Genomic DNA, 115,343 nt, shown 5'->3' with positions numbered 1-115,343 from the left:
GCACGAGGTCCTGCGAGAGACCGGCCACTGCTTCAGGCAACCCACCCACCGGTGTAACCAGCACCGGCGTCCCCGCCGAAAGCGACTCAACGGTAATGAGCCCAAAGCCCTCGAGCGCCACAGTAGGCACGACACTCAGCGTCGCAGCCCGATAAAGCGAAGGCAAATGCGCATCAGGCACGAACCCCAACAGCTTGACGTTATCAGTCAACCCAGCCGCATCGATACGCTGATTCAACTCGGCTTCGAGCCGCCCGCGCCCGGCAATCAACAGCAGCACGTCCGGGTGACGCTGCTTCACCACCTTCATCGCATCGATCAGGTCTTCGAGACCCATACGCCGCACAAGCCGCCGCACAGCCAACACAATCGGACGATTCTGCGGCAATTGCAGTCTCAGCCGCGCCTCAGCGCGCGTGCAAGCCGGATCGAAATGCGCGGTATCCACGCAACCCGGCACGATACGCACGCGCTCAGGCGAAATCGAATAACGCTTCGTAAGAATATCGCCGAAAGCCTTCGACAAAACGATGAGCCGCGACGATCGTTCGTACACCGACTGTTCAAGCGAATGCTTGATCCGCTGGCTCAACGTAGCCGCACCTTCGACAAAGCTCTCATCCGCCCAAGGCCCCTGAAAATGCGACACCTGCGGAATGCCTCGCGTGACATCGAGCCCGGGGAACGTATAGAGCGCAAAGTGCGAAGAAATCACATCAGGACGATGGCGCTGAATCTCGCGCCGCAGCGCACGGCGCGCATCCATGAGCCGAAACGGCAAGGCACGCGCCGCCGACCCGAAGCCCTGGATCGCACCGCCGCTGTCTTCGGCCACTTTGGGCGAGCCGGCCACCACGCCGCGCACGTGCACGCCCGCGCCGGGCAGCGCCCCCACGAGCGAGTAATACATGCGGTCAAGTCCGCCCGCACGCTCCGGAAACCAGTGCATGCCGATCTGTAGCGAATGGATGGAATGTTTTGTCATCTCTCGTATCCTTGTTATGCCCATGTGCCCGTCAATCGACGGCAAATTGCTGGCCGATATGAGTTTCAGGGAGTCTCTGCGCGCCGCAGCGTCTGAGCGCCTGGCAGCGGTTGCACCGTGAAGTTGTGTTCCGCTCCGCGCGGTTCGTCGCGCGGTTCGCTGCGCACGGTTGCGCCCGCGTCGCCAGCCAATTGGCGATACAGCGCGATATACTGCGCGGCCATGCGCGCCCAGCCGAATTCTCCGGCCAGTTGCGCGGCAGCCTCGCCCATCGCGAGGCGGCGCGGCGTATCGTCGGCGAGTTGCAGGATCGCTTTCGCGAGCGCAGGCACGTCGTCCGGGTCGTCCAGCACAATCCCGCATTCTGGCGTGATGACCTCCGCCCCGCCCGCCGTCTGCGCCGTCACCACGGGCAGGCCCGCAGCCAGCGCTTCCAGCAATGAGAGACTCATTGCTTCGTAGCGCGAAGGAAAAACGTAGGCATCCACGCTGCGCATCAGGATCGGCATCTCGCGCACGAGGCCGAGAAAGTGCACGCGCGAGGCGATGCCCAGCTCCCGCGCCATTTCCGGGTACGGGCTGCCGGGCAGATAGCCCGCCACCGCCAGATGCACACGCTCAGGCAGTTGCTTGAGCGCATGCAGGACCGTGCCCAGGTTCTTGCGTGGCGTGCGCAGATCGCCCACGAAAAACAGCAGGAATTTGTCGGCGGGCAGTTCGAACTTCGTGCGGTCGGCACTGGCCGAGGCGAAGGCGCGTGTATCCACGCCGTTGTAGATCACGTCGAGCCGCTCGACGGGGTTGCCGCCCGATGCGACGATCTCGTCGGCTACCTTGCGCGAGACGGCCGCGATCACGCGCGAGCGCCGGTAGGCCCAGCGCTCGAGCACCGCGTTCGCGCGCGTGTAAATGTACTGGTACGCCGACCATACGCCGCCCGTGAGCCCGAACGGGTAGTACTTGCTGCGCCCCCAGCCGCCGTGCACGAAGTGCGCGGTGTTGACGTCGGCATGAGCCCACGTAATGAAGCCGTTCACATGCAGCACGTCGTATTCTCGCTTATGGCGGCGCAGCCACAGCGCGCTCTTGAGCGCGAACACCTGCTGGCGCAGCAGGTTGGTCGGCCACGCGCGCGACGGCTGCACCGGCACCCACTTCACTTTCGGATGCGCAAGCAGCTCCGGCGCAACATGCGAGGCCACCAGCGTGACCTCGAATCCTTCTTCGAGCGCCGCGCGCGCGATTTCATGATTGACGCGCCCCTGGCCGTCGTTGTGGCGCACCACGTGCGTGACGATTGCGACTCTCAATCGAAAACCTCCCTGTTCCGGGTCTGGAGCCGAGTCAGCTTGCTCCAGTGCCCCGCGCTGAGAATGGAAAACACACTCGAAAACAGCAGCAGACCACCCGTGCCGACCAGCGAGTTGGTGAACACGAGCATCGCGAAGATCGACACCGTGAGGCTCAGGCACGCGCAGACGTAGCGGTCGTCGGGCATGCTCAACGAGATGCGCACCGCGCGCGCGATGAGCCACAGCACACCGGACATGTACAGCAGCGTTCCGGGCCAGCCGAGCACGAACGGAATGTTCATCACGCCGCTGTCGAAGCTGCCGTATTGGCCAAGCTGGCCGTTGTTGTTCGAAAGCTTCGTCGATGCGCCGGTGGCGCCCAGGCCCTCGCCCGTCACGTCGGTGAAGGCCTTCTTCGCGAAGTCGGCATAGAACTGGTTACGCGCCTCGTAGCTCTGGTCGTCTTTCAGGTTCACGAGCGTATTCAAACGCTGCTGCATGCGGTCGGCCACCGGGCCGAAGGTGAGCAGCGGCACGCACACGCCCGCGAGCACGAGCGCGCTCACGATGATGCGAATGCGCACCTTGTTGCTCGACTTCATCAGCTGGATCACCATGGCGATCGCCCAGCCGCCCCAGGTCGAGCGCACCAGCGAGAGTGCGAACGAGAAGAAGCCAAACGCGGCCGCGATCCAGCGCACGCGGTGCTTCGCGGCCATCACGAGCACCATCGCGCCCATCATCGCGAACGCGAACGGGCCCGAGGAGTTCATCGTGCTGAACACACGCACGCCGAGCGGCACCGGGTCGCCCTGCGAATTCATGTCGGAGCCGATCATCCACATGGCATCCCACGGCGGCATGATGAAGAACTGCACGAGACCGTAGGCGCCCATCACGAGCATGCCGTAGATGAAGGTGTTCACGATGGTGTCGCGGCACTCGGGATACTGACGCGTGAGCACCATGATGTGAAAGCCGATCAGGAACGGATAGATCCAGTTCGCCAGATCGTAGACGGCCGCGGCGGGACCGCTCGCCACCACGCCCACGACAAAGCCGTAACCGATGCCGAAGAGCGCGAGCAGGATCGGCAGCCCGCGCCGCTGCGCGAGCATCGGGTAGTAGCGCAGCAGTGACAGCCCGCTGATCATCGTGACCGCGAGCGGCGCAACCTGAATCAGACTCGTGGGCGTGAAGCCGCCCTTGCCGAAGTCGGCGAGACGGCGCACTTCGGGGCTCAGAAACCACAGCCACCACATGAAGCCGATATAGCGGACCGGATTCACGAAGTAGAGCCAAAAGCCCACGGCGATGGCGAGCACGGGAAACGCGAGCGTGAGCACCGTGCCCTGGTGCGCAATGATCAGCAGGGTCGTGAAGGTCCACAGCGCGATCACCGGCAGCGTATCGCGGCCGAGCGCGCTGCGCAGGCCCTTGCGCCTCGCCGCCGCCGGCGCGCTCGCGGGCACGGCGCGCACGTTGATGGGCCGCGAAGGCCGCGGCGGCGGCGGTGGCGAAGCCGGAATGGTGGATGGAATTCGCATGATCACATCCCGCCGGGCGCCTGGCTCGAAGTTTGGCTCGTATTTCGCCCCGAGGCCCGCACGCCTGCCGCCACGCCCGCACTTGCAGGCTGCGTCACGCGCGGATCGCGCTCGCGCATCATCTCGCGCGTGAGTTGCGCGTGCTGGTGCGCGAAGTTCTCGGTCGTGAGATCGCGCGTGGTCAGTTGCTCGCAGGCCTCGCGCGCCTGGGCGAGCGCACGCGCGGGATCGTCGACGAGCGCATTCACGGCGTCGCGCAACTGCTGCGTATTGAACGGCTCGACATAGTACGCGGCCTTTTCGTCGAAGTAGTCTTCTAGCGCGCCCACCTTCGTCACGATCATCGGCTTGCCGAGCGCCGCCGCCTCTAGCATCACGGTGATGCCGGACGCGTGCGTGTTGGGGCGCAGCGGCACGACGATGATATCGGCCCATTCATAAAGCGCATGCTGCTGCTGGATGCCGGACACGCGCACGATCTCCACGTTCGACGCGCGTGCCGATGCCGGCATGCGCCGGCGCGTGGCGATGCGCACCTGATAGCGCGCGTCGTTGCCGAGTGCGCCCACGAGCGTGGTCCAGTCGCGGTCGCGGTCGTTGCCGATGCCGGCCACGCGCACGGGCGTGTTCGGCTTCCAGTGCGACGGCGGGCGCAACGGGAAATCGTGGGTGTTCAGGCCGTAGAGCACGTGACGCGCATGGCGGCCGAAAAAGTCGCCGCATAGCGCCGCGTTCTCACTCGCGAGCGTGGTCAGCAGGTCGGCGCGCGCGAGCAAGCGGCGGTAGAACGCGCGGCGCAGCGCGCCGTAGCCGGGCCAACGGTCGAGCAGCCACACGCTTTGCGCGAGCAACAGCGGACGCGCGCCGCCCTTCTTCGCATTCATGAGCAGAACTAACGCCACGGCCAGATGCTCCTGCTCCGTGTGCGTCCAGATCACGTCCGAATCGAGAATCGCGCGGCGGTTGCGCCACGCGTGAATGAAATCGAAGCCGAGCGCGGCCTTCAGCGCGCGGCGCGCGAAGCGCACCGGCGTGCTTTCGCTCGCGTCCTGCGCGTAATTGAGCGCGAACTCCGCCGACTCCGCGTGATGGTAGCCGTACAGGGAGCCGATGTTTTCACCCTTGCGGTAACGGCGCGGGTCGGCACCATAGAAGAGGTGGACGTGGACTTGCGTACTGCTCATTCAAGGTCCTCCGTTGAATCGATTGCAAAATGCGCGTGAAGCGTCGGCGCGAATTGGGCCGGCGGCCTGATCCGGCCGGAAGCGCCTCGCAACACGCGAGGCGCTTCCGGCTCAGGCGATTGCGCGGCGCGCCTCTCGCGCGCCGCCGCGCACTGCGCGCCAGCGCGCGAACGCGACGGAAGGCGAGCCCGCGCGCACTGCGCTCAGGCCCGTATGCAGCAGGCCCGGGTAGACGCGGGTGCCGATGAGTGCCCACCACCACCAGGCCATCTCGCGATGCAGCGGCGAAAGATGGCCGCGCAGGATCAGGTGGAAGTTGTAGGCGGCGTTGCGGATCGAGGCGAGCGTCTGCGCATTGCGCGGATCCTCGCCGGGACGCGCCGCGGGGAAATGGTCGACTGCCACGCGCGGGTCGTACACGAGCTTCCAGCCCGCATGCTTCACGCTCATGCTGAACGCCATGTCATTGTGCGTCTGAGCGCCCGTGCCGCGCAGGCGCCGGTCGAAGCGCAGCTCGCCGATCGCGGCGCGCCGGTAGCTCATGTTCGCCCCCTTGAGCAGATCGACCTCGCGCGCTTCGCCCACGCCCAGGTGGTGATTGCCGACGATGCGGCCCGAGCGCTGCACGCGCCCCACGAGCGTGCGCTCGCCGTCCAGCACGCGGCCTTCTTCGTGGACCCAGTCACGGCCGCCGAGCGCGCCAAGCTTCTCGTCGGACTCGAAGTGCGCGGCGATGCGCGCGACCCAGTCGGCATGCGGCGCCGCATCGTCGTCGGTGATGGCGACCACGTCGCCCGTCGCGGCCTCGAGGCCGCGGTTGAGCGCGGCCACCTGCCCCGGCTCTTCCACGGTCGCCACCTCCACGTTGAGCACGCGGGGCGTCACGTGCTCCGCGAGACAGGCATGGGTGGCTGCGTCGTCGGCGCGCGCCACCACCACGATCTGCTCCGGCGTGCGCTCCTGGCGCAGCAGCGCCGAGAGACAGCGCGCCAGATCGTCAGGACGCCGATACGTCGGCACGAGCACGGTCACTTTCATCGCGCTTTTCTCCGGTGTTTCGACTGGGCTGGACATAGTGCGGTCGCGCTGCGCATCAGGCGCTCAGGTATTCCTGCACGGCGGTATAGCCGTACGCGTACTTGCCGTGCGCGCGCGCCGGCACGCCATTGAAGATCCCGCCGGTCACGTGCACGCCCGCGGTGCGCAGACGCTTGAGCGTATCGGCGATTTCGGCATCCGTATGGATTCCCGAGCGCAGCACGAGGAAGGTCGATCCCGCATGGCCGCTCAGGATGGCGGCGTCGGTCACGGCGAGCACCGGCGGCGTGTCCACGAGCAGGATGTCGTAGCGCTTCGAAAGCCCTTCCAGGTACTGGTTCAGGCGCGGCGACATCAGGAGCTCGGACGGATTCGGCGGACGGCGGCCGCACGAGATGAAGTGCAGATTATCCACTTCGGTCGCACGAATCGCCTCGTCCAGCGCGATCTGGCCGGAGAGCAGCTCGGAGAAGCCGTTGGCCTGCGGACCGCCCAGGTAGCGCTCGAGCGCACCGCGGCGCATATCGCCGTCGATCATCAGCACGCGCTTGCCCGAGTGGGCGAGCAGCACGGCCAGGTTCGCCGTGAGGAAGCTCTTGCCCACGCCCGGCACCGAGCCGGTCAGGACGACTACGTGATTGCGCGCATCCATGATGCTGAACTGCAGCGAGGTACGCAGCGAGCGCAGGCTCTCGATCGTGAGGTCCTTGGGCGCCGCGTTCGCGAGCACTTCGCGCAGGCGGTTGCCGCCGCGCACCGGCGCGCGCTTTTCGAGCACGCTCTGCTCCGCCGAAAGCGGCACGAGACCGTAGACGGGCAGATCGAAGGTGCGCTCGATCTGGTCCGGATCGACGATGCCCTTGAACATGTTCCGGCGCATCAGCACGAAGCCGGTGCCGAGAATCAGGCCGAGCATCGCGGCCGCCGAGATGATGAGCAGCTTCTTCGGCTTCGAAGGCGCGCCCGGGCGCATCGCCGGGTCGACGATATGGACGTTGCCGCCCGTGCCCACGCGCTGCACCGAAAGCTCCTGGATACGGTTGAGCAGCAGCACGTAGATGTCTTCCGCCACCTTCGCGTCACGCTGCAGCTGCACGGCCTTCACTTCGGTGGCCGGCAGGTCGCGGAACTTCGTGTCGTACTTCGCGCGCTCGCCTTGCAGTTGCGCGAGCTGCTGGCGTGCCGCGATCAGCACCGGGTGCTGGTCGCCGAAGCGTTGCTGCAGCGAGGCGATCTGCAGTTGCAGCGCCGAGATCTGCTGCTCGTACTGGACGCTGCCGTCCAGATAGATCTTGGCTTCGTCGCTCGCGTTGATCGAGCCTGACTTGCTCTGATAGGCGGTGAGCGCTGCTTCGGCGTTCTCGAGGTCGGCCTTCAGGCGCGGCTGCTCGCTGCGCAGGAAGTCGAGCATCTTGCTCGCGTCGGCTTGCTTGGTTTCAACGTGCTCGCGCAGATACGACTGCGCAACGGCGTTGGCGATATCGGCCGCGGCTTGCGGGTCGGTGCCTTCGAGCGAGATGTCGATCACGCCCGTCTGCTTGCCCTGCTCCTGCACCTTGATAGCGCCCTGGAACGCCGAGACCGCATCGAGGTCGTTCATGCGCACGACCTTGAAACGCTCGCCCGGGCGCGCCTTGAGCTCCTTCACGAGCAGCGTGACGCCGCCGCCCTGCTCGGGCGTGCCCACCGTGCCTTCGAGCAGGCGGCCGCCGTCGGGTCCGGAAATCACGTAGCGGTTGTCGTCGAGCGCGGTGAGCGTGAGCTTCTGGCCTTCGAGCTCGGGCGCCACCTGGATCGAGTCGATGTTGAGGACTTCACCGCCCCACGCATAGTCCTTCAAGCCGAACCACGGATGCGCGGGCGTGCCCGGCGTCGCGAGACGCGCGGCGAGGCTGCCGATGATGGGCAGCGAGACCGGCGCGGCCGTGAAGTTCAGCTTGAACTGCTTGACGACCGGCTCGAGCACGCTGCGGCTCTGGATCATCTGGATTTCGGCGTCGGTCGGCAGGCTGCCCTGCTGGCCGCTCGCGACGTTCGCGCCGGACTGCGTCTGCGTGAGCGCCTGGGACGTGTAGTCCTGCTGCTCGACGCGGACCTGCGTGTCGGCCGTATAGACCGGCTTGGCCACGAAGCAATAGAACACCGCTGCGCCGACCACGACTGCCGCGATCGCGATGAGCCAGCCGATGTCGTCGAAGATGACACGCAGCAACTGGCCGAGGACGACGTCCTCTTCCTCTGTGCGGGCCGCCGGGGCCGGCTGACTGATGGCTTGTTGCATACTCACGATTCGATCCCGTTTTAATTCATGTTGCGAGAAGAGAATGCCCGCACGCTTTTAGCGCGTGAGCTGCTTCAGGTAGAAGGCTGTCTCGACCGAAGGCAAGATCTCTTGCAACATACGGTTGAAGGTGGCCGAAGCGGCAGTGCCAACGTACACAACATCCATCGGCTTCAACTGGAATTGCGACGACAGCATGATCGCGTCGGGCTTGGTCATATCGAGTCGGTAGATCTCCGGCTGGGTGGGGTTGTCCTTCATGCCGCGCATCACGAAAATCTGGCGCGGGTTCGCGTCGGTATCGAGAATGCCGCCGGCCGTGGTGAGCGCGTCGGCAATGGTGAGCTTGCCGCGAATCAGGTTGGTCTGGATCGGCGTCTTCACCTCGCCCATGATGAATACCCGGCTGTCCGAATGATCCGGCACGTTGATGATGTCGCCGTCCTGCAGGACCACGTTCTGGTTCTGGTCGTGGCCCTGGAGAATCGCGTTGGCGTCAATGATGTAGAGCTTGCCGTTGCGCGTGAGGTGCACGCGGTTGATGTCGGCGTTGTCGGTGTAGCCGCCCGAGCGCGTGATGGCGTCCACGACCGTCAGCGGCACATCGCTCATCGAGAGCGGCCCCGGCGTCTTCACGTCGCCGGTGACCTGGACCTTCTGGCTGCGGTAGGAGAGCACGCGCACGTCCACCTGCGGGTTCTTGATGTACGGCCCGAGACCGGAAGCCAGCTGGTCGCGCAACTGGCCAGGCGTCTTGCCCGCCGCCTGCACGCGGCCCACGAACGGGAAGTAGATCGTGCCGTTCTTGTCCACTGTCTGCCCGTACGGGTCGGCCTCGCCCGGCAACGCGTTGGTGTAGGGCTGCGTGAGCGCCTGCCCCACGGTCTGCGTGGTGTTGCCGCCCGACGAGAAGGTCGAGCCTTGCGGCGTCGAGAGCTCGGGGTGGTCGTACACGGTCACGCCCAGAATGTCCTGGGGCGCGATGTGGTACGTGTAATCCGAGGTATTCGCGTACTTGCCCGGCGGCACCTCGTTGTTCTGGGCGGCCGCGGCGGCCTGCGCCTGCTGCATGACGAGTTGCGGAGTGATCAGCTGCACGTCGTACTGCTTCTGCGGCTCGTTGCTCTTCTGCTCTTTGAGGCTCGACGTGTCGAGATAGTTGCCGGGCGCCGTGGAGCACGCGGCTACGAAGGCGCTCAACGCCAGCGCAGTCATCAGATTGAGTTTTCTCATTGGCATATTCGGCTCAGCCATCCCTTAACCAGTCGATCCATCAACTCCAGACTCTCGCGATACGCGGCCTCGTCAAGGCCATGCGGATCGGCGACATCCGAATTTTCCCAATTACCGAGCGCGTACACCTTGCCGTGCGCGGTCGGTTCGATACGCTCGACGGCGAGCACCTGGTGGCGCTCCGTCACGAGCACGAGGTCCGCTTTGCGCACGAGGCGGCGCGTGAGGCGGCGCGAGCGATGCTCGCCCACCTCCACGCCGCGCTCGGTGAGCAGGCGTTGCATCACCGGGTCCATGTCCTCGCCTTCCAGCGCGCGCAAACCCGCCGAGTGAAACGTGCCTGCACGTTCCCCCGCCTGCTCGCGAAAGCGCGTGCGAAAGAGCTGTTCCGCCGCGGGCGAGCGGCAGACATTTGCATGGCAGACGATCAATACGTCCTTGAACATGGCCCAGTGGCTCCTCAGGGTTCCTGATTCCCTGCGTAAAACGCAGGCGCTTGAAGGCTGCTACGCCGTGACGCGCGTCTGCGCGGCGGCTTCTGCACGCGTGCGGCCAGCCTGCGACGCGCTCGCGCGGCCCACCGCGTGATATTCGATGCCGAGCTCCTGCAGCGCGAGCGGATCGTAGAGATTGCGCCCGTCGAACACGATCGGCGTCTTCAACTGCTCCTTGAGCGTCTCGAAGTCCGGCGCCTTGAACACCTTCCACTCCGTGGCGACCAACAGTGCGTCCGCGCCGTTGGCGGCTTCCATGGCGTCCTGCACGTAGGCGAGGCGCTCGAGCTGCTCGGGCGTCTTTGCCAGATCGAGCGCGAGCACGCGCTGCGCTTCTTCCATGGCAACCGGGTCGTAGGCCACCACGCGCGCGCCGCGCGCGAGCAGCTCGGCGATCAGCGTGCGGCTCGGCGCTTCGCGCATGTCGTCGGTATTGGGCTTGAACGCGAGACCCCAGAGGCCGAAGGTGCGGCCCGTGAGGTCGGAGCCGAAGCGCGTGACGATCTTCTGCGCGAGCACCTGCTTCTGCGCGTCGTTGACCGCTTCCACCGCGCGCAGGATCTGCAGCGGCTCGCCGAAATCCTCAGCCGTGCGCATCAGTGCCTTGACGTCCTTCGGGAAGCACGAGCCGCCATAGCCGCAGCCCGCATAGAGAAAGTCGTAGCCGATGCGCGGGTCCGAGCCGATGCCGCGACGCACGGCCTCGATGTCGGCGCCCACGCGGTCAGCGAGATTCGCGAGCTCGTTCATGAACGAGATGCGCGTGGCGAGCATGGCGTTGGCCGCGTACTTCGTGAATTCGGCGGAATGCACGTCCATGTAGAGCGTGCGCTCGTGATTGCGGTTGAACGGCGCGTACAGGCGCTTGATCAGCTCGCGCGCACGCTCGCCTGGCACGTCGTCGTCGCAGCCCAGCACGATGCGGTCGGGGCGCGCGAAATCATCCACGGCGGCGCCCTCTTTCAGGAACTCGGGGTTCGAGACCACCGAGAACATGTGGCGCTCGCCGCGCTTGTGCAATTCGGAGGCGATCGCGTCGCGCACGAGCGCGGCGGTTCCCACCGGCACCGTCGACTTGTCGACGATCACCTTGAAGCCGCTCATGTGGCGGCCGATATTGCGCGCGGCCGCCAGCACGTATTGCAGATCGGCGGAGCCGTCTTCGTCGGGAGGCGTGCCCACCGCGATGAACTGCACGTCGCCATGCGCGACGGCCGCCTCGACGTCGGTCGAGAACGTGAGCCGGCGCGCGCGCCGGTTGCGCTCGATGATCTCGTGGAGGCCCGGCTCGTGAATCGGCACGACGCCTTGATTGAGCAGGTCGATTTTGCGCGGGTCGACGTCGAGACAGAACACGTCGTTGCCGATGTCGGCCAGACAGGCGCCCGTTACGAGACCCACATAACCGCTGCCAATGATCGTCAGATTCATGCCCACCTCAATTGTGATTGCCTGTTGGTGTCCGTCCGGGCCGCGCGGTCATGCGCAGCGCAATGCGTAGTGCATACGCACGCATATGCAAAGCGCGGACCCGGGTCGCTCAATATGCGTTCTGGCCTGCGAAGCCTTTCCACATGGTCATCGCCACGATCCGCAGATCGAGACCGAAGCTCCAGTGCTGCATGTAGTGCAGATCGAAACGCACACGGTCGCGCATTTTTTCCACGCGGTCGGTTTCGCCGCGGTAGCCGTTGACCTGCGCCCAGCCCGTAATGCCGGGCTTGATGCGATAGCGCGCCATGTAGCCGCGCACGAGGTCCTTGTAGATGTCGTCGTGCGCAAGCGCGTGCGGACGCGGCCCCACCACCGACATCTCGCCCTTGAGCACGTTGATGAATTGCGGCAGCTCGTCGAGGCTCGTGCGGCGCAGGAAGGCGCCCACGCGTGTGATGCGCGGGTCGTTGCGGCGCGCCTGCGTGACCTGGCCCGCCACTTCCGCGTGAACCTTCATCGAGCGGAACTTGTAGATCTCGAACTCGTTGCCGTCGAGCCCCTTGCGGCGCTGCTTGAAGAAGACCGGCCCATGCGAGGTCAGCTTCACGGCCAGCGAAATGACCGCCAGCAGCGGCGCGAGCGCCACCAGCACGGCGCCTGCAAAGGCGACGTCGAATACGCGCTTGGGCAGCACGCGCAGATCCGTGACCGGCGACGCCGCGAGATTGATGGCCGGCACGCCAAGCAGATCGACCACGGGCTGGCTGAAGAACGACAGGCTGCGCACGTCCGGAATGAAGCGGATGTTCACGAAGTCGTTGCGCAGCGCCATCACGATGCGATGGATCGTGCGCTCCTTCGTGATCGGCAGCGCGAGCCACATTTCGCGCACGTCGTGCTCGCGCACGTAGGCCAGCATGGCCTGCAGGTCGTGCTCGACGGGCACGCCATCGAGGCGCGCCTCGCCATCGGCGTCGCTGTTTTCGTCGAACACGAGCGCGGGATGAAAGCCCGCCTCGGGACGGCTCTTCATCTGCTCGATCAGGAAGCGCGAGCAGCGATGATCGCCCACCACGGCCACCGCCTTCTGGTTGTAGCCTTCGCGGCGCAGGCTGCGCAGCACCATGTGCACGAGTGTCTTCGAGACGATCAGCAACGCGACCGAAGCGACCACCCACCAGGCGAGCCACACGCGCGAAAGCGAATCGGCGCGGTGCACGCTGAACGACAGCAGAATGCCCGTGCACTCCACCGCGATCCACGCGGCGCACACGCGGGCCGCGAGCACGTAGAGCGACTTGCCGCGCCACGACTGGTAGATGCCGAAAGCCGGGAACATCCAGATCGCGAGCACGCAATTGAAGGCGAGCGCCACGCTCTCCATATCGGAGAGCGCCGCGAATTTACCGTGGTGCAGGGCGGCCGCGACCAGGGCGCCGGCGGCGATGGCGGCAAGATCGATGATTCTGGCTAGAACGCTCAGCATGTCCGGCACCTCGGGTTGGAAAAAAAGAATTGCAGCCACGCGCTACGCATCATGGCCGCCGCTTACAGGAATCAGGGAAAAGTGCACCGGGCTCGCCCGGCGCTGATGAATCGCATCCGAATAAACCCTAATAAAGCACGATAAAAATTGAATGCGCAACGCCAAAAAGTATCTCCAAATGTTTCGTTGCTAACGGTCTATTTTTTGTGTGATTTTTTCGGCAACGTTTTCCGGAAGTTGCGGCTGCAAGGGCTGCCGGTGCGCCACCAGAACGGCAAAATTTGCCGGACCGCGGGCGCCAGACCCCGATTAATTTTTGACCCGGCCGAAGCACTCCAGAAGCGGCACGCCATTTTTATTCGAATTTTTATTGGCGATGCATTGTGACGGATTCGTTATTTTTAATTTGATCTGAATATTTTCCGTTTTCTTCTTTACGAATCTATTTATATCGATTTTAAGCATGCTACAAATCGCAGAACCGAAACCCCTTTCAGGAGAGTGAGATGACGGATACGGGTTCCGCAACGACATCGGCACGCGTGGCCGATGCGCGCGCCGAATCGCGCAGCGCGCTGCAAGTCTGCCCTGTGGTGCTTGCAGGCGGCGCGGGCTCGCGGCTGTGGCCACTATCGCGCGAACAATACCCGAAGCAGATGATCAACCTCGTTGGCGAGCGTTCCTTGCTCGCGGATACGGCAGGCCGTCTCGACGCGCTCGCCGAACGCGTCACGCTCGCCGACAAGCTGATGATCGTCTGCAACGAGGAGCACCGCTTCACCACCGCCGACCAGGTTCGCGCGGCAGGCAAGGAAGCGCGCCTCATTCTCGAGCCGCTCGCGCGCGACACGGCGCCGGCGCTCACGATTGCCGCGCTGTCCGTAGTCGCCGAGCAGCAGGACGGCATTCTCGTGGTGATGCCCGCGGACCACGCGCTCGCGGACCTCGCGGCGTTCCACGCCGCCGTTGCCGATGGCGTGCGTCACGCGGCCAACGGCCAGATCGTGACGATGGGCATCGTGCCCACGCGCGCCGAGACGGGCTATGGCTACATCCACGTGGGCGAGCCGCTCGCGGCCGAAGACCAGGCCGGCGCACGGCGCTTGAACGGCTTCGTCGAGAAGCCCTACTTCGAGCTCGCGCAGCAATACGTCGCCTCGCAGCGCTACTGGTGGAACAGCGGCATCTTCATCATGCGCGCCAGCACGTGGCTCAAGGCCATTCGCCATTTCCAGCCCGCCATCTACGAGGCCTGCGCGGCCGCCGTGGAGCACGGCAAGGCCGACGGCGACTTCTTCCGTGTGGACAGCGAAGCATTTGCGCGCTCGCCGTCCAACTCGATCGACTATGCCGTGATGGAGCCGCTATCTGCCGACACCACCGTGGCCGGCGGCGTGGTCGTGCCGCTCGCCGCGGGCTGGACCGATCTCGGCTCGTGGGACACCGTCTGGCAAGTCGCCGCGAAGGACGATGCGGGCAACGTGGCCCAGGGCGAGGTGATGTTCGAAGGCGCAAGCGATACCTTCGCGCACTCGGACGGACGCCTGATCGCCTGCCTCGGCACCGAGAACCTGGTGGTGGTCGAAACCGCCGACGCCGTGCTCGTGGCCGACCGCTCGCGCGCCCAGGACGTGAAGAAGATCGTTCAGCGCCTGAAGTCGCAACGCCGCAGCGAAGCCGTCGCGCATCGTCTCGTGCATCGCCCGTGGGGCCACTACGACAGCGTCGACAGCGGCGAGCGCTTCCAGGTCAAGCGCATCGTGGTCGAACCTGGCGCGCGCCTGTCGCTGCAAATGCACCACCACCGCGCCGAGCACTGGGTCGTCGTGCGCGGCACGGCACTCGTCACGCGCGGCGACGAGCGCTTCATCGTTTCGGAAAACGAATCGGCCTACATTCCGCTGGGCGTGTCACACCGCCTCGAGAATCCGGGCAAGATGCCGCTCGAGATCATCGAGGTGCAGTCGGGCTCGTACCTCGGCGAAGACGACATCGTGCGTCTCGACGATCAGTACGGCCGGCAGTAACGTGGTGCAGTAAGGCGGTCAAAGGGGCGCCGTAGAGCGCCCCGCCGCCAACGCAGCAGACAGACAGTGGGAACACGGACGGAGACATCACTGGCGGCTGTAGCGGCGAACATTCGGGAGGTTCGAAGATTCAACCGCTACGGCCGCAAGTGCGAAGCCAGTGTGCAAGACAGCGATGAGTAACGTTCGCTCGACGGGCGATGCGACGACTACGACGGAAACGAAGCTGCGGAAGACGGGCGCAGGCGCCGGCGTGCGCCGGCTCTCAGCCCAGATGCGTTCTGAACCGCGAGATGTGGTGGCGGCGTTCGGCGCTGGCACTGCTTGCGGAGGAAGCATCGCGGACTTCGCCGCCACTGCGCCGCACGGTGCTCGAGGTATAGCGCTGCAACGGCGCGTTGTGCACGCTGCCGGCGGCATTCGTGGCAACGGCGGCGCTCACCGCAACAGCGGGCATGGCGCGCGTGACGACGGAACTCGGGGCATGCGGGAACGCCACGGACTGACCGTTAGCGGACGCGCTCACGCCGCCAGCAGAATCGCTGTCTGCGCCGCCAGGCATTTCACGCTCGATCCATTCACGCGCCCAGTCGAACGCGTAGTGCCGCGCCGCTTCGTCATCGCCGAACGGCGGCCCGATGAGGCCCGAGCGCTCCACGCGCTTGCCGTCCTTGAGGATTTCCACGGCCGCGCGATACATGTCGTTGCGCGCGGGCTCCACGCTCAACTGGATCTCATAGCCGCGCCAGTGCGCGATCTGCGCAGCTTGCGGCGTGGCGTTCGTCCACGGCGCATCGCCTTCGGCCTCGAGCGTCTCGTCGCTCACCACCGTGCGGCTGGCAACAGGCACGCTCGCGCTCGCGTCGGCAGGACGCGGCACGGCACCCGATCCGTGAGACGGTTGCGAGCGATGCGGCATGTGCTGCGCATGAGCCGGTCTGGCGGACTGCGTGAGGCCGTCGTCCAGACTCACGAGCTGACGCGTCATGCTCTCGATAGGGTTGGCGAGCGGCGCGTCGGCAACCGACGCGGGCGCCTGCCATGCCTCGGGGCTCTTCCAGTAGACCGCGGGCAGGCCATCGTCTTCGACGACTTCCTCGGCCACGGCAGCCACCGACTGGGCCGCCTGCGGGCTCTGCACGGCCACCTGAGGCTGCACGGGCTCGGGCACGTAGACGAAGCTGCGGCCACGCTGCACGAGCAGCTTGACGAGCTCGCCGAGCGTGCCGCTCACGTGCCATTCCTCGAAACGGCGACGGCAGGTCGGCCCGGAAGGATAGCGCGCGGGCAGACGCGACCAGGATTCACCGGTCGTCAAGATCCACAGCACAGCGTTCGCTACGACACGCGGCTCCGCGCGCGGGCGGCCGCGGCGGTTCAGCCGTATGGGAGGTTCATCGGATACGAGCGAGGACACCAGCATCCACTCGTCATCGCTCAGTTCTTCGAAATTCATGCTGTTCTCCACGCAGCCGGACCGGGGCTGCTGTGACGGAGCCTTCGCTCGCGGATCTTGCTGTCCGCGTTGGCGTGCTCGGTTGCACCATATGGTTATATGACATGTTCATTTGCTCCTCCGGCCGCACATTGGCAGTGCGTGTATTCACGGAAGTGACGCAAAGAACGTGGTCTCACTCGTGCAAGGGAGAATTTGTGCAGGAAGCATACCACCTGAGACCAGCCGATGAGGAGGGCGGTAATAAGTGTTACGGTTAGAAACAAAGTAACCCTTTGTGTGGCCCAGATTATGCGGGTTCGCACTTGCAAACTCGCTTGCGCTCCCCTCACGACTTCGAAAAGCCCTTGCGGCAAGGCCTTTTTCGCCCTTTCGCAAGTCCTTTGCTTTCCTTCCCCCAACAACTCGATGCGCCCTCGTGCATCCATCTCGTGCCAGACCCCGTCACGCTTCATGCAACTGGGCGCTTCGCCATGCATGCCGGCTATCCGGGCCGCCCTCTTCTCCGGCGACATCGTTGCCGCCCATCTTCCCCGTGGCTCTGTTGTGCCCGCAACAAGTGACACAGCGATGAAACACAGTCCTCCAGCGGGTTGCACCCGTCATTTCATGCCCCGCACATACGCGGCCACGCAGCAAAGGCCGCGCGGCGAATCCGTCTATAGTACGAGGGCCTCAGTGATCACACCGCTTGTTATCCAGGAGATTCGTGTATGCATACTTCAGCATTGCGCGGCGCCCGCGCCCTGATCGCCGCGACCGGTGTCGCCGCCGCTCTGCTTGCGCCGTGGAATGCGGCGCAAGCCCAGCTTGGCAACCTCCTCAACCAGGCAGGAGGCAGCGGCTCGACTTCGGGCGCGGGCGGCAGTCTGGGCAATCTCGGCGGCCTCGGCAGCACGCTTTCGGGCTCCTCGCTCACCTCGAGCAGCGTCGGCAACGTCACGGGCCTGCTTCAGTACTGCATCAAGAACAATTACCTCAATGCCGACTCTGCCAGCAGCGTGAAAGACTCGCTGCTCAGCAAGCTGCCCGGCGGCGCTGCCACCACGGACACCGGCTACGCGCAGGGCAGCAACGGCATCCTCACGGCCGGCAATGGCTCGCAACTCGACCTCTCCGGCAACGGCCTGAAAGAAGCGGCCACCAAACAGGTTTGCGACAAGATCCTGACCCAGGCGAAATCAATGCTTTAATAGAACGCGCGGGACCGCTACAAGCTCGGCCACGCCCGCGTGCACGCGCGAGGCGGCCGGCTTTTGCGGTCCAGAGATCTGTCCGACTGGGTCTGCCCGAAGGGGTCTGCCCGACCGGGTCTGCCCGACCGGGTCTGCCCGACCGGGTCTGACCCACTGGGTCACACTGAATGTGCGGTGCGGCGCAGAATTGCGCAATTTCCGTGCCGCGGCGCTTGAACACCAGCGGCGTTTGGGTGTCGAATGGGTTCACGCGGAATGCAAGTCACTGCCATGAACCAGCATCGAGTCTCCGTAGTGCCTTTCTTCGTCATGCTTTGCGCGCTTTGCGCGGGGCTTGCCGCCCTTCTCGTGCCGCACGTCGCGAAGGCGCAATCCCACGACGAACAGTTCGACTGCAAGTCGAACCCGCATGAATTCATTTCAACGCTGATTGCAGAAAAGTCCATCGACCCGACGCCGAGCCGGGTGGAAGCCAATTCGGTCAACGCATTCAGCCCCGTGCACGGCAGCCGGCTGAGCGCGTTCGGCTTTCCCATCTACGTCGTGCTCGGCTACGCGCACGACGACACGCTCTTCCATCGCGGCGCGGGCAAGGAGCTCGATGCGCCGCTCTATGGCGTCGTTGTCTCCGCCCCAGCGGAATCGGTCCGCACGCGTGTGCGCGAGGCCAATAGCGACGTCACCGTGCAATCGGTCGTGCCACTGCTGCTCACGGCCATCGTTTGCGGCGGCTGAGGCGTTCGCAAGAGCGGCCTGCACTCACGGTCCACGCGCGCGGTACACCGCTTCCCGGCCAGGTGAACAACGCCTGACGAGGATCGCTCAGGCGAAGAACGCCAATGCGCCCAGCACCACGCCCGCCGCGCCAACGCCCAGCGAAGTCCACAGCAGCCACTTGCTCCGCGTGAGCAGCGTAATTGCCGTGAGGGCGATCGAAATCTGAATCAGCGTGGTCGCCTGGGCCCAGCGATGGTGACCGTGCAGCAGGGCCTCGGCGCGCGCGTCGTCCTCGGCCACCTGCTTCTCGAGCGACTCCGCCTGCGCGCGAATGGGCTCCTTCTGCTTTCGATAGCGATCGACGTCGGCGGCAAAGCGGCGCTGCGCTTCGCTCGAGTTCGGCGTGAGCGCGGAAAGCGCAGCGCCCAATTCGGCGAGATTCTCCTTCTCGCCTTTCGCCTGGTAATACGCCCATTGATTCGCCGCTTCGGTCTTGCGAATCGCCGCTTCATTCTTATAGTAGAGCGCGAGATTTTCGCTGTTGCCGCTCTGGTAAGCGAGGATCGCGCCAATCGAAGCAAGTATCGCGGTCATCACCGCCATGCGGCCCGGAAACGGATCGCGCTCCCCATCGCCATGACCGCCGCGGCCGGCGGCCGCGTGCTCGACCGCGTGATCGTGCGGACCGTGCACTTCATAGTCTTCAGACATCCAACGACTCTCCGGTAACTCAGATACCTTCGCGCACGGTACATGCCTCACCGTGTTCTCGCGAAACGCTCAATTATCGTGAGCGCGGGCCGCTTGTCCAGTATCCGTTACGCATGTCACACAGAGAAAGGGAAACGTATTAATTGCCAATTTAATTGAAAGCTCATTGTTCGGCGAAAATGATCTTGCAAATATGAAAAAAGCCCATTCGGCTTTATTCTTGCCATCGTCCCTTTTTCATAGCTTCTTCCATCATTCCGAGCGTCAATGCGTGGCCGCCCAACATTTCGCGCGTCCGGGCACTAAACGGAGACTTCACCACTGCCGCCAGAAACGAGCCAATGCCAAGCTTCTCAGAGGGGTAGTAGTCGTGGAGATCGAAGCTGGTCATATCGATGTTGAACTGCTCAGCCCACTGTTTGAGCAATCGGTCGATGTGCGGCGGGTTCATGTCCAGATCGTGGTAAAGGTCCACGTCACGCGTGAGATCCAGCTTGCCGATCAGCGGCTCGCCGGCCTCCTTCCTGATGAACTCCTCAAGCTCAGTCCAGGCATCCACCATTACAGACGATCCTCAGGTTTTGCGAGCTGGTTATAGGCGACAACCGAACGGTAGAGAATGGTCGAAACATCGGTCGCCAAGATAACCCAGCCTACTCCAGGAATAGCGCGACCCACGAACGCGCCTAGACTCCGCGTGAACTTGATCCTCAGCAGGATGAGGCTCTTGAACGACGTCACCGTTGGTAAAACTCCTCGTTTGAATTCATAGGGCAGGAGACGGCGCGAAACGACTGAGGCTACCGAAGTCCCCTTGACCGCGCCCGCAAATTTGCTACGCGTTGGGATGTACCGCTGACCCAGTAGAACCATGCCGACGCCAACCACGTCATCGACGCCCAGTTGCTTGCAAGTCTCATCTACAACGACGAGAAAAACAATTCTGATGGCGTTAGCCCTTCGTGAATTCCGTATTGGTAAGTATTGCTCATATATGAAGATGCCGCCATTCAATGTGGATATATTTAGACGCGAAACTGATCGACAGCTTACACGCCCTCTACCACCATGCACACGTATCTACATCATGTATTCGAGAAGACTGTCACGTGCGATCAAGCCGATCCAACACCCCCTGGCCCACGGCTTGCCATCGCACGCAGCGACTGAATGAAAACGGCCCGCGCCATCCCCGCACGAAGAGCGGAAACGGCGCGGGCCGCAATGCGCACCACGCGCGAGCGTTCAACCACCCAGGTAGGCGCGCTTGATATTGTCGTTCGCGAGCAGATTCTCGGCGCTATCGGCGAGCACCACGCGCCCCGTTTCGAGCACGTAGCCGCGATCGGCCACATGAAGCGCCTTGTTCGCATTCTGCTCGACGAGGAACACCGTCACGCCCTCCTCGCGGATCGCGCGGATGATGTCGAAGATCTGCGCGATCACGAGCGGCGCGAGGCCGAGCGTGGGCTCGTCGAGCAGCAACAGGCGCGGCTTGCTCATCAGCGCGCGGCCGATCGCGAGCATCTGCTGCTCGCCGCCCGACATCGTGCCGGCGCGCTGCTTGGCGCGCTGGTTCAGACGCGGGAACAGCTTGAACACATGCTCGATGCCCGCGTCAATCTCGTGCTGCGAGGCGAAGAAGCCGCCCATCTGCAGATTCTCGAGCACCGTGAGGCTCGGAAACACGCGGCGGCCTTCCGGCGAGATCGCCATGCCCTTGCGCATGATCTCGTGCGTGGACTTGCGCGTGATGTCCTCGCCTTCGAACGTCACGCGCCCCGACGAGGCGCGCGGCGTGCCGCACACCGTCATCATGAGCGTGGTCTTGCCGGCGCCGTTGCTGCCGATCAGCGTGACGATCTCGCCCTTGTTCACTTCGATCGACACGCCCGCCAGCGCTTCGACCGCGCCATAGTGGGTATGGACCTTTTCCAGCTTCAGCATCAGTCCTCTCCGAGATAGGCCTTGATCACGCGCGCGTCGTTGCGCACTTCGTCGGGCAGGCCGATCATGATCGGCTTGCCGTGCTCCATCACGAGGATGCGGTCCGAGACACCCATCACGAGGCTCATGTCGTGCTCGATCAGGAGTACCGAGATTCCGAACTCGTTGCGCAGGCCGTCCACCATCTGCTGCAGCTCGATCTTCTCCTGCGGATTGAGGCCCGCCGCGGGTTCGTCGAGCATCAAGAGACGCGGATCGGTGATCATGCAGCGCGCGATTTCGAGGCGGCGCTGATGGCCGTACGAAAGCGTGCCCGCCTCGCGGTTGGCCACCGGCTTCAGGCCTACGCGCTCGAGCCAGTACGCGGCGCGCTCGAGCGCGGCGCGTTCGGCGCGGCGGTACGCGGGCGTCGCGAACAGGCCGCTCAGCATGTTGCGGTTCACCTTCAGGTGCTGCGCGACCATCAGGTTCTCCAGCACCGTGAGCTGCTTGAAGAGACGAATATTCTGGAACGTGCGCACGAGGCCGCGGCGCGCGACCTGATGGCTCGGCTGGCCAGTAATGGCGTGGCCGTCGAGCACGATGTCACCGGCGCTCGGCTTGTAGAAACCGCCTACGCAGTTGAACACCGTGGTCTTGCCCGCGCCGTTCGGGCCGATGATCGCGAACACCTCGTTCGGACGCACGTCGAAGTCGATGCCGTCCACGGCCAGCAGACCGCCGAAGCGCATCTGCAGGCCCGCTACTTTCAACAACGCTTGTGCGCTCATTGCGGCAACTCCACGTGCGGACGGCTTGCGGGCAAGAGGCCCTGCGGACGCCACATCATCATCAGCACCATCACCAGGCCGAAAATCAGCATGCGGTACTCGGCAAAGCCGCGCGCGACTTCGGGCAGCACCGTGAGCAGGATGGCCGCGAGCACCACGCCCAGTTGCGAGCCCATGCCGCCCAGCACCACCACGGCGAGAATCAGCGCCGACTCGATGAAGGTGAACGACTCGGGCGTGACGAGCCCCTGACGCGCCGCGAAGAACGCGCCCGCGAGACCCGCGAACGATGCGCCCAGCGTGAACGCCGAGAGCTTGATGCGCGTGGGATTCAAACCCAGCGAGCGGCACGCGATCTCGTCTTCGCGCAGCGCCTCCCAGGCGCGGCCCATCGGCATGCGCAGCAGACGGCTCGTGACGAACAGCGTGAACGCCACCAGCACCAGCGCGAGCAGGTACAGGAAGATCACCATGTGCTCGCCGCTGTATTCGATGCCGATCAGTTCGTTGAACGTCTTCGCGCCTTCCACGCTCGCGTGGCGGGCCATCTCGAAGCCGAACACGGTGGGCTTCGGAATGCTGGAGATGCCGTCCGGGCCGCCCGTGATGCTCGTGAGGTTATTGAGCAAGAGGCGGATGATCTCGCCGAAGCCGAGCGTCACGATGGCGAGATAGTCGCCGCGCAGGCGCAGCACCGGGAAGCCGAGCACGAAGCCGAAGGTGGCCGAGGCCAGCGCCGCGAGCGGCAGGCATTCCCAGAACGTGAAGCCGAAGTACTGGTTGAGCAGCGCATACGTGTAGCCGCCCACCGCGTAGAAGCCCACATAGCCCAAGTCGAGCAGGCCCGCGAAGCCCACCACGATATTGAGGCCCAGGCCGAGAATCACGTAGATGAGCGCGAGCGTGGCTACATCCACCGCGCCGCGCGAGCCCATGAACGGAAACACCGCACCAAACGCGAGCAGCACCCAGATGGCCGTGCGCTGCTGGCGCGCGCCGAGCGTGGGCGCTTTGGGCAAGCGCACCGTACTCGTTGCGCGTACCAGCATCGGCTTGATGAGCTGGAATACGAACACGAGCGCGGCGGCAATCCACACGGGACGCCAGTGCTGGTGCAGCACGACCTGATAGCCGTCGAGCGTGAGCTGCAGGCCGAGGATGGGTGCGGTGAGGATGATCGTCGCGACGGCCGCGGCGAGCGCGCCCTTCACGGTCTGCGACGACGACTGGCCTTCTGCGGCCATGCGAACCGAAACAGTCTGACTCATTTCGACCTCACACCTTTTCGACGTCCGGCTTGCCAAGCAGGCCGGTGGGACGGAACAAGAGCACGAGCACGAGCAGGCCGAAGGCCACGACGTCCTTGTACTCGGCCGGCATGTAGCCCGCTGCGAACGTTTCGGCGAGACCGAGCAGCACGCCGCCGAGCATCGCGCCCGGAATGCTGCCGATGCCGCCGAGCACCGCGGCGGTGAACGCCTTGATGCCCGCGATGAAGCCGATATACGGGTTGAGCTTGCCGATCGTGAGGCCGATCAGCACGCCGCCCACGGCCGCGAGCATCGCACCGAGCACGAACGTGAACGAGATCACGCGGTTCGTGTCGATGCCGAGCAGGTTGGCCATTTTCATGTCCTCGGCGCAGGCGCGGCAGGCGCGGCCCATGCGCGAGCGCGAGATGAACAGCGTGAGCGCGATCATCAGCACGAGCGTCACGCCGACGATCAGCATGCGCGCATACGGAATCGTCACTTCGAAGCTGCCGCCCATGTTGAAGTCGAGCGCGCCGGAGATGAGCTCCGGCACCGAGACGTCGCGCGCGCCTTGCCCGATCTGCACGTAGTTCTGCAAAAAGATGGACATGCCGATCGCGGAAATGAGCGGCACGAGGCGCGGCCCGCCGCGCAGCGGCCGATACGCGACGCGCTCGACCGCAAAACCGTAGAGCCCGGTCACCAGCACCGAGACGATGAGCGCCGCGCCCAGCACGAGCGGCAGCGGATAGCCCGCCGAGGTGCCGATTGCCGTGAGCGTGACGAGGCCCACATAGGCGCCGATCATGTAGATCTCGCCGTGAGCGAAGTTGATCATGCCGATGATGCCGTAGACCATCGTGTAGCCGATGGCGATCAGCGCATAGATCGCACCCAGCGTGAGCCCGTTGACGAGCTGCTGGGTGAACTGCGGAAGAAAATCATTCATGCCTTAAGCCCCGCGGCAGTGAAGCCGATGAGAGAGCCTTGAAACCGTGCCGATCTGGTTGATTTTGTTGCGCGCACAACTGATGCGAGACAGACTCCACGCCCCGCCATGGCGGCGGGGCGTGCGCAGCGTGCGGCGCCGGGATCAGTTCGCGGCAGTCTTGGTGGCGTCCTTGTGCCACGTGTAGACGACGAAGCGGAACGACTTCAGGTCGCCCTGAGCGTCGTACTCCACCTTGCCGATCGGCGTGTTGAAGGCGTTCTTGTGCAGGTAGGCGGCAACCTTGGTCGGGTCGGTGCTCTTCGCGCCCGCGATGCCGTCGGCGATCACTTCGACCGCAGCATAAGAAGGCATCTGGAACGGACCGTTCGGGTCGCGCTTGGCGTCGGCGAAGGCCTTCACGAGCTTTGCGTTGGCCGGGTCGGAAGCGAAGTCGGCGGGCAGCGTGACGAGCATGCCTTCCGAAGCCGGGCCGGCAATGGCGGTCACGTCCTTGTTGCCCACGCCTTCCGGTCCCATGAACGTGGCCTTCACGCCCTGTTCACGCGACTGGCGCATCAGGAGACCCATTTCCGGGTGATAGCCGCCGAAGTAGACGAAGTCCACGCCCTGCGACTTGAGCTTGGTGACGACTGCCGAGTAGTCCGAATCGCCTGCGTTGATGCCTTCGAATATGACAACGGGAATGTGCGCCTTGTCGAGCGCGGCCTTCACCGAGGTGGCGATGCCCTGGCCGTACGACTGCTTGTCGTGCAGGATCGCGACCTTCTTCGGCTTGACCTTGTTGATGATGTAGGCGGCGGCAGCCGGACCTTGCTGGTCGTCGCGGCCGATGGTGCGGAAGATGTACTGGCGCTTCTTGCCTTCGGTGAGCTGCGGCGCGGTTGCCGACGGCGTGATCATCACCACGCCTTCGTTCTCGTAGATGTCCGAAGCGGGAATCGTCGAGCCCGAGCAGACGTGGCCGACCACGTACTGGATGTGCTGCGAGACGATCTTGTTCGCGACCGCGACGGCCTGCTTCGGCTCGCACGAGTCGTCCATCAGGACCGCTTCGAGCTTGTTGCCGTTCACGCCGCCGGCGGCGTTGATCTGTTCGATTGCGGTCAGGGCGCCCGCCTTGACCATGTCGCCGTACTGGGCAACCGGGCCGCTGAACGGGCCGGCAATGGCGATCTTCACGGTGTCGGCGTTCGCAGCTGCGCCAAAGGCAAGCAGCGCGGCGGCCACGGAAAAGGAAGTCAGGCGGTTAAGGCGGGACAACGGCGTCATCAGGAGCTCCTCGATTGTTTTCGGGTCAACCGGGCAGACGGGTTGACCTGCGCAAACGAACACGAACAGCACCCCAAGGACTTCGACGGGGAGGACAACAAGGACGGGCCAAAAGACAAAAGACGCAACGGGGCCCGGCATGTATCGGCCGCCTGGTAGCGGCTTCAGTTCGGAGAGACTGTGGGTACAGCCTCTATTGCGCAAGCGATCCGCCTGCCCCGTTCACTGCATTTCAAACCGGAAAGGTGGTCCGGCCAAAATCAGCGACCCGCGGATGCTATCAATAAACCCGCCCTTTCCGCAACCGAGGGTTTTTTCGGATATCGATAGGTATATTGATCCCTGTCAATTGACGAAAACCACCCGGAAGCGGCCGAAAACCCTTGAAAAATCGGTGCGGAAAGGGGTTCGAAGTCGCGGCGCGGCGGCAGGAGGCCCGTCCGGCGGACGGTCTGGAAAATTCATTTCCAATGCGAAATTTGGATTATTAACCACCCTTTCCACGAAACCTCATGAGGGCCTCATCGAATATATTTATTCTGATGCCGCATCATTTTAACGATCCGCGAAATCTCTCCCGAAAGCGCATCTTCATGATAGTACTAACCCTAAATGCAAACTGCGCCAACCCATTGATTTTATTCGCAAAAATTACATTTTCATTTCAATCGGGCGCTGCAGAACCGCATAATCCGGCCATGATCTCGCCGCATGCGCGGCTTTCATTATTTCCAATCCGAAACCAGGAAAACTTCCAGCATTCCGCCGATTTTTCCCAAAAATCGCCGATACGATTTAACGCTCGCCGCCACGACACCGTCGCATCCATGCACCACTCGCGCCCGGCGCGTTCCGGACCCATGAAAGGCGATGGTATGCTCGCTGCCTTGCCGCCGGCCTGATGCGCACCATCGGCACCCAACGCGGCGCACGGCGTGCAGAGCAGCGCCGCGCGCGTCCGGTGGCGCTGCCGCGCCCCGCGGCCCACACCCGTCCAGAACCGAAAGAACCGACCATTCGGGGGAGATCAAAGAGAATGAAGAGCTTCACGCAAGCCGCCAAGGCCGCCACCCTTACCCTGATCGCCGGCGCCGCCGCGCTCACGTTCGCCACCGGCGCCGCACAAGCGGCCGAGACCGCGACCGTGGAAGTGCTGTCGATCGTCGAGCACCCCGCGCTGGACGCGATTCGCGACGGCGTGCGCGACGAGCTGAAGGCCGCCGGCTACGACGCCGGCAAGAACCTCAAGTGGGAATACCAGAGCGCGCAGGGCAACACCGGCACGGCCGCGCAGATCGCCCGCAAGTTCGTGGGCGACAACCCGAGCGCGATCGTCGCGATCGCCACGCCTTCGGCACAGGCCGTTGTGGCTGCAACGAAGACCGTGCCCGTGGTCTACTCGGGCGTGACTGACCCGGTCGCCGCACAGCTCGTGAAGACGTGGGCGCCGAGCGGCACGAACGTGACCGGCGTGTCCGACAAGCTCCCGCTCGACAAGCAAATCGCGCTGATCAAGCGCGTGGTGCCGAACGCGAAGAACGTGGGCATGGTCTACAACCCCGGCGAAGCGAACTCGGTCGTGGTCGTCAAGCAGCTCAAGACGCTGCTCGCACAGCAGGGCATGACGCTCAAGGAAGCGGCCGCGCCGCGCACCGTGGACATCGGCCCGGCGGCGAAGAGCCTGATCGGCAAGGTCGACGTGATCTACACGAACACCGACAACAACGTCGTCTCGGCCTACGAGGCGCTCGTGAAAGTGGCCGACGACGCGAAGATTCCGCTCGTCGCCGCCGATACGGACAGCGTGAAGCGCGGCGCGGTCGCGGCGCTCGGCATCGACTACAGCGACCTCGGCCATCAGACCGGCAAGGTGGTCGTGCGCATCCTGAAGGGCGAGAAGCCCGGCGCGATCGCATCGGAAACCAGCAACAAGCTGCAACTGTACGTGAACCCGGCCGCCGCGCAGAAGCAAGGCGTGAAGCTCTCCGACGACCTGCTCAAGGATGCCACGACGGTCGTGAAGTAAAGCGCAACGTTACCGCGTGACAGCGCGCGGGCCGTCGCGTCATGGCAATGCGCTCGCCCCGCGCGGCGCGTTGCCGATCGGAAACGGCGTGGCAATACCGCCGGGAAACCGCGGAAGCACGCCGCCGGAACGCGACACATAAGCGCGCCACACAAGCACGCCGCAACAGCACAACGCAAAAAAGACGCAACAACGCAGTCGAGCCGTAAAAAAAACGTACCGGCCCAGAACGGGCCCCGTGCCCGCAGGCACGCGCCGCCTCACCCAGGCTGCGCGTGCCTGCGGCGACCGATCCGGCGCAGCGACCACGACCCGCGCGCTGGAGACCGCAACAGGATTTCCCATGTCCCTCTACTCGCTACTGGGCGCGCTCGAGATCGGCCTGATCTTCAGCCTCGTCGCCCTCGGGGTGCTGATCTCGTTTCGCATCCTCAACTTCCCCGACCTCACCGTCGACGGCAGCTTCCCGCTGGGCGGCGCCGTTGCCGCCACGCTGATCGCCAATGGCCACGATCCCTTTCTCGCGACCTTCTGCGCGATGCTCGCGGGAGCGCTCGCGGGTTTCATCACCGGCTGGCTCAACGTGCGCCTGAAGATCATGGACCTGCTCGCCAGCATTCTCATGATGATCGCGCTCTACTCGATCAACCTGCGCGTGATGGGCGCGCCGAACGTGCCGCTCATCTCCGAGGCCACCGTCTTCACGATGATCCAGCCCGCGTGGCTGCCCGATTACGTGCTGCGCCCGCTCGCGCTACTCGTCGTGGTGCTCGCGGCCAAGTTCGGCGTGGACTGGTTCTTCTCCTCGCAATACGGCCTCGCGCTGCGCGCGACGGGGGCCAACCCGCGCATGGCGCGCGCCCAGGGCATCGCCACGGGCCGCGCGACGCTCGCCGGCATGGCGCTCTCCAATGCGCTCGTGGCGCTCGCCGGATCGCTCTTCGCGCAGACGCAAGGCGGCTCGGACATCTCGATGGGCATCGGCACCATCGTGATCGGGCTGGCCGCGGTCATCATCGGCGAAAGCATTCTGCCCGCACGCCGCCTCGTGCTCACGACGCTCGCAGCCGTGCTCGGCGCGATTCTCTACCGCTTCTTCATCGCGCTCGCGCTCAATAGCGACTTCATCGGCCTGAAGGCTCAGGACCTGAATCTGGTCACGGCCGTGCTCGTGACGATTGCGCTCGTGCTGCCCGCCACGCGCAAGAAACTCTTCGCCCGCAAGAACGGGAGGGCCTAAGCGATGCTCAGCGCACAAGACCTCAAACTGACTTTCAACCCCGGCACGCCGATCGAAACACGCGCGCTGCGCGGGCTCACGCTCGAGATTCCCACGGGCCAGTTCGTGGCCGTGATCGGCTCGAACGGTGCGGGCAAGTCCACCTTCCTGAACGCCATCAGCGGCGACCAGATGTTGGATAGCGGCAAGATCACCATCGACGGCAACGACGTCACGAAGAAGCAGGCATGGGACCGCGCACATCTCGTCGCGCGTGTGTTTCAGGACCCGATGGCGGGCACCTGCGAGGCGCTCACGATCGAGGAGAACATGGCGCTTGCGATGGCGCGCGGCAAGCGCCGCGGCTTCGGCCCGTCGCTCAAAAAGCAGGATCGCGAACTGTTCCGCGCCAAGCTGAGCCTGCTGAATCTCGGCCTGGAAAACCGCCTGACCGACCGCATCGGCCTGCTCTCGGGCGGCCAGCGCCAGGCCGTGAGCCTGCTGATGGCCTCGCTCCAGCCCTCGCGCATCCTGCTGCTCGACGAGCACACGGCGGCGCTCGATCCGAAGACGGCCGCCTTCGTGCTGGAGTTGACCGCACGCATCGTGGAGGAGGCGAAGCTCACCACCATGATGGTCACGCACAGCATGCGCCAGGCGCTGGACTACGGCCAGCGCACCGTGATGCTGCACCAGGGGCAGGTGGTGCTGGACGTGTCCGGCGATGCACGCCGGGGTCTCGATGTGCCTGACCTGCTGCGCATGTTCGAGCAGACGCGCCACGAGAAGCTCGACGACGACGCGCTGCTGCTGGGCTGAGCGCCGGCACGCGCCAAATGCAAAAACCCGCCCCCCCCGGTTGGCGGGTTACTCATTTCCAGGCAATTATTCTGGATCCCGAACAAAATTCCGGTAGGCCAGTGGGCCAGTGGGCCAGTGGGCCAGTGGGCCAGTGGGCCGGTGGGCCGGCGGGCCGGCGCGGCCAACTCGGGGCCGGTTTCAGGCGGACTTCGAATACTTGAAGGTACCCTGCGCGCTTGCGATCAACAAGCGGTCGTCCACCCAAGCCTCCGCGCGCGCGAAGAAAATCGACCGGCCGCCGCGCTCCAGAAAGCCCTTGGCGCGCACGAACTGCCCTAGCCCCTTGTCGAGATAGTTGGTGGTGAGCGAGAGCGTAAAGCCGTGGCGCTTGGGTGCGTCGGGCTCCGCGAACAGGCCCGCATAGCCCGCCGCCGCATCGAGCAGCGTGGCGATCGCGCCGCCTTGCAACACGCCCTGGCGGTTGAGCTTCGAGGCGTCGATCGGCATGAGCAGCTCCGCGTATCCCTCGCGCCACTGCGCAACGCTCACGCCGAGCGTTTCGAGGAACGGATTGTCGACGGCGAATTGCGGCATGCTGCGGTCTCCTTGATGATGTCGATGTACGGTGTCGATGTACGGTGTCGATGCGGCCCGGCGCCTTGCGCACGCCATTCGCGCGCGGGCCACGCCACGCCACGCCGCGCCGCGCCGCGCCAAGCCAAGCCGAGCCAAGCGAGGCCGGAACCGGAGCCGGAGCCGGAGCCGGAGCCGGAGCCGGAGCCGGAGCCGGAGCCGGAGCCGGAGCCGGAGCCGGAGCCGGAGCCGGCAGTCGATTATAGGACGCAGCCCCCGGCACCGCAGCGCCCCCTCACCCAACTGTGCACTGTTCAGAGAAAATCCGCGCAACTGTACATGGTTTTATATGCGGCCCGGAAGAACACTATACTTTTCCCCGCCGCCCACGTGCGCGCATTTCTCCCCAGCACCGCAAAGGAACCCATCATGACCGACAACACGCGCCCCACCGACTCCCTGACCCAGCAACGGGCGGCGGCGGCCGCCGCGGCGTTGCCGGTCTCCTGCCCGAGCGTGAATCCGCTCTCGAGCATCCTGCCCGAGGAGCCGCTGCTCATGATGGGCGCAGGCCCCGTGCCCATTCCGGACGCCGTCGCGAAGGCCAACTCGGTCGTCATCAATCACCTCGGCGACACCATGGCGCGCGTCATCGACCAGGTGAAGACCATGGCGCGCTACGTGTTCCAGACGCGCTCGAACTGGGTGCTCGGCGTGGCCGGCCCAGGCTCGGCGGCCATGGAAATGGCGGTCTCGAATCTCGCCTGGCCGGGCACGCGCGTGCTCTCCATCGTGAACGGCTTCTTCAGCGCGCGGATGGCGGAGATGGCGCGGCGCGTCGGCGCCGAGGTCGCCACGCTCGAGGTGGCCGACCGCGAGATCGTCTCGCTCGACGCGCTCGCGCGGGCCATCGAGCGCACGCGCCCCGAGATCGTCACCGTGGTGCACGGCGAGACGTCCAACACGGTCTGGAACCGCCAGTTGCAGGACATCGTGCGCGTCGCGAAGACCGTGGGCGCGCTCGTCGTCGTGGACGCGGTCTGCACGCTGAGCACGATGCCGCTCGACATGGACGCTTGGGGCATCGACGTGGTGATCACCGGCGGCCAGAAGGGGCTCTCGTCGATCCCCGGCGTCTCGCTGATCGCGTTTTCCGACGCCGCGTGGGAACGCGTGCGCGAGCGCACCGTGCCCAACACGCATTGGTGTCTCGACGCCATCCTCGCCGAGAACTTCTGGCACAACGCAGGCTATCACTACACCGCGCCCGTCTCGGGCGTGCTCGCACTGCACGAGGCGTTGCGGCTCGTCTGCACGGAGACGCTCGAAAAGCGCTTCGCGCGGCATCAGCGCTGCTCGCTCGCGCTGCAGAGCGGCGTAACGGCGCTCGGCCTCGAGCTCTATACGCCCGAAGCGTGCCGTCTGAACTCCGTGGTCGGCATCGCGTTGCCCGCGAGCGTCACGCCGCGCGACGTATGCAACCATATCTCGCGGCAGTATCAGGTGGAGATTGCCGGTTCGTTCGGACTCCCCATCGTGCGCATCGGGCAGATGGGCGAGCAATGCCGCGAGCACCATTTGTTTCGCACCGTGCACGCGCTCGGGCGCACGATGTGCGACCTGGGCGCAGACGTGGATCTGCCTGCCGGTGTGGCCGCGCTCGAAGAGTCGCTTTCGGCGGCCGGGCACCGCTGAACGAAGCCGCGCGCCCCGGGCGGGGCGCGACTGGCAATGCGTTTCTGACCGGGCACCCCGGGCGGAGCGCGACCGGCGGAGCGTTTCAGACCAGGCGGCCCGCCACCACCGGGCCGCGCCCTACGCGCGACGTGCCCGCACGCAGAGAAACGCGGGCGCCAGCGCAAGCTCCGCATGGAGCCTGGGCGCGACCGCCTTCATCTCCGGCTGCGGCAGCGGCTCGACCAGCTGCTCGATCGCCCAGCCGTTCGCGGTGAGCGCATTGACGATGTCGGCGAGCGGGCGGCGATATGCCTCCACGTAGGGCTTGGGCTCCCCGAAGCCGCCCCAGTGCAGCCCAAAGCGCGTGGTCTCGAAGTACGAGCGGCCGCCGCGCGTGCGGGTGTCGATCCAGTCGCGCATGGGATGCGCCATCGAAAACACCAGCAGCGCGCCGGGCCTAGCCACGCGCCGGAACTCGGCGAAGGTGGGCGCGAGGTGCTCCACATAGTCGAGCGCGAGCGAGCAGACGATGCGGTCGAACTGCGCGTCGGCGAGCCACGTGAGCGGCTGGCCCAGATCGCCTTGCGTCACCTCCACCGGCAGGCCCGCGCAACGCGACTTCGCCAGCTCGACCATCGCAGGCGTCACGTCGAATGCATGCACCTGCGCCCCCGCACGCGCCAGCTCGGTGCTGACGATGCCGGGCCCACAACCCGCATCGAGCACGCTGAGCCCCGCCACCTCACCGAGCAGCGCGGCAGTGGCTGGGCGTTCGTAGAGTGCGTTGTGCGGCTTTTCCGGCGCGATTTGCGCGTAACGCTGCGCGAACTGCGTGTAGTTCGCGCGGCCGGGCAGCTCGGGCGCGGCGCTCGCGCCGGACACCGGCTCGATGTGAGCGTCGGACGTGGAAGCAGCGCTATCGTGAGGGACTTTGTCGTTTGAGTCGTTCTGCATGCTGGCGTGACGGCGGTAAGCGAAAGCGCTATTGTCCCGCGTTTTTTCCAACATTGCGCACACTCAGTTCCAGCCCCCGCTTCACGCGCGCGATATCCACCCCGCCCGCGCCCGGCACATCGGCGAGCGGCATGAAGCGCGCGGGCGTGTGCAGCAGATAGGCCTGCAACTCGTCGATCACGATGCGGTCCGATGGGTCGTAGCCCATGCTCGTCAGCTCTTCGGTGAGCGCCTCGCGCTCCGTGTAGGTCAGTTGGTGCCACCAGAATGTGCGGCAGGCCTCGGCATAGGCCGGGTCGGAGAAGTAGCGCCAGTGCCCGAGCTCGTGGCTCAGGATTGCCGCGCGCACCTCGGTGTCGATCACCTCTCCCGCGGGCCCCGTTCCCGTGCCCGGAATCGTGACGAGGAAATCATGCGCCGACGCGGCCTGCCACGTCATCCCGCCCTCGCCCGTCTCCTGCCGAATGAGGCCCCATTGCGCGAGCAGCGTCTGCAACGCGCGCTCGCCTTCGGTCAGGCTCACGTGCTGCCGCTGCGCCACGTCGAAGAACTGCGCAATCCGCGCCGTGCTGAAATTGTTGCCCGCCGTGAGGCCCGCCGGATCTTCGCCGAAGCGGCGCGCACTCGCGACAATGGCGTTCATCGACACCACGCGATCGCGCGGCATGTCGCGCCGCTCCACCAGCGCCACAATACGCGAGAACATTGCGCCCTGCGCCGCGAGGCTCGGCGCGTGCAGCACGTACAGGCCGGGCTGGTCCGTGATGGCGTAAAGCCTCAGCGTCGGGCCCAGCGGCAATGCGCCGGCAAGCTGCGCGAGCGGCAAGTGCACGACCGCCGGATGGGGCGCGAACGCGTCGGCGAGCTGGGCGCTCAACGCGCCCGCGGACATCGGCGTGCCAGCCGCGATCCCATGGGACGTCACGAGACCGGCGCACAGGCACACCAACGTTGCGTGCGCAACGTTCGCGATACCCATGCGCGGGCGCGGCACGCCACCCGGCAATCCGCTGGACATGCGCAAGAGCGGCACGGAGTTCAGTCGGTGACGGTCACGATCGTCACGCGGCGATTTTCCGGCGCCGCCGGATTGCGCGTATTGAGCGGCTCGCTCGAGCCCTTGCCCACCGCACTCAAGCGCTCCGCCGCAATGCCGTCCTGCTGCGTGAGGTAGTCGACCACGGCCTGGGCACGTTGCTGCGAGAGCGTCATGTTCGCGTCGGCATTGCCGCGCGGGTCGGCATGGCCCTCCACGCGGAACCGGTAGGCGGAGAGCTTGTCGGATTGCAACGCACGCGCGACCTTGTCGAGCGCGCCACGCGCCGTGCTCGTGAGGTCCGTGGAATTCGTGGCGAAAGTAATCAGCATTTGCGCCGACGGGGCCTTTTCAGGCCGCTTGGCCTTTGCCGACATCGCGCCCGGCTGCTGATTCGACAGCACGAAGCCGCGCGTGAGCACGTCGCCGGTCGTCTCGTTCGGCGTGAGCGCATTGGTGATGGATTGCTCGGTGATGTCCTTCTCTTTCATCACCTGCGCCTGGGCATGAGCGGGGGTCTGCATCGCGCCCGCGATCGCGACGGCGCAGCAGGCGAGCGCGGCGGGCCACACACGCCGCAACCGCGCTTGCGAGACATTCTTCGTGAAAGCCAACATGTCATCTCTCCATTGAATCCAATCTTGCGCCATGGCGCGGCCTGGCAATTGCGCAGCCTGTTTGAGCCTCAACCGTGGCGCAGCGCAATCGCCGTTCGCCACGGCGCCTGCGCGACGTCGAGCAGGTCCGCGAAACGCGGCCCATCGAGCAGTCCCGCGCCTATGCGCAGCGTTGCCGGCACCACGTCCGATCCTTCGCTCCACCACATGCTCTCGCCCACCGCCGCGTGGGTGGCCAGGCACTCGCCCAGCCCGACGCCGGGTTCTTCGCCCTCAGGCAGACAAGCATAACGCCAGGGCGCGCCGTCGTCCTGCCCGAATCCATCGAGCGCCGCCACCTGCTCATCGAAGCGCTCGAGATCGAAAGACGGCGCCAGCGTCGAAAGCGCGAGCCCGGTCGCCGCATCGAACCACGCTTGCGCGCTGCGCAGCCAGCCCGCGAGCAGCGCCTGCGCCATCGGCCGCGCGAGCGTGAACGGAAAATACCTGCCCACGCGGTCCACGCCCGGCATCAGCACGCCCACCCAGGCCTCCTCGCCGCACAGTTCCGCGCCCAGCGCGAAACTCCACACCGGCGCGTTCAGGTAGAGCGGCAACCACTGCGCGCCATAGCGCGAGCGCGCTTCGAGCATGCCGGCCTGGATGCTGCGATCCCACGGCTCGATAAACGCCGCCGGCAGCCGCCGCGCCACAAAATCGCCGTGCGTGCGCACCTTGCCGAAGAACCCCGTCTCGCTCATAGATGATCGGGACAACGGAACTGATCGATCATGCCGCGCCGGAACGGGTTCGTCACACTGCTCGCGTCCAGCTCGAGCTGCGCGTGCCGGCCATCCGAGACGAAATCGATCTTGAACCGGTCGGGCTGGCCCATCTGCTGCAATTGCGCCTTGTCCATCAGATGCAGGAGCGCCCACGGGCCGTCGGCGCGCGGCGCGTCGCCGTTGCCGGGCGGCGCGAATTCCACGTGCGCCTGCCCCGTACCCTTGCCGCTCGGCCACTGGAAGCCCATGCCCTCGTTCGCGCCCGGCTTGGCGACCCATTGCTGGCCATCCACGTCGAGCGTGAATTGCGTGATCGACGGATCGATCGCGATCGGCTTGACCGTGAAGCGCACCGAGACGTCACGCCCGCCCGCGCGGAACAGCGCATCGCGAATCTGCGCGGCACGTTGAAATTGCACGAGCACATCGTCTGGAATGCCAAGCGATTCCGTGCCCGGCCGCCAGCGCCACACGGGCCCCGACATGTCGACGAAGTTCTGCAGATTCTTCTGGAAGAAGTCGTCGATCAGGCCGCCCGGCGCGAGCAGGCGGCCGAAGTCGTCGGGCGCGGCGTCGCGCGTGGAGCTGCGCACGAGCGGATAGCGCCCGTCGAGCGCCTGCTTGCACAATTGCCCGACGTTCGCGAGCCAGAGCGCATTCAGGCGGGCGCGCTCGCCGCCCGCCATCAGCGCCGTGGCGCCGGTCGCCACGTCGTTCGCGACCGCCGCCAGCGGCGCGGGCGCGCCCTGCGAGGCGAGCTTGAGCTTGCCGATGGCGTCGCCGGGCGGCGGCGCCAGGCCCTGGCGGCGCGCGGTATCGGCGGCCTGGAGGTAGGTGGCCGCGTCCTTGAGCGCCGCGAGCTGCGTGTCGAGCGGCGACGGTCCTTGCGCACCGGGCTTGCCCACGAGGTCGTGCAGCGCCTGAAAATGCGCATCGACGGGATTGACCTGTGCAGGTGCACCGTTGGCCGTGTCGTCGGGGGCGTTGCCGAGCGCGCTTTCCAGCTTCTTCTTCATCGCCTCGATCTTGCCGTTGATGAGCGCCCCCGCCTGCCCACCTATGGTGCCGCCTTCGTTGATGCTGCCGAGCGTGGTCTCCTGCGCCGCCGCCACCATGACCGCGCGCAGCGGCGAGTCGGCATTGCCGAGCGCGTAGGCCACGCGCGCGCCCTTGTCCACGCCGTCGAACGGCACCACGTCGATATCGCCGAGCAGCGCGTCCCACTGGCGGATGTATTCGTCGTAGTAAAGCTGCGTCATCGCCGTCTTGAGGTCGTTGGCGGCCGCAGGCGTGAGCACCTGCTCGTCGCGGCCGAGCACCCAGTTGTCGCGCGCCACGTCGAGCACCGCGGCGTCGCGCAGCGTGAGGAACTTGCGATAGCCGGCGAGCGTGAATGCGCCGGGCACGCCGCGCGTGAGCGGCGCGCCGCTCTTGCGCACCAGCACGAGCGCCGCGTTCTGGCCGCCCGCGCCCGCCACGCTGAAGTCGGGCAGATGCTGGGCGTCGAGATCGCGCCGCACGCTGTCGAACATGCGTTGCGCGAGCGGCATCTTCGCGAGGTTCGTGCGCGCCTGCTGGATCAGGGTCTTGTCGAGCGGCAGCGAGGGGTCGAAGAACGCGGGCTCGAACAGCGCCGCAAGATGGCCGTCGATATCGTTGCGCTGCGCATCGCTCGCATCGCGCAGCGGGCCGCGCTGCCAGTCGACGTCGGCCCACAGGCGCACCGCATCGGCGTCGTAGTGCGAGGGGTCGCCGAGCATCAGGTAGGCGCGCAGCACTTCGTACTGGAACTCGCCGTTGTTCGCGTCGCCGCGCCGCAACTCTTCTTCCATGCGCCGGACCACGAGCGGCAGCAGCGTTTGCCCCAGCAGCCGGCGGTAGCTCGCCTGCGCCTCGAGCCCGAGCTTGTCGCCCTGGTAGAGCCCGAGGCGCGAGAGCCACGGCACGCTCGCATTGCGCTGCGCGTAGCCGCCCGGCAAGTCGCGCGCGGCGTTCAGGAGCGGCAGCAGCGCGAGCGGGTTGTCGGTGGGCGGTGTGGCCTGCGCTAGCTGCTTGAGCGCGTCGGCCTGTTGCGCCGCGTGCGCCACGTAGGCCTCGTTGCGCTGATAGCTGATGAAGAACGCACCGAGCGCGAGCACCGTGAAGAGTGCGATCGCGCCGAGCGCAATGCGCTGCAGCCACGCGCGCCGCTGCTCGAGCCGGCGGTTGGTGCCCGCGACCCCGGACTCGTGAAAGATCACGTCGCGCAGGAGCCGCGTGATGAAGTACGCGCGCCCCGCCGAGGCATCGGGCAGCACGACCTGCTGCTGCAGGCCGAGCGCCGCGGCCACGGCGCTCATGACACGGTCGATCGGGCGCCCTTCCTGGGTGCCGCTCGTGAAATAGACGCCGCGCAGCAGCACCGGCTTTTCGTAGCGCGATGCGCTGAATGCGTCGTTCAGGAAGGCCTGCAAGACGCTTTCGAGCCCAGCGAACTGCTGCGGGAATCCATAGACGAGCGCGCGCCGCCGCGTGTCCGTCTCCTGCTGCATGCGATGCAGCACGCGCGCCTGCAAGCGCTTCTCCAGCGCGTCGAACTGCGCCGGAAACTGCGCGAGCGTGTCGTTCGGACTGCCTGGATTGCCTGGAGTGGCACCGCCGTCCTCGTCGAAGGCGAACGTCACGCCCCAGACCTGCTCGCGCTCGTCGCGGCCCAGGTCGTCGAAGAACTCGGCGAACCCGGCCAGCAAATCGCACTTCGTCACCAGCACATAGACCGGAAAGCGCGTGCCGAGGCGCTCATAGAGCTCCTTCAGGCGTTCATGCACGGCCGAGGCCTGCAACGCGCGCTGGGTGTCGGAAAGCTGCAGCAGATCCTGCGCCGAGACCGCCACGATCACGCCGTTGAGCGGGCGGCGCGGCCGGTACTTGCGCAGCAGTTGCAGGAAGCCGCCCCACGCGGCCTGATCGGCGGCCGCGAAGCTGTCCTGCGTGGTGAAGCGGCCCGCGGTGTCGAGCAGCACCGCGTCGTCGGTGAACCACCAGTCGCAGTTGCGCGTGCCGCCCACGCCGCCCACCGCCTGGTCGCCCAGTTGCGTCGAGAGCGGGAATTTCAGGCCCGAGTGCGTGAGCGCCGTGGTCTTGCCGGTGCCCGGCGCGCCCACGAACATGTACCACGGCAACTGGTACACGTACTGGCTCCCGAAGCGCCCCTTCACGCGCGACTTGCGCAGAATGGCCATGGCCTCTTCGAAGCGCTTGCGCAGCGCGGCCACGTCGGCGTCCGATTGCTCCTTGCCCGGTGCCGCCTGTTCCGCGCCCTCGGCCACCACGCGCGTGAACTTCACGTTGGCGAGGCGCACGCGCAGCCAGCGCACGAACCAGTAGAGCGCCCACAGCAAGAAGAGGATCGCGATCACGATCCAGCGGCTCGTGCCCGATTCGAGCGGCGCGCTGCCCGCCCATGCGAAGAGCGGTCCCTCGATCCAGACGATCAGCGCGAGTGCGAGCACGCCCAGAAACGACAGCACGATCGTGCGTCGCAGCCAGTCCACCAGCTTCTTGATCATGGCGTGGCTCCCGGTGCGAGCACGGCAATGTCCACGCGGCGGTTACGCGCGCGGTTGGCGGCGCTGTCGTTCGGCGCGATGGGCTCGGTGTCGCCGCGCCCCTCCGCGGTGAAGCGCGCGGGCGTGCCGGCGCGGGCGACCAGCAGGTCCTTCACGGTCTCCGCGCGCGCCTGCGAGAGATGCCAGTTCGACGGGAAGCGCGCGGAAATGAGCCGCTGATTGTCGGTGTGGCCCGTGACCACGACGTTGCCGCGCACGTCCTTCAAGGCGTCGCCGATGCGCTGGATGATCGGCAAATACGTGGGCGTGAGTTCCGCGCTGCCCGAGGCGAACAGGCCGTCGCCGTTCACCTCGACGATCGTGCGGTCGGGCTGGGTGGTCACGCGCACGAGGCCCTGCGCGATCTCGGGCGCGAGGAATTGCGCGAGCTTGGGCGCGGGCTTCGGTGCGGCCTCCATCTTCGCCACGAGCACCGGCGGCGGCGCGACGCGGATCGCGTGCAGCGCCTGGAACACGCTGTCCGATGCGTCGTTGAGCCGGAAGCTCAGCACCAGATGCGCGACCACCAGCACGACGCACGCCACGGCTGCCGCCACCCACAGCGGCACCAGTTGCAACAGCGGCTTGCGCTCCACACTCACAGGCTGCCATTGCGGCGAGAGCTCGCGTTCGACGGCGCCGCGCTGTGCGCGGATCATCTGTTCGAGCCGCTCGCGCACCGCGTCGAGCTGGGTGCGGCCGCCGTCGATGAGGCGGTAGCGCCCTTCGAAGCCGAGGCCGAGTATCACGTACATCAGTTCGAGCACGTCGACGTTCGCGCCGGGGTTCTGCGCGAGCCGCTGGAGAATCAGGAAGAAGCGCTCGCCGCCCGAGGCCTCGTTATGGAAGGTCACGAGCAGGCTGCGGCTCGCCCACGCCCCCGCGCCCCAGGGCGTGCTCGAAATCGCCTCGTCGAGGAAGGTGCACAGGCAATAGCGCGAGGCGCCGAGCTTTTCGTCGTCGTAGCCGCTTGCGCGCCCCTGCGTTTCGAAGGTCCGCACCATCTGAATCAGTTGCGTGCGCAACTGTTCGAGGTCGGGGTGCGTGGGTAGCTGACGCAGCGGCAAGGCCAGGTCGATGAGCGGATTGGCCGCGCGCAGCAGCGGATTCAGGCCGCCCGCGTCGGCGGGAATCGGCGCGACGGACGACGCCGCGGCCACGAACGGCGCACGCGCGCCGCCCGGCGTCGGGATCAGGATCGTGGCGCCGGGGTCGGCGCTCATGCGTGGGTCGTCGGGTGACACGGTGCACGTCCTCCTCAATCGATGGCGCCGCTGCGCCAGACGCAAGCGCCTATCGGCGGATCGCCCAGAATTCCATCGCGAGGCCGGGAAACTCACCCGCGACGTGCAACGCCATGCCCGCCGAAGCCGCGAACTGTTTCCACAGTTCGTTGCCCCGGTCGAGCTCGAAATACGTGAATCCCGCATGAAACGGCAACTGGCGCGGCGCCACGGGCAGCGCCCGCAAGCCGATGCCCGGCAGTTGCAGATTCACGAGGTCGCGGATGCGCTCGATCGGCCCGATCTTCACCTGCGGCGCGAAGCCGGTGAGGATGGCTTCGGCCGGCATCTGCGCGCGCACCGCCAGCACGAAGTTGGCCGAGGCGAACAGGTTCTTGTCGGGCACCAGCGCGACGCGCAGGCCGAACTTGCGCTCTTCGAGCGGAATGGGCACCGCGTGCGGGTCCATGACCATGCTGAGCGCCGCGCGCAAGTCGTCGATCACGGGCGCGAAGGTCTCGCGCAAGCGGTCGTGCCGATAGACGGGATACGCATTGGGGCGCTTGTTCTTCTGGCTGAAGGTGGCCAGCTCGCCCGCGAGCTGCACCACCATCCGATAGAGCGCCTCGGGATGCAGCCCCGTCATCGTGGCGAAATGCGCCGCGAGCGGTTCCGCGCGGTTGATCAGTTCGAGCAGCAGGAAGTCGGAGACTTCGGCCACGCCCGTCACGCCGGGCTGCACGAGCCGCGCGGCCAGCGCCTCGCCGCGCTGGTGCAGGAGGCCTACGAGGTCGTCGGTGAAGGCGCGCAAACGCGGCGCCACGCGATAGTCGAGACACGGCGGGCTGTAGTCGGCTTCGAGCACGACGCGGTTGTCGGGCTGCCGCTCGATCACGCGCGCCACGCCGAGCGTGGCGTAGGCGTTCGCCACATCGGGCTCCAGCGCGAGGCGCACGCGCAGCTTGCCGATTTCCACGAGGGCCGCGCTCGCGTTCGGGTCGTTGCTGTCGGGCACCTCGGCATCGGCGCGGCGATGGCGCGCGAAATTCTCTTCGCTCTCCTCATTGCCCGTTTCCGGCACGCCGGGGCGGCGCACCGGCAGCGCGAGCGTGACCAGCATGCTACGCGTGCCCTCGGGAATGTCGAGCGGCTCGGGCAGGTCGTCGTCGCCAGGCAGATTGAACGGCGTGCCGTCGGGAAAGACGCCCGCGCAGGAGAGCAGCGCGAGCTTGCCGAGCTTGAGCAATTGCTCGTCGATCTCGAGCGCGGCGAAGCCCCAGGCATAGGGGCGCAGGCCGCCCGCGCGCGTCTCGAGCTGCGCCTGCAGATAACGGTCATGCTGCTGCATATGATGCGGCTGCAGAAACATGCCTTCCGACCAGATGACTTTGCTGTTCCAGGACACGTTGTTCTCGTCGTCGTATGGTTGAGGAGGCGACCGCCAGCACTCAGGTCAGGCGGGCCCCGTTTTCGGTTTCGTCTGCGCATCCTCGCCCATCGTTCTGCTCGCTTCGCGCGCGCGTTGCATGGCGTCCACCTGCGCTTCGTAGGCCTCGTTGAAGGCCTTGCCGAAGAGCTTCTGGAAGTCGTCCTCGGCTTCGCGCGCGATGCCTGCGCGCAACTCGACAAAGCGGTCCCAGAGCTTCGCCTTGCGGTTCGAGAGCACGCGGTCGAGCACGCCCTGCTCGCTCAACTGCGCCTCGAGCGTGGCCGGGTCGAAACGCGCGAGCACGTGCGCGAGCGCCGCGCGCATCCCAACCAGCACGGCCAGTTCGTGCGATTCGATGTCGACGAACGCGCGTGCGACCGCCTCGGCGGGTGGCAGGTAGCCCTGCGCGCGGCCGGTGAGCATTTGCGCGAGCGCGCTGTCCACGTCGGGGAAGAACTTGAGCGGGTTGTTGTCGCGCTCGACGATGAGCGTGGTGTCGAGCCGCGCCTCGCGCTTGGTCATCGAGCGCGCGCGCAATACCGCCATGGTCCCGCGCAGCGAATCGCGCAGCATCGCGCCGACGAGCCGCGCGAGGTCCGCGGCCGGCAGGTTCGGCGCGCGCCCGGCGTCGAGTCCCAGGCCTTCGAGCAGCGCGGCGAGCATGGCCTGCTCGTCGGTTGAAGCGGGCGCGGCGGGCGCGGGCGTTGCCGCGCGTGCGGTGGGTTGCGGCGCGGGCGCGGCCGGTGTTAGCGCGGGTATTGGCGTGGGTCCTGGCGTGAGGGCCGGTGCAGCGTCAGGCGTGGGCGTGGCCTGTCGCGGTGGCGTCGGCGCCGCTTCGGCCTTCGCTTGCACGGGAGGCGGCGGCTCGGGCTGCGATGGCGCGGCGGGCGCAAAGATTTGCGTCACGGAAGGCAGCAACTCGCGCGGTGGCGCCTGGGGCGCAGCAGCGGGCTGCGCCGGCGGCGCGAAAGACCCTGCCGACGCTGGCGACGCCGGCCCGGCCGGCGCAAAGAGATCGTCGAACGGCGTCGCGCCATGCGGTGCCGCATCGCCCAACAAGCTCGCGGGCAAACCCGTCGGCCCGCCTGCGCCCAGGCCGAGCGGATCGGCCGCTCCAGGCATGGCGGCAAACGCTGGCAACGAAGCCGGCATCGGCGGCGGCACGAGCGGCGGCACCGGCGTCATGGCAGGCGCCACATGAGGAGAAAAGGCGCCGGGCGTCGCTACGCTGGGCGTCGCCACGCCGGTGGTCGGCACCGGCGCATGCGCCACGCTGCCGCCCGACTCCCACTGCGCCAGGGCGTCGGCCAACGGATCGTAGTCCGCTGGAATACCACCGGCTCCAGACATCGAAGCGGGAGACGCGGCAGGCGTGAGCGCAGGCGGCGTGAGCGCCTGCAGCTCGGGCGGGACGTGGTCGCTTTCCGATCCCGCATAGCCGGACCGAGCGACCACGCGCTCATCGGTGCCCAGGCACGCCGCGCCGAGCGCATCCAGCTGGCCGGCGCCTGCCACACCGGCGCCCGTGCCGCCCGCCTGGCCAAAGCCGCCCGGCGCAAACGGGTTGACCAGCGGATGCTCGGGCAGCGTCAGGTCTTCGGCCTCCGGCGCGCCTCGCAGCACCTGCACGCCCGCGAGCGGATCGTGCCCGAAGGGTCGCGCCTCGTCCTGCGCCGCGCCCTCGGCCAGCGCCACCTCCAGCAAATACGCACCTATCATTAACTGATCGCCATGCGCGAGCCGCGCCTCGCGCGTGCCGCCCAGCGCGCGCTGGTTCAGCACGCTCGGATTGGCGCCGAGGTCGCACAGCAGATACTCGCCGCCGCGGCACTCCACGCGCGCATGCACGCGCGAGATCGCGCGCTGCTGGTCGGGCAGCACGAGCGTGCAGGTCGTGGCGCGGCCGATCGTGCCGCCGTCCGGCCCGAAGCGCACGGCGATCGGTTCGGCGAGCGCCTCGTCGTTGTACTTCGCCACGCGCAGCGTGAGGATCGGATTGGTCAGTTGCATCGCGGTACCCAGGTCTCCCCCGTCATTTCATCAGGATTGCAAAGCGCCTCACGACTCCACCTTCTTCGTGCCATCGTCGGCGTCCTTGGGATCGGTGGGCGCCGTGGGCGAAGAGCCGGCTCCCGAGCCGGCCGAGCCCCCCGAATTGAGCTGGATCGGCATGCCCGAGACCGCGACCGAGCTCGGCCCGATCACCACGAACGCGCCGCCCGCCTTCAGGGTGATGCTCATGCCCGCCTCGATCACCACGTTCATGCCCGCCTTGATATGAATGTTCTGGCCCGCGTCGATGGCGTAGTCCATGCCCACCTTCTCCTGCAGCTTCTGCCCGACCGTGAGCGAGGCCGTGCCGTCGACCTTGGCGTTCTGCGCGCCGCTCACGTGGTCGTGCCGGTCGCCGCTCACCTGTACATACTCGTTGGCCGTGACCTTCAGGTGACGGTCGTTGCCGACGTTCATCAACGTGTCGTTGATCACCCAGGTTTCGTGGTCCTTTTGCGCATGAAAAAACAATTGCTCGCCGCCCGCCTTGTCGAGAAAGCGCACCTCGTTGTTGCCCGACGCATTGGGCGTGGAGTTGCTCTTGATCGTGGCGAAGGCCGAATTGGCCGGCAGCTTGTACGGCGGCATCAGGCTCGCGTTGTACACGCTGCCCGTGACGAGCGGATGGTCGGGGTCGCCTTCGATGAATTCGACGATCACCTCCTGCCCCACGCGCGGCAGGAAGAACATGCCCCAGGTCTTGCCCGCCCAGCCCTGCGAGACGCGTGCCCAGCAACGGTCCGTGACCTGGCTGTCGTCGTTCGCGTAAAGCTGTTCCCAGTGGAACTGGACCTTGATGCGGCCGTATTCGTCGGTGAAGATTTCCGAGCTGCCGTCGCCCACCACCACCGCCGTCTGCAAGCCGCCCACCACGGCGCGGGGCGTGAGCCGCGCGGCGCGGAACTGGTTGTCCTTGCGCAGCGCCGTGAATTCGCAGTCGAAGAACGGCAGCGCGCCCTGCGCCGACGCCGCCCGGCTCGACACATAGGCATCCGAATTGATCTCGTACGACGCACTCACCACCAGATAACCTGCATTCCAGTCGTCCACGGGATGCTCGCTCATCTGCAGCAAGCCGCCCGGCCAGATGCCGCGCATCGTGCTGCGGCCTTCGATGCTATCGTTGCGCGCCTGGCGAATCTCCACGCCCACGCGCGCGTAGCGGTCGCCGTCGGCGGGCGCGGTGTGCCCGGTGAGGTGCTCCTGCATCGTGTAGGTCGGCGCGTCGTACGTCTGCGTGCGCGTGGCGCGCGAACGCAGGCCGCCCTGCAGGCTCGACGAGGGCTTTTCGAAGTCGTAGTCGTTCGTCTCGTAGTGGCCGGTCTGCAGCTCGCCGCCCGCGAACCACTCATAGACGCATTCCATGCCCTCGCGCGCGGCCGCGTCGCGGTCGCGGTACGGCATGCTCTGGTAGCCCGGGATGGGGGCGTGCACGTCGCCGGCATCGGCCAGCACCAGGGTCTGGCGGCTCCGCGTGTGCTCGAAGTAATAGTAGATGCCCTCGTGTTCCATGAGCCGGCTCACGAAGTCGAAATCGGTCTCGCGGTACTGCGCGCAATGCTCGCGCTTCGGATACGTCGCGGTGCAGCGGTTCGTCACGTCGACGTTGTAGTCATTGAGCACGCTCATGACGATCTCGGGCACCGTCTTCTCGTAGTAGAAGCGGCAATGCGAGCCGCGCGTGAGCAGCCACAGGCTCGGCCGCACGATGGCCTGATAGCACGCCATGCTGCCGTACTGCTGGTTGCCCGGCGAGGTCATGCGAAACACCGTCACGATGCCATTGAACTGCCGCTCGCCGCCCGCGGGCAGCGAGACCGCGATCGACAGGTCCTGGCCGAGCACGTCCTTGGGCGTGACGCTGTTCTGCTCGCACAGCAGGTCCACGCGGTACTCGCTCAGGCGGCCCAGTTCGTCGCGGCCGGTCATGCGCAGGAACAGCAGGCTCGCCTGGGTTCCCTTGCAGCTGACCGTCACGTGGCGGTTCGTATCTTGCGAGGTCATGTCAGGGAATCATCGTGTTGACGGTGGCCGGGTTCACGATCGACACCACGCCGCCCCAGTTGCACATGCACTTCGAGACGTTGTCGAGCGAGGGCTGGTTGCCGAGCAGCACGGTCGGCGCGCCCGGTGTCCACGGGGTGAGGGTTGCGGGGATGCACGGCATGGGCGTGAGCACGCCCAGGGCCGCCGCCGTGGCCGCCGCCACCTGCGGATTGGCCAGCGACGAGCACACGCCGAACGGCATGATGTTGACCATGGGCACGTGGTCCATGATGTTGGCGGCGGGCGGCCCTTCTCCCATCACCAGATTGACGGGCAGCACCACGAGGCTCGACGGCGCGGCGCCGAACGAGCATTGCAGCGTGGCTCCCATGCTGACCTGTTGTGGCATGGTCTTTCTCCCCTGTTCTCTTTTGCGCTCTTGCGCGCGCCGGATCACGCTGGATCGCGCGCTGCCCACTCGAACGCTCAATCAAACGTATAGACGAACTCGCCGTCGCGCGCGCCCACCTGCACCTTCGTCACACTGCCGCCGTTCATCATGCGCGTGAGGAACTCCGTGGAGACGCGCGGCAGCAAGGTGTTGGTCAGAATCGCATCGATCATGCGCCCGCCGCTCTCCAGCTCCGTGCAGCGGCTCGCGATCAGCTTGACCACCTCGTCGTCGTAGAGGAACGGCACCTTGTGCGAGACGCGCAGCCGCTTCTCGATGCGCGAGAGCTGCAGTCGGATGATCGCGCCCAGCATTTCGTCGGAGAGCGGGTAGTACGGGATCGTCACCACGCGCCCGAGCAGCGCGGGCGGAAACACCTTGAGCAAGGGCTCGCGCAGCGCCTTCGCGATGCCCTCGGGATCGGGCATCAGTTCGGGATCCTTGCAAAGATTCGTGATGAGGTCGGTGCCAGCGTTGGTGGTGAGCAGGATCAGCGTGTTCTTGAAGTCGATCACGCGGCCCTCGCCGTCCTCCATCCAGCCCTTGTCGAACACCTGGAAGAAGATCTCATGCACGTCGGGGTGCGCCTTCTCCACCTCGTCGAGCAGCACCACGCTATAGGGGCGCCGCCGCACGGCCTCGGTGAGCACGCCGCCCTCGCCGTAGCCCACGTAGCCCGGGGGCGCACCCTTGAGCGAGGACACCGTGTGCGCCTCCTGGTACTCGCTCATGTTGATCGTGATGACGTTCTGCTCGCCGCCGTAAAGCACTTCGGCGAGCGCCAGCGCCGTCTCGGTCTTGCCCACGCCCGAGGTGCCCGCGAGCATGAACACGCCAATCGGCTTGTTCGGATTGTCGAGGCCCGCGCGCGAGGTCTGGATGCGCCGCGCGATCATCTCGGTGGCGTGGCCCTGGCCGATGATGCGCTTGTTCAGATTTTCGGCCAGCTTCAGGACGTTCTCGATCTCGTTGCGCACCATGCGGCCTACTGGAATGCCAGTCCAGTCCTGCACGACCGAAGCCACGGCCTGGCGGTCCACGGTGGGCAGGATCAGCGGCTCCTCGCCCTGATGGCTCGCGAGCTGCCCCTGCAATTCGCGCAGCTCGGCGCGCAGCGCTTCGGCATCGATCGGCGCCGTGTCGTTAGTGGCATTGACGGCTTGCGCCGCGCCCTCGCCCGATGTGCCCGATGTGCCTGTTCCGCCTTCCACCTTGCCCGTGCGCTCGCGCAGCTGGGCGCGCAACGCGAGAATGCGCTCGACCAGCCCCTTCTCGGTCTCCCAGCGCGCTTCGAGTTGCGCGAGCCGTTCGCGCTCCACCGCGAGCTTTTCGCTGGCCGACGTTTCACGCTCGCGCGTCTCGATGCCCACCGCCTTCTCGCGGCCGATGATCTCGAGCTCCGTTTCGAGCGCGGCGATGCGCTTGCGCGCGTCGTCCACCGAGGGCGGCGTGGCATGCTGGCTCACGGCCACGCGCGCGCACGCCGTATCGAGCAGACTCACCGACTTGTCGGGCAGTTGGCGCGCCGGTATATAGCGGTGTGAGAGCCGCACCGCCGCCTCGAGCGCCTCGTCGAGCACCTGCACCTTGTGGTGCTGCTCCATCGTCGAGGCCACGCCGCGCATCATGCGGATGGCCTTCTCTTCGTCCGGCTCGCCCACCTGCACGACCTGGAAGCGCCGCGTGAGCGCGGGGTCCTTCTCGATGTGCTTCTTGTACTCGGCCCAGGTCGTGGCCGCCACGGTGCGCAGCGTGCCGCGCGCGAGCGCGGGCTTGAGCAGGTTGGCGGCATCGCCGGTGCCCGCCGCGCCGCCCGCGCCCACCAGCGTATGGGCTTCGTCGATAAAGAGAATCACGGGCTTTTCGGAGGCCTGAACTTCTTCGATCACCTGGCGCAGCCGGTTCTCGAATTCGCCCTTCATGCTCGCGCCGGCCTGCAGGAGGCCCACGTCGAGTGTCCGCAGCTCGACGTCGCGCAGCGAGGGCGGCACGTCGCCCGCCACGATGCGCTGCGCGAAGCCCTCCACCACCGCGGTCTTGCCGACGCCGGCCTCACCCGTGAGGATCGGGTTGTTCTGGCGCCGCCGCATCAGAATGTCCACCACCTGGCGGATTTCCTCGTCGCGGCCCACGATGGGATCGAGCTTGCCGCTGCGCGCCTGCTCGGTGAGATCGGTGGTGAAGCGGCGCAGCGCCTCCTGCTTGCCCATCGCAGCGGGCGGCATGCCGGCGGCGTCGCCGTCTGCACCGGCGCCCGCGTTCGCCTGGAAGCCGTCGCTCGCGCCCATTGCCGCTTCGGGCGAATCGCGCAGCAGGCGGTCGAACTCTTCGCACAGCGCATCGAGCTTGATCTGCTCGAACTGTCGCGAGATGCCGTAGAGCGTATTGCGCAGCGAGGGGGTCTTCAGGAGTCCGACGATCAGATGGCCGGTGCGCACCTGCGACTCGCCGAACATCAGCGAGCCGAACACCCAGCCGCGCTCGACGGCCTCCTCCACCTGCGAGGAGATGTCCGTGACCGACGAAGCGCCGCGCGGCAGCCGGTCGAGCGCCGCGGTGAGATCGCCCGCGAGCCGCGCCGGGTCGATCCCGTAGTGGCGCACGAGCCGGTGCAGGTCCGAGTCCTGCAGCTGCAGGATCTGATGGAACCAGTGCACCAGTTCGATATAGGGGTTGCCGCGCAGACGGCAAAACATGTTCGCGCTTTCGAGCGCGCGAAAGCCTAGCTGGTTGAGCTTGCCAAAGAGCGCTGCACGCTTGATTTCGGCCATGTCTTCATTCTCCCGGGTGAATGTCGAGCGCTGCGTGTTCTACCGCGCCTTGCGCGTCGTCCTGTGGCGGCTCGCGCATCGGCTCCTGCGTTTGTGTCTGCATTTGTGCTTGCGTCCCTGCCGCGGTCCCTTCGTGCGCCGCACCGGTCCGCGTGCGCGCAGCGGTGCCGCTCGCGGGATTGAGCTTCAACTGCCGCTGGTCGCCTTGCGCCGCGCCGCTGAGCACCCAGCTCGTGAGCCCGAGCCGCGCATGCGCGCCGAGCTTCAGGCGCGGCACCTCGGCCTCGCGCAGTTGCAGGTTCACGTCCCAGTCGAGCCCGTCGCGCACGTAGTTGCGCACCCAGTCGACCAGCCGCTTGAGGCTCTCGCCGCCGGGCAGGAAGCGTTCGTAGTCGGCGAGCGACAGCGGCCCGATCACGACGCGGAACTTGTGCTGGCAATCCCATACGCGCGCGCCCAGCAGCGTGGAGACACCAAGCGCCGAAGAGCCGTCGCGCGCGCCCATGCGCGTGCGCGACTCGGCCGGCAGCGGCATCCAGTGGCCCACCCACTGCTCGATCGATACGGGCAGCCGGAAAAAGCGCGTGAGGATCAGCGCGAGCCCCGATGCCGAACGCGTGGGCGCACCCAGCAACCCCGCGAAATGCAGCTTCGCGAAATCGGGCACGGCATCGCGCTCGCGCAGCGCCGTTTCGCCCATGCCGAAGGTCGCGCCCACATACACCGCGAAACGGTCGCGCCCCGGCCGCTCGAGGCTCACTGCGGGCTGTGCATTGGCCCATGCCCGATAGAACAGGCTCACCATACGGTGCTGGAACAAGTCGAGAAAGCGCGCGAAGGTGGGGTCGTCGGCATTGCGCTCGCGGTCGCGGATATATTCGGTCAAATGCGTGGGCAGCGCGCCATGCGGCCCGAGCAGGCCAAAGAAGTTCACGGCGAGGCGCGGCGCCCTGCCCTCGCCATGCTGCGAAAAGGCAGCCAGTGTCGTGGGGTGGAACACGAGCTCGGGGCGTTGCGTGAAACGCACGGCGTCGTCGCGCGGGCGCAGCGACTCGCCCACGCGCGGCCGCTCGGGCCACGCGTTTTCGATCAGGCGCACCGCCTGGAAGAAGTCGAAGCGGTACGCCTCGTCTTCGAGCAGCCGCAGCACGGTCAGATGGTCCAGCATTGTCCCGCCCTCGCTGGCCAGCGCATGATATCGCCGCGCGCCGTCGTGCGCACCACGGTCTCGGTGAACGAATTCAACGAGACGTACAGTGAAAAATAGCGCGCCAGCACGGCGCCCAGCACGAACGCACCGGAGCCTTCGAAGGCCGTCTCGTCGAACGTCACGCTCACCTGCTGGCCGCGCCCGAACACGATCGGCCCCGGCACGGGCAGCCGCCGCGTGACGGGCTTGGCCTCGACCGAGCGCACGCCCTCGATCTGGCGCTGCGCCGCGGGATCGTCCACCGGGCAATAGAGGCTCAGCAAATCGCGCAACGCCCGCGCGCCCGTGGCTGCGTCCGAGTCGATCAGCGAACTGTAGTTCAACGAAAGATGGCTCAGGAGCCGCCATGCCACCGCGCCGTGCGCGAACGACGGCAAGGGCCGGCTCGGCCCGCTCACGCAGCGCACGCTCTCAACGGGCGCTTCCACGCCCAGCGTGAAATCCGACGCGCCGGTGCCCGTGGAAAGCGTGAGCGGCAAGTCGCGGTTGGTGCAGAGCACCTTGAGGCCGAGCTGCCGCAAGTCCGCGCGATACGGCGCGTTGGCCGCGTCCACGAGGGCAATGAAGGTTTCGCTGCCGAGGTAGCTCGTGCGCTGGCCGCGCTCGCGCGCGCGCGAGGACTGCAGCCGCCGCTCGCGGCGCACCTGGTAGTACGCGCTCGCCTGCTCGCCCGCGGAAAGATCGCGCGCGTGATAGAACGGCTCGAAGCGCTGCTCCTCGTTCGAGCCCGCGCCATAGCCCGTCACTTCCTCGATGCGGTAGATCTCGAAGTCGAGCGGCCGCGTGCGGTCCGCAATCACCTGATACTCGAATTGCGCGGGGTCGAAGGCGATGCGGTCGGCGCGGCGCGCGAACAGGTTGATCGCGGGCGTGCAATGGAGCGCGAAGTGGCTGGCGTCGAGCGTCTGCTCGAGCAGCGGGTCCGCGCGGTCGAGCAGCACGATCACTTCCACCTCGTTTTCGGCGCAGGCGCGCAGCGCGCCCTGCAAGCCGTCGATGGCGACGAAGAGAAAGCGCTGCGGGAACGCGAAATATTCCTGCAACAGGCGAAAGCCCTGAAACGACTGGCGGCTCACCGGCAGGAGCGCTTCGTCGTCGTCGAAGCCGACAGGCTTGACGGCGCTCTTCGGCAACAGCCGGTGCCACGGCGCGGGCCGCGCGACCGGCAGCACCGCCACGCCCACGCACGAGGCGAGCAGGCGTTCGTAAAGCCGCGCCGGCAGCGAGTCCGCGCCGCGCAAATAAAGCGTAAGCGTATCGAGCGCGAGCTGGCTGAACTTCACGCCGCCCGTCGTGCGCAGGCGCAGACGCACGCCGGCCTTCACCCCAGGCGGCAGCGCCATGTCCGCGCCGCCCAGCGCGCCGGTATGCGTGAAGAACCGGGCCTCCGCGATCTCCACGGGCCAGAGCGTGAGCGCATGCGCCGTGCGGTATTCGCAGCGCGTCGAGCCGTTCTTGTCGAGCACCGCGTGCAGCGCGCTGCCGCGCGGCACGCTCACGCCGGCCGCGAGCGCCGGATGCGCGAGATCGGGCTGCATGTGCACGACCGCCATCGAGGGCGTGGGCGCGAGGTAATGCGGATAGACGAGTTCCGCGAGATGCTGCGTGAAGCGCGGAAACTCGGCGTCGATCTTCAACTGCACGCGCGCCGCGAGAAAGCTGAAGCCTTCGAGCAGGCGCTCGACATAGGGGTCGGCGCAATCGAGCCCTTCGAGGCCAAGGCGCCCCGCCACCTTCGGAAACTCGCGCGCGAATTCGCTGCCCATCTCGCGCAGATGCGCGAGCTCCTGGTTGTAATAGCGGATCAGGTCGGGATTCATCGTCGCTTCTTTGTCTCTGGCTCGTCTTCAGCGCGCCGCGCCCTGGTCGATCACGCGCACTTCGCCGCCTTCGAGGTCGAGCTCGGTGCGAAAGTAGAGCCGCTCCGGATACGGCTGCGCCCACAAGTCCCCTTCGATCGCGAACACGACCGTGTTGTGATGGCCCGTCGTTTCCTCCTGCAACACCGCCGTCACCTTCACCGTATCGCGCAGGATGCGCGGCTCGAACGCCACGATCACGTCGCGTATCTGCCGCTCGAGGCGCGCGAGGTTCATGCTCGACGCGGTCTTGCCCGCAATGTCGGGGAAGCCGAAGTTGACCACCGAGCGCTCGACGAGCGGCCACGCGGACAGGTCCTGAACGGAGCCCAGCCCGCTGGCGTTGAGCAGCCACGCGAGATCGCGCTGCACGCCCTGGCGCAGCGCCCGCATCGAGAGCACGCGGCGCTCGCGGCTCTCGACCTTGGTGCCGGGCTCGAGATCGGTCAGCCGGTCGAGCAACGCGGGCTGCAGGCGGTCGCGGCCCGTCGGCTCAGCCATGGTCTTGCGCACCGCCGCCCGCGGGCGCCTCGGCATCGAGCACGAGCGTGCGCACGTCGAAGAGCGCGTAGTCGTTTTCGTCGGTCGTGAACATGCGCTGCCCGACCGGGTGCGCCTCGTCGAATTCGCCGCCGCCGGCCTCTTCCCACTCGGTCGCGCGCGCGAGCGCCAGCGCGTTGTCGGTCTGGCCGCTCGCCGCGTTGGCGGCCAGCGTGCCCGGATAGCGCACGGGAATGAGCCCCGCCGCCTGGCCCTCGTTGGCCCACGTAAAGACCGCCGGCATCCACACACGGTCGCGCAGGTCGTCCGGCGCCTCGAGCTCGATGCGGTGGATGCGCTCGAACGGCACCCAGTAATAGCGGCCGTTGAGGATCACTTCGAGCGTGGGACCGAGGCGCGAGTCGGTATCGGCGATCCACGCAAAGGGCTCGCCGTTGAGCGTGCCCGCCGTGGGCAGCGCGCTCTCCAGCGCATTGGCGCGGCATGCGGCCGCTGCCTTGAAGTCGCCCGCGCCGTCGAGGCGCAGCGCTTCGATCAGGAGTGCGAGCCAGGCAGTCGGCTCGCCGAAAATGAGCGGCGCGCGCCGCCCCGTGAAGACGTCTTCGCGCAGCGCCTCGCATTGGAGCGCGTCGCGATAGAGCTGCACCATCGGCAGCGCGGCGGCGTCGAGATCGCCCACCACGTTGAGCTGTGTGAGCGCGCGCTCCCACGCGCCCTGCACGGCAAGTAGCTGAAACAGGAACACGCGGTACGACGCGTTGGCCGGGTCTGCACGCACCTGGTTCTGCAATTGCTTCAGGCACGCGTCGAGGTCGCCGGCGCGCAAGCTCTCTTCTGCTGTCATTGTCGATTTGCTCCGTCAAGCCAGCAAGGACTACGGGCGTCGATCGGGCGTCGATCGGATCGGACATGCCCGGCGGCGGCGCGAATCCCCTTTCGCGCGCGCCGCCGTACTCGACTGCTTACTCCGCAACGTTCTTCGCAATGTCCCACTTGGTCTCGACCACGCCGCCTTCCTTCTCGCCCTTGGCGCTCTGCGGCTGGTATTCCACGTGGTACTTCTCGAAGTTGATCGTGATGTTCTCCGTGAAGCGATCCTCGCCGCCCGAGCCGCCTTCGCTGATCGACGAAATCAGCACGCCCGAGAACGTGATCTTGAAGTACTCGAGCGGATTGTCGCCGCCCGCCTTGCGCACCGTGAGTATCGCGGTGTCATAGTGGCTGCCCTTCGCGCACGCACCCATCAGCACCGGCGTGGATTTGTCGACATACTTGGTGAAGGACAGATCCTGCACGTTCACCTTGCCCGCGCCGCCGCCCGTGCCCATGTGCATCGTGCCGCTTTGCGACATGCCCCAGCTCCATGCCAGCACATCGATTTCTTCCTTGTGCGACTTGTCCTGCGACTCGCCCTTCACGTCGCCGATCTTGATGAAAATATCAACGGCCATGTCTGTTCTCCACTTTGAGGGTTCGCGTCAGTTCGCGTTGATTTGCGCCGGTACGCGCGGGTTTTGCATTCACTCAGGTTATGCCGCCTTGGCGGACGGCAACTTGGACACCAGCCGCAACGACACCGTAAGGCCCTCGAGCTGGTAATGCGGACGCAGGAAGAACTTGGACGTGTAATAGCCTGGATTGCCCTCGACTTCCTCGATCACGACTTCGGCTGCAGCAAGCGGGCGGCGCGACTTCGTTTCCTCGCTCGAATGCGCGGGGTCGCCGTCCACGTATTGCAGAATCCAGTTCTGCAGCCAGCGCTGCATGTCATCCTTTTCCTTGAAGCTGCCGATCTTGTCGCGCACGATGCACTTGAGGTAGTGCGCAAAGCGGCTGCACGCGAACAGATACGGCAGGCGCGCCGCGAGATTCGCGTTCGCGGTGGCGTCGGGATCTTCGTATTCGGCGGGCTTGTGCAGCGACTGCGCGCCGATGAACGCCGCGAAGTCGGAGTTCTTCTTGTGCACGAGCGGCATGAAGCCGTTCTTCGCCAGCTCCGCCTCGCGCCGGTCGCTGATGGCGATCTCGGTCGGGCACTTCATGTCCACGCCGCCGTCATCGGTGGGGAACGAATGCACCGGCAGGTTCTCGACCGCGCCGCCCGACTCGATGCCGCGAATGCGCGAGCACCAGCCGTATTGCTTGAACGAGCGGTTGATGTTGGTCGCCATGGCGTAGGCCGCGTTGGCCCATGCATATTTCTTGCTGTCCGCGCCCGCGGTGTCCTCCTCGAAGGCGAACTCGTCCACCGGGTTGGTCTTTGCGCCGTACGGCGCGCGCGCGAGGAAGCGCGGCATGGCCAGACCGATGTAGCGCGAGTCTTCCGATTCGCGCAGCGAGCGCCAGGCGGCATGTTCGGGCGTCTGGAAGATCTTCGTGAGATCGCGCGGATTGGCGAGCTCCTGCCACGAATCCATCAGCATGACCGACGGGTCCGCGCCCGCAATGAAGGGGGCGTGCGCGGCGGCTGCCACCTTGGCGATCTGCGTGAGCAGGTCCACGTCCGGGCCGCTGTTGTCGAAGTAATAGTCGGCCACCAGCGCACCATAGGGTTCGCCGCCGAACTGGCCGTACTCCTCTTCATAGAGCCGCTTGAAGATCGGGCTCTGATCCCACGCCGTGCCCTTGTATTTCTTGAGCGTTTTGTTCAGCTCGTTCTTCGAGATGTTCATCACGCGGATCTTGAGCGTCTCGTCGGTCTCGGTGTTGTTCACCAGATAGTGCAGCCCGCGCCACGCGCTCTCCACCTTCTGAAACGCCTCGGAATGGATGATCTGGTTCACCTGGTCGGTGAGCTTCTGGTCGATCTGCGCGATCAGCGACTCGATGGTCGCGAGCACGTCGCCCGACACCACAGTGGTGTCGCGCAAGGCCTGCTCGGCCAGCGTGCGCACAGCCGTCTCGACGGCCTCCTTCGCCTTGTCGCTGCGCGGCTTGAATTCCTTTTCCAGCAGGCTCGCGAACTCGCTTGCTTCCAGTGTCGCGCCGCCCTGCTGGGCTTCCTGCTGCTGACTGCTGGGTTCGGCCATGTCAGACTCCCCCTCGATAAACGATTAACGAATAGACGAACACAACGCTCATTCCTGTGGCTTTGGCGCGGAGGCCAGTGCCTGCAGCAGTGCCGGATCGCTCAAGAGCTTCTGGATCAGATCTTCGGCGCCCGTCTTGCCGTCCATATAGGTCAAGAGATTCTGCAGTTGACCGCGCGCCTCCAGCAGCTTCGCGAGCGAATCCACCTTGCGCGCGACGGCGGCCGGCGAAAAGTCGTCCATGCTCTCGAAGGTCATCTCCACCGCGAGATTGCCCTCGCCCGTGAGCACGTTGGGCACCTGCACGGCCACGCGCGGCTTCATCGACTTCAGGCGCTCGTCGAAGTTGTCGACGTCGATCTCGAGGAACTTGCGGTCGGCGACCGGCGCGAGCGGCTCGGCGGGCTGACCGGACAGATCGGCCATGACGCCCATCACGAACGGCAGGTTGATCTTCTTCTCCGAGCCGTACACCTCTACGTCATATTCGATCTGCACGCGCGGCGCCCGGTTGCGCGCGATGAACTTCTGGCTGCTCTCTTTAGCCACGGCCTTTCCCCTCGTCGATGCCGCGGCGGCGCGCACCTGGGCGCGACGTGTGGCGGCGTTGCTGAATCACTCCTCGTTCTGGACGCCGCCGATGTGGCGTGCCTGCGCAACCCCATCGGGGGCGAGATCCTCGAGGATCTCCATGAAGCTCTTGTCGACGAGCCGCCGTGCCCGCTTGAGCAGCATCGGCACCGGGCTCCCCGGCTCATACGTTTCGTAGTACTTGCAGATCCGGTCGATGGCGCGCTGCACGTCCTCGCGGGTCGTGATCTCGCCCGGCGGCCGGGCCGGCGCGGCGGCGCTTGCCACCGCGACTGCCTCTTGCGCGGCGCCTTCAACGTCTCCAGCGACTTCGGCCGCAGGCGCGGATTGCGCCGCCTCATCGGCCACGCGCTCGCCAAGGAATGCCGCCGCGTGACGCAAGAGCCGCGTGAGCGGATCGAGATCGATCGCACGCGAAGCGCCAACGTGGGTCATGAGCACCGTCTCGATGCGCATTGCGGCCTCGACGGCCCGCCGCAAGGCGTCGAGCGACTCGCGTGCGCTCTCGCCCGCGTCGCCCACCGCGAGGTCGATCGAGCTCAGCGAGGGCGCGCTCACGCCCGCGGGCACGGCAATCTCGCCGCTCGCGTATTCGACGTCGCGCAAGGTGACCTGGCCGTGAGCCCGCGAGATCGCGAGCGGCGCTTCGCGCACCTCGGCCAGGGTGGTGGCGGCATCAACGAGGCTCGCGAGCGCGTTCACGCGCGCGGTGGGATCGTTGTCGTCGTCGGGATCGAGCTGCGGATACAGATGCGCCCAGCGCTGTTCGAGCATGCAGGCGATCAGGTCGAGCCCCTCGGCAAAGCCGCCGAAGCCCGCCCGATTGAGCAGCGCACGCGAAAGATACGCTGTCACACGCAGATCGCGGCTCTTCTCCAATAGAGCAAGCGCGAGCGCCTGCGCCTCCTTCCAGTCGGGGGGCACCGCCTCCACCACGGTATTGCCGTACTGCACGTCGGGTTTGCCATGCACGACGCGCTCGAGCTCGAGAAACGCCGGGTCGTACTCGACATCTTCCCCGCAAGGCAGCGCCGACGACACTTCCGCGAGCAGCGCCCCGGCATCTAGCATGGCCATGGTCCAGTGGTCCGTGTGGAACGGGTTATGTTCTGGGTGTCGCCCAGGCAAGCGCATTAAGGCGGATAGCAGTTTTGTGGCGCCGAACTGAGCCTGTTTCTGATATTGCTTGATCCAACCGAGACAAATTCGTAAGCAAGGGCGGTCGTGCAGCTTAACGAGTCGCTATCAGAATAGCACGACAAGTACAAAAGAAAAGCGCACCTGCGGTGCAAGCACCGTACCCGAATTTCCGGAAATTCGCCACGCATTTAATTTACCGACGATTAAGTATTTGTTCCGTTATGCATGCAGGCGGCGCACCTGGCCGCTCAGCCTTGCTCCGCCTCGCTGAGCGCGCAATCCGCGTGCGCCGCCCCGCGATGGAATCGCTCCCACTCAAGCCGTTTAGCCCTTGTTTTCCAAGGGTTAACCATCATGCCGCATGGCTAGGAAAGTAAATCTTCAGACTTCTATGCGCGTGGCCATGGCGCCCAAAGTTCGCTAACCTTACCGACCGAACGATCGTTTATCCGTGCGCATCATGTTCGCTAACTCACATGCCTATTTACCACTTCGAGTCCGGTCTATCAATAAATGCCACGTAAACCCTGGAATGCGCCTTTACCATTTTTATTTGAACAAAGTAAGATGTTTTAAAACACATAATTGCCACATTTTTCAAGCTTGTCAGACGCACGACCACCTAATAGACTCGACGTCAAAGCCGTGCGGCCAATCACACGATTCATCCAGGACGCACGAGCGTCATGCGAAGCCAGCTCAAACGCGATGCGAGGGGAAAACGTGTCGAACATCGAAAGCGCAGCGCTCGTAGAAGGCCCGGAGAGTCCATGCACGCTGCCCGATCTCTGGCAGCGGCGCACGGCGCTGAACCGCGCCGAAATGGCTTCGCTCTATATCATCGTGCGGCGCGCGCTCACGGGCTATCACCCGTTCGAGCTGCAGGCGCTGGCCGAAGACAAGGAAGAACTCATCTCGCAGTTCCTCTTCTCCAAAGTCTTTCGCCTCGAAACACCGGCCGCCGAATTAATGAGTTTTCCCGCGCATAGCGCCCCTTCGAATAGCCACGCGGTGTGCAGCTATTTCCGCCGCTACCTGATCGACTGCCTGCGCAGCGCGAGCCATCGGCGCAACGTCTCGATCGACGAGGGTGATGTGCTCGCGGAGCTCGAAGAGCACAGCGCGACGCACCCCGATCCGGTGGGCGCCGCGCTGTTCCAGCATGGGCTCAACGAAGACAACGTGCGAGCGTCCGCGGTGCGCTTCATCGCCGGCCTCGACGAAGCCGCACGGCTGCTGCTCGCCGGCACGCTCGGCTGGCTTTCCGCCGAGAAAGGCGGGCTCGCGCAGATCGCCGCGCGCTATGGCATTGCCTCCTATCATCATCGCGCGCGCAAGCTGGGCGTCACGTTGCGCAAAGGCGCGATGCCCGCCGACTTCGCGCGCACCGGCATCGGCCACTGGATCGAAGAAACGCTCGGCATCGAAATCGCCGTGGAGAACCGCCTCGCGCTGCTTGCCGTGCTCGGCATCCTGGCCGAGCAATCGCAGCTGGCGCATGGGGCGGCTCGCGTGCCGCATGAGCGCCGCTCACGCGTCGCGAGCGCGCTGCCGTGCACGCACGACAGCGGACACGAGCTTCACGAGTGACCACAGGGAAGCCCGCAACAGGACAGGAGCGCGCGTGCAACTGGCCTTCGCAAGCCTGACCGATCAGGGCGGGCGGCAGCGCAACGAGGACTCGCTCGGCGACTGGTCGAGCGAGCGGCTCTTCTACTGCGTGATTGCCGACGGCGCGGGCGGCCACGGCGGCGGCGACACCGCCTCGGCCATCGTGGTCGACACCGTGCTCGCCGATCTGCGCTATCTCACGCTGGCCGAACTGCCGCCCACGGGCGAACGCCTCGCCAGCGCGCTCGCCCATGCGAACGACAACATCGTCGAGGAGCAGTCGCACGGCGGCCCCGCGCTGCGCGACATGCGCTCGACGGCGACGCTGCTGGCCATCGACCGCGAGCGGCGCACCGCCGCCTGGGCGCATTGCGGCGACACGCGGCTCTATTGCTTCCGTGCGGGCAAGATCGTTGCGCAAACGCGCGACCACAGCATGGTGCAGGACATGGTGGACGCGCGGCTCATCACGGCCGAAGCGGCGCGCCATCATCCGCGCCGCAACGTGCTGTTCTCGGCGCTCGGCACGCTCGAAGGGTTGAGCATCGCGGCGCAGCCCGGCACGTTCGGGCTATGCGGGCGCGATGCGTTCCTGATCTGCACCGATGGCTTCTGGGAATACGTCGAGGAAGCCACCATGCTCGCGGCGCTCGCGCAGGCGGCCAGTCCGCGCGCGTGGCTGGAGGCGCTGGCCGCGCATGTCCGCGCTCACGCGAAAGCCGGTAACGACAACTTCAGTGCGAGCGCGGTTTGGGTGGGCGACGATGAGGATGGCGAGGCGGCGCGGGACGTGCCGGCCGCACAGGCCTCCGATAGAAAGGAAATAAGGACTGCGGACGATGAAGCGACCGTCATGCGCCCCGTGAGGAGCGCCGATGGCGGGCGCGACGCCAGGCGAAGCCGTAGCAGTTGAGCCTGGCCAGTGCGCGCCCGATTCAGCGTCGATTCAATCCACACCAGCGCGCAATAAACCATGCGATCACTGTCGTGGCGTTGAGCATGTCGTCGATCGCGACATACTCGTCCACGCCGTGAATGTTCTCACCCGGTGGGCCGTAACAGACTGCGGGCGTCGCGCCGTAGAGATTGAAATACCTCGCGTCGGTCGTGCCGGTAAACGCGAACCGCTCGGGCGCCACGCCATGCACGTCGCGATGACACAGCGAGAGTGTCTCGATCAATGGAATGCCGGGATCGAGCACAAAGCCTTCCGCCCGGAACCCGCCCGCATTGTCGATGCTCCAGTTAAACAGTGCGCCGCCTGGACGCTGGCGATGCGCGTCGGCGAGCGTCGCGCGAATCTCGGCGAGCGCCTGCTCGGGTGTCGTACCCGGGTAGAAACTCACGCGGATGCGTGCTTCGCACTGCGTGGGCACCGAGGAGGGCCATTCGCCGCCGCGCAACTCGCCAAGATTGAAATTGATCGGATGCGCGTGGTCGGCGAAACGTGCATGCCGGCACGCACTGCCGTTCCATTGCTCGGCAAGCCCCTTCATCGCACCAACCAGATAACCCGCGAAGTCGATCGCGCTCGAACCGTCGGGCGCCACCGCCGCGTGCGCCGGCACCCCTTGCACGTGCAAGGTGAGCCACATCACGCCGAGTTGCGCGTCTCTGATGGTGTCGCTGGGCTCCGGGATAATCGCCGCCTCCGCGCGATAGCCGCGCATCAGGCAGCCGAGCGCGCCGTTGCCCGTGCACTCCTCCTCGATCACCGATTGCAGATACACCGGCGCGGCCGGCTCGAAGCCCAGCTCGAACAAAGTCCGCATGGCAAGCGTGTACGCGACAATGCCGGCCTTCATATCGGCCGCGCCGCGGCCATATAGCCGCCCATCGCGCACGACGGGCGAGAACGGCGGACTCGACCATAGCCGCTCATCGCCGACCGGCACCACGTCGATGTGGCCGTTGAGGATCAGCGAGCGCCCCGTCGTGCCGTTGCGCGGACGATGGATACCCACGACGTTCGGACGCCCCGCATAGGACGTCAATGACGGCGCATACGCGGGATGCTGGCGCAGCGCGTCGTCGTCGATCTCGAACTCGTCGAGTTCGAGACCCATACCGGTGAAGGTGCGCGCCATGTAGCGCTGCGCGTCGCTTTCCTGGCCGAGCAGTGACGGAAAAGCCACCAGCGCGGAGAGCATGCGCACGTGAGCGTCGCGCCGCGCGCGCACTGCGCTGGCCAGTTCATGTAATTCGAGGGTCATCACGCTACTCACATTCGTTTATGCAAAACCGGACTGCCGCGCAGCGGCATCGACGGCAGCCTTCGCCTTCGTGACGATCTCGTCGATCTCGCCATGCGAGACGATCAGCGGCGGCGACAATGTCATCCGGTCGCCGGTCGGGCGCATGATCAGATTGAGATCGTATGAGGCATCGCGGCAAGCGATGGCCGCCTCGTAGCCGTTATCGAGCGCCTTGCCGCGCGCGGCGTCGGCAATCTGAATACCCGCCACGAGCCCGACACCCGCAACCTCGCCAACGAGCGGGTGACCGGCGAGCGCCTCGCGCAGTTTGCGCTGAAAGTACGGTCCGGTATCGGCCTTCACTCGCTCGATGATCCGTTCGTCGCGCAACACGTGAAGGTTCGCAACCGCGACGGCCGCCGCAACCGGATGGCCCGAGTACGTGACACCATGCGTGAAGACGCCGCCCTTTGCGAGCTCCGTCGCAATGCGCGCGTGCACGCCAACCGCGCCCATCGGCACATAGCCGCTCGTCAGCCCTTTCGCCATCGTGATGAGATCCGGCTCGAAACCGAAATGCTGATGCGCGAACCATTCGCCGGTGCGGCCGAAGCCGCCGATCACTTCGTCGGCGACCAGCAGCACATCGTATTTGCGGCAGATCCGCTCGATCTCCGGCCAATACGTCGATGGCGGCACGATCACGCCGCCCGCGCCCTGGAACGGCTCGCCGATGAACGCGCCGACGTTTTCCGCACCGAGCTCGAGAATCTTCGCTTCGAGTTCCCGCGCGCGCAGGAGGCCGAATTCCTCCGGCGTCATGCCTGCCCCGGCTTCGCCGAAATAGCAGGGCTGGCCGATGTACTCGATGAATTCGACGCGCGAGAGCATCTGGTTGTGCATGCCCACCATGCCCCCCAGCGTCGCACCGGCGATCGTCGAGCCGTGGTAGGCATTCTCGCGCGAGATCACGTATTTCCGGCTCGGCTTGCCGCGCGCGATCCAGTATTGATGCACGATCCGCAGCACCGTATCGTTGCCCTCGGAGCCACTATTGCAATAGAAAAAATGGCTGAAATCGCCGGGCACCAGTTCCGCCAGCAAGGCCGACAATTCGATCACCGGCGGATGCGTGGACTGGAAAAACGTGTTGTAGAACGGCAGCGCATGCAACTGCCGGGTTGCGGCGTCGATCAGCTCCTTGCGCCCATAGCCGACATTCACGCACCATAGCCCCGCCATCCCGTCGATAATGCGGTTGCCGTCCGAGTCCTTCAGATAGACGCCTTGCGCTTCGGTAATCACGCGGCTGCCCTTGAAGTTCAGCGAGTCCATGTCCGTGAACGGATGGATGTGGTGCGCGGCGTCAAGCACGCGATATTCGGCGGTCGTGCGGGCAGCCGGTACGCGTGCCTTCTCCATGCCCGAGTTGAGTTGGGCAAAATCCGCAGTCATTCGATTCATAAAATTTCTCTCTTTCTCAAGTCCATTCTTACTACCTGAAAGTTCCGACTCCTGATCAGAATGTATGACTCATCCCGACCATGGCGCCGAACTGATTCGCGCCATCGAGTGGCGTGACTTCATATTCGTAGACCGTTTGTGAACTGTGGCTCGAATTCTTCGAATACCCGAGGTTCACGTACATGCTCGTCCGCTTCGACAGGCTATAGGTCATGCCCACCACGAATAGCGTCGGATTGCCGGTTGCCGGATCGTTGGACAGCGTCTGATAAACACCAAGTCCGAACGCTGCGGCCGATGACGCCTGGTAACGTCCGCCGCCCCAGACGACGGTTTTCGACGGAGCGAGATCGCCGGTCTGTCTCTCGACGCCCGCGAGGACGGTCGCCGATCCCATCACATAGGCCGCATCGAGCACACCGATGGTGCGCTTGAGCGCGGACGTGTCCACCGTGCCGCCCGTTGCGGAGCCGTTCGTCTCGCGCAGCACCGCGCTCGCGCTCAAAGCCGCCCCGCGATACAACGCACCGAGTTCGAGCACGCGGCCCGAGCGGAAATTGCCGGCCACGCCCTCGCTCGCAACCAGCGCCTTCATGCTCACACCTGAAAAAACCGGCGACTGGTACTTGATCGACGAACTCACGTAGTTGTCCGTGACGGGTATCAGCTCCGACTCGCCGCTATAGGCGGCGTAGTAAAACGGATCGAATTCCAGCGTGTCGTCAAACAGCACAGTCGATTGCCGCCCCATCGTGACCGTGCCCCACGGGCTGCTCAAACCCACATAAGCATTGCGGTAGAACTCGTAGCCCGGCACGAGGGGCGTTCCGTCGTTGATGTTGAAGGCCTGCTCCAGCTTGAAGATGGCAGCCAGCCCTCCTCCAAGGTCTTCCTTACCCGTCAATCCGAACATCGTCGGCAGATTGCCGTAGCTTTGGAGATTGACGGCCGAGTGCTTCCCGTCGGCATTCGTCAGGTACTGAATCCCGCCATCCAGCCAGCCATACAGCGTCACGCTGCTCTGCGCGTACGACGCACCCGAAGTCAGGAGCGCGCAAGCGCCTGCCAGCAGCCCTGCCTTTCGTTTAAGGAGAAACATCAACTTTTCCACGCTGGTTCCTTAAGGCGCCAAAATTCGCATCGGTTTCCTCTAGTAACCACGCAATCATCGGCATCGTTGTTAATGGTCATTTCGTCAAATTCGAATTCGTTGAATTCATGACTCTCAGAACCCCGATATAACTGGACGGCAATACAAGGCGATACACAGGACTTCACCAACCGGACGCGCTGCACCGCCAAGGTCCAGCGGTGACGAGCGCATCCATAAGGTTTACCCTTTTATTTATTCAGGAATACTATTTTTCAGTCAGGCTATCACTGCGATAAGATCCACCACCTCGGTACGAGCCCGCGCCTCAGGCAGTCAGCTCACCGTACTCGAGCGGTCGACGATCCCGAAACAATCCCCACGACGCCCGCTGCAAGCGCAACGCTTCCAGATCGAAGGCATGCACGACGAACGCTTCGCGATCGGCGCTCAATTCCTCGACGACTTCGCCACGCTGATTGGCGATGAACGATTGCCCGAAGAACTCGATGCGGCTGTCTCCCTGACGCTCGACGCCGACCCGGTTCGACGCCACCAGCGGCATCATGTTGGCCGCCGCGTGCCCGCACTGCACGTTGCGCCAATGACGATGGCGCAACTCGGTGTTCTGCAAGTCGCCAGGTGCATGACTGGGCTCGGCCGACTCCTCGAACGGGCTAGAACCGATTGCGGTCGGAAACAGCAGCATCTCCGCCCCTTGAACCGCCATCGAGCGCGCGGACTCCGCAAACCATTGGTCCCAGCAGATGCCCACGCCCAACGTGGCATAGCGGGTTTTCCAGACCTTGAAGCCGGTGTCGCCGGGGGTGAAGTAGTACTTCTCGTAATAGCCCGGCCCATCGGGAATATGCGTCTTCCGATACGTGCCGAGCACCTCGCCACCGGCGTCGACGATAGTGACGCTGTTGAAATACCTTTGATGGCTGCGTTCGAAGGTGCTGACCGGAATCACGACGTCGAGTTCCTTCGCCAGCCTGCGGCACAGCGCGATGGCCGGATTCTCCTCTATCGTCCTCGCAAGCGAAAAGTAGTCCTCACCAATGGTTTGACAAAAATACGGCGTTTCGAAGAGTTCCTGTAACACGATGATCTGCGCACCGGCCGCTGCAGCCGAACGCACGACACGTTCTGCCGCCTCCAGATTCTTTTCCAGGTCCCAGGCGCATGCGAACTGGGTGGCCGCGACCGAGACTACCCGCTGGCCGATGGAAAGGGGGCGGTTCATGAGTCGTTGTTCCATAAGTCCTTCCTTCTTGTTTCAGTTAAAAGCTACGGGGCGACGCTACTGCAACTTCGTTTCCGATACCGGCGACATCGCTTTCGACTTGTGAATGCTTCTGGCTGAACAGCCGCTCCACGCGTTGCCGCTCGGCAGCCTTCATCGGCATCGCCCAGGTCACGCCGACGTACACGGCGGTATTGATCAGCAACCCGATCACGCCCGATGTAGCTCCGTCCGCCCACGGAATCGATATCGGATAGAGCACCTGAAGCACCATGGCGCTCACTGCCCCGCTCACCATCCCGGCAATCGCCGCCGCCGCGGTGCCGCGTTTCCAGAAGATGCCGAGCAGCAAGGTGGGGGCGAGCTGGCAAATCGCTTGATACGACACGAAGGCGAAGATGATCAGGCCGGAAGTCATGTTGATCGTTGCGAACGCACCGATCGCCGCCAGCAGTGTCAACACCGCCACCGCGATACGTCCGATCCGCGCATTGGTGATCCGCACGTTCATCGCCGCGCCGACAATGTCGTTTGCGGCCTGTGTGCCGAGCGCCTGCAGGTTCGCGCCGATATTGCCCATGGTGGCCGCCACCACGCAGACCCCTGCGAGCGTCAAGAGCCCTGCGCCGCCAATGCCGGCAGTGATGAACCAGACGTTGTCCGGCGCCTTGTCGACGCCCGGCACCGAGGCCGCCACAATGGCCAGCAGCGTGAGCGCGGTATCGAAGATCAACATCAGCGGGGCCGCCATGACCGCCGCGCGCTTGATGGTGGCGCTGCTATTCGAGGTGAACAGACGCACGAAAATGTCTGGCCAGCACCACCCGCCCAACACCCCCGTCAAGATCAGCGAGGCGACATACAACGGGCCGACGGCGCTGCCGGGACCGGGCAACGAATAGTGGCTGGCCGGCAGCTTGTCGAAGCCGTGTCCGTTCGTGACGAGCCACGTGAGGAGCCCGAGCGCGATGATCGTGCCGATCACGTAGGCGACGATCCCTTGCACGAAGTCGCTGATGATCACGCCGCGCATGCCGAAACGCGCCGTCCAGATCTGGCGCAGGCCAATCACCGCAATGCCGATCAAGACCGCTACCGTCCCGCCAACCTTGCCGAACGACAGGTACTTGAAGACGAGCGCGAGCGACTGCATGCCCAGAATGGCCCACGGAAACGACGCGATGATGCCGATGATCGCCGCAACGATTCGAACGGCGCGCGAGCCATAGCGCAGCCCGAGCAGGTCGGCTTGCGTACGCAGATCGTGCCGCTTGCCCCACTCGAAGACCGGCCGGGCCAGGAAGAACATCAGCACGACGGCAAGCAGCGAATAGACCATCGAATAGAAGCTGATCACGCCGAACGCCGCCGCGAACCCGGCAAACGCGATAAATCCGGTCCCCGGCACCCAGGTATTCAAAAACGCCATCGCGCTGAACCACGACCCAAACGAGCGCCCCGCCGTCGCGTACTCGCTGAAGTTGGCGCTCTGCTTCTTCGTCAGTTCGAGGACGACGATCACCAGCAGGAAAAAGGCAGCAATGCCGCCATAACCGATGACGGCATTCATGGGTTGCCTCCTTTGTCCGGGTCGATCATGACCATCACGCCCAGGGTCAACGTGATGAAAACGCAGGTCCCGAGGAAGTAGCCGATCGAGACCAGCGGCGTGCCGTTGCCGGCCGCCCAATGCAGTTGCGGCGTCAAGCTCAGAACGAAGTCGATGCCGACAATGGCGGCTATGAGCGACCTCCGCCATTTCGCGGGCGCGCGCTGCGCCGATGGGTTCATGGTGTCTCCTGGGTCAATTCGATGTGTGCTTCGAGCAAATGCTCTGATTAATGCATGCCGGAACGTTCCGGCACGGTGAGAAGCATGCGGCCGCCGATATAGCATGTCAAGCTAGCGAACATCGTTTTCCGTCGAAATTCTGGATAGGGTTTTCCCCCATGGCAGCAGTCACCCTCGTCGATCTGGCACGCGCGCTCGGCTTGTCAAAAACCACCGTGTCGGATGCGCTGATCGGCTCCGGCCGGGTGTCGGAAGAAACACGCAAGCGCGTCGCGGACGCCGCTCAGGCGATGGGCTATGTGTCGAACAAGGCGGCCCGCTCGCTGCGCCGCCGCAACATGGGCGCATTGGGCCTGTACATCCCCCCGTATGCGCGCGCGCTGTCGTTCTATATGCATTTCGCGTTCGGGGCGGTCGCCGGCGCCTCCGCGGCCGGCAGCGATCTCACGCTGCACGCGAGCGAAGCGAGGCAATTTCACGTAGACGGCGCCGTGGTCATCGACGCGCTGGACGACGATCCCGTCGTCCAGCGCATGCTGGACGCCTCGCTGCCGATCGTCTTCGCGGAGCACAGCTTCCGCTCCTTGAGCCCCGACCAGCCGGTTGCGATCATCGAAATCGACCACCACGAAGTCGTCGATTTCGTGCTCGACAAACTTCGCGTTGGCGGCGCAAAGCGCCCGGGATACATTGGGTTAGACCTCGGCCACGCGCCGGGCTGGGCCATAGAAGCGCATCATGCGTTCGAGGCCGGCTGCGCGCGTCAGGGCATTGCGCCCCGCACCGCCACGCTGGCGACGGATCACGACGAGCGCGACCTGTTTCGGGCCATCGAGCATCTGGTCAAGGAAGACCGTATCGATGCGCTGGTCGTCGGCCTGCAAGGGGCTGCCGCCGTTGCGATACCGATGCTCCAGCAATTGGGGCAGCCGGTTGCGCAGCGGGACGAGCCGGGCTTTCATCTGGCCTCGCTGGCTGGAGACCCCGTCACCGAGCTGGGCAGCGCGCAAATCCTCGCCATGGACCTCGAGCCGAAGAAGTTCGGGCTCTCAGCGGTCGAGTTGCTCATTGAAATCATCGAGACGCCGCCGAAGGGCATCGTGCACCGGCGTCATCGCCCCAATGTGTTCCTTGGTTAACGAGTAACGAGCAACGTGCCGCGCCCGGCGCACGGCACGCTTGAAGATTGGCTAACGCTCAGAACGGCGCGCCGGGCAAGCCGGGATAGTACGCACCGGCGGTCATGCCGCCATCCACCGCGAGCTCCGCGCCATTGCAGTATGAGGCTTCGTCGCTGGCGAGAAAAAGCGTTGCGCGCGCAACCTCTTCCGGCAAGCCGACGCGTTGCAGCGGCACGTTCGCGTAATGCTTGTTGATCTCTTCGAGCGGTGCGCCCGTCGGATTCGACATGACCGTGTTCACGCCGCCCGGATGCACCGAATTGACGCGCACGCCCTGATGGCCGAGTTCGAGCGCCGCAACCTTGGTGAGTCCGCGCACGCCCCATTTGCTCGCCACATAAGGGGCGAGCGCGTTGACGCCGCGCAGCCCGTCCACCGACGAGATGTTCACGATCGAGCCGGAACCCTGCGCCTTCATCAGCGGCGCAATCGTGCGGATGCCCGTGAACGTGCCCACGAGGTTGATCGACAGGACGCGCTCGAAGTCCTGCTTCGTCAAATCCGTCACGCCGCCGAACATCAAGATGGCAGCGTTGTTCACCAGCACGTCGATCCGGCCGAACACCTCGGTCGTGAATGCCGCCACGTGCGCCCAGTCCGCTTCATCCGTCACGTCGAGGCGCACGAAGCGCGCGGCGTCGCCCAGTTCGCGGGCCAGCGCCTGGCCCTCGGCTTCGAGCACGTCGGCGATCACCACGCGCGCGCCCTCTTCAACGAACAAACGGCAGGTCGCCGCGCCCATGCCGCGTGCGCCCCCCGTTACGATTGCGGTTTTACCAGTCAGTCGAGCCATGTTTCGCTATCCTCTTCAATTGCATGGCGCGTCGCGCCACCTGTCGTTTGCCCAAGCGCGCCCGCAACGGGCGCACGCTTTCAACCCCAATAAGCCTGGCCGCCGTCCAGCGGCAGCGTCGCACCGGTCAGATAGCCCGCGTCCGTACTCGCCAGCCACACGATCGCGCGGCCGATGTCGCGCTCGCAATCGCCGACGCGTCCGAGCGGAATCGTCTTGAAGAATGCGGCGGCTTCCTGCGGATGCTCGTCCACCCAGCCCTTCAGGCCCGGCGACAAGGCATGCGGCGCCACCGCGTTCACGCGGATCCCGTCCGGGCCCCATTCGCACGCGGCCGCGCGCGTCAGTGACCGGATCGCCTCCTTGGTCGCCGCATAGGCGCCATAGCCCGAGGCGTCCCAGCGCACCGCCGCGGAGGACGCGAAATTCACGATCACGCCGTCGCCCTTCAAATACGGATGGCAGGCGCGCATCAAGCGCAAGGTCGCAAGCGGGCCCGAATCGAAGCCGGCCACGAAGGCTTCGTCGGTCACTTCCAGCAGGCGGCCGAGCGGCACGACCTGTGCGTTGTTGACGAGAATCTGCACGCCGCCGAAGCGCGCTACGACCGCCTCCACGCAGCGCGTGATCTGGGCGCCGTCCATCACGTCGCACAGGAACGGCTCGGCCACGCCGCCGCGCTGGCGTATCGTTTCGCAAGTGGCCAGCAACTTGTCCAGCGTGCGGCCGACCACGGCAACCGCCGCACCCTCGGCGGCGAGCGCCAATGCCACGCCTTGACCCACGCCCTGGCCCGCACCGGTGACCAGCGCGATTTTGTTGATTAGCAGTGCCATAGATAGTCTCTATTCGATGATGATCCGGTGAGGCGATACGCTGGCGCCACGCGGTTGGACGCACACCGCCCCGGATTGCTGACCACTACGGTACAGGCGCGCTCGCGCCGGTCCATCGTCCACTCGGACGATGCGGCGTTGCCGCGCTGCTGCGCGGGAACGCTTTCGATGTGGGTGTGGCGGGTGTGCCGTGCCGCTAATCTCGGCTCAGCCTCAGCTAATTCAGGAAAAGGCCCCCACCTGCGGCTGCTCGATTCGCTACTGCAATTTGCACATCATGCTGTATTGAGCCAGTGGCGTGTCATCCCAGTTGAACCGCTTGTTCAGGTCATCGATGGTGATTTCGATGTTCGGCCCCTTTGCAGGATCGTGGATGACAACGGCGTTCGCGCTCGGCCTGGAACCGATCAAGACAACGATATGGCCGCCGACATGGGCTCCTTTTGCATCGAATAGCTTGGTGCGGACATAGCAGGGGCCGCAATCACGCAGGATCTCCGCAAGCTTTTCACACGTCCATTTCTTGTCCGCGGGAAGCGGGACCATGCTCAGGCCTTCGTTCGTCACGAGCACCGGATAGTTGGCGCCCATACCGCGAGGCTGAATGTTCCCTTTGGCGTCGACCTCATGCGGCGTGCCGTCCGCCTTGACATATTGCGCAGGCACGCCAAGCCGCGGACCGATTTCGCGGTAGTAGCCGAGCATGGACACGGCGGCATACCAGCAGCCCATTCGCTCGGTTCGCCCAGCACCAGCGTGGATATGGCCACCGATATTGACCTGGCTGACATAGGGCACGCTGAGAAGAATGTCCGACATTGGCTGCTCCGCTTCGTTGACGCCCGGCGCAAAGCCGTGTGCCCCGAAAGAAAGGTCCTCAAAAATCTCCACACCCATGCTGCCCATTGAGCAACATGCAGCTGTTCAGATTGGGCTGCGAGCGCACGCGCTTCCACTCGACCGCGAGCAGGTCCTGGTTGTCGCCGGGCGGCGTGGTCGTGAACAGCGGCTGATTCGACCCGACGCAGATATTGGTGCCCTGCAGGTTGTTCTCGTACACGAAGGTCTTCTCGCTCATGCCGAAGAACGACTGCATCGCGCTCACGGCGAGCGGCAGGTCGGGGTCGTAGAGCGGCGCCTTCGGCGCCTGCGCGGCCGCAGCGGTCACGGTCAGCGTGCCCGGCACGTTCTGCACGATATAGCCCACGCTCGAGAGGAACGCCGGATCGATCGCGTATTGTCCCGGCGGCGAGCCGGTCGTCGCGCTGCTCGAAAGCGTGCCGCTCAAGGTGGAGCTGGGGTCGCCGTTGATGAGGCCGCTGATCGTATAGCCGAAGTTCGGGTTCGGTGCGCCTTCGATCTTGACCTCGCCGTCGGCCGTGACGATCACCGTGGGCCGCGCGACATAAACGAAGTGGTCGCCCGAAAGCGGCACCACGCCGCCCCAGCTGCATCCCGCGCCGTAGCTGCAGCCGTAGAAGTTCGGCTGCGCGGTGTTGGGCTGCACGTTGCCGCGCGTTTCGCCGTTCCATGTCGAGGCCCAGATGCGCCAGCCGTTCGTGGCGCTGATGTTGCCGGTGCCGTTATCGGTAAAGACGCCGTTCTCCATCACGAGATCGATCGTGCCGCCCGCGCTCAGGTTGGTGTTCTTGCCGCCCGTCGGGCCGCTCGGCGAGGCCGTGCCGCCGCCGAGGCCGATGCCGCCCGTCGCCGCCTGGGCCAGCAGGTTGCCGGTGAGCGTGGAGTTGGTCGCGTCGATGGTGGTGGCCGCATTCGAGGCCGCGTCGAACGAACGGCTCACGATCGGGCCGATCACGAAGCTCGTCGAATTCAGGAAGTTCACGTTGCCCGCGTTGAGCATCGCGAGCACGCCCACGTCGTTTTGCGGATCATTCAGCGTGAAGTTTCCTGGCCCCTCGAGCAGCAGCCCCGCCGCCTGAATGCCGCCCGGGTCGGTCACCGCGCCCGCCGAAGCGAGCGTGAGCGTATTGCTGCCGAGCGAGATGCCGTAGAGCAGTTGAATGCCCTGGCTGCCGCTGCCGGTGTTGATGAGCGTGAGGTTCTCGTTCGCGCTGGGTTTTTCGAGCGACGTGCAGGCGCCTTGCGACGGGCACACGCCGCTCACGGTGATGAGGCCCGTTTGCGTGCTCGAACCGAGCACCAGCGTCGAGAAGCCGGAGAACAGCGCGTAGGTGGCCGCGTCGATGCTCAGGCCCGCCGCGCCCGTGCCGAACAGCGTGATCGGCGTGCCGTCCCCGGCCATGAAGGCGAAGCTGGTCGGGTTGATGCTCGCGGGCATGAACGCGAGTGTGCCGCTGGTGGCGGAGACCGCCGCGCCCGCGTCGGCGAAGCTCGTCGCCGTGCCGTCGTTGGCGGCGCGCAGCGCGAGCGTGCCGTTCGTCCCCGCGTTGACCTGTACGGTGCCCGAGTTGTAATAGAAGTCGCTCGACACCGGCACGGCGCCGAACGCGAGGCCCGCATCGGAGGTATTGGTCGAACCCGCGATCGAAATGGTCGTGTTGGGTTGCGTGGCCGTGATCGTGCCGTTGTATATGAGCGTGCCGTAGTCATACTGAATATTGCCGCCGCTCGTGCTCGTGGTCGGGCTCGTGACCACGCCGCGAATATCGATGGCGCCGCCGTTGTTCGAGACGATCTGCGAGCCGTCGGCGACCAGCACGCCCTGGGCGTCGGAGCCCGAGCCGCTGCCGTAGATCGAGAGCGTGCCGCTGCCCGTCGTGACGGTGACGGGCGTGCTCAGGGTCACCGGTGCGTCGGAGCTGGAGTCGGCGGTCTGGCTGCCGAGCACGACGCCATTGGAGGAGACGCCGGTCGCAGGCGTGCCCGTGGTCAGGCCCGTGAGCGCGATCGTGCCGCTGGTCGAGGCGATGGCCGCGCTGGAGAGGTCGACGGCAATGCTGCCCGACGTCGTGGCAGGCACGCTGCCGTTGACCGATATCGAGCCGCTTGCCGTCTGGATCGCCGGCTGCGCGGCCGTGCCGCCGCTCGCGGTGTAGCCGCCTTCGATGGCCGTGCCATAGGCGTAGGCAGTCGCACCCGTTGTCGTGCCGCTCAACTGCACGTTGCCGCTGGTGGTCTGGATCGAGCTGCCGTAGATCGACACGCCGGTTCCGCCCGTGGCCGTCTGGCCCGCGGCAACGTTCGTGGTGCCCGCGATCTGCACGCTGCCGGCCCCGGTGCTGACCAGCATATCGCCCAGGCTGACGCCCACGCCGCTCGAAGCGACATTCGCCGTGCCCGTCAACGTGACGCCGCCGCCCGCGGTCGTGAGCGGCGTGCTGTCGAGAATCATGCCGTATCCATAGCTGCCCGTTGCCGTGCCCGTGATGGTGATCGCGCCAGCGCCGCCGGTCGTGAGCGCCGAGATTGCCGGACTCAAGGGGAAGATCTCCACGCCGTAAGCGAAAGTCGCGGAACTGCTGCCCGCGGTGCCGTTCAGCGCGATGCTGCCGCCCGTCGTGCTCACGGTGCCGCCCGACATGTAGACGCCGGTTCCCGAGCCCGTTGCCGTGCCGTTCACGGTGGCGTTGCCGCTGCTGGTGGCGATCGACGAGTCGCTCAGTGTGACGCCGTCCGCGCTGCCGATGCCGGTCAGCGTCACCGCGCCGCTGGTATTGCCGATCGTCGACGTGTTGACCTGCACGCCGGTCGTGGCCGTCGATCCCGACGCCGTGCTGTACAACCCGATCGCTCCGCCGTTCGCGGCAATCGACGTATTCGCGAGCAGGACGCCATAGCCCGGGCCGTCGAGCATCGTCCCGGTGAGCGTGACGGAACCGCTGCCCGTCACGTCGATGGCGGGCGCGTTGCCGGATCCCACGCCCGAGATCGAGATGCCGTTGTAAACCAGCTCGCCGCTGATGGCGGTCGCGTCGCCCGTGCCGGTCAATGCGACGGATCCATTCGTCGTCCCGATCGAACTCTGGTTGAACGTGATGCCATTGCCGTCGTAGAGCGACGTGCCCGAGATCGTCACGTTGCCGCCCGCCGAGCTGATGGCCGTGTAGCCGATGGCGACGCCATCGCCGAACGCGTTCGTCCCCGCGATGTTCACGGCGCCGCCCTGGGTGGCAATGGTCGAATTCTGGATGTTGACCGGGCTCGGGCCGGTGTCGCCGATCGTGAAGCTGCCGCCGTTGGTGTTCAGCGCGAACTGATTGAGCGTGACGCCGTAGCTGCCCGGATTCGCGCCGCCCACATTGGCGTCGAATACCACGTTGAGCGCGCCGCCGCCCTGCGCCACGCCTATGCTCGTGCCGTCGCTTTCGGGATTGGTCGAGATGCCGCCCGACGCCTGCAGCGAGAACGTCGTGTTGCTGCCCGACGCGAGCACCGGCGCATAGAGGTAGATGGAGCCATTGGCCGTCACGCCCAGATTCCCGCCCGGCGTGAGCGCGTCGCTGCCCACGCTGCCGACCGTACCGAACGTGCCCGTGCCCGCGTCGTAGGTTGGCGACGTGAACGCCTCCAGCGCGATGTCATCGGCATTCGTGAAGCTGACGTCGCCCGTGCCGTTCACGGAGAGAACGTTCACGCTGTTGTCCGCGTTGGTGAGCGTGAACGTGCCCGGCCCGGCGAGCACCAGCGTTTCGGCCTGGATCGCCCCCCCCTGCGTGACCGGCCCCGCCGACTCGAGCGTCAACGTATAGCCCACCGCCACGGCGCCGGAGGGGAGCGAAATCCCCTGGCTGCCCGAACCGTTCGCTTCGAGCGTCACGTTCGTCGCAAACGAGGTCTCCGGATCGACGGTGATGAGGCCCGTCTGCGTCGAACTGCCGATAATCACGGTCCCGAAGCCCGGGAACAGGGTCATTGCCGCGGCATTGATGCTGAAGCCCGGCGCGCTGCTGTTCACGTTGATGGGCGTCGTGTCCGCGCTGCCGAAGCTGAAGTCCGAGTTGACGACCCCGGGCAGCAGGACCAGCGTCGAGCCTCCCGTCGAGCTCTGTATCGTCCCGTAGACGGCGAAGCTGGTGGCGTCGCCATTGTTGGCCGCGCGCAGGATCAGCGTGCCCCCCGGGCCCGGCGAAAGGTCGGGATTGCCTGTCTGCTGACCATTCAGGATGCTCGAGAGCTCGATGCCGAGACTCGTCGAGTTGCTGGACCCCGCAATCGAGATCGTCCCGCCGTCCACGACCTTGAGCAGCACCGAATTGCCGATCTCCACGCCCTGATCGGACAGAAACCCGCTGTCCGTGCGCCCCCCCACGAGTTGTCCGCGAATATCGATGGTGCCGGTGTTGGTCTGGATAGTCGAGGCATCGTCAATCGCGACGCCCGAAACCTGGTAATCCTCATTACCCACCGGGTCCGAGCCGATGCCGTAGATACGGATCCCGCCACTGCCTGCGATGACCAAAGACTGGTTGGCCGCAGCAGTCTGCCCGCCCGGTTCGGGCTGCACCGCCGAGCTGATATAGACCCCGGAAACGGGGCTGTTGATGCCGCTGCCCTGATTCCCCTCGATATCGATATCGCCCGTCGAGGTCGCAATGGTCGAGCTGAAGATGCCGACCGCGTTGAGATTGTTCTGTCCACTGACCGCCGTCGCGCCGGGCGCCTGGCCGTATATCGTGATGGACCCGCTCGACTGCGACGCCGACTGGTTCACGCGGGCGTCGATATCGGCATACGAGAGCAGCACCGCCGCGCCGTCGAACGTTCCGGGCTGACCCGCCTTGACGCCGATCGTAATGTCGCCGCCGTTCGAGAACAGTTGAACCGGCGCCCCCGATTCGCCCTGCACCATGATGAGGTTGCCGCTCGCCGTGTTGCCCACGTTGGCGTCAAGCACGATCCCGAGCGGCCCGCCGGTCGAGAAGATGTTCTCGTAGACGTTGATCGAGCCCGAGGCGCTCAACGTGAGGGTCGCGGGCGCGGTCCCCGTCATCTGGATCGGCGCCTCGACGTTGATGTTGCCGAGGCCGTTCGCGGAAACCGGCGAATTGACCGTCGACACCGTCACCGAAGTGCCGCTGTTCAATTCGTTGTCGATCACGGTAAACAGCAACACCGACGAACTCGGGTCCGGTCCGAACATCACGCTCGACGAGCCCGTCGAGGTCGGTCCCGACGCTATCGTCCCCGTGGGCTGGGCCACGATATCGAGCTCGAACGGATCGAGCTCCCACGTCCCGCCCTTGCCCTTCGGCGCGAGCGCCTGCACCGTGGCGCCGCTCGTGTCGAGATAATGCCCCGAGGTCTCGATATAGCCGCCATTGCCGCCCTGCGGCCCGCCGTTCGCGGTGAGCGTCCCGTACAGGCGCGCCGCCGTCGTGCCATACGCCACGATATGCCCGCCGTTGCCGTTCGTGAGCGCATCGGCATGGATCTGCGCCGAGGGGTCCATCCAGATCGCATTCGCGTCGCGTATCGTCGGGTCCTGTCCCGCCGAGCCGCCGCCGAAGCGCACGCTTCCGCCGCCCGCCGCGCCGCTCGCATTGAGGTTCGCGCCCTGGAGCAGGCCCACGTCGTAGCCCGTCACGTCGATCTGCCCGCCCGTGAGCCCCGCGCCGCCCGAGGCGTCGAGCGTGCCCGACACATAGGTCTCGCCGCTCGTCCCGCCGTCGAGCACGATATGCCCGTCACGCTCGGCCAGACTCTGCGCGCGCACGATGCCCTGCTGGTTGATGACCGTGCCCGCCAGCGCGTCGGCGGTCTGCGCGCTCATCACCACGGTGCCGCCGTCGGCGGCGAGCGTGCCCGTGTTGCCGAGGTAGGCGTTGGCCGTCCCCGTGTTGATCTTCAGCGTCGTGAGCCCGTCGCCCGCGAAGTCGAGCGTGACGTCGCTGCCCGCGCCCACCGCCACGGTGCCGAGCTTCGCCGCCACCATGCCGCTGTTGGTGACCGAGCCGCCGAGCAGCGCAATGGTGCCGCCGTCGGCCGCCGTGATCGACCCCGCATTGACCACGGCACCCGGCGAACTGCCGACGAAATGGAAATTGCCCGCAAGGAAATCCGCATTCGAAATGCCGAGCGTGGACGCCACGAGCGAGCCCACGTTCACCGAAGACCCCGGCGCGAAGATCACGCCGGCCGGATTGACGAGAAACACGCGGCCGTTCGCGCTCAAGCGTCCGGCGATGCTGCTGGGATCGTTGCCCACCACGCGGTTGAGCAGCGCCGACGTGACCGAGGGCTGCGCGATGTTCACGGCCTCGCCCGCGCCGATCGAGAACGTGTTCCAGTTCACGATGGCGTTCGGCGTGCTCTGCGTGATGTTCATCTGCGTGGAGCTGGGCGAGCTCACCGTCACGCCGCCCGCCACCACCTGCGCGCCCGTGGGGTTGGCCAGCACCGACGAAGCCCAGATGGCCTCGAACAGCGCCGCCACGACGCTTGCGATCGCCTTCGCCTGGAGCGGGTGCGCGTGCTTTGCCGCCAGCCGCGCATGGGCGCGGCGCCGGGGCGCCGCCACACCCGAGTCTCCCTTGCGTTCCGTCTCACACGCGCGTCCAGTGGCCCCGCCAGGCCGATTGTCGCCACGTTCGTTCATCGCACACCTCGCGAACCGGGCCGCACCCGGCACTGTCCCTGTCTCGTCCCACCCCGGCATTGCGCGGCTCATCGGCCCAACCCGGCCGGCCGCGCGTTGCGGATACCTTCAAAACGTCTTGCTCAACTGCATGTAGAACGTCGGCAGCTTGTCGTTGCCGGTCGTGTCGGGCGAGGTCGTGCGCCACGCCACGGTGCCCTGCCACGAGAACCCATACGGCAGCGCGAGATAAGCGCCAATGCCCGCGCCGCTGCGCGTGATGTTGTTCGGCCCCTGGTTCGGGCGCGGGTTCGCGTTGTACCAGCCCGTGCCGAAGTCGAAGAACGTGAACGCGGTGATCTTCGAGTTCACCGCGTAACGCAATTCGGTGGTCGCCACGAAGCCTTCGTCGACGAGGCCTTCGGAGGGCGAATAGGCGCGCACCGCGTGCGGCCCGCCCAGCAGGAAGCGCGACGAGTTGTCGAGCGTGGTGCCCGCCCACTGCCCCGAGAAGCCGAAGAAGAGGCTCACTTTCTCGGTCACCGCGTTCAGCCGGTTGGCGAAGAAGGTCGCGCGCACTTCGTTGCCCGCGGTATTGCGCCCGAACGCCGACTGGTCGATCGCGTAATTCGCGGCGTCCTTGAAATGCAGGCTGCCGATCAGCAGCTCGACGTCGGCGCTGTTGAAGCCGCCGCCGAACAGCGCGTCGCGGCTTTCATAAGTGAGCCCCACGCTGCCTTCGACCATCGAGCGCCGGTTGTGATCGTCGACGATGCCGATGTTGTCCGAGAGATCGCGGTACTCGAAATTCGCGCGCGCGAGCAGGTTCTGGTTGCGCGTGCGCAGCAGCGGATGCGTGACCGTGAAGTCGACCACGGTGGCGTCGCCGGTGGCGTCGAGCGAGGAATACTCCTTGCCGAGCGTGTAGTTCAGGCGCGCCACTGCCACGCCCACGCGCGTGCCGTACGCATTCACGGGCGCCTCATAGCCCACGCGTCCATACGCGGTGTCGAGGCGCTCGGCGCCGAGGATGCGCAAGTCGAGGTTGTCGCCGATGCCGAATGGCGAGTTCAGCCGCGCAAGCGCGCCCAGGCGCCAGGTGCCGCTCGTGGCGGCGCCATAGTTGTCGAGGTCGACGGCGAAGGTCCAGCGCTTCGCGGGCGCGACGCTGATCGTGAGATCGACGGTGCCCGGCTCGCTGCCCGCCTCGATGGCCGAAGTCACGGTGATGCCCGGCAAGTCGGAGAGCAGCAGCATGGTGCGCTCGAGCGTCTGCTGCTGCAGCGGCGCGCCCACCGGAATCTGCTCGACGCGCTCGCGCAGCAGCGACTCCTTGATCGGCGTGCCCGCGGCCACGTTCAGGCGCACGTGCCCCACGCGCCCTTCGAGCACGCTCAGCGTCACGTAGCCCGAGGTCACGTCCTGCGGCGGGATCACGACCTGTGCGAGCACATAGCCGCGCGCGCGGTAGATCTGCGTGATCTGGGCGGCAATGGCCTGCAGGTCGGCGAAATTCACCTCGCTGCCGATCTTGCCCTGCACGGGTGCCAGCAGCTCGTCGCTCGGGATCGTGTCGTTGCCCTTGAGCGCGATGCCCTTGAGCACGAAGCTCGCCCCGCCCGGCTGCGCGCTCGGCGCGTTCTCCTGCGGCACCGCGGGCAGTGCGCCCGCGCCACCCGGCGGCGCCGGGCGTGTCTCGCGCGGCTGCGTCTGGTTCAGGATCGTGCCGCTGTTCGGCAACGTCTGTCCCCAGGCGATAGCGCTGCTCGAGCAAGCGAGTGCGGCAATCGTTCGGATTCCTTTTTTCATGTCATGATCCGCGCGCGATGGAAAGACGCCAGCCGCCCATCAGGTCGAACGGCGCCCAGAAGAACGGATGCGCGAAACGCGGCTCCTTCATGACGGCGAGCTGCGCGGCGCGCATGGCGTCGATCGCCTCCTTGCCCTGGGCAAGCTGCGAATAGAACGTGCGCATCGTGATTGCCGTGGATTCGTCGGCCACCGGCCACATCGAGACGATCAGGCTCGTCGCGCCCGCGTAGAAGAACGCGCGCGTGAAGCCGAGGATTTCGTCGCCGCGCGCGATGCGCCCGAGCCCGGTTTCGCAGGCCGAAAGCGTGACGAGCGCGACGTTGTTGAGCTTCAGGTTGTAGACGTCGAGCGCGAGCAGCGAGTCGGGGCCGTCGGCGGGTTGCGTGGCGGGCGCGAGCAGGATGCGCGAGTGCAGCGGGTCGATAGTGTCGGCCTGGGCGTGCGTGGCCACATGCAGCACGCGTCCGCCCGGCGCGCTCTCGCGGAACTGCGCGCGCGTGGCGGCGCTTTGCAGGAACAGCTCCTTGGTCGCGAAGAGCGGCGCGATGCCCTCCACCTCGGCCTGCGCGCCGGGCAGCGCATAGGCGGGCGCGATCTGCGGATTGCCGAACGCCACGAGGTTGCTCGCCACCTTCTGGCGGCGCGCCTCGAGCTGCATGGCGATGCTCGCCGAGGGCTCGAGCGCGATCGGGTGCTGCTCGATCAGGAAGCCGCCCGGGCCGTGCAGCGCCTGGAACGGCAGATAGTGCAGCGCGCCGTGCGGCACGATGATGAGACGCTCCTCGGGCTGCAGCGCGAGCGGCGCGATCAGCAGCGCGTAGAGCTTGTCGCCGTAGGTGATCGCGTTCTTGCTCCGGTGCACGATGGCGTTGCGCACGTCGGTCACGGCCGTGTCGATGTCGGCGCGCTTGAGCGGCAGCGTGTGGCCCGAGAGGCCGCTCTTGCGGATCACCCACACCACGAGCGTGTCCTTAAGACTGTGGTATTCGACGATGGCCTCGTCGGGCCGCAGCGCGTCGCGCACCGCCTGCAGCGTCGGCACCGTGCCGTTGAGCTGCTGGTCGTCCACGCCCGTGTCGACGCGGTTGCGCACCACGTCGAGCAGCGCGCGCGCCCGGCTGCGTTCGGAGAGATTCCAGGCGCCCTCGTAGTCGCCCGCATCGACGGTCAGCTTGATCGCCTCTTCGAAGACCGATTGCGTGTCGCCGAACAGGCCCGTCTTGAACTCGTCGCTGCGAAAGCGCGCACGGATCTTTTCGGAGTCGTCCACGGCCTGCAGGTAGGCTTCGCGCGCGTGGTCCTTGTCGCCGAGCGCGAGGTAGGCGCGGCCGATGCCTTCGTGCACCCAGAGATTGTCGTAGCTGGCCTCGCTCGTGCCCCCGCCGGTCCCGATCAACTGCGCCTGATAGACCTTGAGCGCCTCGGCGGGCTTGCCTTCGGCGAGCAGCAGCTTGCCCTCGATGCGGCCATAGGCGGGCGCGAGCTCGGCGCTCGGGGGCGGGCCCGCCTTGTCGAGCGTCTGGCGCGCAGCGGCGGTGTCGCCCACGGCGATCTGCGCGTTGACGATGGACATCTCCACGAGCGGCCTGAAGCGCGGCGAGGCCGTCAGCAACGCATCGTCATAGGCCGCGAGCGCCGCTTGTGCGTCGCCACGGCGCAAGGCCACGTCGCCCAGCACCTTGTTGGCCGGCGCGAACACCTGGTCGGGCTGCTTCGGATTCGAGGCGAGCGCCTCGTGCGCGTATTTGTCGGCATCGTCGAGGTCGCCCGCATAGCTGTAGGCGATCGCCAGATCGCGCTTGGAGAGCGCGACGAGGTCGGCATTGTCGGTGCGCTCGGCCACCACGAGCGCGCGCGCCGCCGCGTTGATGCTGTCGCGGAAGTCGCCCCGCTCCGCCGCCGCCACCGACATGCTGCAGTAGTCGTAGGCCGGCAACGCAACGTGGTCGCGCGAGAGCAGGAGGCGCCCTTCGTCGGTCAGCGTCTTGAGCGTTTCCGCGTCGCGCTCGCGCTCGGCTGCCTCGCGAAAGCCCTGGGACTCGGGCGCGAGGCCGGCGGCGGGTGCGTCCGCGCCGGGCTTGGTTGCGCTAGTTGTTGCGCCGGTAGTTGCGCCGTTTACGGTCTTTTTGGCGGCAGCAGGCGCGGCCGCGTTGGCCGCGCTGGCCGCGCTGGCGCCGCTGTCGGCCGCGCTGGCGCCGGGCGGCGCGGCAATGCCGAGCAGCAACGCGCACAGCGCCGCGGCCGTGACCTTTGCGAGCGGCGCGTGTGCCGTCCGCGCGCGCGATCTGCACCCCGCGGCAGCCTGCTCTGCGGCCAATAGATGTTCGAGTTCGTTCACTTCGCTTTCCTGCAGGAAAGAAACATCACGCGACCGGGCCCTGAGCGCGCAGCCGGAGCAGGTCCGGCGGGCCATTTCATATGTGTTAAACGAAAAGGCCCCAGGCTTTTTGAAAGCCCGCGGAGAATTTCGTGTGAGGTTTCGGACACCCGCAAGCGCCCCCGGGCCGCGCACGCAACCACTACACTTTCAAAAACGGCCACGCCGAATCGTCTAGAAGTTGGATGGGGGAGCGCCCAGCCCGCGCGGCCGCGCGGCCAATTCATGCGCACAGCCTCGCCTGCCACGGAGCTTTGCCAGATGAGCAGCAGCACCGACGACAAGACGGTCATCGTGTCCGCATCCGGCGGACCGGACGCGCCGCGCGTGGACGACGCAACGGCCGCAACGGTGATTCAGGACGCATCGCGGCACGCCCCGCCAGCCGATGAGGCGGCCGCGAAGGACAGCGGCGCGGACCCGGCGCGGTCGGCGGTGCAGACGCCGGTGCAATCGCAGACGCAATCCAGAACGCAACCTCAGACGCAAGCACCGGCCAGCGCGCAAACGCAGCCGGCCGAGGCGAGCTCGACGGGGTCGGCTGGATCGGCGGGGTCGGCAAGTTCGGCCGCCGCCACCACCGCGCCCGAAACGAGCCACCAGGCCCTGCCCTTCAACACGCGCATCGCCGAGTTCGAGATCGTCGGGCTGATCGGCGAAGGCGGCTTCGGCATCGTCTACCTCGCCTGGGACACGCTGCTGCGGCGCCACGTGGCGCTCAAGGAGTACATCCCGGCCGCGCTCGCCGCGCGCGTGGCGGGCAGCGCCGAGGTCACGGTGCGCTCGCAGCGCCACGAAGACACCTTCCGCGCGGGCCTGAAGAGCTTCATCAACGAGGCGCAGCTGCTCGCGCAGTTCGATCATCACTCGCTCGTCAAGGTCTACCGCTTCTGGGAGGCCAACGGCACCGCCTATATGGTGATGCCGTACTACGAAGGCGTGACGCTCAAGGAGACGCTGCGCCAGCTCGGCGCGCCGCCCACCGAAGCCTGGCTGCGCGCGCTGCTCGCGCCGCTCATCGACGCGCTCGCCGTTCTGCACGCCGCGCAGTGCTTCCATCGTGACATCGCGCCCGACAACATCATGCTGCTCAAGGGCAGCCAGCGGCCGCTGCTGCTCGACTTCGGCGCGGCGCGGCGCGTGATCGGCGACATGACCCAGGCGCTCACCGTGATCCTCAAGCCCGGCTATGCGCCCGTCGAGCAGTACGCCGAAGTGCCGTCGATGAAGCAAGGCCCGTGGACCGATATCTACGCGCTCGCCGCCGTGGTCTATTACGCGATCGAGGGCAAGACGCCGCCCGCCTCCGTGGGCCGGCTGATGGGCGATACCTACGCGCCGCTCGCGACGACGGCGGCGGGACGCTACAGCGACGCGTTCCTGCGCGCCATCGACCACGCGCTCGCGGTGCGGCCCGAGGACCGCCCGCAGGACGTGCGCGCGCTCGCGGCCGAGCTGGGCATCTCGGCCGGCGGCGATGTCGCGGCGGGGCATGCGGGCGCGGGGGTCGAATTCCTGCAGCCCTACACCCTGCGCGAGGGAGAGACGGCGCTGCCGCTGCCGGGGGCCGGCGCCGCGGCGGGTTTGGGGGCATCGGGGCAGGCTTCTGGAGCGCCCAGGCCGTCCGGGTCGTCTGCTTCGACCGCTTCGACCGCTTCGTCTGCTTCGTCTGCTTCGTCTGCTTCGTCTGCCGCGGCGGCGGGATCGGCGCCAGCGCGCCCTACTGCCGGAGCAATACCGCCAGCGCCCCACAAACGCCGCACGCCGCTTGCGGCTATTGGCGCAGGCGTGGCCATCGTCGCAGCCGTAGGCGCCTGGCTGGCGCTGCGGCCCACGGGCGCTCCGCCGCTCGTGGCCCGGCACGTCAACGCGCCGGCTGCCCCCGCCACGGCGCAAACCACCGCACCCGGCGCGACGACGCCCGCAAGCGCCGCAGCCGGCCTGCCGCCCGTGCCGCCGCCAGCCGCGACGGCCTCACCGGCTCCGGAGACGACCGCGTCGGCCAGCGCAGCCACGGCACCACCGAGCACTGCTCCCGCGAATGCCGCGCCGCAAGCCGCCACGCTGGCGCCCTATACGCCCGCCAGCGAGTTTGAGCGCATCGTGACGCTCGCCGACCCGTCCATCGATGTGCGCACGACGTTGCGCAGCACCACCGCGCGCATCAAGAAGGACTTCCTGCAGTTCAAGGTGACGAGCAGCCGTGCGGGCCGCGTCTACGTGTTCATGGTCGATCCACAGGGCAACTATTTGATGCTGCTGCCCAACGAACGCGACAAGGCCAACACGATCGCCGCCGGGCAGACGCTCACGCTGCCGCGTGCGAGCTGGCCGATGCTCGCCGACGCGCCCGCCGGGCCGATCCACTTCCTCGTGATCGTGTCGCCCGAGCAGCGCGACTTCTGGGACGCCGGACTGCACCCCGGCGACGTATTCGCCGATTTCCCCGGACACGCGCAACGCGCCGCCGCGGCGCTGCGCACGGCGGATTACTCGCCGTTCGCGGGCAAGGCACGCTGCGCGAAGCCGGCAGCGGGGCAGCCCGCGAGTTGCAATAACGCGTTCGGCGCGACGACGTTCGAAATCGACGTGGTCGGCGGCAGTGGCGGCCAGGCGGCGATTGGCATGGGATCGCGAAGCATGGGACCGGGGTAAGAGCCTTGCGCTAACTCTCGTCGACCGCGAAGCATGGGATCGCAGTAAGAGCTCTGCATGGGGCTGGAGTAAGTGCTGAAGCACTTACTCCAGCCGACAGCTAAAGCGCTAACTGCGATCGACCGCGAAGCATGGGACCAGAGTAAGAGCTCTGCATGGGGCTGGAGTAAGTGCTGAAGCACTAACTCCAGCCGACAGCTAAAGCGCTAACTCTGGTCGACCGCGAAGCATGGGATCGCAGTAAGCGCTAAAGCGCTAACTGCGATCGACACAGGAGGCCGTCATGGACCGTGCGCTCTTTCTGCTCGCGGCGGCAGCGACCGCGCTCGCCGGCTGCGCGAGCGACAATCCGGCCAGCTCAGTGGTGATCGGGCCGGCAACGCAAACGCAGGCAGCAAAGGCACAAGCAACCGCGCCAGCGCAACCGGCCGCCATGGCGCCGGCAGCGAACGCACCGCAAGCGCCATCAGCGCCAACCGCGGCCGCAAGTCCCGCAACGATGGCCGCACCGGCAACCCCGGCGACACCCTCGGCACCGACCCTTCCGCCCCCCACCGCGAGCGCCACGCCGAGCGCACCGGCCCCCACCGCCGAGGCAAGCCCGTCAGGCGCACTGTCTCCATCCGCCGCGCCCGCGGCCGCCTTCGCCACACGCCACGCGTGGTACCAGGCCGCGCGCTTCTCCGACCTGCCCGGCTGGAGCACCGACGACCTCGGCGGCTCGCTCGACGCCTTCAAGCGCAGTTGCGGCGTGCTCGGCGCGCGCAACGGCTGGGCCGCGCCCTGCGCCGCCGCGCGCAGCGTCGATGCCGCCAGCGCCGCCGCCATCCGCCGCTTCTTCGAGACGTACTTCGACGTCTACCAGATCCGCAACACCGACCGCAGCAGCGACGGCACCATGACCGGCTATTACGAGCCGCTCCTGAACGGCAGCCGCCAGCCCGGCGGCGCCTACGTCTACCCGGTCTACGGCGTCCCCGAGGACATGCTCTACCTCGACTCGCGCCGGCTAGCCGGCGCGGCGCACGGCAGCATCACGGCGGCGCGCGTCGAAGGGCGCACGGTGATCCCGCTGCCGGGCGCGGTGCCGGGAAGCGCGAAGGGCGTCTACGCGCTCGACCTGCGCGACAGCGTGCCCGACATCCGCGACAAGAAAATGCGCCTGCGTCTGGACGGCGATCGCATCGTGCCGTACTACACGCGCGCCGAGATCGAGCGCGGCGTCGCGCGCGCGCCGGTGCTCGCGTGGGTGGACGACCCCGTGCTGCTCTATTCGATGCAGATGCAGGGCTCGGGCAAGATCCGCATGCGCGACGGCACGATCCGCCGCGTGGCCTATGCCGAGCAGAACGGCCGGCCCTTCCTGCCGCCCGTCGCGCACGCGGGTGCGAGCGGACGCAAGCTCAAGGTGCGCGGCATCGAAATGGAGATCGACGTCGCCGACGACAGCAGCAGCAGCAGCAACGGCCCCGACCTCGTCGCCGATGCGAACGGCCCGCAGGGCGCAGCGGGCGCGTCGAACAGCGGAGAGTCGTCGACGGGCGCGAACAACGACGAGGACGACCAGCCCGTCTCGCCGCTGCTGCGCGGCTTCAAGCTCGCCAACGCCGGCCCGGCGACGAGCGGCACGGCGCAACCCGCCGTAGCGAACGCGCAGAGCACGAAGAGCGCGAGCGTGGGCGCGGGCATCGCCACGGCGCTCGGCGCGAACGCGCATCCGCAGCACGCCTTCGCGACCTCCGACCCGAGCTATGTCTTCTTCCGGCCCATCCCCGACTCGCCGAACGGGCCGATCGGCGCGCTCGGCGTGCCGCTTTCGGCGGGACGCTCGGTGGCCGTGGATCCGCGCACGACGCCGCTCGGGGCGCCCGTGTTCGTCGCCACGGGCGACGCCCCGCAAACACCGGGCGCCGTGAACCGGCTGATGATGGCGCAGGACTCGGGCGGCGCGATCCAGGGCGCGGTGCGCGCCGATTACTTCTACGGCTTCGGCCAGTTCGCGCAAGCCGAGGCCAGCCGCACGAAGGAGCGCCTGCGCATGTGGCTGCTGTTGCCCAAGGGCTTGCACGTGGCCGCGCAGGAGACGGCCACGAAGACGCGCGGGCTGTCGAACCAGTCGAACGCGGACTGCCTCGTGGCCGATCCGCAATTGTGCGTGGACGACGATACCGGCAACGGGCAGTGAGGGCTTGTCGAATCCGCGTCGGGCCCGTGTGAGCCGCGACGCGCAAAGCGCCCTGTGAGAGGGCCCATCGCGCGATCCGGCGCATTGCACGCCGGATCGTTGCATGACATCAGAACGCGTGACGCAGCCCCGCCGAAACGGCGACCTGATCCTGCGTGGACGACGCCGCACTCACGCCGTTCAGGTGCGCGCCGAAGCCATACGGATTGGCGCTCACGTGCTGCCAGTCGCCCTGCAGGTACACGCTGGTTCGCCTGGACATCGCGTACTGGGCCTGGAGGTTGACCTGGTTGTAATTGGGGTTCTCGCCCGCGCCGAAATTCGCGCGCGTGTAGGTATAGGACCCCGCCAGCGTGACCATGGGGGTCAGCGCATAGCGCACATTGCCCTCGATGTTTTGCAGATGGGCGCTGTTCGCCTGGAGACGGATGGGTGCCGCGGCACCGGCCTGCGCCGCCGAAATGATGCCGCCGTGCGCATTGCTCAGATTCGTCTGCGTATAGACGACGCCTGCCGTCATCGGGCCATACGTGTAGTTGAGGCCGCCGCCGGCCGTGCGTTGCGTGCCCGCAGCAAAGGTATCGGTGCCGGTGACCGCGCCTGGATTGCCGGCCGCGATCGCCAGATTGTTGATGTCGTTGTTCAATTGCAGATAGCCCACGGCAACGTTCAAACCGCCATAGCGATAGCTGCCACCAAAGCTGTATGCGCGGTTATTGGCAAACGCACCGGCCGTATTCGAGAAGCCGTACAGCGCGCCGAACTTCAAGCCGCCGTAATTCACACTCGTGTATTTGACCGAATTATTGATGCGGTCCGAGCTGTTGAGGTTGTCGTTATCGAAGGGGTGAGCGGCAATCGTGCCGCCATAGGGCGAAGCCGTGAGCGAGAGCGGCGCGACGAAGTCGATGACGCTGTCGTACTGGCGGCCGAGCGTGAGCGAACCGAACCAGTCGCTCGCCAGACCGACAAATGCCTGGCGGCCGAACAGGCGGTTGTTTTGCAGGGAATTACCGTTGCTGATGCTGAAGCCGCTTTCCAGCGTGAAGATGGCCTTGAGGCCGCCGCCGAGGTCCTCGCCGCCTCGCAGACCCCAGCGGCTGCCGTTGACCGTGCCGCTCGTCTGCCGCCAGTTGCTATGGCCGGCCTCATTGTTCGTGTAGGTGATGCCGGCGTCGATCAGCCCGTAAAGCGTGACGCTGCTTTGTGCGTGTGCAGCCGTCGCGAATACGCCGGTCAAAGCGACGGCGATCATGGTCTTTTTCATGTTTTAAACCCGTATTATTGCGATTATTATTGATTTATTTAAAATGATTCGAAATTCTAAATAAATGTCAATTCACGTTTTTACAAACGCTTTACAGCCGCAATAGAATGCGGTGCTCTCACGATCTCGAAAGGCAGTTGTTGCAGTGAAAAGACATGAAGCATTGGCGCGGGTCAAGAATGCCGCTGAGGGGGCGAGCGCTTGAGTGGGCGACGCGGATATGAGCGGCGGCGCATGGTGCGCCAGCCTCGCTACTGGAAACACAAGCCGCAGTTGACGGGTAACGAAAGGCGGTTCCCACCTGAATCTACGACGGACAGTTAGGTGCTGCGTTCACAGCGCAGCCCCAGCAAGCAAGGTCTATTCGCTTTGCTGAAGAACGTCGGGTACAGTGTCGAGCCAACCGTACATCCCTGAGAAAACGCGGGGATGGAATTTTTCGGCAGCCAGGCTAGCCCGAACAACGTGCGTCGAGACCAACTGGAACACGAAGAATTACACCACCGCCAACGTCAAGTGCCCGACGGGCTCGGCCGCGGGCTTAACCTTGATCTCGACGTCGTAGCCGAGCCGGTTCAGGCACTCCATCAGCTTCCGTTCGGACAGGTTGGAAAAGTCCCCCCGCAGCAGGCCCGATACCTTGGGCTGTGAGATACCCATGCGGCGGGCGGCTTCCTCCTGCGTCAACCCGAGTTTGCGCACGGCCTTCGTAATTTCGATCACCAGACCGGACTTGATCTTGAGCTTGTCCGCATCGGCAAAGCCCAGGTCGGCAAAGACGTTACCGGAACCTGTCTCGACTTCAATACCTTCAACGACTCGCTTTTTCATCTCGTAGCTCCTGCGCCAACGCTTGGGCAACCTTCAGCCTCGCGCGAATGATGTCCATCTCTGCCTTTGGGGTGGCGATTCCACTCTTGCTCTTCAACTTTGCGATGTCGACGCCCGTGCGCATTGCGTCCACGGAAATCAGGACGTTGGGTGATACAGGTCAGACGCAACCCCAAGCGGATTGCCGCTGCCGGCTCCCCAACCTTTGCCCGCCAACCCAACGCCCCCGCCACATCCCGGTTAAAATCGCGCGCTTGCGTCCACCGCGCGGACGCCCCCCTTCCGCAGCCAATCCCTCCCGCCATGCCCCACTCCCCCTTCGACGCCGTGCTCTTCGACTGCGACGGCGTACTGGTCGATTCAGAACGCATCACGCACATCGTGCTGGTCCAGATGCTGGACGCACTCGGCTGGACACTCTCCGTCGACGAGGCGATGGGCATTTTCGTCGGCAAGATGGTGAAGGACGAGGCCGCGCGCATCGAGCGGCACACCGGCTTTCGCGTCACGGAGGCCTGGCTCGAAGACTTTCGCGCGCGCCGCAACGCGGCGCTCGAGCGCGATCTCGTCGAGATTCCGGGCGCGCCGGTCGCCGTGCGTGCCGTGCACGCGGCGTTTGAGGGACGTATTGCCGTGGCCTCCGGCGCGGACCGCCGCAAGGTCGAGTTGCAACTGCGCAAGGTGGACCTGCTCGAGTGCTTCGAAGGGCGCATCTACAGCGGCCACGAAACGCCGCGCAGCAAGCCTCACCCCGACGTCTACCTCGCGGCCGCCGCGGGCCTGAACGCCGCGCCGCAGCGCTGCGCCGTGATCGAGGACACCGTGACGGGCGCGCGCGCCGGTCTCGCCGCGGGCGCCACCGTGTTCGGCTACAGCCCGGGGACGCCGGGCCACAGCAGCGCGCAGGCGCTGCGGGACGCGGGCGTCGCGCACGTGTTCACGGACATGGCGCAACTGCCCGCCCTGCTCGCGAGCTGGGGCGCGCACCCAGCCTGATCGCCGGAGCGGCGCCCGGCCGTGCCGTGAATCCCTCGTGAATGTCGCCCGCTTGCGTCGCATCCGCGTCACACGGGCAGCAAAAATGCAGCATCCAGAGCGCAAGCGCGCGGCCATTCCACTACCATCGCGAGTTAGCGTTGCAGGCTGGAAAATAGAAAAACGCCGCCAAGAAAGATAGTTTGCTACCGAATCGCTTTACGCTATCATCCCGCCGATGTCGAATCTTCATACCTTACGCCTTGCCGTCAGCAGCACGCTCGTCGTGGCGGCGCGCAAGTGGCGGCGCACGAGTCACGGCGCGCTGACCGCCTACAACGTCTCCGAAGCCTGTGCCGCGCCGCTGCTCACCGCCGGGCGTCTTGGCGAGGCCGTGCGCCAGGTGACGCTCGCCGAGCACGTGGGCATCGAAGGCCCGTCGCTCGTGCGCCTGCTCGACCAGCTCTGCGCCGCGGGCCTCGTGCGCCGCGACGAAGACCCGGACGACCGCCGCGCCAAAACGATCTCGCTCACCGACGAAGGCCGCGCCGTCACCGCGAAGATGGAGGAAGACCTGCGTGCGCTGCGCGCGCGCGTGCTCAAGGGCGTGAGCCGCGCCGAGCTCGAAACCACGCTGCGCGTGCTCAACGCCTTCAACACGCCGGACCCGGCCGACGCCACCCTTCATGACTGAAAGCTGAAAGCGGCCTCATGACTTACCCATCCCTCCGCGACTGGCTGTTCTCGGTCAAGACGTTTGCCGCGTCGATGCTCGCGCTCTATATCGCGCTGGTGTTCCAGCTGCCGCGCCCGTACTGGGCCATGGCGAGCGTCTATATCGTCTCGAATCCGTTCGTGGGCGCCACGCGCTCGAAGGCGCTCTACCGCGCGCTCGGCACCGCGCTCGGCGCGGCCGCCGCGATCGCGCTCGTGCCGCCGTTCGTCGAAACGCCGCTGCTGTTCAGCGTAATCGTGGCGCTGTGGACCGGCACGATGCTCTATCTCGCGATCTCGGACCGCACCGCGCGCAGCTACGTGTTCATGCTCGCGGGCTACACCATGCCGCTCATCGCGCTGCCCACCGTCACCGATCCCTCCACGATCTTCGACGTGGCCATCGCGCGCACCCAGGAGATCACGCTCGGCATCATCTGCGCGAGCGTGGTGGGCAGCGCCATCTTGCCGAGCCGGCTCGCGCCCACGCTCATCGAGCGCGCCGACGCGTGGTTTCGCGACGCCGCCTTCTATGGCCGCGAAACGCTCTCCGGCCAGATCGCGGGCAAGGCGCTTTCGGCCTGCCGCCAGCGGCTCGCCGCCACCGTGAACCAGCTCGAATTCCTGCTGAGCCAGTTGAGCTACGACCACGCGCACCCGGAAATCCTCGCACGCGCCCAGGACCTGCGCGGGCGCATGCAGCTCTTTCTGCCGATCATTTCCGCGCTCGCCGACCCGCTCATCGCCTTGCGGCGCGATCTGCACACGTGGCCCGCGGGCCTCGACGCATTGCTCACCGATGCGGCCAAATGGTTCGACGCCCCGCTGCCCACGCGCGCCGCCGATATCCACGACGACGCGGGCGACCCCGTTGCCGAGAGTCTGCGCGCGCGCGTGGCCGCGCTGCAGCCCCCGCACGATGCGCTCACGAGCTGGGAAGGCGCGCTGCTGTCGAACGCATTGTGGCGTCTGGGCCAGGTGATCGACGTCTGGCAGGACTGCCGCACGCTGCGTGCGCTAATCGCGCACGAAGCGGGCACGTGGCGGCCGCGCTACCGGCACTGGCGCCTGGGCGGCACCGAACGCTTCTATGACCGCGGCCTCATGCTGTTCTCGTGCCTCGTGCCGATGGGCGCGATTCTCGTGGCGTGCTGGCTGTGGGTCAGCTCCGGCTGGCACGACGGCGCGGGCGCGGTGACGCTCGCGGCCGTGGCCTGCTGCTTCTTCGCCGCGCTCGACGAGCCCGCGCCGATGGTGTTCCGCTTCTTCGTCGCGACTGCCGCGAGCGTGGTGTTCGCGGGCCTCTATCTGTTTGTGGTGCTGCCCAAGGTGCACGACTTCGCGATGCTCGTGCTGCTGTTCGCGGGGCCGTTCATCCTGATCGGCACCTTGATTCCGCGCCCCGCGTTCAACATGGTGACGATGCTCGTGGCCGTGAACACGGCCACCTTCATCAGCATCCAGAGTGCCTACGAGGCCGATTTCTTCGTATTCCTGAACAGTAATATCGCGGGCGTCGCGGGCCTGCTGTTCGCCTATGTCTGGACGCGCGTCACGCGCCCGTTCGGCGCCGAGTTCGCGGCCAGGCGCCTGCTGCGCTCGAGCTGGTCGGACGTGGCGCTCTCCGCGGGCGCCGAGCCGATCGACGACCAGCGCAATCTGGCCTCGCGCATGGTCGACCGCCTGATGCAGTTGATCCCGCGGCTCGCGGCGTCCGACGAGCACCGCCATCCTTCGATCGAAAGCTTCCGCGACCTGCGCATCGCGCTCAACGCGCTGGACCTGCGCCGCTCGCGCCGCAAGCTCGACGGCGATGTGCCCGCCGCCATCGACCGCGTGCTCGAGGGCGTGAGCGATCATTACGCGCGCTGCGCCCAGGCAAGCGAGCGCCAGAGCGCCCCGCCCGCGCTGCTCGCCACCATCGACGACGCGCTGCATCGAGTGGCCACGCGCGGCCTCGCTCAGGAAGCCGCCGATGCCGCCGATTCGGGCACTGCAGGTACCGCGGACGCAAGCGCGCAAACGCCGCCAGCGCGCTTCTCGCAGCGCTGGCTGCGCGACACGCTACACGCGCTCGTGGGCCTGCGCCTCTCGCTCTACCCCGCGCTGGTCGGACAGCGCCCGGGCGCCAATCCAACCGGAGCCAATGGATGAGCGCACAACTTTTTCATTTACTTTCGTTAACCGCACCATGATCGGCGAAATCGACATCTTCGGCGTGTTCGTGCCCGCCGTGCTCGTGCTGATGCTGATCGCGTACCTCATCAACGTCGTGATCGGCAAGGTGCTTACCCGCGTCGGCTTTTACCGGCTCGTGTGGCATCGCTCCATTTTCGATCTCGGCATTTATGTCTTCGTGCTGGCTGCCGTCATCATCCTGTCGCATCGCTTCGTGAACTAACGTGAACGTGAAAAAAACCTGGTTCTCCGCAGGACAGATCCTGCTGACGCTCATCGTCGTCGTCGTGGCCGCAGTCGTGCTGTGGCGCATCGTCAACTACTACATGTTCTCGCCGTGGACGCGCGACGGCCGCGTGCGCGCCGACGTGATCCAGGTCGCACCCGACGTGGGCGGCCTTATCACCGACGTCGAGGTGGTCGACAACCAGCCGGTCAAAAAAGGCCAGGTGCTGTTCGTGATCGACCAGGCGCGCTACTCGCTCGCACTGCGCCTCGCGCAGGCCGCGCTGGAAAATCGCCAGGCCGCGCTCGCGCAGGCCAGGCGCGAATACGCGCGCAACCTCACGCTCGGCAACCTCGTCGCCAGCGAAACGCTCGAGGAAAGCCGCACCAAGGTGGACCAGGGCGAGGCCGCCGTGGCCGACGCCGAGGTGCAGGTGGACACCGCCAAACTGAACCTCCAGCGCACGACCATCGTGAGCCCCGTGGACGGCTATCTGAACGACCGCGCGCCGCGCGTGGGCGAGTACGTCACCGCGGGCCGCGCCGAGCTCTCCGTGGTGGACATGCATTCGTTCCGCGTGGACGGCTACTTCGAGGAAACGCGCCTGCACGGCATCCATATCGGCCAGCCGGTGGAGATCACGGTGATGGGCGAGCCGAAGCCGCTGCGCGGCCATGTGCAGAGCATCGTCGCCGCCATCGAGGACCGCGACCGCCAGCAAAGCCCGAACCTGCTGCCGAACGTGAACCCCGCGTTCAGCTGGGTGCGCCTCGCGCAGCGCGTGCCGGTGCGCGTCGCGCTCGACGAGGTGCCCGACGACTTCCGCATGATCGCGGGCCGCACGGCCACCGTCGCGGTGCGCACCGAAGAGAACGACAAGCAGAAGCCCCAGGCCGGCGCGGCGGCGGGCGCCAGCAGCACAGGCAACTCAGTCAGCGCCAGCGGCGCGGTCGCCGCAACGAACGCCAGCGTCGCGCCCGTGATGGCGAGCGGAGCCTCGCAATGACGCGCCGCAGTCTCTGGCGCGCCTTCGCGCTCGCGCCGCTCGCGCTGGCGCTGGGCGCGTGCATGAACCTCGGCCCCAACTACACCGTGCCGAAGGACGCGCTCGTGAACGCCCCGCTCGCGCAAGGGCCGATCGCGGGCGCCGACCATGCGCCCGTTGCGCAGGGCGAAGTGCCCAACGACTGGTGGCGTCTCTACAACGACCCGACGCTCGATCAGCTCGTCCAGCAGGCGCTGCAGTCGAACACGAGCCTGCGCGTGGCCGCCGCGAATCTCGCGCGCTCGCGTGCCGCCGTGGAAGTCGCCAACCAGCAAGGCGGCTTCTCGGGGAACGCGAGCGCCGGGGTCCAGCGCGCCCAGGTATCGGCCGAGCAATATCTTCAGTTCAGCAAGGTGCCGGTGGGGAACCTCGGCGATCTCGGCGTCAACGTATCCTATGAATTCGACCTGTTCGGCAAGCTGCGCCGCGGTGTGGAGGCAGCACAAGCGGATGACGAAGCCGTGCTCGCCGCCGCCGATCTCGCGCGCATCACCGTGGTCGCCGGCGTCGTGCAGGCCTATGTCGAATCGTGCTCGGCCGGCGAGGAACTGGCCATCGCGCAGGAGTCGCTCAAGCTGCAGCAGGAGCGCGTGGCGCTCACGAAGCGTCTGCGCGACGCGGGCCGCGGCAACCAGCCCGACGTGACGCGCGGCCAGACCCAGGTCGAAACGCTTGCCGCCGACATTCCGCGCTTCGAGGGCCGCCGCCGCGTCGCGCAATACCAGCTCGCCATGCTGCTCGCGCGCGCGCCGTCCGACCTGCCGCCCGCCGTGCTCGCGTGCAACCGCCTGCCTAAGCTGACCCAACCGATCCCGGTTGGCGACGGCGCGGCGCTCTTGCGCCGCCGCCCCGATGTGCGCGAGGCCGAGCGCCAGCTCGCCTCGTCCACGGCACGCATTGGTGTCGCGATGGCGGAAATGTATCCATCGGTCAGCATCGGCGCGGGCGTGGGCTCGATCGGCCTCACCGAAGATCTGTTTTCGTCGAAGACCAACAGCTGGTCGTTCGGACCCCTGATCAGCTGGACCTTCCCCGTGAACGGCCAGCGCGCGCGCGTGCAAGGCGCACAAGCGGCCACGGCCGGCGCGCTCGCGCAGTTCGACGGCGTGGTGCTCAACGCGCTGCGCGAAACGCAGACGAGCCTCGCCACCTATGCCGCCGACGACCAGCGCGCCGACGCGCTGCGCACGGCCTATGCCTCGGCGCAGCAGTCCGCCGACGAAACGCACCACCTCTACGCGGCGGGCCGCGAGCCGTTCCTCTCCGACCTCGACGCCACGCGCACGCTCACGAGCGTGCATGCGCAGGTCGCGTCGGCCGAGGGCCAGGTAGCGCTCGATCAGGTGAAGCTGTTCCTCGCGCTCGGCGGCGGATGGCAGCCGGATCAGGAGAAGCCGGCGCCGGCCAAGCCGGGGCAGGCGGATCAGGCGAAACAGGTCAGCGAATAAGCCGGGTTCAGGTACGCGGCTGTGGCCCGAGCGGCATATTCAGCATCACACGCGTGCGCCCCGGCGCCGACTCGATACTGAACGCGGCGCCCAGGCGCGCCGCGCGCGCACGCATGCTGCGCATGCCCGCGCCGCCCGGCGCTGTTTCGTCCGCGTCGAACCCCACGCCATCGTCCTCAATCGCGAGACTGAGCGCGCCGCCTTCGCGGCGCAGCACCACTTGCGCGTGCGTGGCGCGGCTATGCCTGAGCACGTTGGTGAGCGCTTCCTGAACGATGCGCATGAGATCGAGCCCGTGCGCGCCGGAAACGCGGCAGGCGTCGAGGCCGTCGAGCGTCCAGCTGCACGCCATGCCCTGCTGCTCGAAGCGCCGCATGAGCCGGTGCCTCAGCGCGCCGATCTGCGCGATGAACGCGTCGTCGCCGAGCTCATGGCTCGACGCCGCATCGACGATGATGCGCAGGTCGTCGCGCAATTCCTTGAGTATCGAAAGCGAGCGCCCCGCCGGCAGCACGGGGTTCGCGTACTCGTGCTCCGCAATCGCGCTCACGAGCGTGCCGCCGAGCCCGTCGTGCAGATCGTGCGCGAGTTGTACGCGCTCGGCGAGGCGCGCATTCGCGATCTCCAGCTCGTGCTGGCGCGCGAGCGTCTGCGCGAGCTCGCCGCGCGCCTGCGCGATGCCCAGGCTCAGGTCGTCGTTGTAGCGCTCCACGCGGCGCAGCGCCGTCACGAAGCGCCACGCGAGCATGAGCGCCATCGAGATCATCTGCAATTGCGCGGTCAGCGCGCCGTAGTAGAAGTTGTCGTCGAGCACGCCGAGGAACGAGAGCAGATCGTGCGCGCCCGCCGCGAAGAAGACGGCCACGCTCGCCGCCACGATGCGTTGGTCCGCGCGCCCATGGCGCCACACGAACACGAGAAATCCGCCGCACGTCATGAAGAAAACGATGGCCTGCGCGATAGTGGCCAGATTGCGCGCGACGACGATGCCCGGTTCCGGCACGAACGCGAGCGTGAGCACGCCGAACGCGACGAGCGACCAGAGCACGCGCTCGGTGCGCGGCAAGCGCCGGTCGCTGTAGCGCACGATAAACATCGTGAACGACGCGGTGTAGACGAGCAGCGCCGCCGAATTCGCCCGCTCCCAACCGTGCGTGCTCGCGAACGGCCAGGGCGACGTGACCACCTGATTGAGCGCCTCCCACCACCACGCGAGTGACATCACGCTGAACCAGCCGTAGGCCGATTCGCCGGGGCGCATGAGCCATAGCGAAAGAAAGAAGCAGCCGAGCGTGGCCGTGACCGCGAGGCTCACGAGTTGCAGGTCGTAGCGCATCATGCGCGCGTGCGTCCAGGCAGCGGCCAGCACGGACGGATCGCCGATCGTGACAGCGCCCAGCCCCGGCTGGTACGCCGAAAGCCCCGAGACACGCACGAGCAGCACGTTCTCGCCCGCATGCAGAAGCGGCGCAGGCAGGCGCAGGTAGCGCGGCGTGTTCCATGTGCGGGTGAGCGGCTCGACAAGCGAGGCGTCGCGCTGCAGCAGCGTGCCGTTCAGATAGAGGGCGCCCGCCATGCTCAGATAGTCGACCAGCAAGGCGAGATCGCTCGCGTCGGCAGCTTCGGCACTGGCGGCGCGTTGTTGCCAGCTGAGCCGATACCACACCACGCCGTCGAACCGGGGCCAGCGCGTGGCCCAGACGTCGGGCAGCGTCACGCTCACCCAGCCCGTTGCGGGCGCGCTCGTGGCGTCCCAGCCCGAACGGGCCGCCTCGATACGCGTGAATGTGAGCGCCTGCGCCTGGCGATCGATGGAAGAAGCGGCACGCGCCGCGTGGGACATGCAGGCCGCGCAGACGAGGACACCCATGAGGGCCGCGCAGCCGGATCGGCGCATGCGTGCAGCGTTCGCAAACGTCTGGATGAAAGCGCCGAAGAGCACGGCGACGCACACGTTGAAACGCGGATCGAAGCGCACTGCGAAACGCGGTTCCACACGCGGCTCAAAGCACGCAGGCAGTCGGCGCGTCGGACGCGAGCGTCTCAGGGCAGCCAGCCGTTGGTGCGCGCCTCGTAGACGGCCTGGGTGCGCGAATTGACCGCCAGCTTCTTGTAGATGTTCTTGATGTGGCATTCGACCGTCAATCTCGACAAGGTCAGCACGTCCGAGATTTCGCGGTTGGTCAGGCCCTTGCCCACCAGCGCGAGAATCTCGATCTCGCGCGGACTCAGCGACGAAGACAACGGCGCGGGCGGCGCGACCCCACCCGAGCGGGTGGCCGGCCCCGCGCCGGCCATGTCGAGAATCCGCCGCGCGACGAAGGGATCGATCGGCGCCCCGCCGCGCAGCGCGCTGCGGATCGACAGGGCAATCTCGATGTCGTCGCGCTCCTTGAGCAGATACCCCGTCGCCCCGGCCTGCAGCGCCGTGACGATGATCTGCTCGGTGCTCCACGCCGAGATTACCAGAATCGGCAAGGCGGGATCGCGCCCATGCAGCGCGCGAATCAGGTCGATGCCGTTGCCGTCGGGCAGGCCCACGTCGGCGAGCACCATGGCGAAAGGCTGATCGGCGAGCAGCGCCTCGGCGGCGGCAATGCTGCCGGCAAACTGCAGCGCCTCCTCGTGATAGCCGAGCCCGGTGAGAATCGCGCACAGGCGGCGCTGCGTGAGGGCGTCGTCCTCGACGACGAGCAGCGGGCCGGGCAGCACCGGTTCGTGCAGTTCGGCCGGCGGCGGGCAGACAAGCGGATTCGCAACTGAATTCATGAGCGGGCAGGCGTTCTCGCGAGGCTGAGCGACTGAAGAGCGATGAATGACGTCGACTGTTTCGGGCGTCGATAGCCGGGCGAAGAAACACCGGGCCTGGATACGCCGTGCCATAGCTTCGCACACCTGGCCCTATGCGCGCACGCGGCTGGCCTACCTGATTCCAGGTATTGCCGCTGGGCGCGCTAGCGCTTCAAACGCGTATCGAATCTGTCAATGATCAGACAGAACGCGTCGCCCCAGCCCATGGCGCCGGGCGGGACGCCGCCCTCAAACGGACACCGGATTAGACCGGAGAGCGCGGGTGGTGGCGGCCAGCACGGCCGCCCGCGCAAGCCCAGTCGACGATGAGACCATGAACCACGCTAAAAGCAGCCGGCGCGCATCGAGCCCGGCCTGGTGCGAGGATCACTACGGGCTGCAGCTCGCGCGCGGCAGCTCGCACATCGCCAGCACGCTTACGCCGGCCACGCGCGCCGACGCCATTGCCGAGGTCATCGAGGAATTCGAAGCGCTGTTCGGCCTCGACGACCTGGCGGCCTTTCTCGAAGTGCTCGCGCAACGGCTCGAAAACCGCGGCGCACGCGAAGCGTCGGCCGACGTGGCCAATGTCATGCTGCGCGCTACGCGGCGGCGCTGACGCGCGCGTTCAGTCACCGCATCTGTGGTCGTCGTCGTTTCGACTCGGCGAGCTGCCGCGCAAGACTTTGACGATATTGAGGATTCCAATCCATTGCTCAGGTCACCGTTCATACGAAAACGCCGCACGAACGATTCCGTTCGCGCGGCGCAACGCGCTCGAGCGCGTCCTACCTGAGCGTCAAAGGGCTGCTGCGTTGCCCCATCGTGCAATGCAGCAGCGCTCACTCGATCTCAATGCACCATGCGCACCGGCGCCGAGTAGCTGCTGGCCTCGCCGCTTTGCGACGTGCCTTCCATCGAAGACCCATAGCCGCTGCTGTCACCGGCGTCCAGACGCGCCTTTGCAGCCTGGTAGTCCGACGGATAGAACGGCGAAGCCACGTTCGGCCGCCAGCCCACCGACTCCAGCGCCTTCAGTTCGTTGCGGACCTGTTCGCGCGTGACAGGGCCATTTTCGGGTTGCGACTGAGCGAAAGAGACGGCCGGCACCGCGAGCACGGCGGCAAGCGCAACAGCCTTGATAAGCGACTTCATGACAGTACCTCCGGTAACTTGATGTATCGGTCGGGCCCAAGCCGCAAACCGTTAGATACAGTGTAGAAACCCCGGAGCACGGAATAAATGGTGGCGCGGCGAATTCACTGTTTTCGCAGAACGTATAATCGCGCGCCTCATTACCCCGGCGCATAAGCTTCTTTGCGCCGGGAATAAGGCACCGCGTCGCGGCATCCGGCCTGCAAGCACGCGCGCACTAGTGCAAGATAGGCGCTTCGGCACCCCCGAAAAGGAGCTTGCGATGGCGACATGGAAGCCGGATCCCAGCTTTTACCCCTCCGCACGCCTGGCGGCGACGGCGACACCTGAAACGCTCGCGTGGGTCGCGAGCTTCGATCCCACCAGCCGCGTGCCCGACTCGCTCGACGTGGTCGACCTCGATCCTGGCTCGAGCGAGTACGGCCAGATCGTCCATCGCCTCGCGATGCCCAACACCGGCGACGAACTCCACCACTTTGGCTGGAACGCGTGCAGCTCGTGCCTGTGCCCCAACGCGCCGCATGCGCATACCGAGCGGCGCTACCTGATCGTGCCCGGAATACGCTCGTCGCGTATTCATGTCATCGACACGAAGCCCGACGCGCGCCGCCCGAAAATCGTGCGCGTACACGAGCCGGAGAGCGTCGCGCAGCGCGCCGGCTATACCCGCCCCCATACGGTGCATTGCGGGCCGGATGGCATTTATGTGACAGCGCTCGCCAACGCCGAGGGCGAAGCACCCGGCGGCATCTTCCTGATGGACCATGAGAGCTTCGATATCCTCGGCCAATGGGAAATCGAGCGCGGCCCGCAGCAGCTTGCCTACGATGGCTGGTGGCATCTCGGCTACGACACGCTCGTGACGAGCGAATGGGGGCTGCCCGCGACCTTCGAGAACGGGCTCGTGCCCGAAGTGCTGCTTGGGGGCCAGTACGGCCATCGGCTGCATTTCTGGGACCTGCATACGCGCCGGCATAAACAGGTGCTGGATTTCGGCGCCGAAAACCAGCTCGTGTTCGAATTGCGGCCCGCGCACGACCCCACCAAGCCCTACGGCTTCGTGAATTCCGTCATCAGCCTGAAAGATCTCTCGGCCTCGATCTGGCAGTGGTACCGCGACGGTGACCAATGGGCGGCGCGCAAGATCATCGAGATTCCCGCCGAGCCCGCCGACCCGGAGACGCTCCCGCCCCTGCTCAAGGGCTTCGCCGCGGTGCCGCCGCTCGTCACCGACATCGCGCTCTCGCTCGACGACCGCTTTCTCTATGCGGCCTGCTGGGGCACGGGTGAGCTGCGCCAGTACGATGTTTCGGATCCCGAACATCCAGCCTTGACGGGGAGCGTGCGTATCGGCGGAATCGTCTCGCGCGCCACGCACCCGCGCGCACAAGGCCGCGCGCTGAACGGCGGCCCGCAAATGGTGGAGGTGAGCCGCGACGGGCGACGCGTGTACTTCACGAATTCGCTGTACGGCGTGATCGACGGGCAGTTCTACCCCGATGGCATCGACGGCTGGATGGTGAAGCTCGACGCCGGCCCCAATGGCGGACTCGGTTTCGACGAACGCTTTTTCGTGGAGTGGCCCAAGACGCATCGCCCGCATCAGATCCGGCTGGAAGGCGGCGACTGTTCGTCCGATTCGTACTGCTATCCTTGAGTCGAATGCGCGCGCAACGCGGCAAGCAAGGCCAGGCACGAGGCGACGCGGCATGAGCGGCCTGTTTGAGACATTCGGCACATTCGGCGCGCACTGGGCCGCCTGGAGCGCCGTGATCGCCAGCGGCGTTTTTCACGGCGCGAATCCCGCGATGGGCTGGCTCTTCGCCACCGCGCTCGGGCTGCAGCGCCGCAGCCGCACGGCCCTGCTGCTGGCGCTGCCGCCCATCGCGCTCGGCCATGCCGCGTCGATTCTGCTGTTCACGGGCTCGGTTGCGATGCTGGGCGCGTGGATGCCTGTGCTGATGCACAGCGGCTTGCGCTGGGTGCTGGGCGCCCTGCTGATTGGCTGGGCGGCCTGGCAGCATGCCTGGGGGCACCGCCATCGCGTGCGCGTCGGAATGACGGCTGGCTTTCTCGGCCTCGCGGCATGGTCCGCGCTGATGGCCACGCTCCATGGCGCCGGACTCATGCTCATGCCCGCGTTGCTGCCGATGTGCGGCGGCGCGGCGGCGAGCGGCGGTGATGGTGTTGCCGGGCCGCTCGTGATGTCCGTGGCGGTGACTGTGGTGCATACGGTTGTCACGCTTGCCACTACCGCTTTCATTGCGTTCGTTGCCTATGAATATGTGGGACTGGGCGTGCTGCGGCGCGGCTGGATCAACTTCGACTGGCTCTGGCGTGGCGCGCTGGTGGCCACCGGGACGCTGATGATCGCGACGGCGTGAGTGGTGCGCGCTCCCTTCACCGCATCTTGTTCGCGCCGCCACCTCGCTTTCCTGTCGGAAGCGAATCGCATCGCAAGCCGATAAACATTTCTCGGCTATCGAATCCTCATAATGGGTGGATCCAGACATGGCTCCGCGAGCGCGGAGCCATGTCACTCTGGCACGCCAATTGACGGAGCAATTGATGATGACCACAACATGCGGCCCCTTTGATGCGGTGGACTATCTGGACTGTGAGGAAGCGATTACGGAATTTCTCACCGCTTCCGCAACGGATCCCAATCCTGACGTGCTGCTTGCAGCCATTGCGGCAGTTGCCCGCGCGCGAGATGACCCGCGCTTCCGTTCGTGTTTCCTGTACACCAACAGTGCCAAATTCGCCGTTGCACTCGCGCGAAGCGGGTATGCGACAGACCCTGCATATTCGGCCAGGCTCAATGCGATCATCCGCACGCACAAGCTCGAACAATACGATAACGGGCGGCCCAATTGACGATCTGCCGACCGATCGTGCGTCGTGTGATTGCCGCAGCAGCCCTGCTCGCAAGCGTTCACGCATGGGCAAACGGCTCGCCGGTTGCGAACGACAACGAAGCCGCCTCGCGGGCCGCTGACATCACACGTGACTATGCCCTCTCGAAAGACCGCACAGAGTGCCTGCTCTTCGATACGGCTGACAAGGGCAGCTACTTTCTGGTGCGCGTACGCGAGAATCATATTCAGGCATGCGGTGGAGAGCCGGGCGTTTCGCCTGTGTTGTTCTTCATGAAAATCCGCAAGCGGGACGGCCATACCGTTACAACGGCCTACGATGGCGAGCATTACCGCCCCCTCAAGCCACACCATCAAGACTGACACGTTCGGCCCCCGCAAGCACCGAGTCAGTCATTCACCTTCCCAGCGCGGATTGAAGCCCCCTACCCAGCGGCGAGACTCGCGGATCCCCCCTTTCGAACCGGACGACGGCGGCAAACGCCGCTTTTGGTGCCACCCCGCCGGCGTGCATGCAAGCGCCCGTTCGCGGCCACCGAACGCCACTCAGCGCGACACGCGCGAGCCATGTACCATACGGCGCTCGCGCTCGCGCGCAACGCATCGAACTGTAATCGCCGGAGAAGAACCAAATCATGTCCACCATCACCACGCCCGAAACGCCCGGCGCGGCGCCCCTCAGCACCGAAAATCCCGCAGCAACTCACACGGACCAAGCGAACCAGGCAACCGCCATGCACGCCCTCGAAGCCCGCTACGGCGCGTCCTGGCACGCGCCGCTGCCCGCCTGGAACGCGACGCTCGACTCGCTGCTCGCGCACCGCTCGGTGCGCAACTACACGAATCAGCCCCTGCCCGCCGGCACGCTCGAAACGCTGATCGCCGCCGCGCAATCGGCATCGACCTCCTCGAATCTGCAGACGTGGAGCGTGATCGCCATCGAGGACCCCGAGCGCAAGGCGCGGCTGTCGAAGCTCGCCGCCGACCAGTCGCAGATTCGCGAGGCGCCGCTCTTTCTCGTCTGGCTCGCCGACCTCAACCGGCTCGAAGCCGCCGCGCAGCGCACCGGCGCGAGCGCGGAGGGCCTTCACTATCTGGAGACGCTGTTCGTCGGCGTGATCGACGCGGCGCTGGCCGCGCAAAATGCCGTGGTGGCGCTCGAATCGCTCGGCATGAGCTCGGTCTATATCGGCGCGATTCGCAATCAGCCCGAACAGGTGGCCGCCGAACTGGGCCTGCCGCCGCGCGTGCTGCCCGTGTTCGGCCTGTGCGTGGGCTACGCCGACGAGTCGCGGCCCGCGCAGGTGAAGCCGCGCCTGCCGCAGCCCGTTGTCCTGCATCGCGAGCAGTACGACGCGCCTTCGCAACAAGATGGCATCGCGCAATACGACGACGTGATGGGCGCCTTCCAGAACGCACAGGGCCTGAGCGCGGCGGGCTGGACCTCGCGCTCGCTCGCGCGCTGGCGCAGCCGCGAATCGCTGCACGGCCGCGACCGTCTGCGCGATGCGCTCCAGGCGCTCGGCTTCGAGCTGCGCTGAGGCGTTTCGCACCAGTCGATACGATCCAGTTCGTTGAGCACACAACCAACTTGCCATTGAACAGGCAATCGAAGGAGCAACGCAGATGAAAATCGCCATCATGGGCGCGGGCGCGGTGGGCTGCTTTTACGGCGCCATGCTCGCGCGCGCGGGACACGACGTCGTCCTGATCGGCCGCGCGCAGCACGTCGAGGCCATCGAGCGCGAGGGCCTGCGCCTCGAAGCGCTGACTTTCGACGAGCGCATCGGCCGCCCGCATCTCACCGCCAACACCGAAGCAGCCGCCGTGGCCGGCGCCGATCTCGTGCTGTTCTGCGTGAAGTCGACCGACACGGAAAGCGCGGGCGCCGCGATCGCGCCCCACCTGCGCGCCGATACGCTCGTGCTCACGCTGCAAAACGGCGTGGATAACGCCGAGCGCCTGCGCACCGTGATCCCGCACGACGTGGCGGCCGCCGTCGTGTATGTGGCGACGGAAATGGCGGGCCCCGGCCACGTACGCCATCACGGGCGCGGCGAACTGCTGATCGAGCCCGCGCGCGGCAGTCTGGCCGCTGCGCAGGCCCTGAACGACGCGGGCGTGCCCACCGAGATCTCCGCGAACGTGCGCGGCGCGCTCTGGGCCAAGCTCATCGTGAATTGCGCGTACAACGCGCTCTCGGCGATCTCGCAGTTGCCTTATGGGCGGCTAGTGGAAGGCGCCGGCGTATTCGACGCGATGCAGGACGTGGTCGCCGAATGCGTGGCCGTGGCGCGCACCGACGGCGTGACGCTGCCGCCCGACGTCGAAGCCGGCGTGCGCCGCATCGCCGAAACCATGCCGGGGCAGTACTCGTCCACGGCGCAGGACCTCACGCGCGGCAAGCGCAGCGAGATCGATCATCTGAATGGTTACGTCGTGCGGCGCGGCGCGGCGCTAGGCGTGGCCACGCCGGCCAACCGCCTGCTGCACGCGCTCGTGAAGCTCATCGAGGACAAGGCGCACGGCACGATCTGAAACGTGCACCTTAGTGCACTTTTAGGGGGGCTTTCGTCATGAAGCCGCCTGCGCCCCGCTGCACATGGGGGCGCAAGCGGTGCGTCATGCGCCGGACGCTTCGCGTTCGAAGACGAGCAGCGTCGAAGTCGCCGATGCGTAGAGCTTGCCGGCGGCGTCCGTGATCGTCGCCTCGGTGAAGGCCGCGCGCCGGCCGATGCTCAACACGCGGCCTTCGGCGCGCACGGGGCCGGTGCTCGCGGTCATGGGCCGGTGATAGGCCACCTTGAGCTCGAGCGTCGTGTAGGCCTGATTCGCGGCGAGACGCGAGTGCGCCGCGCAACCGCAGGCCGAATCGAGCAGCGTGGCCGCATAGCCGCCATGCACGGTGCCAATGGGGTTGTAGGCGTGCAGCCCCGGCACGCCTTCGAAGACCACGCGGCCCTCCTCCACTTCCGCGAGCTTGAAGCCCAGCGTATCGCCTATGGGCGCGGTGCGGCCGCTCGCGAGCATGCGCTGCAGTTGTTCGAGGCCGGTGAGGCCGGCGGGCAATTCAGCAACGAGGTTCATTTGAAACGTGTCTCCATCGGGTAGAGTGCGCGGCGCGCCTGGATGCACCCGAATGCAGCCGGCGCGCTGACTTCCCGACATGGTAACGGTTTACGAACGATCGTGCTTAAGTAACCACGCGAACCGAGGAGGCACTCTTTTGCAGCATGCGGCCCCGATACCGCCTCAATAAGTTTCGAGGTGCAGCCGCCCTTCGCGCTTGAGCCGCTCCCACAGCGCGTCCCAAGCCATGCCATGTGCTTGCGCGATCTCGCCGAGCGCCTGCAGCACGCCGTCTTCCATGCCCTTGAGCCCGCACACGTAAATATGCGTGTTGCCGTCCTTGAGCAGTTGCGCCACGTCCACGGCGCGCTCGCGCATTGCGTCCTGCACGTAGCGTTTGGGCTGCTCCGGCGTACGCGAGAACGCGAGATTGGTGTCGATGAAGTCCTTCGGCAGATTCATCAGCGGTCCGAAATAAGGCAATTCCTGCTGCGTGCGCGCGCCGAAGAACAGCATGAGCTTGCCCGTCGCGCCCTTGAGCCTGCGGCGGCGCCGGTATTCGGTCATCGCGCGCATGGGTGCGGAGCCCGTGCCCGTGCAGATCATCAGCAGATGCGAGTTCGGATGGTTCGGCATCAGGAAGGTGCTCCCGAACGGACCGATCACGCTCACCACGTCGCCCTTCTTCAGGTCGCACAGATAGTTCGAGCACACGCCATCCGCGGCGTTGCCGCTGTGGTCGTGCGTCACGCGCTTCACGGTGAGCGAGACGTTGTTGTAGCCCGGCCGCTCGCCGTCGCGCGGGCTCGCAACCGAGTACTGGCGCGCGTGATGCGCGCGGCCATCGGCGCTCGTGCCGGGCGGCAGGATGCCGATCGACTGCCCTTCGAGCACCGGAAACGGCATCGTGCCGAAGTCGAGCACGATGTGGTGAATGTCGCTTTCCGTGGCGTCGTCCGTGAGCCGGTAGTTGCCCACCACGGTGGCCGTGGTGGGCGCCTTGTGCGTGTACAGATGCACATAGGGCCGTGCCGCCGACCACGGCGGCACGGTTGCGCCGCGCACCATGTCCGAGCCCGAGCCCGGCGCCTCGTCGCTGTCGCTCTGCGTCGCGCCAGCCTGCGGTGGGTTGGAAGCGTTGGACCCAGCAGAGGCGTCGGGAGCGCTCACGGTCGGATTCTGCGTGGGGAGCTCGTCCCAGCCGAACTGTTCTTCGATGCTGTACGCCTCGGCCTTGAACACGTTGCGCCAGTTGTCGATCGCGCCGGTCGGGCACGGCGGCACGCAGGCCATGCAGGCGTTGCAGATATCGGCCTTCACCACGTAGTTGACGCCGTCGTGCGTGATCGCATCGACCGGACAGGTCTCTTCGCAGGTATTGCAGCGAATGCAGATCTCAGGATCGATCAGGTGCTGCCTGAGAATCTCCACGGGTACCGGACCGCTCATGATTGCCTCTGCCGTTCAATTGAAGCGCACGTACTCGAAATCGACGGGCTGGCGATTGATGCCCATCGCCGGCGGTGCGATCCAGTTCGCGAACTTGCCCGGCTCCACCACGCGGCCCATCAGCGACGCGACATAGGCGCGGTCCTCGGGCGTCGGCAGCCACTTCGCTTCGTTCGCGGCCCATTGCGCCTCGTCAATCACGCGGCCGTCCGGCGCGACGCGCACGCCCGCGAAGGTGCCGATGCGGCGATTGAACGCCTTGTGCGGCACACTCAGGCGAAAGTCGATGCCGGCTTTCTCCAGCACTTTGTTCCAGCGGTTCACGCCCGCCACCGAGTCCTTGATGTAGTCGTCGCGCAGCACTTCGTTCATGGCATTGAGCATCGGCACGTCGCGTTCGACGAGCTTGCCGTCCTGCACGTCGAGCAGGCGGTAGGTCTGGCCTTCGAGCTGATGGTCGTCGTCGCGCTTCGTTTCTTCGTAGCGCCCCTTCAGGCCCGAACTGTAGAACGTGGCCGCGTTCGACGAGTGGTCCGCGCCGAACAGGTCGATCGTCACCGAATAGTGGAAGTTCAGGTAGCGCTGGATCGTTTCGAGGTCGATCACCCCCGCGGCGCGCAGGCGGCCCACGTCGTCGGTCTTGAGCTCGTTAATCGCCTGCGCGGTACGCTGCACCACGCGAGAGACGCCCGACTCGCCCACGAACATGTGATGCGCCTCTTCGGTCAGCATGAACTTCGTGGTGCGCGCGAGCGGGTCGAAGCCCGATTCGGCGAGTGCCGAAAGCTGAAACTTGCCGTCGCGGTCGGTGAAGTAGGTGAACATGAAGAACGCCAGCCAATCGGGCGTTCTTTCGTTGAAGGCGCCCAGGATGCGCGGGTTGTCGTCGTCGCCCGAGCGCCGCTCGAGCAATGCTTCGGCTTCCTCACGACCGTCGCGGCCGAAGTGGCGATGCAGCAGATAGACCATCGCCCACAGGTGCCGCCCCTCTTCCACGTTCACCTGGAAGAGGTTGCGCAGGTCGTAGAGCGAAGGCGCCGTGAGGCCCAGATGGCGCTGCTGCTCGACCGAGGCGGGCTCGGTGTCGCCTTGCGTGACGATGATGCGGCGCAGGTTCGCGCGATGCTCGCCCGGCACGTCCTGCCAGGCGGCCTCGCCCTTGTGCGCGCCGAAGTGGATCTTGCGGTCCGCCTCGCCGGGCGCGAGGAAGATGCCCCAGCGGTAATCGGGCATTTTCACGTGATCGAAATGGGCCCAGCCGCCGGCGTCCACGCTCACCGCCGTGCGCAGATAGACATCGAAGCCCTGCGAGCCCTCGGGCCCCATGTCGCCCCACCACGCGAGAAAATTCGGCTGCCACTGCTCCAGAGCGCGCTGCAGCGTGCGGTCGCCGGCGAGATTGACGTTATTGGGGATCTTTTCGCTGTAGTTGATGGTGGACATCTCGGTTCCTTGCGGCTATGACGGAGCGGGCGGGACTGTGGCAGCGGCCAGGCTGCGATCACACGCGAGCGGGGTCGAACTGCGCCTTGCTGCCCTTGCCGTACACCTTGAGGGCGCCCTTTTCGCCTACCGCGTTGGGGCGATTGAAGATCCAGTTCTGCCACGCGGAGAGCCGGCCGAAAATGCGCGTCTCCATGGTCTCGGGCCCGTTGAAGCGCAGATTCGCCTCGAGGCCCGTGAGCGCGTCGGGCGACATGGCCGCGCGCTCTTCCAGCGCGATGCGGATTTCGTCGGCCCAGTCGATGTCGTCGGGCGCGGCGGTCACGAGGCCCAGCTGCTCCGCCTCGAGCGGCTTGAGCGGCTGGCCGATCCGTGCGCGCGCGGCGTCGAGCGGCTCCGCCTCTTCGTAGAAGCGCCGCGCGAGACGCGACTGATGCGTGACCATCGGATACAGCCCGAAATTGGCTTCGGATAACGTAATAGCGGGCTCTTCGTCCTGGTTCGAAGGCAGCGCCGCCATATAGCTGCGATCGGCGGCAAATGCGAGTTCCGCGAATGTGCCTGCGAAGCACGAGCCCGGCTCGATCAGCGCGAAAAGCGAGCGCGACGAGACATCGATGCGCGCGAGCGTGCGGCGCAGCATGCCGATGGTCTCGCGCACGAACCAGTGGTCGCGGTGTTCGATGAGTGCGGCGTCGGCGGCCAGCACGCCGCGTGCGTCGCCCTCCGTCTTGAAGATCCACGTGCCGATGTCGAGTTCGTTGGTGCGCATCGTGAGGATTGCATCGTCCAGCTCGCGGGCGAACTGCAGCGGCCACCATGCGGCGCCGGCCGCGATGATCGCGTCGATGCCTTCGGGCAGCGGCGCTTTCGCGGTATCGGGCGCCTTCGCCGTGAAGGTGGCCGTGCGCTTCGCGCGGTCGATCGACACCTCGACGCTCGCGTAGCTCAAGCCGTTCGCGTGCTCGATGCGCTCAATGCGCGTGAGCGCGATGCCCTGCGCGCCTTGCGCAGCGTCGGGCCGGTCGCTCAGCGCGGCGAGTTCGAGCGCGCGCGCCTGCACCGCCTGGCTGAAGCGGTTGGGCTTGACCACGTCGTCCACGAGGCGCCACGCCTTCGCGCGCTCGCCGCGGATGCCCTCCGCCACGGTGCAGAAGATATCGGCGCGGTCGTGACGGACGCGGCGCTTGTCGGTGAGGCGCGTGAGGCCGCCGGTGCCGGGCAGCACGCCGAGCAGCGGCACTTCGGGCAGTGCCACCGTGGACGAGCGGTCGTCCACCAGCAGGATTTCGTCGCAGGCGAGTGCCAGTTCATAGCCGCCGCCAGCGCAGGCCCCGTTCACGGCGGCAATGAATTTCAGCCCCGAGTGCCGCGACGCATCCTCGATGCCGTTGCGCGTTTCGTTGGTGAATTTGCAGAAGTTCACCTTCCACGCGTGGGTGGAGAGGCCCAGCATGAAGATATTGGCGCCGGAGCAGAACACCCGGTCCTTCAGGCTCGTGAGCACCACCGTGCGCACCTCGGGATGCTCGAAGCGGATGCGCTGGAGGGCATCGTGCAGTTCGATGTCGACGCCGAGGTCGTATGAATTCAGCTTCAGCTTGTAGCCTTCGCGAATACCACCGTCTTCGGCGATGTCGATGCCGAGCGTGGCGACGGCGCCGTCGAAGCTGAGCTTCCAGTGCCGATACTGCGAGGGGTCGGTGCGGTAGTCGACACGTGGAACGGTCGGTGCAACGACCGGCTGGTCGACGGCGCTATCTGCTGCGGCCATGGGGCGTCTCCTTGTGCACTTCGTTTCAATGAACGATAGTGCAACACCAACCCCATGTAAAGCACTTTAGTGCATATTCAAGGCTGCGACGGGTAAACCATGAAATACAATGCATCTCCCGTCAAACCACCCGGCACACCTCAGTCGATGCGCGCCGGCTCCGCGCCAAGGCGCGCCGCGAGGCGGTCGCGCAATTGCAGATAGGCGTCGGCGAGCGTCTTCTCGCTGGTGTCGAAACGCATGTCCGCGCGGCCGTATAGCTCGCTGCGGCCCGCCAGAATGCGCTTGAGGTCGTCCATGGCTTCGCGGTTGCCCGACATGGGTCGCAGGTCGCCCTGCGCGACCACCCGGCGCATGTGCTCCTCGGGCGCCGCCTGGAGCCAGACCGTGAAGCAGTGCGCAAGCAATGTATTGAAGGTGGCCGGCTCGGACACGAGCCCGCCCGGCGAAGCAATCACCGCGCGCGGGTGCTCGGCGATCACGGCCTCCAGCGCGCGCTGCTCATAGCGGCGGTACGCGCTCGCGCCGTAAAGCGAATGAATTTCCGAGGGCGGGCAGCCGGCCAGTTGCTCGATCACGCGCGTGAGCTCGACGAACGGCACCTTGAGCTCCTGCGCGAGCATGCGACCGAGCGTGGACTTGCCCGCGCCACGCAGGCCGATGAGCGCGATGCGCTCGTTGCGGTGCGGATCGGCGGGCGCCTGCGAGAACATTTCCGCAAGCGCGATGCGCGCGCGCTGCAGCGCGGCCGGGTCGCGCCCCTGCAGTAACTCGCGGATCAACAACCATTCGGCCGAAGACGTGGTGACGTCGCCGATCACCTCCGCCAGCGGGCAGTTCAGCGTGGCCGCGATCTGCCGCAGCACCAGGACGGAAGCGTTGCCCACGCCCGACTCCAGATTCGCCAGATGGCGCTCGGACAGCCCGGTTTCCGCCGCCAGCGTCTTGCGCGTCATGCCGCGGCGCGCGCGCAGCATGCGGACGCGCTCGCCCATCGCGGTCAGGAACGGGTCGCGTTCGCTGCGCTCGCCGCGCGCCGCGTCCGTGGCTTCGTGGGCGTCCGTCGACTCATCCGGCTGCGGCTCGGCAATGTAAGTTTGCTTCATCTTAAGAGACCTCCCAAGCCAGCTTTATGTACTATAGTGCTTGACATGCATTTTTCTAACCGCTAATTTTCGCCAAAAGACGGGCCGCAGACAAACACAGGAGACACGCATGTCCCCGCAAGACTTCGAACACCTGATTGCAGGTGTCACGAACCCGATTGCCGGCCGTCCACTCGATGATGCACTCGATGCCTGGCTCAACGCTACCTGGCCGAACGGCAGTCCGACCTTCGCGGCGCTCGAAAGCGCCTGCCGCCAGGGCGTCGCGGAGGGCTGGATGTGTCAGCGCGAGGCCGGCGGGCTGCGCTACGGACGCGTCATCAAGCCGCTGCCGGCCACGCACGGCTTTTCCGTCGACGTCGTGCAGATGAAAGATCTTGCCGGTCCGCATCATACGCACCCTCACGGCGAAATCGATCTCCTCATGCCGATCACGCCCGGCGCGACGTTCGACGGCCGGCCCGCGGGCTGGTGCGTCTACGGTCCAGGCAGCGCACATCGCCCAACGGTCGCCAACGGCGAGGCGCTCGTGCTCTATTTGCTCCCGCAAGGCGCGATCGAGTTCACACCGGCGCCGGCCTGAGCGGCTACGCCGGCCCACACAGGCGAATCGGGCTTCGGGTCGCCGTCGACGCACCGTTTCCTGCTAGCCGGCGGCATGCAGAATGACGTGATGCAGAAAGTATTGCCAGGCAATCCGAATTGACCGGCGCAGCAGCTACATAACGACCGAAGACCGACGGCGCAGCACGCACACAAGGCCATTGCCCGCAAGACAACGCGATCGCGGCAGATCGAGACCGATCGAAGCACACAAAGCGGAGACAGCATCGTGGATACCCAAGCAGCGTCGCTGGCCGTGGCCCCTGCGGCACCCCAGATATCGAGCGCGCCGGCCCCCGTGCCGCCGCCCGCGCAGTTGAATTTCGCGGTGCACCTGTTCGCCCTGAACGCGGCGCGCAGCGCCAAACCCGCCTATATCGACGACACCCGCACGCTCACCTACGGCGAACTCGAAACGCGCGCGCCAGTTCTCCGCGGCGTTGCGCGCGCTGGGCGTGCACACGGAAGAACGCATCCTGCTCGTGATGCTCGACACCATCGAGCTGCCCGTGGTCTTTCTCGGCGCGTTGCATGCGGGCGTCGTGCCCGTCGTCGTCAACACCCTGCTCACGGCCGCCGACTATGCCTACATGCTCGCGCACAGCCGCGCGCGGCTCGTGATTGTGTCGGGCGCGCTGCTGCCCGTCGTGAGCACCGCGCTGGCACAAGCCCATTCCGAGGGCAATGGTGAAGACTGCGCGCTGGTGGTCTCGCAGCCGCTCGACGGCGCGCCTGGCGGCCCGCGCGGCGCGCTCGTGCTCCATGAGCTGATCGAACGCGCCCAGCCCGCCGCACAAGCGGCGCGCACGAGCGGCGACGACATCGCGCTGTGGCTCTATTCGTCCGGTTCGACGGGCAAGCCCAAAGGGACTGTGCATACGCACGCCAACCTCTACTGGACCGTGGAGACTTATGCCAAGTCCGTTCTCGGCATCCGCGAAAGCGATGTGGTGTTCTCCGCGGCCAAGCTGTTCTTCGCATACGGGCTCGGCAATGCCCTCTCGTTTCCGCTCTCGGTAGGCGCGACCACGGTGCTGATGGCCGAGCGCCCCACCGCCAGCGCCGTTTTCGCGCGCCTCGTCAAGCACCGCCCGACGATCTTCTACGGCGTGCCCACGCTGTACGCGAGCATGATGGCCTCGCCCAGCCTGCCCACGCGCGCGGAACTCGCGCTGCGCATTTGCGCGTCGGCGGGCGAGGCGTTGCCGCGTGAGACCGGCGAGCGTTTCAGCCGACATTTCGGCAGCGATATCCTCGACGGCATCGGCTCCACGGAAATGCTGCACATCTTTCTCTCGAACCGCCCGGGCGAAGTCGAATACGGCACCACGGGGCGTCCCGTGCCCGGCTACGAGATCGAGTTGCGCGACGAGTCGGGCCGGCCCGTGCCCGACGGAGAAATGGGCGACCTCTATATTCGCGGCCCGAGCGCCGCCCTGATGTACTGGAGCAATCGCGAAAAATCACGCGCGACCTTTCTGGGCGAGTGGGTCAAGAGCGGCGACAAGTACCGGCGCCTGCCCAGCGGCTGCTACGTCTATGCGGGCCGCAGCGACGACATGCTCAAGGTGAGCGGCCAGTATGTCTCGCCCATCGAGGTGGAGATGGTGCTCGTGCAGCACGATGCCGTGCTCGAGGCGGCCGTGATCGGCGTGGATCAGGACGGGCTCGTGAAGACCTGCGCATTCGTCGTACTCAAGCAGGAGGCGCAAGCGCTCGCCACGCAGGACGGGCATGCCGCGCTCGTCGACACGTTGAAGGCCTTCGTCAAGGCGCGGCTCGCGCCGCACAAGTATCCGCGCGAGATTGTTTTCGTCGACGATCTGCCCAAGACCGCAACGGGCAAGATCCAGCGCTTTCGTCTGCGCGAACAGTATCGGCCCCGCGCGTGAGGGGATCGTGAAGCCGTCGTGAACCCGGCGGGCGGCCATTCTCCGTATCGCGACGCCCAGGCGGCGCTCGACGCAGCCATGCCGCCATGCGTTCTTGCGGTTCTCGCAGTTCGTGCGCCCCACGCCCCAACGGTCACGGTCTGAGCCTCACGCCAGGAGCCGTTCGCACGCCTGCCGATTCATCCGCACATTCCCCCTTCACGCCGTCACACGCCCTCCGCCACCTTCTCCATGCATACGCGGCATCGTTCGTCGATGCCGCTTGACCACGGTGCGCGCAGATGTGACGCCCGAGCCCCTTGCAGCCCGCATCGGTGCCCCACAATGATGTTATTGTCTGCAATGGCCGCAGCAGTCCGACCCCACCTGCCCTGAGACCGCTACGCGTGGAACCCGAGCAAGCGCTTTGCATCGGTGCTTTGCATGGAACCGGAGTCAGCGCCAAAGCGCTAACGCCGGTCGACAAGAGACGCACGCGCAGCCAGGGCCGGCAGCGAATCCGGCATCGAACCATGAGCGATTCCACCCTGATGAACGTATCGAGTATCACGATGCGCGCGCGCCGCGGCTGGGCGGCGCTCAAGCCGCGCATGGTGCGCGCGTTCGCGCCCGCCATGCGCAACCTCCAGTACGTGAAGCGCCGCATGCGCCCGCTCGCCGTGGTCGCGAGCGTCGGCTTCCCGCTTTACTACTACGTCTGGAAGGACCTCTTTCCGCAGCCCTATGAAAATCTCACGCTACGACTGATCGGCGCCGCGCTGTTCGTGCCGATTCTCGCCTTCGAGCGCTGGCCCGCCGCGGCCAGGAAACTGCTGCCCTGGTACTGGTATACCGCCACGCTCTACGCGCTGCCGTTCTTCTTCACCTTCATGCTGCTCAAGAACAACGGCAACGAGGTCTGGGTCGAGAGCGCGCTGATCGCCGCCTTCGTCATGGTGCTGCTGCTCGACTGGCTCATGCTCGTGCTGCAGTTCGTCGTGGGCATCGGGCTCGCGCTCGTCGCCTATGTGCTCACCACCGACCCGATCGTCCTCAACTCCGTTTATCTCACCCACCTGGCGATTTTTTCGTTCGCCGTGGCCATCGGCGCGGTGGCGAACTACGACCAGGATCGCATCCAGATCGAACAGGAGCGCGCGATGCTGGCCACGGCGGGCAGCGTCGCGCACGAGCTGCGCACGCCGCTCGTCGCCATCCGCGTGGGGGCGGCGGGCCTCATGCGCTATCTGCCCGCGCTGCTCGACACCTATGCGCTCGCCCAGCGCAACCGTCTGCCGGTGCCGAAAATACGCGTGGCGCATCTGCATTCGATGCAGGGCGTGGTGAGCCGCATCGAGCAGGAAGCGCTGCATTCGAACGCGATCATCGACATGCTGCTCGCCACCGCGCGCTTTTCCGGCACGAACATGCAAAACGCAACGACGTGCTCGATTGCGCATTGCGTCGAAACCGCGCTCGCGCGCTATCCGTTTCGCGAAGGCGAGCGCGCACGCGTGCATTGCAATCTGCGGCCCGATTTCGAGTTCGCCGGTTCTGAAATGCTGACCGTGCACGTGCTGTTCAATCTGCTTAAAAATGCGTTTCGGCATATGGGCAGCATCGACGGCGCGCATATTTCGATCCGGCTCGAAGCGGACGATCGCGGCAATCGCGCCAACCGGTTGATTTTCAGCGACACCGGCTCCGGTATTTCGTCTGAAGTCTTGCCGCACATCTTTACCCGCTTTTATACTTCTTCCACCACCACCGATGACGTGCAGCTCGGAGCAGGAATTGGGCTGGCATTTTGCCGCGATGTCATGCAAGCGATGGGGGGAGCCATTGCCTGCTCTTCGGTGAAAGGCAAGTACACCGAGTTTGTTCTGACATTCCCAGCGCCATGACGAAAGCCACTCCGAAAGCCATTCAGCCGTTCTCCTGGCCGACCACCGCCGCCTTCGTCGACGACAGCGCGGCGTTTCTCTCGAATCTGAGCCTGCAACTCGACCCGGAGCTGGCGTTCCGGCTGTTCAGCTCGCCCGCGGAGGCCCTGAAGTTTCTAAACGGGCGCGCGGCGCAAGACCAGCCGGCCTCGCCCGTTTTCAGTCCCTATCTCGACCGCACCGAAGAAAACGATGCGCATCAGGTCATTGCCATGCGCGTGGACGCGATCCGCTCGCTCGTGCACCGGCCGGAGCGCTTCGAGTCCGTGTCGGTCGTGGTGGTCGACTACGACATGCCCGAGCTGAACGGCATCGAATTCTGCCGCCGTCTCGCCAATCCGGCGCTCAAGAAAATCGTGCTCACCGGCAAGGCCGACGAGCACGTGGCCGTCAAGAGCTTCAACGAAGGCCTGATCGACCGCTTCATCCGCAAGCACGAAGTCGACGCCGTAGAAACCCTGAATCAGGCGATCCGCGACATGCAGGCCGCCTATTTCAACAAGGCCTGCGGCACGGTGCTCGACGCGCTCGCCGTGTCCGAATACGCGTTTCTCAAGGATGGCGCGCTCGCTGCGCACGTGCAGGGCATTTTCGAGTCGCTCGGCATCGTCGAGCACTATCTCTCGTATCAGCCGCACGGCCTGCTCATGTTCGATGCCCAGGGCACGCCCTGGCTGCTCATCATCCACACCGAGGAATCGCTGCGCGGCGTGCACGAGATCGCCATCGAGCAAAGCGCGCCCGCCTCGTTTCTCGCCGAGCTCGACAGCCAGCGCAGCGTGCCCTACTTCTGGCGCACCGAAGGCTACTATCCGGCGCACTGCGAACAATGGCAGCCGTATATGCATCCCGCATCGGTGTTCGAAGGCGAGCGCCGCTATGTCTATGCCGTCGTGAAGCATCCCGCGGGTCTCGCGCTCGAAAACGTGCTGCCCTATGACGCCTGGCTGCAGCAGCTCGACCGCGAAATCCAGGCGGCGTGGGACTCGCGCTGAGCCGCTCACGCCGCCTGTCTGTCATGCCCGCGTCACGCTCGCTCCAGCTCCGCGCCTGCCGGCCTCACGCGGCTACCGGCAGTTCC

General features: G+C 66.2%; 91 protein-coding genes and 2 pseudogenes (2 of these 93 cut by a window edge). 31 read left to right on the top strand and 62 right to left on the bottom strand.

Annotated features, from left to right (window positions below):
• The 10 genes from BO1_RS11285 to BO1_RS11240 form a co-directional block, all read right to left on the bottom strand.
• Positions 1–985, bottom strand: partial view of a glycosyltransferase family 4 protein gene (locus BO1_RS11285; RefSeq protein ID WP_028217654.1) — the 5' portion only. The gene continues 185 nt to the left of window position 1, outside the view; only the first 985 of its 1,170 coding nucleotides appear in the window; the start codon lies at positions 983–985; its stop codon lies beyond the left edge, outside the window.
• A 65-nt stretch (positions 986–1,050) separates the two neighbouring features.
• Entirely contained in the window at positions 1,051–2,295 is a 1,245-nt protein-coding gene (locus BO1_RS50600) for a glycosyltransferase family 4 protein (protein WP_084687881.1), read from the bottom strand.
• On the bottom strand, positions 2,292–3,824 hold the full coding sequence (locus BO1_RS50595; protein ID WP_245643765.1) for a glucose-6-phosphate isomerase: 1,533 nt from the start codon (positions 3,822–3,824) through the stop codon (positions 2,292–2,294). Before BO1_RS50595 ends, BO1_RS50600 begins: the two co-directional genes overlap by 4 nt.
• Before the next feature lie 2 nt (positions 3,825–3,826).
• Complete coding sequence (locus BO1_RS11270) at positions 3,827–5,008, bottom strand: glycosyltransferase (protein ID WP_028217653.1); 1,182 nt, start codon at positions 5,006–5,008, stop codon at positions 3,827–3,829.
• A gap of 111 nt (positions 5,009–5,119) precedes the next feature.
• Positions 5,120–6,046 (bottom strand): glycosyltransferase family 2 protein, encoded by a 927-nt coding sequence (locus BO1_RS11265; protein WP_028217652.1) that lies wholly within the window; start codon positions 6,044–6,046, stop codon positions 5,120–5,122.
• A 55-nt stretch (positions 6,047–6,101) separates the two neighbouring features.
• Entirely contained in the window at positions 6,102–8,327 is a 2,226-nt protein-coding gene (locus BO1_RS11260) for a polysaccharide biosynthesis tyrosine autokinase (protein WP_043284489.1), read from the bottom strand.
• Between the two features lie 57 nt (positions 8,328–8,384).
• The gene (locus BO1_RS11255; RefSeq protein WP_043284487.1) at positions 8,385–9,560 is read right to left on the bottom strand and encodes a polysaccharide biosynthesis/export family protein; all 1,176 of its coding nucleotides are present in this window, start codon (positions 9,558–9,560) and stop codon (positions 8,385–8,387) included.
• Positions 9,557–10,006 (bottom strand): low molecular weight protein-tyrosine-phosphatase, encoded by a 450-nt coding sequence (locus tag BO1_RS11250; RefSeq protein WP_028217649.1) that lies wholly within the window; start codon positions 10,004–10,006, stop codon positions 9,557–9,559. Before BO1_RS11250 ends, BO1_RS11255 begins: the two co-directional genes overlap by 4 nt.
• Positions 10,007–10,066: 60 nt before the next feature.
• Positions 10,067–11,485 (bottom strand): UDP-glucose dehydrogenase family protein, encoded by a 1,419-nt coding sequence (locus BO1_RS11245; RefSeq protein WP_028217648.1) that lies wholly within the window; start codon positions 11,483–11,485, stop codon positions 10,067–10,069.
• A 109-nt stretch (positions 11,486–11,594) separates the two neighbouring features.
• The gene (locus tag BO1_RS11240) at positions 11,595–12,974 is read right to left on the bottom strand and encodes an undecaprenyl-phosphate glucose phosphotransferase (protein ID WP_028217647.1); all 1,380 of its coding nucleotides are present in this window, start codon (positions 12,972–12,974) and stop codon (positions 11,595–11,597) included.
• A gap of 147 nt (positions 12,975–13,121) precedes the next feature.
• Here BO1_RS11240 and BO1_RS58970 point away from each other — a divergent pair, with 147 nt between their 5' ends.
• The gene (locus BO1_RS58970; protein WP_156992206.1) at positions 13,122–13,361 is read left to right on the top strand and encodes a hypothetical protein; all 240 of its coding nucleotides are present in this window, start codon (positions 13,122–13,124) and stop codon (positions 13,359–13,361) included.
• 119 nt (positions 13,362–13,480) lie between these two features.
• On the top strand, positions 13,481–15,001 hold the full coding sequence (locus BO1_RS11235; protein WP_028217646.1) for a mannose-1-phosphate guanylyltransferase/mannose-6-phosphate isomerase: 1,521 nt from the start codon (positions 13,481–13,483) through the stop codon (positions 14,999–15,001).
• Positions 15,002–15,266: 265 nt separating this feature from the next.
• Here BO1_RS11235 and BO1_RS50590 read toward each other — a convergent pair whose 3' ends face one another.
• Positions 15,267–16,457, bottom strand: a complete 1,191-nt coding sequence (locus BO1_RS50590) for a transposase (RefSeq protein ID WP_043284485.1) — start codon at positions 16,455–16,457, stop codon at positions 15,267–15,269.
• Between the two features lie 713 nt (positions 16,458–17,170).
• Between BO1_RS50590 and BO1_RS11225 the strand changes: the two genes are divergently transcribed.
• Positions 17,171–17,650, top strand: a complete 480-nt coding sequence (locus BO1_RS11225; RefSeq protein ID WP_043284483.1) for a DUF2501 domain-containing protein — start codon at positions 17,171–17,173, stop codon at positions 17,648–17,650.
• Between the two features lie 273 nt (positions 17,651–17,923).
• Entirely contained in the window at positions 17,924–18,388 is a 465-nt protein-coding gene (locus BO1_RS11220; RefSeq protein ID WP_245643764.1) for a hypothetical protein, read from the top strand.
• A gap of 87 nt (positions 18,389–18,475) precedes the next feature.
• Here BO1_RS11220 and BO1_RS11215 read toward each other — a convergent pair whose 3' ends face one another.
• The 8 genes and pseudogenes from BO1_RS11215 to BO1_RS11180 all read right to left on the bottom strand — a co-directional run bounded on the left by BO1_RS11215 (position 18,476) and on the right by BO1_RS11180 (position 25,272).
• The gene (locus BO1_RS11215; protein ID WP_028217643.1) at positions 18,476–19,081 is read right to left on the bottom strand and encodes a DUF4337 domain-containing protein; all 606 of its coding nucleotides are present in this window, start codon (positions 19,079–19,081) and stop codon (positions 18,476–18,478) included.
• Positions 19,082–19,295: 214 nt separating this feature from the next.
• Positions 19,296–19,643 carry a DUF1493 family protein gene (locus BO1_RS11210; RefSeq protein WP_028217642.1) on the bottom strand — a complete coding sequence of 116 codons (348 nt, stop codon included), beginning with the start codon at positions 19,641–19,643 and terminating at the stop codon, positions 19,296–19,298.
• A pseudogene (locus tag BO1_RS61970) lies at positions 19,643–20,073 on the bottom strand (STM2901 family protein). Before BO1_RS61970 ends, BO1_RS11210 begins: the two are co-directional and overlap by 1 nt.
• Before the next feature lie 253 nt (positions 20,074–20,326).
• The gene (locus BO1_RS11200) at positions 20,327–21,028 is read right to left on the bottom strand and encodes an ABC transporter ATP-binding protein (RefSeq protein ID WP_028217641.1); all 702 of its coding nucleotides are present in this window, start codon (positions 21,026–21,028) and stop codon (positions 20,327–20,329) included.
• Positions 21,028–21,798: a high-affinity branched-chain amino acid ABC transporter ATP-binding protein LivG gene (gene livG, locus BO1_RS11195; protein ID WP_028217640.1), complete on the bottom strand. Its 771-nt coding sequence runs from the start codon at positions 21,796–21,798 to the stop codon at positions 21,028–21,030. The genes BO1_RS11200 and livG overlap by 1 nt, the downstream gene beginning before the upstream one ends.
• Positions 21,795–23,066 carry a high-affinity branched-chain amino acid ABC transporter permease LivM gene (locus BO1_RS11190; RefSeq protein WP_028217639.1) on the bottom strand — a complete coding sequence of 424 codons (1,272 nt, stop codon included), beginning with the start codon at positions 23,064–23,066 and terminating at the stop codon, positions 21,795–21,797. Before BO1_RS11190 ends, livG begins: the two co-directional genes overlap by 4 nt.
• A 7-nt stretch (positions 23,067–23,073) precedes the next feature.
• Positions 23,074–24,000 carry a high-affinity branched-chain amino acid ABC transporter permease LivH gene (gene livH, locus BO1_RS11185; RefSeq protein ID WP_028217638.1) on the bottom strand — a complete coding sequence of 309 codons (927 nt, stop codon included), beginning with the start codon at positions 23,998–24,000 and terminating at the stop codon, positions 23,074–23,076.
• A 144-nt stretch (positions 24,001–24,144) separates the two neighbouring features.
• The gene (locus BO1_RS11180; protein WP_043284480.1) at positions 24,145–25,272 is read right to left on the bottom strand and encodes a branched-chain amino acid ABC transporter substrate-binding protein; all 1,128 of its coding nucleotides are present in this window, start codon (positions 25,270–25,272) and stop codon (positions 24,145–24,147) included.
• Between the two features lie 512 nt (positions 25,273–25,784).
• On the opposite strand from BO1_RS11180, the gene BO1_RS58965 reads away from it, so the two are divergent.
• The 4 genes from BO1_RS58965 (at position 25,785) to BO1_RS11165 (ending at position 29,336) form a co-directional block, all read left to right on the top strand.
• Positions 25,785–26,174: a hypothetical protein gene (locus BO1_RS58965; RefSeq protein ID WP_156992205.1), complete on the top strand. Its 390-nt coding sequence runs from the start codon at positions 25,785–25,787 to the stop codon at positions 26,172–26,174.
• Positions 26,175–26,308: 134 nt separating this feature from the next.
• Positions 26,309–27,298: an ABC transporter substrate-binding protein gene (locus tag BO1_RS11175; protein ID WP_028217636.1), complete on the top strand. Its 990-nt coding sequence runs from the start codon at positions 26,309–26,311 to the stop codon at positions 27,296–27,298.
• A gap of 343 nt (positions 27,299–27,641) precedes the next feature.
• Positions 27,642–28,538, top strand: coding sequence for an ABC transporter permease (locus BO1_RS11170; protein ID WP_028217635.1), 897 nt, complete (start codon positions 27,642–27,644; stop codon positions 28,536–28,538).
• Between the two features lie 3 nt (positions 28,539–28,541).
• On the top strand, positions 28,542–29,336 hold the full coding sequence (locus tag BO1_RS11165; protein ID WP_028217634.1) for an ABC transporter ATP-binding protein: 795 nt from the start codon (positions 28,542–28,544) through the stop codon (positions 29,334–29,336).
• A gap of 180 nt (positions 29,337–29,516) precedes the next feature.
• On the opposite strand, the gene BO1_RS11160 is transcribed toward BO1_RS11165, so the two are convergent.
• On the bottom strand, positions 29,517–29,912 hold the full coding sequence (locus BO1_RS11160) for a PaaI family thioesterase (RefSeq protein WP_028217633.1): 396 nt from the start codon (positions 29,910–29,912) through the stop codon (positions 29,517–29,519).
• 537 nt (positions 29,913–30,449) lie between these two features.
• Between BO1_RS11160 and BO1_RS11155 the strand changes: the two genes are divergently transcribed.
• Positions 30,450–31,586: a pyridoxal-phosphate-dependent aminotransferase family protein gene (locus tag BO1_RS11155; RefSeq protein ID WP_245643769.1), complete on the top strand. Its 1,137-nt coding sequence runs from the start codon at positions 30,450–30,452 to the stop codon at positions 31,584–31,586.
• A 120-nt stretch (positions 31,587–31,706) separates the two neighbouring features.
• Here the strand turns inward: BO1_RS11155 and BO1_RS11150 are convergent, their stop codons facing one another.
• From BO1_RS11150 to tssA, 19 genes are all read right to left on the bottom strand, one after another.
• The gene (locus BO1_RS11150) at positions 31,707–32,522 is read right to left on the bottom strand and encodes a class I SAM-dependent methyltransferase (RefSeq protein WP_084687883.1); all 816 of its coding nucleotides are present in this window, start codon (positions 32,520–32,522) and stop codon (positions 31,707–31,709) included.
• A gap of 28 nt (positions 32,523–32,550) precedes the next feature.
• Positions 32,551–33,540 (bottom strand): hypothetical protein, encoded by a 990-nt coding sequence (locus BO1_RS50580; protein WP_052409425.1) that lies wholly within the window; start codon positions 33,538–33,540, stop codon positions 32,551–32,553.
• A gap of 20 nt (positions 33,541–33,560) precedes the next feature.
• A complete protein-coding gene (locus tag BO1_RS11140) occupies positions 33,561–34,175 on the bottom strand; it encodes an OmpA family protein (protein ID WP_028217630.1) in 615 nt (204 codons plus the stop codon).
• A gap of 68 nt (positions 34,176–34,243) precedes the next feature.
• Positions 34,244–34,915: a type VI secretion system-associated protein TagF gene (tagF, locus tag BO1_RS11135; RefSeq protein ID WP_028217629.1), complete on the bottom strand. Its 672-nt coding sequence runs from the start codon at positions 34,913–34,915 to the stop codon at positions 34,244–34,246.
• Complete coding sequence (gene tssM / locus BO1_RS11130) at positions 34,912–38,487, bottom strand: type VI secretion system membrane subunit TssM (protein WP_043284478.1); 3,576 nt, start codon at positions 38,485–38,487, stop codon at positions 34,912–34,914. Before tssM ends, tagF begins: the two co-directional genes overlap by 4 nt.
• Complete coding sequence (locus tag BO1_RS11125; protein ID WP_043284476.1) at positions 38,484–39,749, bottom strand: DotU family type VI secretion system protein; 1,266 nt, start codon at positions 39,747–39,749, stop codon at positions 38,484–38,486. The genes tssM and BO1_RS11125 overlap by 4 nt, the downstream gene beginning before the upstream one ends.
• A 70-nt stretch (positions 39,750–39,819) precedes the next feature.
• Positions 39,820–41,154 (bottom strand): type VI secretion system baseplate subunit TssK, encoded by a 1,335-nt coding sequence (gene tssK / locus BO1_RS11120; protein WP_028217626.1) that lies wholly within the window; start codon positions 41,152–41,154, stop codon positions 39,820–39,822.
• A gap of 48 nt (positions 41,155–41,202) precedes the next feature.
• Positions 41,203–43,188, bottom strand: a complete 1,986-nt coding sequence (tagH, locus tag BO1_RS50575) for a type VI secretion system-associated FHA domain protein TagH (protein WP_084687879.1) — start codon at positions 43,186–43,188, stop codon at positions 41,203–41,205.
• A 48-nt stretch (positions 43,189–43,236) separates the two neighbouring features.
• Positions 43,237–45,234 (bottom strand): type VI secretion system Vgr family protein, encoded by a 1,998-nt coding sequence (locus tag BO1_RS11110; protein WP_028217625.1) that lies wholly within the window; start codon positions 45,232–45,234, stop codon positions 43,237–43,239.
• Position 45,235: 1 nt separating this feature from the next.
• Entirely contained in the window at positions 45,236–45,625 is a 390-nt protein-coding gene (locus tag BO1_RS11105) for a DUF4280 domain-containing protein (RefSeq protein WP_028217624.1), read from the bottom strand.
• 77 nt (positions 45,626–45,702) lie between these two features.
• Complete coding sequence (gene tssH / locus BO1_RS11100) at positions 45,703–48,438, bottom strand: type VI secretion system ATPase TssH (RefSeq protein WP_028217623.1); 2,736 nt, start codon at positions 48,436–48,438, stop codon at positions 45,703–45,705.
• A 4-nt stretch (positions 48,439–48,442) separates the two neighbouring features.
• Complete coding sequence (gene tssG / locus BO1_RS50570) at positions 48,443–49,606, bottom strand: type VI secretion system baseplate subunit TssG (RefSeq protein WP_084687878.1); 1,164 nt, start codon at positions 49,604–49,606, stop codon at positions 48,443–48,445.
• The gene (tssF, locus tag BO1_RS11090; protein ID WP_028217622.1) at positions 49,591–51,468 is read right to left on the bottom strand and encodes a type VI secretion system baseplate subunit TssF; all 1,878 of its coding nucleotides are present in this window, start codon (positions 51,466–51,468) and stop codon (positions 49,591–49,593) included. The genes tssG and tssF overlap by 16 nt, the downstream gene beginning before the upstream one ends.
• Positions 51,469–51,495: 27 nt before the next feature.
• Positions 51,496–52,008, bottom strand: coding sequence for a type VI secretion system baseplate subunit TssE (gene tssE, locus BO1_RS11085; protein ID WP_028217621.1), 513 nt, complete (start codon positions 52,006–52,008; stop codon positions 51,496–51,498).
• Entirely contained in the window at positions 52,001–52,852 is an 852-nt protein-coding gene (locus BO1_RS11080) for a type VI secretion system accessory protein TagJ (RefSeq protein WP_028217620.1), read from the bottom strand. Before BO1_RS11080 ends, tssE begins: the two co-directional genes overlap by 8 nt.
• A gap of 118 nt (positions 52,853–52,970) precedes the next feature.
• Positions 52,971–53,459: an Hcp family type VI secretion system effector gene (locus tag BO1_RS11075; RefSeq protein WP_028217619.1), complete on the bottom strand. Its 489-nt coding sequence runs from the start codon at positions 53,457–53,459 to the stop codon at positions 52,971–52,973.
• Positions 53,460–53,537: 78 nt separating this feature from the next.
• Positions 53,538–55,037, bottom strand: a complete 1,500-nt coding sequence (gene tssC, locus BO1_RS11070; protein WP_028217618.1) for a type VI secretion system contractile sheath large subunit — start codon at positions 55,035–55,037, stop codon at positions 53,538–53,540.
• Between the two features lie 48 nt (positions 55,038–55,085).
• The gene (tssB, locus tag BO1_RS11065; RefSeq protein ID WP_028217617.1) at positions 55,086–55,586 is read right to left on the bottom strand and encodes a type VI secretion system contractile sheath small subunit; all 501 of its coding nucleotides are present in this window, start codon (positions 55,584–55,586) and stop codon (positions 55,086–55,088) included.
• A 66-nt stretch (positions 55,587–55,652) separates the two neighbouring features.
• Positions 55,653–56,705 carry a type VI secretion system protein TssA gene (gene tssA / locus BO1_RS11060; RefSeq protein ID WP_028217616.1) on the bottom strand — a complete coding sequence of 351 codons (1,053 nt, stop codon included), beginning with the start codon at positions 56,703–56,705 and terminating at the stop codon, positions 55,653–55,655.
• Between the two features lie 885 nt (positions 56,706–57,590).
• Between tssA and BO1_RS50565 the strand changes: the two genes are divergently transcribed.
• Both BO1_RS50565 and BO1_RS50560 read left to right on the top strand, forming a co-directional pair.
• Entirely contained in the window at positions 57,591–58,358 is a 768-nt protein-coding gene (locus BO1_RS50565) for a hypothetical protein (RefSeq protein WP_245643768.1), read from the top strand.
• Between the two features lie 34 nt (positions 58,359–58,392).
• A complete protein-coding gene (locus tag BO1_RS50560; protein WP_063744677.1) occupies positions 58,393–59,292 on the top strand; it encodes a PP2C family protein-serine/threonine phosphatase in 900 nt (299 codons plus the stop codon).
• Positions 59,293–59,314: 22 nt separating this feature from the next.
• On the opposite strand, the gene BO1_RS11045 is transcribed toward BO1_RS50560, so the two are convergent.
• The 6 genes from BO1_RS11045 to BO1_RS11020 form a co-directional block, all read right to left on the bottom strand.
• The gene (locus tag BO1_RS11045; RefSeq protein WP_043284473.1) at positions 59,315–60,592 is read right to left on the bottom strand and encodes a M20 family metallopeptidase; all 1,278 of its coding nucleotides are present in this window, start codon (positions 60,590–60,592) and stop codon (positions 59,315–59,317) included.
• A gap of 18 nt (positions 60,593–60,610) precedes the next feature.
• On the bottom strand, positions 60,611–62,038 hold the full coding sequence (locus BO1_RS11040) for an aspartate aminotransferase family protein (protein ID WP_028217614.1): 1,428 nt from the start codon (positions 62,036–62,038) through the stop codon (positions 60,611–60,613).
• A gap of 55 nt (positions 62,039–62,093) precedes the next feature.
• On the bottom strand, positions 62,094–63,137 hold the full coding sequence (locus BO1_RS11035; RefSeq protein WP_028217613.1) for a porin: 1,044 nt from the start codon (positions 63,135–63,137) through the stop codon (positions 62,094–62,096).
• A 319-nt stretch (positions 63,138–63,456) separates the two neighbouring features.
• Positions 63,457–64,374 (bottom strand): carbon-nitrogen hydrolase, encoded by a 918-nt coding sequence (locus BO1_RS11030; RefSeq protein ID WP_028217612.1) that lies wholly within the window; start codon positions 64,372–64,374, stop codon positions 63,457–63,459.
• A gap of 37 nt (positions 64,375–64,411) precedes the next feature.
• Positions 64,412–65,944: a sodium:solute symporter family protein gene (locus BO1_RS50555; protein ID WP_043284469.1), complete on the bottom strand. Its 1,533-nt coding sequence runs from the start codon at positions 65,942–65,944 to the stop codon at positions 64,412–64,414.
• The gene (locus BO1_RS11020; RefSeq protein ID WP_028217611.1) at positions 65,941–66,165 is read right to left on the bottom strand and encodes a hypothetical protein; all 225 of its coding nucleotides are present in this window, start codon (positions 66,163–66,165) and stop codon (positions 65,941–65,943) included. The genes BO1_RS50555 and BO1_RS11020 overlap by 4 nt, the downstream gene beginning before the upstream one ends.
• A gap of 158 nt (positions 66,166–66,323) precedes the next feature.
• Here BO1_RS11020 and BO1_RS50550 point away from each other — a divergent pair, with 158 nt between their 5' ends.
• Positions 66,324–67,304, top strand: a complete 981-nt coding sequence (locus BO1_RS50550) for a LacI family DNA-binding transcriptional regulator (RefSeq protein WP_043284467.1) — start codon at positions 66,324–66,326, stop codon at positions 67,302–67,304.
• A 58-nt stretch (positions 67,305–67,362) separates the two neighbouring features.
• Here the strand turns inward: BO1_RS50550 and BO1_RS11010 are convergent, their stop codons facing one another.
• The 6 genes from BO1_RS11010 to BO1_RS50540 all read right to left on the bottom strand — a co-directional run bounded on the left by BO1_RS11010 (position 67,363) and on the right by BO1_RS50540 (position 80,620).
• Positions 67,363–68,139, bottom strand: a complete 777-nt coding sequence (locus tag BO1_RS11010) for a glucose 1-dehydrogenase (protein ID WP_028217610.1) — start codon at positions 68,137–68,139, stop codon at positions 67,363–67,365.
• A gap of 80 nt (positions 68,140–68,219) precedes the next feature.
• The gene (locus tag BO1_RS11005; protein ID WP_028217609.1) at positions 68,220–68,975 is read right to left on the bottom strand and encodes an SDR family NAD(P)-dependent oxidoreductase; all 756 of its coding nucleotides are present in this window, start codon (positions 68,973–68,975) and stop codon (positions 68,220–68,222) included.
• Between the two features lie 258 nt (positions 68,976–69,233).
• Positions 69,234–69,881, bottom strand: coding sequence for a papain-like cysteine protease family protein (locus BO1_RS11000; RefSeq protein WP_028217608.1), 648 nt, complete (start codon positions 69,879–69,881; stop codon positions 69,234–69,236).
• Complete coding sequence (locus BO1_RS56310) at positions 69,853–76,413, bottom strand: two-partner secretion domain-containing protein (RefSeq protein ID WP_052409424.1); 6,561 nt, start codon at positions 76,411–76,413, stop codon at positions 69,853–69,855. The genes BO1_RS11000 and BO1_RS56310 overlap by 29 nt, the downstream gene beginning before the upstream one ends.
• A 186-nt stretch (positions 76,414–76,599) precedes the next feature.
• Complete coding sequence (locus BO1_RS10985; RefSeq protein ID WP_028217607.1) at positions 76,600–78,279, bottom strand: ShlB/FhaC/HecB family hemolysin secretion/activation protein; 1,680 nt, start codon at positions 78,277–78,279, stop codon at positions 76,600–76,602.
• Between the two features lies 1 nt (position 78,280).
• Positions 78,281–80,620, bottom strand: coding sequence for a CHAT domain-containing protein (locus BO1_RS50540; RefSeq protein WP_245643763.1), 2,340 nt, complete (start codon positions 80,618–80,620; stop codon positions 78,281–78,283).
• 300 nt (positions 80,621–80,920) lie between these two features.
• Between BO1_RS50540 and BO1_RS57305 the strand changes: the two genes are divergently transcribed.
• Both BO1_RS57305 and mltA read left to right on the top strand, forming a co-directional pair.
• Positions 80,921–83,314 carry a serine/threonine-protein kinase gene (locus BO1_RS57305; protein WP_084687874.1) on the top strand — a complete coding sequence of 798 codons (2,394 nt, stop codon included), beginning with the start codon at positions 80,921–80,923 and terminating at the stop codon, positions 83,312–83,314.
• Between the two features lie 283 nt (positions 83,315–83,597).
• Positions 83,598–85,499, top strand: coding sequence for a murein transglycosylase A (gene mltA, locus BO1_RS10970; protein ID WP_028217606.1), 1,902 nt, complete (start codon positions 83,598–83,600; stop codon positions 85,497–85,499).
• 109 nt (positions 85,500–85,608) lie between these two features.
• Here the strand turns inward: mltA and BO1_RS10965 are convergent, their stop codons facing one another.
• Together BO1_RS10965 and BO1_RS10960 are read right to left on the bottom strand one after the other, a co-directional pair.
• Complete coding sequence (locus BO1_RS10965; protein WP_028217605.1) at positions 85,609–86,766, bottom strand: porin; 1,158 nt, start codon at positions 86,764–86,766, stop codon at positions 85,609–85,611.
• A gap of 495 nt (positions 86,767–87,261) precedes the next feature.
• A complete protein-coding gene (locus BO1_RS10960) occupies positions 87,262–87,597 on the bottom strand; it encodes a helix-turn-helix domain-containing protein (protein ID WP_028217604.1) in 336 nt (111 codons plus the stop codon).
• A 303-nt stretch (positions 87,598–87,900) separates the two neighbouring features.
• Here BO1_RS10960 and BO1_RS10955 point away from each other — a divergent pair, with 303 nt between their 5' ends.
• The 6 genes from BO1_RS10955 to BO1_RS10930 all read left to right on the top strand — a co-directional run bounded on the left by BO1_RS10955 (position 87,901) and on the right by BO1_RS10930 (position 94,183).
• On the top strand, positions 87,901–88,593 hold the full coding sequence (locus tag BO1_RS10955) for an HAD family hydrolase (protein ID WP_028217603.1): 693 nt from the start codon (positions 87,901–87,903) through the stop codon (positions 88,591–88,593).
• A gap of 217 nt (positions 88,594–88,810) precedes the next feature.
• Positions 88,811–89,266 carry a MarR family winged helix-turn-helix transcriptional regulator gene (locus tag BO1_RS10950; protein WP_028217602.1) on the top strand — a complete coding sequence of 152 codons (456 nt, stop codon included), beginning with the start codon at positions 88,811–88,813 and terminating at the stop codon, positions 89,264–89,266.
• A 17-nt stretch (positions 89,267–89,283) separates the two neighbouring features.
• A complete protein-coding gene (locus tag BO1_RS10945; RefSeq protein WP_028217601.1) occupies positions 89,284–91,440 on the top strand; it encodes an FUSC family protein in 2,157 nt (718 codons plus the stop codon).
• 37 nt (positions 91,441–91,477) lie between these two features.
• Entirely contained in the window at positions 91,478–91,687 is a 210-nt protein-coding gene (locus BO1_RS10940; RefSeq protein ID WP_028217600.1) for a DUF1656 domain-containing protein, read from the top strand.
• Positions 91,688–91,694: 7 nt separating this feature from the next.
• A complete protein-coding gene (locus BO1_RS10935; RefSeq protein WP_028217599.1) occupies positions 91,695–92,696 on the top strand; it encodes an efflux RND transporter periplasmic adaptor subunit in 1,002 nt (333 codons plus the stop codon).
• The gene (locus BO1_RS10930) at positions 92,693–94,183 is read left to right on the top strand and encodes an efflux transporter outer membrane subunit (RefSeq protein ID WP_028217598.1); all 1,491 of its coding nucleotides are present in this window, start codon (positions 92,693–92,695) and stop codon (positions 94,181–94,183) included. Before BO1_RS10935 ends, BO1_RS10930 begins: the two co-directional genes overlap by 4 nt.
• Positions 94,184–94,190: 7 nt before the next feature.
• Here BO1_RS10930 and BO1_RS50530 read toward each other — a convergent pair whose 3' ends face one another.
• Positions 94,191–96,179: a sensor histidine kinase gene (locus BO1_RS50530; protein WP_052409423.1), complete on the bottom strand. Its 1,989-nt coding sequence runs from the start codon at positions 96,177–96,179 to the stop codon at positions 94,191–94,193.
• A 47-nt stretch (positions 96,180–96,226) separates the two neighbouring features.
• Positions 96,227–96,952 (bottom strand): response regulator transcription factor, encoded by a 726-nt coding sequence (locus tag BO1_RS10920; protein ID WP_043284464.1) that lies wholly within the window; start codon positions 96,950–96,952, stop codon positions 96,227–96,229.
• A 355-nt stretch (positions 96,953–97,307) separates the two neighbouring features.
• Between BO1_RS10920 and BO1_RS10915 the strand changes: the two genes are divergently transcribed.
• Positions 97,308–97,592, top strand: a complete 285-nt coding sequence (locus BO1_RS10915) for a hypothetical protein (RefSeq protein ID WP_028217596.1) — start codon at positions 97,308–97,310, stop codon at positions 97,590–97,592.
• A 233-nt stretch (positions 97,593–97,825) separates the two neighbouring features.
• On the opposite strand, the gene BO1_RS10910 is transcribed toward BO1_RS10915, so the two are convergent.
• A complete protein-coding gene (locus tag BO1_RS10910) occupies positions 97,826–98,128 on the bottom strand; it encodes a DUF4148 domain-containing protein (RefSeq protein WP_028217595.1) in 303 nt (100 codons plus the stop codon).
• Between the two features lie 262 nt (positions 98,129–98,390).
• Here BO1_RS10910 and BO1_RS10905 point away from each other — a divergent pair, with 262 nt between their 5' ends.
• From BO1_RS10905 to BO1_RS10880, 6 genes are all read left to right on the top strand, one after another.
• Positions 98,391–99,785 carry a selenium-binding family protein gene (locus BO1_RS10905; protein ID WP_028217594.1) on the top strand — a complete coding sequence of 465 codons (1,395 nt, stop codon included), beginning with the start codon at positions 98,391–98,393 and terminating at the stop codon, positions 99,783–99,785.
• 52 nt (positions 99,786–99,837) lie between these two features.
• Positions 99,838–100,512, top strand: coding sequence for a hypothetical protein (locus tag BO1_RS10900; RefSeq protein WP_043284462.1), 675 nt, complete (start codon positions 99,838–99,840; stop codon positions 100,510–100,512).
• 184 nt (positions 100,513–100,696) lie between these two features.
• Positions 100,697–101,005 carry a hypothetical protein gene (locus tag BO1_RS61035; protein ID WP_043284460.1) on the top strand — a complete coding sequence of 103 codons (309 nt, stop codon included), beginning with the start codon at positions 100,697–100,699 and terminating at the stop codon, positions 101,003–101,005.
• A 17-nt stretch (positions 101,006–101,022) separates the two neighbouring features.
• A complete protein-coding gene (locus BO1_RS10890) occupies positions 101,023–101,367 on the top strand; it encodes a hypothetical protein (protein ID WP_156992204.1) in 345 nt (114 codons plus the stop codon).
• A 272-nt stretch (positions 101,368–101,639) separates the two neighbouring features.
• Positions 101,640–102,545 (top strand): NADPH-dependent oxidoreductase, encoded by a 906-nt coding sequence (locus tag BO1_RS10885; protein ID WP_245643762.1) that lies wholly within the window; start codon positions 101,640–101,642, stop codon positions 102,543–102,545.
• 85 nt (positions 102,546–102,630) lie between these two features.
• Positions 102,631–103,542: a ketopantoate reductase family protein gene (locus BO1_RS10880; protein ID WP_028217590.1), complete on the top strand. Its 912-nt coding sequence runs from the start codon at positions 102,631–102,633 to the stop codon at positions 103,540–103,542.
• A gap of 84 nt (positions 103,543–103,626) precedes the next feature.
• Here BO1_RS10880 and BO1_RS10875 read toward each other — a convergent pair whose 3' ends face one another.
• The 5 genes from BO1_RS10875 to BO1_RS10855 all read right to left on the bottom strand — a co-directional run bounded on the left by BO1_RS10875 (position 103,627) and on the right by BO1_RS10855 (position 109,845).
• A complete protein-coding gene (locus tag BO1_RS10875) occupies positions 103,627–104,091 on the bottom strand; it encodes a PaaI family thioesterase (RefSeq protein WP_028217589.1) in 465 nt (154 codons plus the stop codon).
• Positions 104,092–104,256: 165 nt separating this feature from the next.
• Positions 104,257–105,522: a benzoyl-CoA 2,3-epoxidase subunit BoxA gene (gene boxA / locus BO1_RS10870; protein WP_028217588.1), complete on the bottom strand. Its 1,266-nt coding sequence runs from the start codon at positions 105,520–105,522 to the stop codon at positions 104,257–104,259.
• A 15-nt stretch (positions 105,523–105,537) separates the two neighbouring features.
• A complete protein-coding gene (gene boxB / locus BO1_RS10865; RefSeq protein ID WP_028217587.1) occupies positions 105,538–106,965 on the bottom strand; it encodes a benzoyl-CoA 2,3-epoxidase subunit BoxB in 1,428 nt (475 codons plus the stop codon).
• Positions 106,966–107,023: 58 nt separating this feature from the next.
• Positions 107,024–108,739, bottom strand: coding sequence for a 2,3-epoxybenzoyl-CoA dihydrolase (boxC, locus tag BO1_RS10860; RefSeq protein WP_028217586.1), 1,716 nt, complete (start codon positions 108,737–108,739; stop codon positions 107,024–107,026).
• A 140-nt stretch (positions 108,740–108,879) separates the two neighbouring features.
• Positions 108,880–109,845 (bottom strand): helix-turn-helix transcriptional regulator, encoded by a 966-nt coding sequence (locus tag BO1_RS10855; RefSeq protein ID WP_028217585.1) that lies wholly within the window; start codon positions 109,843–109,845, stop codon positions 108,880–108,882.
• Between the two features lie 109 nt (positions 109,846–109,954).
• Here BO1_RS10855 and BO1_RS10850 point away from each other — a divergent pair, with 109 nt between their 5' ends.
• The 4 genes and pseudogenes from BO1_RS10850 to BO1_RS10835 all read left to right on the top strand — a co-directional run bounded on the left by BO1_RS10850 (position 109,955) and on the right by BO1_RS10835 (position 115,257).
• A complete protein-coding gene (locus BO1_RS10850) occupies positions 109,955–110,428 on the top strand; it encodes a DUF4863 family protein (protein ID WP_028217584.1) in 474 nt (157 codons plus the stop codon).
• Positions 110,429–110,698: 270 nt separating this feature from the next.
• Positions 110,699–112,340 (top strand): annotated as a pseudogene (locus BO1_RS50520) (benzoate-CoA ligase family protein).
• Positions 112,341–112,852: 512 nt separating this feature from the next.
• A complete protein-coding gene (locus tag BO1_RS10840) occupies positions 112,853–114,223 on the top strand; it encodes a sensor histidine kinase (RefSeq protein WP_245643761.1) in 1,371 nt (456 codons plus the stop codon).
• Positions 114,220–115,257 (top strand): response regulator, encoded by a 1,038-nt coding sequence (locus BO1_RS10835; protein ID WP_028217582.1) that lies wholly within the window; start codon positions 114,220–114,222, stop codon positions 115,255–115,257. Before BO1_RS10840 ends, BO1_RS10835 begins: the two co-directional genes overlap by 4 nt.
• 64 nt (positions 115,258–115,321) lie before the next feature.
• On the opposite strand, the gene cqsA is transcribed toward BO1_RS10835, so the two are convergent.
• Positions 115,322–115,343, bottom strand: partial view of an alpha-hydroxyketone-type quorum-sensing autoinducer synthase gene (gene cqsA / locus BO1_RS50515; protein ID WP_043284458.1) — the 3' portion only. Its footprint extends 1,277 nt past the window's final position; only the last 22 of its 1,299 coding nucleotides appear in the window; its start codon lies off the right edge, out of view — the gene reads right to left on this strand; its stop codon occupies positions 115,322–115,324.

Origin of the sequence: Paraburkholderia oxyphila NBRC 105797 (genome assembly GCF_000685075.1) — a bacterium.
GTDB lineage: Bacteria > Pseudomonadota > Gammaproteobacteria > Burkholderiales > Burkholderiaceae > Paraburkholderia > Paraburkholderia oxyphila.
The sequence above is the reverse complement of the archived record's forward strand: the minus strand, read 5'-3'. Positions and strand labels throughout refer to the sequence as shown.

What these genes read in the sequence shown, in the direction of transcription:
- BO1_RS11140 (WP_028217630.1), bottom strand. Translation starts at nt 34,175, where the DNA reads ATGTTGGCTTTCACGAAGAATGTCTCGCAAGCGCGGTTGCGGCGTGTG.
- BO1_RS11110 (WP_028217625.1), bottom strand. Translation starts at nt 45,234, where the DNA reads ATGACCTCGCAAGATACGAACCGCCACGTGACGGTCAGCTGCAAGGGA.
- BO1_RS11190 (WP_028217639.1), bottom strand. Translation starts at nt 23,066, where the DNA reads ATGAGTCAGACTGTTTCGGTTCGCATGGCCGCAGAAGGCCAGTCGTCG.
- BO1_RS10965 (WP_028217605.1), bottom strand. Translation starts at nt 86,766, where the DNA reads ATGAAAAAGACCATGATCGCCGTCGCTTTGACCGGCGTATTCGCGACG.
- tagH (WP_084687879.1), bottom strand. Translation starts at nt 43,188, where the DNA reads ATGCAACTGACCAATCCGATCCTCACGCTGCGCGTGGCGAAGTACAAC.
- BO1_RS10930 (WP_028217598.1), top strand. Translation starts at nt 92,693, where the DNA reads ATGACGCGCCGCAGTCTCTGGCGCGCCTTCGCGCTCGCGCCGCTCGCG.
- BO1_RS11225 (WP_043284483.1), top strand. Translation starts at nt 17,171, where the DNA reads ATGCATACTTCAGCATTGCGCGGCGCCCGCGCCCTGATCGCCGCGACC.
- BO1_RS11155 (WP_245643769.1), top strand. Translation starts at nt 30,450, where the DNA reads ATGATGGGCGCAGGCCCCGTGCCCATTCCGGACGCCGTCGCGAAGGCC.
- BO1_RS11030 (WP_028217612.1), bottom strand. Translation starts at nt 64,374, where the DNA reads ATGAACCGCCCCCTTTCCATCGGCCAGCGGGTAGTCTCGGTCGCGGCC.
- BO1_RS10915 (WP_028217596.1), top strand. Translation starts at nt 97,308, where the DNA reads ATGAACCACGCTAAAAGCAGCCGGCGCGCATCGAGCCCGGCCTGGTGC.
- BO1_RS10880 (WP_028217590.1), top strand. Translation starts at nt 102,631, where the DNA reads ATGAAAATCGCCATCATGGGCGCGGGCGCGGTGGGCTGCTTTTACGGC.
- BO1_RS10905 (WP_028217594.1), top strand. Translation starts at nt 98,391, where the DNA reads ATGGCGACATGGAAGCCGGATCCCAGCTTTTACCCCTCCGCACGCCTG.
- BO1_RS10955 (WP_028217603.1), top strand. Translation starts at nt 87,901, where the DNA reads ATGCCCCACTCCCCCTTCGACGCCGTGCTCTTCGACTGCGACGGCGTA.
- livG (WP_028217640.1), bottom strand. Translation starts at nt 21,798, where the DNA reads ATGAGCGCACAAGCGTTGTTGAAAGTAGCGGGCCTGCAGATGCGCTTC.
- BO1_RS10945 (WP_028217601.1), top strand. Translation starts at nt 89,284, where the DNA reads ATGACTTACCCATCCCTCCGCGACTGGCTGTTCTCGGTCAAGACGTTT.
- livH (WP_028217638.1), bottom strand. Translation starts at nt 24,000, where the DNA reads ATGAATGATTTTCTTCCGCAGTTCACCCAGCAGCTCGTCAACGGGCTC.
- tssF (WP_028217622.1), bottom strand. Translation starts at nt 51,468, where the DNA reads ATGAATCCCGACCTGATCCGCTATTACAACCAGGAGCTCGCGCATCTG.
- BO1_RS57305 (WP_084687874.1), top strand. Translation starts at nt 80,921, where the DNA reads ATGAGCAGCAGCACCGACGACAAGACGGTCATCGTGTCCGCATCCGGC.
- boxA (WP_028217588.1), bottom strand. Translation starts at nt 105,522, where the DNA reads ATGAGCGGTCCGGTACCCGTGGAGATTCTCAGGCAGCACCTGATCGAT.
- tssM (WP_043284478.1), bottom strand. Translation starts at nt 38,487, where the DNA reads ATGATCAAGAAGCTGGTGGACTGGCTGCGACGCACGATCGTGCTGTCG.
- BO1_RS11245 (WP_028217648.1), bottom strand. Translation starts at nt 11,485, where the DNA reads ATGAATCTGACGATCATTGGCAGCGGTTATGTGGGTCTCGTAACGGGC.
- BO1_RS10920 (WP_043284464.1), bottom strand. Translation starts at nt 96,952, where the DNA reads ATGAATTCAGTTGCGAATCCGCTTGTCTGCCCGCCGCCGGCCGAACTG.
- BO1_RS11260 (WP_043284489.1), bottom strand. Translation starts at nt 8,327, where the DNA reads ATGCAACAAGCCATCAGTCAGCCGGCCCCGGCGGCCCGCACAGAGGAA.
- BO1_RS11175 (WP_028217636.1), top strand. Translation starts at nt 26,309, where the DNA reads ATGAAGAGCTTCACGCAAGCCGCCAAGGCCGCCACCCTTACCCTGATC.
- BO1_RS11240 (WP_028217647.1), bottom strand. Translation starts at nt 12,974, where the DNA reads ATGCTGAGCGTTCTAGCCAGAATCATCGATCTTGCCGCCATCGCCGCC.
- tssH (WP_028217623.1), bottom strand. Translation starts at nt 48,438, where the DNA reads ATGGCCGAAATCAAGCGTGCAGCGCTCTTTGGCAAGCTCAACCAGCTA.
- boxB (WP_028217587.1), bottom strand. Translation starts at nt 106,965, where the DNA reads ATGTCCACCATCAACTACAGCGAAAAGATCCCCAATAACGTCAATCTC.
- BO1_RS10885 (WP_245643762.1), top strand. Translation starts at nt 101,640, where the DNA reads ATGTCCACCATCACCACGCCCGAAACGCCCGGCGCGGCGCCCCTCAGC.
- BO1_RS50580 (WP_052409425.1), bottom strand. Translation starts at nt 33,540, where the DNA reads ATGTCCAGCGGATTGCCGGGTGGCGTGCCGCGCCCGCGCATGGGTATC.
- BO1_RS10855 (WP_028217585.1), bottom strand. Translation starts at nt 109,845, where the DNA reads ATGAAGCAAACTTACATTGCCGAGCCGCAGCCGGATGAGTCGACGGAC.
- mltA (WP_028217606.1), top strand. Translation starts at nt 83,598, where the DNA reads ATGGACCGTGCGCTCTTTCTGCTCGCGGCGGCAGCGACCGCGCTCGCC.
- BO1_RS11150 (WP_084687883.1), bottom strand. Translation starts at nt 32,522, where the DNA reads ATGCAGAACGACTCAAACGACAAAGTCCCTCACGATAGCGCTGCTTCC.
- BO1_RS11040 (WP_028217614.1), bottom strand. Translation starts at nt 62,038, where the DNA reads ATGAATCGAATGACTGCGGATTTTGCCCAACTCAACTCGGGCATGGAG.
- tssC (WP_028217618.1), bottom strand. Translation starts at nt 55,037, where the DNA reads ATGGCCGAACCCAGCAGTCAGCAGCAGGAAGCCCAGCAGGGCGGCGCG.
- BO1_RS61035 (WP_043284460.1), top strand. Translation starts at nt 100,697, where the DNA reads ATGATGACCACAACATGCGGCCCCTTTGATGCGGTGGACTATCTGGAC.
- BO1_RS10875 (WP_028217589.1), bottom strand. Translation starts at nt 104,091, where the DNA reads ATGAACCTCGTTGCTGAATTGCCCGCCGGCCTCACCGGCCTCGAACAA.
- tagF (WP_028217629.1), bottom strand. Translation starts at nt 34,915, where the DNA reads ATGAGCGAGACGGGGTTCTTCGGCAAGGTGCGCACGCACGGCGATTTT.
- BO1_RS10950 (WP_028217602.1), top strand. Translation starts at nt 88,811, where the DNA reads ATGTCGAATCTTCATACCTTACGCCTTGCCGTCAGCAGCACGCTCGTC.
- BO1_RS11270 (WP_028217653.1), bottom strand. Translation starts at nt 5,008, where the DNA reads ATGAGCAGTACGCAAGTCCACGTCCACCTCTTCTATGGTGCCGACCCG.
- BO1_RS11035 (WP_028217613.1), bottom strand. Translation starts at nt 63,137, where the DNA reads ATGTTTCTCCTTAAACGAAAGGCAGGGCTGCTGGCAGGCGCTTGCGCG.
- BO1_RS11235 (WP_028217646.1), top strand. Translation starts at nt 13,481, where the DNA reads ATGACGGATACGGGTTCCGCAACGACATCGGCACGCGTGGCCGATGCG.
- BO1_RS11125 (WP_043284476.1), bottom strand. Translation starts at nt 39,749, where the DNA reads ATGAGCGCCGACCCCGGCGCCACGATCCTGATCCCGACGCCGGGCGGC.
- BO1_RS11045 (WP_043284473.1), bottom strand. Translation starts at nt 60,592, where the DNA reads ATGACCCTCGAATTACATGAACTGGCCAGCGCAGTGCGCGCGCGGCGC.
- BO1_RS11160 (WP_028217633.1), bottom strand. Translation starts at nt 29,912, where the DNA reads ATGCCGCAATTCGCCGTCGACAATCCGTTCCTCGAAACGCTCGGCGTG.
- BO1_RS11020 (WP_028217611.1), bottom strand. Translation starts at nt 66,165, where the DNA reads ATGAACCCATCGGCGCAGCGCGCGCCCGCGAAATGGCGGAGGTCGCTC.
- BO1_RS11075 (WP_028217619.1), bottom strand. Translation starts at nt 53,459, where the DNA reads ATGGCCGTTGATATTTTCATCAAGATCGGCGACGTGAAGGGCGAGTCG.
- BO1_RS50565 (WP_245643768.1), top strand. Translation starts at nt 57,591, where the DNA reads ATGGCTTCGCTCTATATCATCGTGCGGCGCGCGCTCACGGGCTATCAC.
- BO1_RS10850 (WP_028217584.1), top strand. Translation starts at nt 109,955, where the DNA reads ATGTCCCCGCAAGACTTCGAACACCTGATTGCAGGTGTCACGAACCCG.
- BO1_RS10985 (WP_028217607.1), bottom strand. Translation starts at nt 78,279, where the DNA reads ATGAAAAAAGGAATCCGAACGATTGCCGCACTCGCTTGCTCGAGCAGC.
- BO1_RS11170 (WP_028217635.1), top strand. Translation starts at nt 27,642, where the DNA reads ATGTCCCTCTACTCGCTACTGGGCGCGCTCGAGATCGGCCTGATCTTC.
- BO1_RS10910 (WP_028217595.1), bottom strand. Translation starts at nt 98,128, where the DNA reads ATGAAGTCGCTTATCAAGGCTGTTGCGCTTGCCGCCGTGCTCGCGGTG.
- BO1_RS50595 (WP_245643765.1), bottom strand. Translation starts at nt 3,824, where the DNA reads ATGCGAATTCCATCCACCATTCCGGCTTCGCCACCGCCGCCGCCGCGG.
- BO1_RS10960 (WP_028217604.1), bottom strand. Translation starts at nt 87,597, where the DNA reads ATGAAAAAGCGAGTCGTTGAAGGTATTGAAGTCGAGACAGGTTCCGGT.
- BO1_RS11080 (WP_028217620.1), bottom strand. Translation starts at nt 52,852, where the DNA reads ATGACAGCAGAAGAGAGCTTGCGCGCCGGCGACCTCGACGCGTGCCTG.
- BO1_RS10835 (WP_028217582.1), top strand. Translation starts at nt 114,220, where the DNA reads ATGACGAAAGCCACTCCGAAAGCCATTCAGCCGTTCTCCTGGCCGACC.
- BO1_RS11105 (WP_028217624.1), bottom strand. Translation starts at nt 45,625, where the DNA reads ATGCCACAACAGGTCAGCATGGGAGCCACGCTGCAATGCTCGTTCGGC.
- BO1_RS50550 (WP_043284467.1), top strand. Translation starts at nt 66,324, where the DNA reads ATGGCAGCAGTCACCCTCGTCGATCTGGCACGCGCGCTCGGCTTGTCA.
- BO1_RS11255 (WP_043284487.1), bottom strand. Translation starts at nt 9,560, where the DNA reads ATGAGAAAACTCAATCTGATGACTGCGCTGGCGTTGAGCGCCTTCGTA.
- BO1_RS11000 (WP_028217608.1), bottom strand. Translation starts at nt 69,881, where the DNA reads ATGGGCAGCATGGGTGTGGAGATTTTTGAGGACCTTTCTTTCGGGGCA.
- BO1_RS11165 (WP_028217634.1), top strand. Translation starts at nt 28,542, where the DNA reads ATGCTCAGCGCACAAGACCTCAAACTGACTTTCAACCCCGGCACGCCG.
- BO1_RS11200 (WP_028217641.1), bottom strand. Translation starts at nt 21,028, where the DNA reads ATGCTGAAGCTGGAAAAGGTCCATACCCACTATGGCGCGGTCGAAGCG.
- tssG (WP_084687878.1), bottom strand. Translation starts at nt 49,606, where the DNA reads ATGCTGGACCATCTGACCGTGCTGCGGCTGCTCGAAGACGAGGCGTAC.
- BO1_RS11005 (WP_028217609.1), bottom strand. Translation starts at nt 68,975, where the DNA reads ATGGCACTGCTAATCAACAAAATCGCGCTGGTCACCGGTGCGGGCCAG.
- BO1_RS11215 (WP_028217643.1), bottom strand. Translation starts at nt 19,081, where the DNA reads ATGTCTGAAGACTATGAAGTGCACGGTCCGCACGATCACGCGGTCGAG.
- BO1_RS11265 (WP_028217652.1), bottom strand. Translation starts at nt 6,046, where the DNA reads ATGAAAGTGACCGTGCTCGTGCCGACGTATCGGCGTCCTGACGATCTG.
- BO1_RS58965 (WP_156992205.1), top strand. Translation starts at nt 25,785, where the DNA reads ATGAGGGCCTCATCGAATATATTTATTCTGATGCCGCATCATTTTAAC.
- BO1_RS10900 (WP_043284462.1), top strand. Translation starts at nt 99,838, where the DNA reads ATGAGCGGCCTGTTTGAGACATTCGGCACATTCGGCGCGCACTGGGCC.
- BO1_RS50590 (WP_043284485.1), bottom strand. Translation starts at nt 16,457, where the DNA reads ATGAATTTCGAAGAACTGAGCGATGACGAGTGGATGCTGGTGTCCTCG.
- BO1_RS10940 (WP_028217600.1), top strand. Translation starts at nt 91,478, where the DNA reads ATGATCGGCGAAATCGACATCTTCGGCGTGTTCGTGCCCGCCGTGCTC.
- BO1_RS11180 (WP_043284480.1), bottom strand. Translation starts at nt 25,272, where the DNA reads ATGACGCCGTTGTCCCGCCTTAACCGCCTGACTTCCTTTTCCGTGGCC.
- BO1_RS11010 (WP_028217610.1), bottom strand. Translation starts at nt 68,139, where the DNA reads ATGGCTCGACTGACTGGTAAAACCGCAATCGTAACGGGGGGCGCACGC.
- BO1_RS11250 (WP_028217649.1), bottom strand. Translation starts at nt 10,006, where the DNA reads ATGTTCAAGGACGTATTGATCGTCTGCCATGCAAATGTCTGCCGCTCG.
- boxC (WP_028217586.1), bottom strand. Translation starts at nt 108,739, where the DNA reads ATGGCCGCAGCAGATAGCGCCGTCGACCAGCCGGTCGTTGCACCGACC.
- BO1_RS11210 (WP_028217642.1), bottom strand. Translation starts at nt 19,643, where the DNA reads ATGGTGGATGCCTGGACTGAGCTTGAGGAGTTCATCAGGAAGGAGGCC.
- tssA (WP_028217616.1), bottom strand. Translation starts at nt 56,705, where the DNA reads ATGGCCATGCTAGATGCCGGGGCGCTGCTCGCGGAAGTGTCGTCGGCG.
- BO1_RS11220 (WP_245643764.1), top strand. Translation starts at nt 17,924, where the DNA reads ATGAACCAGCATCGAGTCTCCGTAGTGCCTTTCTTCGTCATGCTTTGC.
- BO1_RS50555 (WP_043284469.1), bottom strand. Translation starts at nt 65,944, where the DNA reads ATGAATGCCGTCATCGGTTATGGCGGCATTGCTGCCTTTTTCCTGCTG.
- tssE (WP_028217621.1), bottom strand. Translation starts at nt 52,008, where the DNA reads ATGGCTGAGCCGACGGGCCGCGACCGCCTGCAGCCCGCGTTGCTCGAC.
- BO1_RS10840 (WP_245643761.1), top strand. Translation starts at nt 112,853, where the DNA reads ATGAGCGATTCCACCCTGATGAACGTATCGAGTATCACGATGCGCGCG.